At 58.1% G+C, this 115,343-nt stretch carries 106 protein-coding genes (1 of these 106 running past the window's edge); 31 read left to right on the plus strand and 75 right to left on the minus strand.

Annotated features, from left to right (window positions below):
* Positions 1 to 187 precede the first annotated feature (187 nt).
* Entirely contained in the window at positions 188 to 3,241 is a 3,054-nt protein-coding gene (locus Q0753_RS09990) for an autotransporter outer membrane beta-barrel domain-containing protein (protein ID WP_298720023.1), read from the plus strand.
* 64 nt (positions 3,242 to 3,305) lie between these two features.
* On the opposite strand, the gene Q0753_RS09995 is transcribed toward Q0753_RS09990, so the two are convergent.
* The 5 genes from Q0753_RS09995 to Q0753_RS10015 all read right to left on the minus strand — a co-directional run bounded on the left by Q0753_RS09995 (position 3,306) and on the right by Q0753_RS10015 (position 10,365).
* Complete coding sequence (locus Q0753_RS09995; protein ID WP_298720026.1) at positions 3,306 to 4,010, minus strand: hypothetical protein; 705 nt, start codon at positions 4,008 to 4,010, stop codon at positions 3,306 to 3,308.
* A gap of 113 nt (positions 4,011 to 4,123) precedes the next feature.
* Positions 4,124 to 4,861, minus strand: coding sequence for a helical backbone metal receptor (locus Q0753_RS10000; RefSeq protein WP_298720028.1), 738 nt, complete (start codon positions 4,859 to 4,861; stop codon positions 4,124 to 4,126).
* A 75-nt stretch (positions 4,862 to 4,936) separates the two neighbouring features.
* Positions 4,937 to 6,520, minus strand: coding sequence for a glutamate--cysteine ligase (gshA, locus tag Q0753_RS10005; RefSeq protein WP_298720030.1), 1,584 nt, complete (start codon positions 6,518 to 6,520; stop codon positions 4,937 to 4,939).
* 74 nt (positions 6,521 to 6,594) lie between these two features.
* On the minus strand, positions 6,595 to 9,402 hold the full coding sequence (locus tag Q0753_RS10010; RefSeq protein ID WP_298720032.1) for a pitrilysin family protein: 2,808 nt from the start codon (positions 9,400 to 9,402) through the stop codon (positions 6,595 to 6,597).
* 30 nt (positions 9,403 to 9,432) lie between these two features.
* Complete coding sequence (locus Q0753_RS10015) at positions 9,433 to 10,365, minus strand: NADP-dependent oxidoreductase (RefSeq protein WP_298720034.1); 933 nt, start codon at positions 10,363 to 10,365, stop codon at positions 9,433 to 9,435.
* A 163-nt stretch (positions 10,366 to 10,528) separates the two neighbouring features.
* Here Q0753_RS10015 and Q0753_RS10020 point away from each other — a divergent pair, with 163 nt between their 5' ends.
* Positions 10,529 to 10,696 (plus strand): hypothetical protein, encoded by a 168-nt coding sequence (locus Q0753_RS10020; protein ID WP_298720036.1) that lies wholly within the window; start codon positions 10,529 to 10,531, stop codon positions 10,694 to 10,696.
* Positions 10,697 to 10,785: 89 nt separating this feature from the next.
* Here the strand turns inward: Q0753_RS10020 and Q0753_RS10025 are convergent, their stop codons facing one another.
* From Q0753_RS10025 to Q0753_RS10090, 14 genes are all read right to left on the minus strand, one after another.
* Positions 10,786 to 11,523 (minus strand): ferredoxin--NADP reductase, encoded by a 738-nt coding sequence (locus Q0753_RS10025; protein WP_298720038.1) that lies wholly within the window; start codon positions 11,521 to 11,523, stop codon positions 10,786 to 10,788.
* A gap of 98 nt (positions 11,524 to 11,621) precedes the next feature.
* Positions 11,622 to 12,071, minus strand: coding sequence for a 50S ribosomal protein L9 (rplI, locus tag Q0753_RS10030; RefSeq protein ID WP_298720040.1), 450 nt, complete (start codon positions 12,069 to 12,071; stop codon positions 11,622 to 11,624).
* 39 nt (positions 12,072 to 12,110) lie between these two features.
* Positions 12,111 to 12,338 (minus strand): 30S ribosomal protein S18, encoded by a 228-nt coding sequence (gene rpsR, locus Q0753_RS10035; protein WP_298720042.1) that lies wholly within the window; start codon positions 12,336 to 12,338, stop codon positions 12,111 to 12,113.
* A gap of 27 nt (positions 12,339 to 12,365) precedes the next feature.
* Complete coding sequence (gene rpsF, locus Q0753_RS10040) at positions 12,366 to 12,734, minus strand: 30S ribosomal protein S6 (protein ID WP_298720044.1); 369 nt, start codon at positions 12,732 to 12,734, stop codon at positions 12,366 to 12,368.
* Between the two features lie 235 nt (positions 12,735 to 12,969).
* Complete coding sequence (locus Q0753_RS10045) at positions 12,970 to 13,833, minus strand: DMT family transporter (RefSeq protein WP_298720045.1); 864 nt, start codon at positions 13,831 to 13,833, stop codon at positions 12,970 to 12,972.
* Positions 13,834 to 13,949: 116 nt separating this feature from the next.
* Positions 13,950 to 14,687 carry a 23S rRNA (guanosine(2251)-2'-O)-methyltransferase RlmB gene (gene rlmB, locus Q0753_RS10050; protein WP_298720047.1) on the minus strand — a complete coding sequence of 246 codons (738 nt, stop codon included), beginning with the start codon at positions 14,685 to 14,687 and terminating at the stop codon, positions 13,950 to 13,952.
* A gap of 106 nt (positions 14,688 to 14,793) precedes the next feature.
* Positions 14,794 to 17,142 carry a ribonuclease R gene (rnr, locus tag Q0753_RS10055; RefSeq protein ID WP_298720049.1) on the minus strand — a complete coding sequence of 783 codons (2,349 nt, stop codon included), beginning with the start codon at positions 17,140 to 17,142 and terminating at the stop codon, positions 14,794 to 14,796.
* 130 nt (positions 17,143 to 17,272) lie between these two features.
* Positions 17,273 to 17,782 carry an S-ribosylhomocysteine lyase gene (luxS, locus tag Q0753_RS10060; protein ID WP_298720051.1) on the minus strand — a complete coding sequence of 170 codons (510 nt, stop codon included), beginning with the start codon at positions 17,780 to 17,782 and terminating at the stop codon, positions 17,273 to 17,275.
* A gap of 144 nt (positions 17,783 to 17,926) precedes the next feature.
* A complete protein-coding gene (gene glnB / locus Q0753_RS10065; protein ID WP_204796716.1) occupies positions 17,927 to 18,265 on the minus strand; it encodes a nitrogen regulatory protein P-II in 339 nt (112 codons plus the stop codon).
* 10 nt (positions 18,266 to 18,275) lie between these two features.
* Entirely contained in the window at positions 18,276 to 19,895 is a 1,620-nt protein-coding gene (locus Q0753_RS10070) for an NAD+ synthase (protein ID WP_298720055.1), read from the minus strand.
* A gap of 72 nt (positions 19,896 to 19,967) precedes the next feature.
* Complete coding sequence (locus tag Q0753_RS10075) at positions 19,968 to 21,974, minus strand: prepilin-type N-terminal cleavage/methylation domain-containing protein (protein WP_298720057.1); 2,007 nt, start codon at positions 21,972 to 21,974, stop codon at positions 19,968 to 19,970.
* A gap of 11 nt (positions 21,975 to 21,985) precedes the next feature.
* Positions 21,986 to 23,122 carry a pilus assembly PilX N-terminal domain-containing protein gene (locus tag Q0753_RS10080; protein ID WP_298720063.1) on the minus strand — a complete coding sequence of 379 codons (1,137 nt, stop codon included), beginning with the start codon at positions 23,120 to 23,122 and terminating at the stop codon, positions 21,986 to 21,988.
* 3 nt (positions 23,123 to 23,125) lie between these two features.
* Complete coding sequence (locus Q0753_RS10085; protein ID WP_298720065.1) at positions 23,126 to 23,803, minus strand: PilW family protein; 678 nt, start codon at positions 23,801 to 23,803, stop codon at positions 23,126 to 23,128.
* Complete coding sequence (locus tag Q0753_RS10090) at positions 23,797 to 24,300, minus strand: GspH/FimT family pseudopilin (protein ID WP_298720067.1); 504 nt, start codon at positions 24,298 to 24,300, stop codon at positions 23,797 to 23,799. Before Q0753_RS10090 ends, Q0753_RS10085 begins: the two co-directional genes overlap by 7 nt.
* Positions 24,301 to 24,392: 92 nt before the next feature.
* Here Q0753_RS10090 and Q0753_RS10095 point away from each other — a divergent pair, with 92 nt between their 5' ends.
* On the plus strand, positions 24,393 to 24,791 hold the full coding sequence (locus tag Q0753_RS10095; RefSeq protein ID WP_298720068.1) for a type IV pilin protein: 399 nt from the start codon (positions 24,393 to 24,395) through the stop codon (positions 24,789 to 24,791).
* A gap of 501 nt (positions 24,792 to 25,292) precedes the next feature.
* Here the strand turns inward: Q0753_RS10095 and ispH are convergent.
* The 6 genes from ispH to murJ all read right to left on the minus strand — a co-directional run bounded on the left by ispH (position 25,293) and on the right by murJ (position 32,587).
* Positions 25,293 to 26,237, minus strand: coding sequence for a 4-hydroxy-3-methylbut-2-enyl diphosphate reductase (gene ispH / locus Q0753_RS10100; RefSeq protein ID WP_298720070.1), 945 nt, complete (start codon positions 26,235 to 26,237; stop codon positions 25,293 to 25,295).
* A gap of 10 nt (positions 26,238 to 26,247) precedes the next feature.
* Complete coding sequence (gene fkpB, locus Q0753_RS10105; RefSeq protein ID WP_298720072.1) at positions 26,248 to 26,700, minus strand: FKBP-type peptidyl-prolyl cis-trans isomerase; 453 nt, start codon at positions 26,698 to 26,700, stop codon at positions 26,248 to 26,250.
* Entirely contained in the window at positions 26,697 to 27,185 is a 489-nt protein-coding gene (gene lspA, locus Q0753_RS10110) for a signal peptidase II (protein ID WP_298720074.1), read from the minus strand. Before lspA ends, fkpB begins: the two co-directional genes overlap by 4 nt.
* The gene (gene ileS, locus Q0753_RS10115) at positions 27,185 to 30,010 is read right to left on the minus strand and encodes an isoleucine--tRNA ligase (protein ID WP_298720076.1); all 2,826 of its coding nucleotides are present in this window, start codon (positions 30,008 to 30,010) and stop codon (positions 27,185 to 27,187) included. The genes lspA and ileS overlap by 1 nt, the downstream gene beginning before the upstream one ends.
* Before the next feature lie 5 nt (positions 30,011 to 30,015).
* Positions 30,016 to 30,963 (minus strand): bifunctional riboflavin kinase/FAD synthetase, encoded by a 948-nt coding sequence (gene ribF, locus Q0753_RS10120; protein ID WP_298720078.1) that lies wholly within the window; start codon positions 30,961 to 30,963, stop codon positions 30,016 to 30,018.
* Positions 30,964 to 31,030: 67 nt separating this feature from the next.
* The gene (murJ, locus tag Q0753_RS10125; protein ID WP_298720080.1) at positions 31,031 to 32,587 is read right to left on the minus strand and encodes a murein biosynthesis integral membrane protein MurJ; all 1,557 of its coding nucleotides are present in this window, start codon (positions 32,585 to 32,587) and stop codon (positions 31,031 to 31,033) included.
* 197 nt (positions 32,588 to 32,784) lie between these two features.
* Here murJ and rpsT point away from each other — a divergent pair, with 197 nt between their 5' ends.
* Positions 32,785 to 33,045, plus strand: coding sequence for a 30S ribosomal protein S20 (gene rpsT, locus Q0753_RS10130; RefSeq protein ID WP_104485672.1), 261 nt, complete (start codon positions 32,785 to 32,787; stop codon positions 33,043 to 33,045).
* A 185-nt stretch (positions 33,046 to 33,230) separates the two neighbouring features.
* On the opposite strand, the gene Q0753_RS10135 is transcribed toward rpsT, so the two are convergent.
* The 7 genes from Q0753_RS10135 to rppH form a co-directional block, all read right to left on the minus strand.
* Positions 33,231 to 33,530: a metalloregulator ArsR/SmtB family transcription factor gene (locus Q0753_RS10135; protein ID WP_298720320.1), complete on the minus strand. Its 300-nt coding sequence runs from the start codon at positions 33,528 to 33,530 to the stop codon at positions 33,231 to 33,233.
* A gap of 44 nt (positions 33,531 to 33,574) precedes the next feature.
* Positions 33,575 to 34,519, minus strand: coding sequence for a transcriptional activator NhaR (gene nhaR, locus Q0753_RS10140; RefSeq protein ID WP_298720092.1), 945 nt, complete (start codon positions 34,517 to 34,519; stop codon positions 33,575 to 33,577).
* A gap of 109 nt (positions 34,520 to 34,628) precedes the next feature.
* Complete coding sequence (gene nhaA, locus Q0753_RS10145; RefSeq protein WP_298720095.1) at positions 34,629 to 35,810, minus strand: Na+/H+ antiporter NhaA; 1,182 nt, start codon at positions 35,808 to 35,810, stop codon at positions 34,629 to 34,631.
* 187 nt (positions 35,811 to 35,997) lie between these two features.
* The gene (gene thyA / locus Q0753_RS10150; protein ID WP_298720098.1) at positions 35,998 to 36,792 is read right to left on the minus strand and encodes a thymidylate synthase; all 795 of its coding nucleotides are present in this window, start codon (positions 36,790 to 36,792) and stop codon (positions 35,998 to 36,000) included.
* The gene (gene lgt / locus Q0753_RS10155; RefSeq protein ID WP_298720101.1) at positions 36,789 to 37,607 is read right to left on the minus strand and encodes a prolipoprotein diacylglyceryl transferase; all 819 of its coding nucleotides are present in this window, start codon (positions 37,605 to 37,607) and stop codon (positions 36,789 to 36,791) included. Before lgt ends, thyA begins: the two co-directional genes overlap by 4 nt.
* Before the next feature lie 75 nt (positions 37,608 to 37,682).
* Positions 37,683 to 39,941, minus strand: coding sequence for a phosphoenolpyruvate--protein phosphotransferase (ptsP, locus tag Q0753_RS10160; protein ID WP_298720104.1), 2,259 nt, complete (start codon positions 39,939 to 39,941; stop codon positions 37,683 to 37,685).
* 25 nt (positions 39,942 to 39,966) lie between these two features.
* The gene (rppH, locus tag Q0753_RS10165; RefSeq protein WP_298720107.1) at positions 39,967 to 40,479 is read right to left on the minus strand and encodes an RNA pyrophosphohydrolase; all 513 of its coding nucleotides are present in this window, start codon (positions 40,477 to 40,479) and stop codon (positions 39,967 to 39,969) included.
* 675 nt (positions 40,480 to 41,154) lie between these two features.
* Between rppH and mutH the strand changes: the two genes are divergently transcribed.
* Positions 41,155 to 41,832 carry a DNA mismatch repair endonuclease MutH gene (mutH, locus tag Q0753_RS10170; RefSeq protein WP_298720110.1) on the plus strand — a complete coding sequence of 226 codons (678 nt, stop codon included), beginning with the start codon at positions 41,155 to 41,157 and terminating at the stop codon, positions 41,830 to 41,832.
* On the opposite strand, the gene Q0753_RS10175 is transcribed toward mutH, so the two are convergent.
* The 7 genes from Q0753_RS10175 to ffh all read right to left on the minus strand — a co-directional run bounded on the left by Q0753_RS10175 (position 41,822) and on the right by ffh (position 46,677).
* On the minus strand, positions 41,822 to 42,661 hold the full coding sequence (locus Q0753_RS10175; protein WP_298720113.1) for an MFS transporter: 840 nt from the start codon (positions 42,659 to 42,661) through the stop codon (positions 41,822 to 41,824). The two genes, mutH and Q0753_RS10175, sit on opposite strands and share 11 nt — an antisense overlap.
* A 17-nt stretch (positions 42,662 to 42,678) precedes the next feature.
* The gene (locus Q0753_RS10180) at positions 42,679 to 42,987 is read right to left on the minus strand and encodes a hypothetical protein (protein ID WP_298720115.1); all 309 of its coding nucleotides are present in this window, start codon (positions 42,985 to 42,987) and stop codon (positions 42,679 to 42,681) included.
* A 116-nt stretch (positions 42,988 to 43,103) separates the two neighbouring features.
* Entirely contained in the window at positions 43,104 to 43,466 is a 363-nt protein-coding gene (gene rplS, locus Q0753_RS10185; RefSeq protein ID WP_071472463.1) for a 50S ribosomal protein L19, read from the minus strand.
* 32 nt (positions 43,467 to 43,498) lie between these two features.
* A complete protein-coding gene (gene trmD, locus Q0753_RS10190; protein ID WP_298720131.1) occupies positions 43,499 to 44,248 on the minus strand; it encodes a tRNA (guanosine(37)-N1)-methyltransferase TrmD in 750 nt (249 codons plus the stop codon).
* Between the two features lie 27 nt (positions 44,249 to 44,275).
* Positions 44,276 to 44,797: a ribosome maturation factor RimM gene (gene rimM, locus Q0753_RS10195; protein WP_298720133.1), complete on the minus strand. Its 522-nt coding sequence runs from the start codon at positions 44,795 to 44,797 to the stop codon at positions 44,276 to 44,278.
* Positions 44,798 to 44,820: 23 nt separating this feature from the next.
* On the minus strand, positions 44,821 to 45,072 hold the full coding sequence (rpsP, locus tag Q0753_RS10200) for a 30S ribosomal protein S16 (protein ID WP_104485683.1): 252 nt from the start codon (positions 45,070 to 45,072) through the stop codon (positions 44,821 to 44,823).
* 219 nt (positions 45,073 to 45,291) lie between these two features.
* Positions 45,292 to 46,677 (minus strand): signal recognition particle protein, encoded by a 1,386-nt coding sequence (ffh, locus tag Q0753_RS10205; RefSeq protein WP_298720136.1) that lies wholly within the window; start codon positions 46,675 to 46,677, stop codon positions 45,292 to 45,294.
* Positions 46,678 to 46,821: 144 nt separating this feature from the next.
* On the opposite strand from ffh, the gene Q0753_RS10210 reads away from it, so the two are divergent.
* Positions 46,822 to 47,610 carry an inner membrane protein YpjD gene (locus Q0753_RS10210; RefSeq protein WP_298720139.1) on the plus strand — a complete coding sequence of 263 codons (789 nt, stop codon included), beginning with the start codon at positions 46,822 to 46,824 and terminating at the stop codon, positions 47,608 to 47,610.
* Positions 47,611 to 47,675: 65 nt separating this feature from the next.
* Positions 47,676 to 48,944: a CNNM domain-containing protein gene (locus Q0753_RS10215; RefSeq protein WP_298720142.1), complete on the plus strand. Its 1,269-nt coding sequence runs from the start codon at positions 47,676 to 47,678 to the stop codon at positions 48,942 to 48,944.
* A 56-nt stretch (positions 48,945 to 49,000) separates the two neighbouring features.
* On the opposite strand, the gene Q0753_RS10220 is transcribed toward Q0753_RS10215, so the two are convergent.
* The 5 genes from Q0753_RS10220 to rlmD form a co-directional block, all read right to left on the minus strand.
* Positions 49,001 to 49,456, minus strand: a complete 456-nt coding sequence (locus tag Q0753_RS10220; protein ID WP_298720149.1) for an Rrf2 family transcriptional regulator — start codon at positions 49,454 to 49,456, stop codon at positions 49,001 to 49,003.
* A 144-nt stretch (positions 49,457 to 49,600) separates the two neighbouring features.
* Positions 49,601 to 50,272 carry a flagellar protein MotX gene (locus Q0753_RS10225; protein WP_298720152.1) on the minus strand — a complete coding sequence of 224 codons (672 nt, stop codon included), beginning with the start codon at positions 50,270 to 50,272 and terminating at the stop codon, positions 49,601 to 49,603.
* A 504-nt stretch (positions 50,273 to 50,776) separates the two neighbouring features.
* Complete coding sequence (gene mazG, locus Q0753_RS10230) at positions 50,777 to 51,577, minus strand: nucleoside triphosphate pyrophosphohydrolase (RefSeq protein WP_298720155.1); 801 nt, start codon at positions 51,575 to 51,577, stop codon at positions 50,777 to 50,779.
* A gap of 11 nt (positions 51,578 to 51,588) precedes the next feature.
* Positions 51,589 to 53,802 (minus strand): GTP diphosphokinase, encoded by a 2,214-nt coding sequence (relA, locus tag Q0753_RS10235; RefSeq protein WP_298720157.1) that lies wholly within the window; start codon positions 53,800 to 53,802, stop codon positions 51,589 to 51,591.
* 9 nt (positions 53,803 to 53,811) lie between these two features.
* Positions 53,812 to 55,128 (minus strand): 23S rRNA (uracil(1939)-C(5))-methyltransferase RlmD, encoded by a 1,317-nt coding sequence (gene rlmD / locus Q0753_RS10240; protein WP_298720158.1) that lies wholly within the window; start codon positions 55,126 to 55,128, stop codon positions 53,812 to 53,814.
* Between the two features lie 81 nt (positions 55,129 to 55,209).
* Here rlmD and barA point away from each other — a divergent pair, with 81 nt between their 5' ends.
* Positions 55,210 to 57,906, plus strand: coding sequence for a two-component sensor histidine kinase BarA (gene barA, locus Q0753_RS10245; protein ID WP_298720161.1), 2,697 nt, complete (start codon positions 55,210 to 55,212; stop codon positions 57,904 to 57,906).
* Between the two features lie 286 nt (positions 57,907 to 58,192).
* Here the strand turns inward: barA and pdxJ are convergent, their stop codons facing one another.
* The 10 genes from pdxJ to rpoE form a co-directional block, all read right to left on the minus strand.
* Positions 58,193 to 58,930, minus strand: a complete 738-nt coding sequence (gene pdxJ, locus Q0753_RS10250; protein WP_298720164.1) for a pyridoxine 5'-phosphate synthase — start codon at positions 58,928 to 58,930, stop codon at positions 58,193 to 58,195.
* The gene (gene recO, locus Q0753_RS10255; RefSeq protein WP_298720167.1) at positions 58,923 to 59,630 is read right to left on the minus strand and encodes a DNA repair protein RecO; all 708 of its coding nucleotides are present in this window, start codon (positions 59,628 to 59,630) and stop codon (positions 58,923 to 58,925) included. The genes pdxJ and recO overlap by 8 nt, the downstream gene beginning before the upstream one ends.
* Before the next feature lie 2 nt (positions 59,631 to 59,632).
* Positions 59,633 to 60,538 carry a GTPase Era gene (gene era / locus Q0753_RS10260; RefSeq protein WP_298720170.1) on the minus strand — a complete coding sequence of 302 codons (906 nt, stop codon included), beginning with the start codon at positions 60,536 to 60,538 and terminating at the stop codon, positions 59,633 to 59,635.
* Positions 60,535 to 61,203, minus strand: coding sequence for a ribonuclease III (rnc, locus tag Q0753_RS10265; protein WP_298720172.1), 669 nt, complete (start codon positions 61,201 to 61,203; stop codon positions 60,535 to 60,537). The genes era and rnc overlap by 4 nt, the downstream gene beginning before the upstream one ends.
* The gene (gene lepB / locus Q0753_RS10270) at positions 61,203 to 62,117 is read right to left on the minus strand and encodes a signal peptidase I (RefSeq protein ID WP_298720175.1); all 915 of its coding nucleotides are present in this window, start codon (positions 62,115 to 62,117) and stop codon (positions 61,203 to 61,205) included. The genes rnc and lepB overlap by 1 nt, the downstream gene beginning before the upstream one ends.
* Before the next feature lie 2 nt (positions 62,118 to 62,119).
* Positions 62,120 to 63,916, minus strand: coding sequence for a translation elongation factor 4 (lepA, locus tag Q0753_RS10275; RefSeq protein ID WP_298720178.1), 1,797 nt, complete (start codon positions 63,914 to 63,916; stop codon positions 62,120 to 62,122).
* 79 nt (positions 63,917 to 63,995) lie between these two features.
* Positions 63,996 to 64,445 carry a SoxR reducing system RseC family protein gene (locus Q0753_RS10280; RefSeq protein ID WP_298720181.1) on the minus strand — a complete coding sequence of 150 codons (450 nt, stop codon included), beginning with the start codon at positions 64,443 to 64,445 and terminating at the stop codon, positions 63,996 to 63,998.
* Positions 64,442 to 65,359 carry a MucB/RseB C-terminal domain-containing protein gene (locus Q0753_RS10285; protein ID WP_367179500.1) on the minus strand — a complete coding sequence of 306 codons (918 nt, stop codon included), beginning with the start codon at positions 65,357 to 65,359 and terminating at the stop codon, positions 64,442 to 64,444. Before Q0753_RS10285 ends, Q0753_RS10280 begins: the two co-directional genes overlap by 4 nt.
* 75 nt (positions 65,360 to 65,434) lie before the next feature.
* Positions 65,435 to 65,995 (minus strand): RseA family anti-sigma factor, encoded by a 561-nt coding sequence (locus Q0753_RS10290; RefSeq protein WP_298720326.1) that lies wholly within the window; start codon positions 65,993 to 65,995, stop codon positions 65,435 to 65,437.
* Between the two features lie 28 nt (positions 65,996 to 66,023).
* Positions 66,024 to 66,602, minus strand: a complete 579-nt coding sequence (gene rpoE, locus Q0753_RS10295) for an RNA polymerase sigma factor RpoE (protein ID WP_298720185.1) — start codon at positions 66,600 to 66,602, stop codon at positions 66,024 to 66,026.
* 183 nt (positions 66,603 to 66,785) lie between these two features.
* Between rpoE and nadB the strand changes: the two genes are divergently transcribed.
* Positions 66,786 to 68,417 carry an L-aspartate oxidase gene (gene nadB / locus Q0753_RS10300; protein ID WP_298720188.1) on the plus strand — a complete coding sequence of 544 codons (1,632 nt, stop codon included), beginning with the start codon at positions 66,786 to 66,788 and terminating at the stop codon, positions 68,415 to 68,417.
* Positions 68,418 to 68,748: 331 nt separating this feature from the next.
* On the opposite strand, the gene Q0753_RS10305 is transcribed toward nadB, so the two are convergent.
* Together Q0753_RS10305 and Q0753_RS10310 are read right to left on the minus strand one after the other, a co-directional pair.
* Positions 68,749 to 69,090, minus strand: a complete 342-nt coding sequence (locus Q0753_RS10305; RefSeq protein WP_298720191.1) for a hypothetical protein — start codon at positions 69,088 to 69,090, stop codon at positions 68,749 to 68,751.
* Between the two features lie 10 nt (positions 69,091 to 69,100).
* Positions 69,101 to 69,364: a succinate dehydrogenase assembly factor 2 gene (locus Q0753_RS10310; RefSeq protein WP_298720194.1), complete on the minus strand. Its 264-nt coding sequence runs from the start codon at positions 69,362 to 69,364 to the stop codon at positions 69,101 to 69,103.
* Positions 69,365 to 69,513: 149 nt separating this feature from the next.
* Here Q0753_RS10310 and Q0753_RS10315 point away from each other — a divergent pair, with 149 nt between their 5' ends.
* Positions 69,514 to 70,401, plus strand: a complete 888-nt coding sequence (locus Q0753_RS10315; protein ID WP_298720329.1) for a folate-binding Fe/S cluster repair protein — start codon at positions 69,514 to 69,516, stop codon at positions 70,399 to 70,401.
* Here the strand turns inward: Q0753_RS10315 and Q0753_RS10320 are convergent.
* Entirely contained in the window at positions 70,383 to 71,273 is an 891-nt protein-coding gene (locus Q0753_RS10320) for a LysR family transcriptional regulator (RefSeq protein ID WP_298720197.1), read from the minus strand. The genes Q0753_RS10315 and Q0753_RS10320 overlap by 19 nt on opposite strands.
* Positions 71,274 to 71,364: 91 nt before the next feature.
* Between Q0753_RS10320 and Q0753_RS10325 the strand changes: the two genes are divergently transcribed.
* Entirely contained in the window at positions 71,365 to 71,799 is a 435-nt protein-coding gene (locus tag Q0753_RS10325) for a PACE efflux transporter (protein ID WP_298720200.1), read from the plus strand.
* 53 nt (positions 71,800 to 71,852) lie between these two features.
* Here the strand turns inward: Q0753_RS10325 and Q0753_RS10330 are convergent, their stop codons facing one another.
* Complete coding sequence (locus Q0753_RS10330; protein WP_298720203.1) at positions 71,853 to 73,130, minus strand: dicarboxylate/amino acid:cation symporter; 1,278 nt, start codon at positions 73,128 to 73,130, stop codon at positions 71,853 to 71,855.
* A 602-nt stretch (positions 73,131 to 73,732) separates the two neighbouring features.
* Between Q0753_RS10330 and Q0753_RS10335 the strand changes: the two genes are divergently transcribed.
* From Q0753_RS10335 to Q0753_RS10350, 4 genes are all read left to right on the plus strand, one after another.
* Positions 73,733 to 74,920, plus strand: a complete 1,188-nt coding sequence (locus Q0753_RS10335) for a M24 family metallopeptidase (RefSeq protein WP_298720205.1) — start codon at positions 73,733 to 73,735, stop codon at positions 74,918 to 74,920.
* 5 nt (positions 74,921 to 74,925) lie between these two features.
* Entirely contained in the window at positions 74,926 to 75,405 is a 480-nt protein-coding gene (locus Q0753_RS10340) for an Lrp/AsnC family transcriptional regulator (protein ID WP_298720208.1), read from the plus strand.
* Between the two features lie 204 nt (positions 75,406 to 75,609).
* Positions 75,610 to 77,121 carry an NAD-dependent succinate-semialdehyde dehydrogenase gene (locus Q0753_RS10345; protein ID WP_298720213.1) on the plus strand — a complete coding sequence of 504 codons (1,512 nt, stop codon included), beginning with the start codon at positions 75,610 to 75,612 and terminating at the stop codon, positions 77,119 to 77,121.
* A 26-nt stretch (positions 77,122 to 77,147) separates the two neighbouring features.
* The gene (locus Q0753_RS10350) at positions 77,148 to 78,548 is read left to right on the plus strand and encodes an aspartate aminotransferase family protein (protein WP_298720216.1); all 1,401 of its coding nucleotides are present in this window, start codon (positions 77,148 to 77,150) and stop codon (positions 78,546 to 78,548) included.
* A gap of 289 nt (positions 78,549 to 78,837) precedes the next feature.
* On the opposite strand, the gene Q0753_RS10355 is transcribed toward Q0753_RS10350, so the two are convergent.
* The 4 genes from Q0753_RS10355 to prfB all read right to left on the minus strand — a co-directional run bounded on the left by Q0753_RS10355 (position 78,838) and on the right by prfB (position 85,496).
* Positions 78,838 to 80,862 (minus strand): hypothetical protein, encoded by a 2,025-nt coding sequence (locus tag Q0753_RS10355; RefSeq protein WP_298720218.1) that lies wholly within the window; start codon positions 80,860 to 80,862, stop codon positions 78,838 to 78,840.
* Between the two features lie 79 nt (positions 80,863 to 80,941).
* On the minus strand, positions 80,942 to 82,183 hold the full coding sequence (locus Q0753_RS10360) for a hypothetical protein (protein ID WP_298720220.1): 1,242 nt from the start codon (positions 82,181 to 82,183) through the stop codon (positions 80,942 to 80,944).
* A gap of 547 nt (positions 82,184 to 82,730) precedes the next feature.
* Complete coding sequence (lysS, locus tag Q0753_RS10365) at positions 82,731 to 84,215, minus strand: lysine--tRNA ligase (protein WP_298720222.1); 1,485 nt, start codon at positions 84,213 to 84,215, stop codon at positions 82,731 to 82,733.
* Positions 84,216 to 84,397: 182 nt separating this feature from the next.
* A protein-coding gene (gene prfB, locus Q0753_RS10370; protein WP_298720225.1) for a peptide chain release factor 2 occupies positions 84,398 to 85,496 on the minus strand; the annotation gives its coding sequence in 2 pieces (ribosomal slippage) (positions 84,398 to 85,420 and positions 85,422 to 85,496; 1,098 coding nt in all).
* A gap of 201 nt (positions 85,497 to 85,697) precedes the next feature.
* On the opposite strand from prfB, the gene Q0753_RS10375 reads away from it, so the two are divergent.
* The gene (locus Q0753_RS10375) at positions 85,698 to 87,578 is read left to right on the plus strand and encodes a methyl-accepting chemotaxis protein (RefSeq protein ID WP_298720227.1); all 1,881 of its coding nucleotides are present in this window, start codon (positions 85,698 to 85,700) and stop codon (positions 87,576 to 87,578) included.
* Positions 87,579 to 87,655: 77 nt separating this feature from the next.
* On the opposite strand, the gene Q0753_RS10380 is transcribed toward Q0753_RS10375, so the two are convergent.
* A complete protein-coding gene (locus Q0753_RS10380) occupies positions 87,656 to 87,844 on the minus strand; it encodes a DUF2892 domain-containing protein (RefSeq protein ID WP_298720230.1) in 189 nt (62 codons plus the stop codon).
* A gap of 112 nt (positions 87,845 to 87,956) precedes the next feature.
* On the opposite strand from Q0753_RS10380, the gene Q0753_RS10385 reads away from it, so the two are divergent.
* A complete protein-coding gene (locus Q0753_RS10385) occupies positions 87,957 to 88,571 on the plus strand; it encodes a Crp/Fnr family transcriptional regulator (protein WP_298720233.1) in 615 nt (204 codons plus the stop codon).
* Positions 88,572 to 88,642: 71 nt separating this feature from the next.
* Here the strand turns inward: Q0753_RS10385 and recJ are convergent, their stop codons facing one another.
* Entirely contained in the window at positions 88,643 to 90,403 is a 1,761-nt protein-coding gene (recJ, locus tag Q0753_RS10390; protein WP_298720236.1) for a single-stranded-DNA-specific exonuclease RecJ, read from the minus strand.
* A 385-nt stretch (positions 90,404 to 90,788) separates the two neighbouring features.
* Positions 90,789 to 91,676 carry a site-specific tyrosine recombinase XerD gene (gene xerD / locus Q0753_RS10395; protein ID WP_298720239.1) on the minus strand — a complete coding sequence of 296 codons (888 nt, stop codon included), beginning with the start codon at positions 91,674 to 91,676 and terminating at the stop codon, positions 90,789 to 90,791.
* Between the two features lie 74 nt (positions 91,677 to 91,750).
* Here xerD and fldB point away from each other — a divergent pair, with 74 nt between their 5' ends.
* Complete coding sequence (gene fldB, locus Q0753_RS10400) at positions 91,751 to 92,266, plus strand: flavodoxin FldB (protein WP_298720242.1); 516 nt, start codon at positions 91,751 to 91,753, stop codon at positions 92,264 to 92,266.
* 571 nt (positions 92,267 to 92,837) lie between these two features.
* On the opposite strand, the gene brnQ is transcribed toward fldB, so the two are convergent.
* The gene (brnQ, locus tag Q0753_RS10405) at positions 92,838 to 94,142 is read right to left on the minus strand and encodes a branched-chain amino acid transport system II carrier protein (protein WP_298720244.1); all 1,305 of its coding nucleotides are present in this window, start codon (positions 94,140 to 94,142) and stop codon (positions 92,838 to 92,840) included.
* Positions 94,143 to 94,306: 164 nt separating this feature from the next.
* Positions 94,307 to 95,014 (minus strand): methyltransferase, encoded by a 708-nt coding sequence (locus Q0753_RS10410; protein WP_298720246.1) that lies wholly within the window; start codon positions 95,012 to 95,014, stop codon positions 94,307 to 94,309.
* 72 nt (positions 95,015 to 95,086) lie between these two features.
* Between Q0753_RS10410 and srmB the strand changes: the two genes are divergently transcribed.
* Positions 95,087 to 96,451: an ATP-dependent RNA helicase SrmB gene (gene srmB / locus Q0753_RS10415; protein ID WP_298720249.1), complete on the plus strand. Its 1,365-nt coding sequence runs from the start codon at positions 95,087 to 95,089 to the stop codon at positions 96,449 to 96,451.
* Positions 96,452 to 96,547: 96 nt separating this feature from the next.
* A complete protein-coding gene (locus tag Q0753_RS10420) occupies positions 96,548 to 96,706 on the plus strand; it encodes a hypothetical protein (RefSeq protein WP_298720251.1) in 159 nt (52 codons plus the stop codon).
* Positions 96,707 to 97,491: 785 nt separating this feature from the next.
* Here the strand turns inward: Q0753_RS10420 and yaaA are convergent.
* The 3 genes from yaaA to Q0753_RS10435 all read right to left on the minus strand — a co-directional run bounded on the left by yaaA (position 97,492) and on the right by Q0753_RS10435 (position 100,503).
* Positions 97,492 to 98,265 (minus strand): peroxide stress protein YaaA, encoded by a 774-nt coding sequence (gene yaaA, locus Q0753_RS10425; RefSeq protein ID WP_298720254.1) that lies wholly within the window; start codon positions 98,263 to 98,265, stop codon positions 97,492 to 97,494.
* Positions 98,266 to 98,339: 74 nt separating this feature from the next.
* Positions 98,340 to 99,452, minus strand: a complete 1,113-nt coding sequence (locus tag Q0753_RS10430) for a PilT/PilU family type 4a pilus ATPase (protein WP_298720257.1) — start codon at positions 99,450 to 99,452, stop codon at positions 98,340 to 98,342.
* 13 nt (positions 99,453 to 99,465) lie between these two features.
* The gene (locus Q0753_RS10435; protein ID WP_298720260.1) at positions 99,466 to 100,503 is read right to left on the minus strand and encodes a type IV pilus twitching motility protein PilT; all 1,038 of its coding nucleotides are present in this window, start codon (positions 100,501 to 100,503) and stop codon (positions 99,466 to 99,468) included.
* A gap of 34 nt (positions 100,504 to 100,537) precedes the next feature.
* Between Q0753_RS10435 and Q0753_RS10440 the strand changes: the two genes are divergently transcribed.
* The 11 genes from Q0753_RS10440 to Q0753_RS10490 all read left to right on the plus strand — a co-directional run bounded on the left by Q0753_RS10440 (position 100,538) and on the right by Q0753_RS10490 (position 108,923).
* Positions 100,538 to 101,230 (plus strand): YggS family pyridoxal phosphate-dependent enzyme, encoded by a 693-nt coding sequence (locus Q0753_RS10440; protein WP_298720263.1) that lies wholly within the window; start codon positions 100,538 to 100,540, stop codon positions 101,228 to 101,230.
* A 10-nt stretch (positions 101,231 to 101,240) separates the two neighbouring features.
* Complete coding sequence (gene proC / locus Q0753_RS10445) at positions 101,241 to 102,062, plus strand: pyrroline-5-carboxylate reductase (RefSeq protein ID WP_298720267.1); 822 nt, start codon at positions 101,241 to 101,243, stop codon at positions 102,060 to 102,062.
* 9 nt (positions 102,063 to 102,071) lie between these two features.
* The gene (locus tag Q0753_RS10450) at positions 102,072 to 102,623 is read left to right on the plus strand and encodes a YggT family protein (protein WP_298720269.1); all 552 of its coding nucleotides are present in this window, start codon (positions 102,072 to 102,074) and stop codon (positions 102,621 to 102,623) included.
* 14 nt (positions 102,624 to 102,637) lie between these two features.
* Positions 102,638 to 102,922: a DUF167 family protein YggU gene (yggU, locus tag Q0753_RS10455; RefSeq protein WP_298720331.1), complete on the plus strand. Its 285-nt coding sequence runs from the start codon at positions 102,638 to 102,640 to the stop codon at positions 102,920 to 102,922.
* Between the two features lie 35 nt (positions 102,923 to 102,957).
* Complete coding sequence (locus tag Q0753_RS10460; RefSeq protein ID WP_298720272.1) at positions 102,958 to 103,371, plus strand: DUF4426 domain-containing protein; 414 nt, start codon at positions 102,958 to 102,960, stop codon at positions 103,369 to 103,371.
* Positions 103,372 to 103,507: 136 nt separating this feature from the next.
* Positions 103,508 to 104,107, plus strand: a complete 600-nt coding sequence (locus Q0753_RS10465; protein WP_298720275.1) for an XTP/dITP diphosphatase — start codon at positions 103,508 to 103,510, stop codon at positions 104,105 to 104,107.
* On the plus strand, positions 104,107 to 105,252 hold the full coding sequence (hemW, locus tag Q0753_RS10470) for a radical SAM family heme chaperone HemW (protein ID WP_298720278.1): 1,146 nt from the start codon (positions 104,107 to 104,109) through the stop codon (positions 105,250 to 105,252). Before Q0753_RS10465 ends, hemW begins: the two co-directional genes overlap by 1 nt.
* Positions 105,253 to 105,303: 51 nt before the next feature.
* Entirely contained in the window at positions 105,304 to 106,038 is a 735-nt protein-coding gene (zapD, locus tag Q0753_RS10475) for a cell division protein ZapD (RefSeq protein WP_298720281.1), read from the plus strand.
* On the plus strand, positions 106,035 to 106,226 hold the full coding sequence (yacG, locus tag Q0753_RS10480; RefSeq protein ID WP_298720284.1) for a DNA gyrase inhibitor YacG: 192 nt from the start codon (positions 106,035 to 106,037) through the stop codon (positions 106,224 to 106,226). Before zapD ends, yacG begins: the two co-directional genes overlap by 4 nt.
* The gene (gene mutT / locus Q0753_RS10485; protein WP_298720288.1) at positions 106,216 to 106,632 is read left to right on the plus strand and encodes an 8-oxo-dGTP diphosphatase MutT; all 417 of its coding nucleotides are present in this window, start codon (positions 106,216 to 106,218) and stop codon (positions 106,630 to 106,632) included. Before yacG ends, mutT begins: the two co-directional genes overlap by 11 nt.
* 332 nt (positions 106,633 to 106,964) lie before the next feature.
* A complete protein-coding gene (locus tag Q0753_RS10490; protein ID WP_298720291.1) occupies positions 106,965 to 108,923 on the plus strand; it encodes a methyl-accepting chemotaxis protein in 1,959 nt (652 codons plus the stop codon).
* Positions 108,924 to 109,164: 241 nt separating this feature from the next.
* Here the strand turns inward: Q0753_RS10490 and parC are convergent, their stop codons facing one another.
* The 5 genes from parC to Q0753_RS10515 form a co-directional block, all read right to left on the minus strand.
* A complete protein-coding gene (gene parC / locus Q0753_RS10495) occupies positions 109,165 to 111,411 on the minus strand; it encodes a DNA topoisomerase IV subunit A (RefSeq protein ID WP_298720294.1) in 2,247 nt (748 codons plus the stop codon).
* A 13-nt stretch (positions 111,412 to 111,424) separates the two neighbouring features.
* Entirely contained in the window at positions 111,425 to 113,320 is a 1,896-nt protein-coding gene (parE, locus tag Q0753_RS10500; RefSeq protein ID WP_298720297.1) for a DNA topoisomerase IV subunit B, read from the minus strand.
* 402 nt (positions 113,321 to 113,722) lie between these two features.
* On the minus strand, positions 113,723 to 114,295 hold the full coding sequence (locus tag Q0753_RS10505; RefSeq protein WP_298720334.1) for a YqiA/YcfP family alpha/beta fold hydrolase: 573 nt from the start codon (positions 114,293 to 114,295) through the stop codon (positions 113,723 to 113,725).
* Positions 114,295 to 115,155: a 3',5'-cyclic-AMP phosphodiesterase gene (gene cpdA, locus Q0753_RS10510; protein WP_298720300.1), complete on the minus strand. Its 861-nt coding sequence runs from the start codon at positions 115,153 to 115,155 to the stop codon at positions 114,295 to 114,297. Before cpdA ends, Q0753_RS10505 begins: the two co-directional genes overlap by 1 nt.
* Positions 115,152 to 115,343, minus strand: partial view of a DUF1249 domain-containing protein gene (locus tag Q0753_RS10515; protein ID WP_298720337.1) — the end only. It continues 294 nt past the right edge of the window; 192 of the gene's 486 nt are visible here — the last part of the coding sequence; its start codon lies off the right edge, out of view — the gene reads right to left on this strand; it ends in the stop codon at positions 115,152 to 115,154. Before Q0753_RS10515 ends, cpdA begins: the two co-directional genes overlap by 4 nt.

Consider the following 115,343-nt stretch of genomic DNA (forward strand, 5'->3'; position numbering starts at 1 on the left):
TTCGTCAGCCGTTCAGTTAAGGGCGGAAAGCCCTGTAGGGACAGGCTGTCTCGGCTCTGATTTGATCAACAACGCCGCACTCAGGCCGAAGGAAGAGAGCATATTTATTGCTCGCATGACTCATCGATGAGTAAGCACAGAGCACCGGTAAGCACCGAATAACATAAAAAACCAGGGATAGAATTTAATGACGTTTAAAAAATCACAACTGGCCATGGCTGTTGCTATGGCTGTTTCCATGTCCACTCCAGCACTGGCCGTCACCGATACTAACGCAGGGATCATCACACTGGAGGGAACAGGCGCCATTACCATTGGTAACCAGCCTCAATCAGATGTAAGTCATACAGAAACCGTCACGGTTGGTAATGAAACTTACATAGAAACCAGCTCACTTTTTAGAAACAGCCTTGCTAGTGACCTTAATGGCGATACATTAAACAACCCCTTCTCAGATGGTGCCCTCTACTACAGTAAAGACAGTTCTTTACTAGAATTGAAAGAGGCTGATCTAAGCAGAATAGATCTGGATCTACGAGATGCGAACAGTGACGACAATATTGGCCCTACCGAAGAATTTCTGACCGTTGGTAATAAAAGTACCTTTGTTTTTGATGACGTCAATGCAACCAATACCATCATCGAAACCAACGGTGCTCATATCGAGCATGATGACACTCCCGCATCAACACCCAATGCCTCCACTGCCGACGCAAGTGCGGCCACCATCAAAATCAGCAATAGCACCCTGACCGGTGTCGAGTTCGACGACCCCGAAGAAAGCTACGACCCCATTTGGGCTGGCAGTAAGGAAATGTTGACCAACAACGGCGGCGAAATCGTATCCATGGGTCTTGGCAATGCCATCGATATCAGCAACAACAGCACTATCAATGGTCTGATTATCAATGAGGACTGGAGCGATTCTGAAGATCCAATGAAAGGCGGCTTTATCGTTGCAACCAAAGGCGCAGGCATCAGCCTGACCGACAGTACCCTGAACGGTGGTATTCATAATGTGTCACGCCAGGATGCGGCCAAAATTGTCGGCGGCCGGGCCGCCATCGAACTGAACAACAGCACCCTGAATGGCTACATCGTCAACGAACATTCGGGTGAAAATCAGCCAGTAGGGTCACAACCCATCATTCTTGGCAAAGATGTGGCCATTGCCTTCAACAACAGTCAGATCAACGGTGGCATCAAGAATGAAGGTATCATCGTTGCCGAAGGAACCGCCTGGTATGACGAAGCCACAGGTAACAGTACCGATGAGCAGTTTGACACACTACTCGACAGCAAACTGAACGGCGACACTCCATTCGATGCCCAAGGCAACGCCGCCATTCAGCTGAAAGACGGTACCGTATTTAATGGCAATATCGACAACAGCGGCCGAATTGCCGGTCTCTATGGCATTGCGTTATACAATTCTACACCTGAAAGCAAAGCCAATAACTATACCGGCAACATTAACAACACCGGAAAAATTGTAGGAAAATCTACCGGCATCAGCTTGGGCAATACTCACTTTAATGGTGAAATCAACAACAGCGGCACAATTAATGGTGGAACTAATTTTGATCACCATTATGGTATTGATATTACCGACAGCGTAACTGGAAAAATAGTCATCAACCAAATAGCTGGTGAGCTAATTGGTAAAACCGCCCTAAAAATGAACAACATTACAACCACCAACCTTACTGGCGGTGCTATTAAAGGCAATGTAGTAAACAACGGTGGCTCCTTTAACTACAAAGGCGGTAGCATTGCCGGTAACGTGGCCAACCACGGCGGTACCTTCTATGTGGAAGGCAACCGGTCCATCGCCGGCGATTATATGCAGACTGCCGGTTCGACTCTTGCCATGGGCCTGCACAAGCAAACCAGCCTGACTGCTGACAACATTGACCTTAAAGCAGGCAGCCGTGTGCTGATCGACCTGACCAAAGGCGATCTGTATGTACAGAATGGCACCAAGGTCGAGATACTGAAGGCCAATGGCACTCTTACCAATGCTGATGTTGATTATGTCGTAAATTCCAAGCTGGTTACCGCCAAGGCAGAGCGCAATGCTGCTGGCAACTTAGAACTGACTTTTGAACGCGGCTCTTACAACGAAACTATCAAGGAGGATCTGAAAAAAAATGTTGGAGGCATCAGCTCAACCAAAGCCAAAAACCTTAATGGCTTGACAAATGTTTTCGACAAGCTTGATCGACTGCCAAATACACCAGTAGTTGAAAAGTTAAAACTAATGATTCAAAAGAGCTTCTCGAATAATTCAGATTCTGTTGGAGCACTCAACGAATACTTACCCGACACCTCCGGTGCCAGCGTAGCCGGTGCCATGAACGCCAGCAGCCAGTCCGGCACTCAGATTTCGGTACGCGCTCGAGGCCTGGCCTCCGGTGATGCCTTTGCCAACAGCGGCCTCTGGATTCAGGGTCTGGTATCCAACGGCAAGCAGGATAATCGCTACGGTGATGGTTACGATGCCGACAGCAGTGGTTTCGTGCTGGGTGCCGACACCGAGCTGAACAGCGGTCTGGTACTGGGTGCCGCCTACAGCTTCATCAACTCACAAAGCGATACCGCCAACAGCAGCACCGACTCCGACTACCACATGGCTACCGCCTACGCGGCTCAGGCGCTGGGTCAGGTACTGCTGGATGGTCAGGCTTACTACGCCTGGGGTGATAACGACAGCCATCGTACTCTTACCAACGGCGGTGCCAGCGCTAATTATGACAGCAGCCTGGTTGGTGCTCGCGTCGGTGCCGGCTATCAGTTCGAACTGGGCCAGGCCACCCGCTTCGTGCCGAGCCTGTCACTGGAAGCGTCCCGCCTGTCTGTGGACGGTTATACCGAAAATGGTTCTCCAGCTGCTCTCACCATCGGCAGCCAGGATTTTGATCGCCTGGAACTGGGCCTGAGCACCGAGCTGAGCAAGGATTATCAGCTGACCCATGCCATGGTCACCCCCAGCCTGACCCTGGGTGCCTTCCGCGACTTTAAAGCCGAGGCCCAGGGCAGCACGGTTGCCTTCGCAGCAGCTCCGGCCGAAACCTTTACCATCACCGGTCGCGATCCCGAGAAAAACCGCTACGTGGCCGGTGTTGGCCTCGACATCATGAGCGGTGAAAACCTGACCGTCAGCGCCGAATACAACTACAACTGGAACGGTGACGGCTTCGATGCCAACGCCGGTGCCCTGAAGTTCCGCTGGGACTTCTAGGCAACAGTACAACCGGTAATAACCGGAGCAAACAAAAGGCGAACCCTCGGGTTCGCCTTTTTATTTAGATGCCGCAGCGGCGCTGCACCTCGGCAAAGGCCGACCAGTCTATGCGCCAGGGGCCGTGATGATCGGCGGACTTTACTTCCTCGATCTGCACACAGTCTATGTGCTCGATAACTTCCTTCAATTGCAATCGGGTCAGCTCGGGTGGTATCACCGCGTCGTTAACGCCGGTGTAATACAGCTGAGGCAAGCCGGACAGGGTTGGCAAGATGGCGGCGTTATGGCCGTAGGCTTCATTCGCCAGCCGATGAAAACGGGTAAAACTGTTCGTATCCAGATTGCCGGCCACCGTCACCATCCCCTTCACATTCGGCAGCCGTGCTGCGAGCTGTACGGCAATATTGGCACCGCCGGAAAAGCCGATGAGGATGATATCGGTATCCGCCGCAATACGCTGCCGCAGTGCGGCTTCCATATCGTCTATTTCGGCAAAACGGCGCTCGGTCCAGATGCTGAAGTGACAACCTCGCGCTATATCCACCTGATACTGACAGGGGCGGCCAAGATACAAGACGGAAGCATGCGTATCTGCCGCCGCCAGCTTTAGCGCCACCGGATCATGTGGCGTCGGGTCGAATGAAGGGCGCCCACTGCTGCGCCAGGCATGACCATCCCCTTCCAGATACAGGTGCACCGGCTGGCCCGGCGATAACCGCCCCCATACCGCCACTGGCAACCGGGTATCCACACTCATAGCGGTCAAGCTGCCTTGCCTGGCAAGCTGTTCGGCGTGTAAACGCCGTTCACTTCCCGATTGAGCAGTGCAAGCCGTCAGCAGGGCAGCAACCAAACAGACTCCGACTTTGACGGTCGCTTTCATATCGACTCCAGATAGCGCAGCGAGCGGATGTCGTACCAGCACAAGGGCTCGCCGTCGATCAAGACCGCGTCCAGCTTCAGCTCTTCTCTGGTCTGTTCCAGCTTGCCGGCGAAGGGATAAGGCTCGCTGGAGCAAAGCAGTACGGGGTTATGTTGCCGCAGCCAGGCTTCGTCCACCACCGGATAGCGATCGCCCGGGGTGAGGAGCTGATGACCCAGATGCGCAAACAGGGAGTGGATAAAGGTATCCTTCCCCACCGTCATATAGGGCTTGCGCCAGATAAGGTAGATCCAGGGACGCTTCTCATCGAGCACCGAGAGATCACTGGCCTGGTCGTCGGGCAGCAGCGGCAAGGCCTCTGGCGTACAGGCCGAGGTCCGGCCCAGCACAGCCCGGTAGCGATAACTCAATTGCTGCAGGGCTTCGCAGTCCAATACCTGCGCCAGCTGCTCCAGGGCCTGAGGCATACCCGGCACCGATTTCACCTCGGTGGCGAAATAGGGAAACGGGCAGGTCTCTGCCATTTTCCGGGTGTTTTCTTCCTTGTCGAAAATCACCATATCCGGCGCCAGCGCCGCCACTTTGCTCCATTGTACATCCTTGGTGCCCCCGACCACGGGTAACGAAGCCACTCTGTCGGCCGGGTGCACGCAATATCGGGTACGCCCCACCACATTAACACCGCACTCGATCAGGGTTTCGGTCCATGACGGCACCAGACACACTATTCTCATCACACTTCCTTGTTTTTAAAATAATAAAGGGGAGGCGTAACATTCACGCCTCCCCTTCACTTTTCTCTGGACGGCTTACTGGCCGAAGTAGTTCTGCAGAAATTCGTCGAAGCCGATGGTGTCGGATCTTTCTATCTTGCGCTGACGCATCTCGGAGCGGGCACCTTCTTCATCGAAGTAGCTGTCTTCCCAGTAGCGCGGGCGGCTTTGCTGCAACTGTTGCTGGTAACGCTTCGACAGCGCCAGGCCGAAGGGCAGTATGTCCTGACCGCTCTGCTGCAGTTCGTCGAGCACCCGGGCCGACAGGGTCAGGCTCGGATCCTGAATTGCCGCCAGCTGCTGGGCGTGGGCCTTGCCGTAGCAGCCACGGCCACAACAGGCATCCAGCAGCGCCGCTACCTCTTTCAGCTCGCCGAAGTAACGTTCGCCCAGCGCCTTGAGGGTGAGGGTCTCGCCGCCAAAGATTTCCAGCTCCAGGCCGGGCTTGCGCCCTTCCAGCACCACCTTGTTGAAATTGCGCCGGTTGAGCGCGATCTCGTCTTCCGCCAACGGGGCCGACGGCGTCAGCAGACACCAGAGCAGAAAAGTATCCAGGAAACGGATCTGGCCCGCATCGATGCCCACCGCCGAAAACGGATTAACATCGACCGAGCGCACTTCGATATATTCGATACCCCGTGTGGCCAGGGCTTCCGACGGCTTTTCGCCGCTTTCGGCGGTACGCTTGGGCCGGATAGGCGCATAGAGTTCGTTTTCTATCTGCAAGACATTGTCGTTGAGCTGACGGTATTCCCCGTCCACCTTGACGCCGATTTTGGCAAATTCCGGCGCATGGGTGCCAATGGCCCGGCGCAGCGAAGACACATATTCGTCCAGGCTGTTGAGTGAAATCCCCAAGTCGGCCTGTGCATTGTTGGTATAGCCCAGGTCCGACAAGCGCAGCGAGGTGGCATAAGGCAGATAAAGCGTGCCCTTGCCAAGCCGTTCGAACGGCAATTGGTGCTCGCGCCCGGCGAGAAAAGAGCCACACAGCGCCGGCGAGGCACCGAACAGATAGGGGATCAGCCAGCCGAAGCGATAAACGTTGCGGATTAACCCCAGATACTTGTCGGACACAAAGTCCTGCAGGCAACCGCCGTTGCCTTCAAGCTGGTGCCACTCACTCCAGAAGCTGTCGGGCATGGAGAAGTTGAAGTGCACCCCCGAGATCACCTGCATGCGGCTGCCGTAACGATGATGCAGCCCCTGTCGATAGAGGGTTTTCATGCGGCCCACGTTGGAGCTGCCGTACCGAGCCAGCGGAATATGATCGTCGCCCTTGAGCAAACAGGGCATGCTCAGCGGCCACAACTGCTCTTCGCCCAAATGGCGCATGGTATAGCCGTGAATATCACTCAGCTGCGCCAGCAATATCTCTACCGAATCCGATACCGGTGTGATGAACTCCATCAAGGATTCGGAGAAGTCGGTGGTGATGTTGGCATGGGTCAGTGCCGAGCCCAGCACACCGGGGTGGCCGGTCTGGGCCAGGTGACCGTCCGGCGTGATGCGCAGGCTTTCGCGCTCTATGCCACGACGAATGCCCTTGATGGCTGGCAGGCGCGCCGGCGTCTGCCAGGCCTGGAGTCGTTCGGCCAGTGTTAACGTTGTTTTGGTCATTATTGGTTACTCTTTGGCACGGGATCATCATTCCCCCGAAGGGGAATGATGATCCCGCGAGAGGTCTGGCCTCGTTACTCAATGGTAAAGTCGTGTAACGGAAGATGGAGCTGCGCCAACGATTTTTCAAGCTTTTCCTTGTCGCCGACCACTACTACCACCATATCGTTGGGATCCAGCCACTGCTCGGCGAGCCCGGTCAGCGCCTCGCTGTCGATGCCCGCCACGATCTGCTGCTGTTTGTTGAGGTAGTCCGGCGACAACTGCATCATCGCCAGCTGCAGCAAAAAACCCGCCTTGTTGCCCAGGGTCTCGTAAGACAGCGCATCCTGCTGGGAATAGCTGCTGCGCAGATAACTCAGCTCCTCCTGACTCGGCCCCTGCTCCCGGAAACGACTGAACTCCGCCAGAATGTTCTCGATGGCCGGCACCGTGGCATCGCCACGCACATCGGTAGCCACCACGAACACGCCTGCATCGCGATTACCGGTAAAGTAGGAATGGGCACCATAGGTAAAGCCCTTGTCTTCACGCAGGTTCTGGTTGATGCGACTGTTGAAGTTGCCACCCAGGTTGAAGTTCATCAGGTTGGCATGGAAAAAAGGCCCGGTGGCATCCAGCGGCAGGGCGCGTCGGCCGATACGCAGCACCGACTGCACGGCACCCGGTACATCCACCACGTAAATGCCCGCCGCCGCCGGCTGCGGTACCACCTGTACTTCGGGCACGGGTGCCGCCTCTCCCTGCCAGCGAGTCAGAAAACCGAATGCCGTTTTGGCCTGTTCGGGAGCCAGATCGCCGGCCACCAGCACATGGCCATTGGCCGGGTTGTAATAACGCCGATAGTAATCACGCACCTGCTGCAGCGTGATGGCACCGATTTGCTCGGCACGGCCCTCGTCCGGCAAGCCCATCCGGGTATTGCCGTACATCAGCTGGCGAAATGCCTGCTGGGCCAGCCAGGCGGGTCTGTGCCGATTCTGGGCCATGGACTCCAACAGCCGGGATTTAACCTGTTCGAAATCCTGCTCACGCAACCCCGGGTGAAACAGCAGCTCTTCCACCAATGCCAGGGTTTGCGGCAGGGTCTCTGTCATGCTGGTGATTTCAATCAGATTGGTATAGAAACCGCTGCGCACGCTGATGCTGGCACCGAGTCGCTCCAGCGCTTCGCTGAAGGCGCCGGCTTTCAACCGTTCCGAGCCCTGATTCATCATCGCCGCCGTCAGGGTAGCCAGCCCGATGTCGGCCGGGCTTTCGGCTCGCTGGCCGCCGGGCAACGCCAGGATCACCGATACCGCCGGTATCTCGTCGTTTACCGTGCCCAGCAGCTGAATGTTGTCGCCCAGGGTATCCTGCCACAGCGGTGGCACCTTGATGTGTACCGGCTCTGCCGCCGCCGGCATTTGGCTGCGATCGAAGGTGTCTGTTACCTTGCGATCCGGTAAGGACGCAAGTAGCTCATCGGAGGCCGGCAAGGTCCGCTCGGCTACTTCAAAGTTAGGTGCGGCAGCCTGCCAGTCGTTTTTGTCGGTCGGCACCACGCTCAACGCCGCCACCGGCTTGTTCTGCAGATATCGACGATATACCGCCGTTACCTGCTCGGGCGTGGTCTCGGCCAGTTGACGCCAGGCGTTGATCGCATAGAGCGGGTCGTCTTTCAACACCTGGCCCAGTGCCAGTTGCCGGGATTTGCCCTTGGTGCTGTCGAGCCCGAGGATCAGCTCGGCACGCAATTCGGTCACCGCCTTGTCGACGTCGTCGGACTTGATGCCCCGCTCAGCAAGTTCGGCCACGATGCGATCGATCTCCTGCTTGAGTGGTGCCAGGGATCCGTCTTTCGACGGGTTGCTATAGGCCCAGACGCTCAGGGTGCAGGCCAGCTCGGCGCAGTAATGGCTGGCCCCGGCACTGACGGCCTTGCCGGTTTCCACCAACTGCTGATACAGCAGCGAGCTTTTGCCCCCACCCAGCACATTGGACAGCACATCCAGCGCCGCCTCGTCTTTATGGCCCAGATAAACGGTAGGATAAGACAGATACAGCATCGGCATGCGAATACGGCTATCGACCAGGGTCTGATAACGACTCTGTTCCAGTTTGGCCGGCTGCGGCTCGGCCGGGGTCACGGTTGGGCCGGCGGGAATGGGGCCGAAGTACTTGTCCACCCACTCCAGCGTCTGCTCGGTCTCAAAATCACCGGAGATCACCAGGGTGGCATTGTTGGGGCCATACCAGCGTTTGAAAAACGCCTTGAGATGCTCCACGTTGACCCGGTCCAGATCTTCCACATAACCGATGGGTTGCCAGCTGTATGGATGCTCCCGCGGATAAAGCAGTTCACCCATACGCTCGCCTACCAGCCCATAGGGCTGGTTATCGATGCGCTGACCGCGTTCGTTCTTGACGGTGTCGCGCTGAATTTCAAACTTGCGCTGACTCACCGCTTCCAGCAGAAACCCCATGCGATCCGCCTCCAGCCACAGCATTTTTTCCAGATGGTTGGCGGGGACCGTCTCGAAGTAATTGGTTCTGTCCTGATTGGTGGTGCCGTTCATGGTGCCACCGGCCTCGTTGACCAGACGAAAATGCTCCTGATCACCCACGTGCTTGGAGCCCTGAAACATCATGTGCTCGAAGAAGTGGGCAAAACCGGTCTGGCCCGGCTCTTCCCGGGCCGAGCCAACGTGGTAGGTCATCTCCACATGCACCAGCGGATCGGACTTGTCGGCATTCAGCAGCACCGTCAGGCCATTATCCAGCCGATACATTCGGTAGGGGATCACCAGCCCGTCTTCTGCCTGCTCCACCTCCTGCACCAACACGGGGGCAGCCGGTGCCAGCAAGGGGCACAACAACAATAACAGGGACCAATACTTCATGGGGTTTCCTTATATCAAGTCGCTAACCGGTTATCCCTGCAGCAGTATCTTGCCGCGGGTATGACCGGTTTCAATCTGGCGATGGGCCGCCACACCGTCGGCCAGCGGGAATACCTGGCTGACTTCCACCTTGAGCCGGCCTTCGGCCACCGCCTGCACCAACTGCTCCAGCTGCTCGATGTCGTTAGTCTTGAGCATGCCGCTGGCCGTCAGCCCCTGCCGCCTGGCAGCCGCCATCACCTCGTCGGCGGTAATGGTCGGTACCGTTACCACCCGACCACCGGATTTAACATGAGACAGAAGTGAGCATCCGGAAGTTCCGCCCACCAGGTCGAACAATAAATCCACCGGCGCCAGGGCGTTGAGGGCGGCTTCATCGCGATAGTCGATCACCTCATCGGCCCCCAGACTGCGCAGAAAGTCATGATTGGCGGGCGAGCCCAGTGCCACGACCGTGGCCCCCATATCCTTGGCCAGCTGCACCGCCAGATGCCCCACTCCACCGGCGGCGGCGGCAATCAACACCCGCTCACCGGCCTTGAGGCCACCGTGTTCGGTCAGCCCCTGCCAGGCGGTCAGCCCGGCCAGCGCCAGACCGGCGGCCATTTCATCGCTGACGGCTTCGGGCACCGGTAGCATCTCGTTACAGTCCACCACCAGCTCCTCGCCATAGCCTCCACCGGAGACCAGTCCGAACACCCGATCACCGGACATGAAGCGGCACACCTCGGAACCGACTTCCTGCACTTCCCCCATCACCTCGAAGCCCGGCGACCAGGGCAGCCGGTCCTTGACGGCCTTCGCTCCCCAGCCCAGTCCGGCGCGGGTTTTGGCATCGACGGGATTCACGCCGGCAAAGTGCATTTTGAGCCGTATCTGGCTGGCCGTCAGCGGAGGATGTTCGGTCTCGACCAGCGTCAGCTGCTCCGGGCCGCCAAATGCTTCAATTACCAATTGCTTCATCTCTTGCTCCTTATCCATCATCGATAAACCGACATCAGACCCGCAACATAGCACGGCCTCACCTGACCCTGAATGATCATTGGCCCAATGCCGCTCCCGTTGATACAGTGACAGAGGGATAAAAGCCATCCCCACCGGATCTCGTTCACATAAGGCCTTTGTCATGACCCGACTGTTTTTGCTACCGCTGATCCCGGCCCTGTTCTGGTATCTGTTTTTACTCTATAACCGTATTCCCATCAAACAGGGTGCCCGGGTGTTTTACTGGATTATAGGCCTGGGCTGGGGACTGGCGGCTTTTCTGAGTCTGATGATAGTCTTAACCCGTTAACCCCGGGGGATTAGGGACTCGGGATTAGGGAATTAGCGGCTCCAGTCCCTATTCCCCAGTCCCCAGTCCCCAGTCCCGAATCCCTTTGTTTACCAATAATTTTCCATCAGGATCTGACCGGGCTTGCGCCGCAGATGTTTCGCCAGCCCCTTGTGCTTGAGCTCGGTCACGGTGTCGCGCACCATTTGCGGATTACCACAGAGTAACACCCGGCTGTGCTCCGGGGTGAGCGTCAGGCCGACTCTTTGTTCCAGGCTGCCATCGGCAATGGCGTGGGTGATACGGCCCGGCTCGGCACCGGCCACCGTCTCTCGGGAGACAAAGGGGACATAGTGAAAACGGGGCTGGCCTTGCGTCAGCGCGATGATCTGCTCTCGGTAGCTCAGCTCTTCGCCCAGGCGCACCCCGTGCACCAGCACGATATTATCAAACTGCTGCCAGCAATGACCTTCTGCCAAGATGGATACAAACGGACCTACCCCGGTGCCGGTGGCCATCAGCCACAAATCACGGCCCGGCGGTACTTCATCCAGAGTCAGAAAGCCGGCCGCCGTGCGCTGCACCAACAGTTCGTCCCCCACCTCGAGTCCGGCCAGATAAGGCGTGAGCTGACCTTCGGGAATGGTCACCAGATAAAACTCGCAGTCCTGCCCCGGCGGATTGACGTAGGAATAGGCCCTGGCCACTTTTTTATCTTCGCCGTGCCAGGCCAGCTTGGTGAACTGCCCGGCCTTGAATGGCTCGACGTCGGCATCCACCACCAGAGAAAACAGCGTATCCGACCATTGCTTGCGGGCCTTGACCCGGCCTGTGATCCAGTCTGCCATGCAGTGCTCTCCCTCGTTAGACCCATCCCCACTGTAGCCTTATTGCAGGCAATAAAAAACCCGCGACAAGCGCGGGTTTTTTTAACGAGCGGCCTGATTTAGGCAGCAACGACCTGAATTTTAACGATCGCTTTAACGTCGGCGTGCAGCTGCACACCCACTTCGTACTCACCAGTGTTACGCAGAACACCGTCGTACAGGCGAACTTCGCTCTTGGCAACGGCAACACCGGCAGCGGTGATGGCGTCGGCCACGTCGCGGGCACCGATGGAGCCGAACAGCTTGCCTTCGTCACCGGACTTGGATTCGATAACCACGTTTTCCAGACCAGAAAGTTGGTCGGCACGGGCTTGCGCAGCAGCCAGTTGCTCGGCCAGTTTGGCTTCCAGTTCGGCGCGGCGAGCTTCAAAAGTCGCTACGTTGTCTTTGGAGGCCAGAACGGCTTTGCCCTTGGGCAGCAGGAAGTTACGAGCATAACCGGACTTAACGGTTACCTGGTCGCCCAGGTCGCCCAGTTTGGCGATTTTATCAAGCAGAATAACTTGCATTACCTTTCCTCTATAAATATTGGCGAGTTAGGCCGCTGCTTACTTGTGCAGATCGGTGTAAGGCAGCAGGGCCAGGTAACGAGCGCGTTTGATCGCACGAGCCAGCTGACGCTGAAACTTAGCGCAGGTGCCGGTGATGCGGCTCGGTACAATTTTACCGGACTCGGTAACGTAGTTTTTCAGGGTTGCGATGTCTTTGTAATCGATCTCGGTAACACCATCAGCGGTGAAACGGCAGAACTTACGACGACGGAAAAAACGTGCCATGATTCTATTCCTCAGCTAAAACGTGGATTACTCTGCAGCTTCTGCACGAGCGTCGTCACGACGGGGTTGACGCTCTTCTCTGACCTTGGCCATTTCAGAAGGCTCAGTGACCGCATGCTTGGTGCGCATAATCATGTTACGCAGCACGGCATCGTTGAAGCGGAAGTTAGTTTCCAGCTCATCGATAACAGTCTGGTCGGCTTCTACGTTCATCAGAACATAGTGAGCTTTGTGCAGCTTGTTGATCGGGTAAGCCAGCTGGCGACGGCCCCAGTCTTCCATGCGGTGAACTTGACCGCCTGAAGTGGTGATGGCGCTGGTGTAACGCTCGATCATACCGGGAACCTGTTCACTCTGGTCAGGGTGAACCATAAATACGATTTCGTAATGACGCATGGATTGCTCCTTACGGGTTAATAGCCTCTGCGTGGGCTCAGTCACACCATCGGAGGCAAGGAACTTGTAGCTAAAAACGACTGATTTTAAGGTGGCGCAGTATAAGGGATAACCAATCGGGCGGCAAGAAATTAAATGCTGGGGAATGGGGAATGGGGAATGGGGAATGGGGAATGGGGAATGGGGAGATTTTACCAATCCCTAATCCCTAATCCCTAATCCCCAATTCCGGCGTTTACCGCAACCTGCGTTGCAGGCCGATGGCGATGATCACCACGGCGGCGCCGAGGTAGACATTGAGCGCCGGAAACTCCGCAAACAGCACCATGCCCATCAGGGTCACGAAGATAAGGCCGGAATATTCGCTGGCGGCAATCTTGCTGGCATCGGCCATGGCGTAGGCCAGGATACAGATGCCCTGATAGATGATGCCGATAAGACTGGCGCCAATCAGCAGCAACCACACCTCACCCGCCACCGGCTGCCAGCCGGGCAAGGCCAGGGCAAAGCTCACCGGTATGGCCAGCGCCTGGGTCAGAAACAGCGTCGCCAGTACAGAGCGCCCCTGGGGCAGCCGACGTACCAGCACGTTGCTGGCCGCCATGGAAAAGGCGGTCAACAGCGCTACCCAGCCGGCCCAGTGCCATTCGGCCGGGTTCAGCACTATCAGTATGCCGCCAAAACCGAGCAGACTGATAACATAGGCCGGCAGCCGTACCTGCTCCTTGCTCAGCAGTGCGGCCAGCGGCAGTGTCATCAGCGGCGAGGCATAAAACACCGCGTTGGCGGTAGCCAGCGGCAGGTAGATCAAACTGATAAACACACAGGCCGATCCCATCAGCAGCAGGTGACCGCGCAACAGGTGGATTTTCCATTGGCCCCAGCCCTTCTTCTCGCGCGGCAGCCGCCACCAGAACGGCAGCAGCAACGCCGAGGTCATCAAAAAGCGCAGCGCCACATACTGATACGGCGTCGCCTCGGTCTGGCCCAGCAATTTGACCAGCACATCGCCGAACGAGATCATCAGATTGCCCAGCACCAGCAGCAATATCGCCAGCATCTGCCGATCGGCCGCCAGACGGCCCATTATGCGCTGCATGTAAATTCCACCGCCCGATTAACCGATTTACTGTGAGGAGTGAGGAGTGAGGTGTCACCCCTTACCCCTTACCCCTTACCCCTTACCCCTCACCCCTTACCCCTCACCCCTCACAATCATTGCCCGCGCTGACGCACCATTTCGAACAGGCAGACACCGGTGGCGACCGACACATTCAGGCTGGATACGGACCCGCCCATGGGAATGCTGACCAGCTCGTCACAGTGTTCCCGGGTCAGGCGACGCATGCCCTTGCCTTCGGCCCCCATCACCAGCGCCAGGGCGCCGCTGAGCTTGGCCTGATACAGGCTGTGATCGGCCTCACCGGCGGTACCGACCACCCAGACACCTTTGTCCTGCAGCTGACGCAGGGTGCGCGACAGATTGGTTACCTGAAACAACGGCACCACTTCGGCGGCACCACAGGCCACCTTGCGCACCACAGGGCCCAGGCTGGCTGACTTGTCTTTGGGTACGATGACGCCATGCACACCGGCGGCATCGGCGGTACGCAGGCAGGCCCCCAGGTTGTGCGGGTCGGTCACGCCGTCCAGCACCAGCAACAAGGGATTGCTCTGGGTGGCGAGCAGCTGGTCCAGATCCGTCTCGTTCAACACCGGCTGAGCCTTGACCTTGGCCACCACACCCTGGTGCTGACCACCCTTGGCCTTGTTATCCAGCGCCGAGCGGCTCGCCGGCTGGGCCTTGACACCGACCGCCAGTAAGCGGGCCTGCAGTGCGTTCAGCCGCTCGTCTTCACGGCCCTTGAGCAGCCACACTTCCAATACCTGCTCCGGATGAGTTTCCAGCAGGGCATCGAGGGCGTGAATACCAAAAATCAGTTCATTACTCATTTAAATTCTCGGGATTGGGGATTAGGGAATGGGGAATCGGGACCAGGGATTAGGGATTGGGGAATAGGGCGGGATGAGTTCACCAGTCCCTATTCCCAGGTTTTAATTAACGGCGCTTTCTGCCGCCTTTGGGCTTGTTACCGCTCTTGCCTTCAACCGGCTTGGCCTCGGGCTTGGCACCGCTCTTCGGCTTGGCGCCGCTTTTCGGCTTGGCACGCTGGCGCGACTTCAGGTTCTTGGCACCCTTGCCGCTTTTGGCCCCGGCCGGCAGTGGCTCTTCCACGGTTTCGAAGTCGATTTTGCGATCGTCCAGGTTCACCGCCATCACCTTGACCTTGATCTTGTCACCCAGACGATAGCGGCGACGGAAGTTCTCGCCGATCAGGGTCTGACGCGCCGGATCAAACTGGTAGTAATCGTTCTGCAGGCTGGAAATATGCACCAGACCGTCGATATGGATCTCGTCCAGCCGCACGAAGAAACCGAAGCCGGTCACGTTGGCGATGGTGCCGCCAAATTCGCTGCCCACATGGTCGAGCATGTATTCGCACTTGAGCCAGTCGGCCACATCGCGGGTGGCGTCATCGGCCCGGCGCTCTGTGGTGGAGCAATGATCGCCCATGGGAGCGACTTCATCATACTGATAAGGCACGCCGCCGGTCTTGCTGCCGCCGTTACCCTGTATCTTGCTCAGCTGGGCCTTGATGGCACGGTGCAACACCAGATCCGGATAACGGCGAATGGGCGAGGTAAAGTGGGCATAAGACTTCAGCGCCAGGCCAAAGTGACCCATGTTGTCGGCCTGATAAATCGCCTGCTTCATGGAGCGCAGCAGCATGGTCTGGATCAGCTCCGCATCGGGTCTGTCCTTGATCTGCTCGGCCAGCAAGGCGTAATCCGCCGGCTCCGGCTCCAGGCCGCCTTTCAGCTCCAGACCCAGCTCGCCGAGGAAACTGCGAAAACCGGTCAGTTTCTCTTCACCGGGCTTGTCGTGCACCCGGAACAGGGCATGGGCATCCTGCTTTTCGATAAAGCGGGCGGCCGCCACGTTGGCCATGATCATGCATTCTTCGATGATCTTGTGGGCGTCGTTGCGCACCACCGGCACGATTTGCTCGATCTTGCGCTGAGGGTTGAACACGAAGCGGGTTTCTTCGCTCTCGAACTCTACCGCGCCGCGCTGATGGCGTGCCGCCTTCATCGCATGATACATCTCGTTCAGCGCTTCCAGATGCGGCACCAGCGGAGCATAACGCTCGCGCAGGGTTTCGTCTCCCTTCAGCATGGCCGCCACCTTGTTGTAGGTCAGACGGGCATGGGAGTTCATCACCGCTTCATAGAACGTGAAGTCGGACAACTTGCCGGAGGCAGACACTGTCATCTCGGCCACCATGCACAGTCGATCAACCTGCGGGTTGAGCGAGCACAGGCCGTTGGACAGCACCTCGGGCAGCATGGGAATCACCTGCTCGGGGAAGTAAACCGAGTTGCCGCGCAGATAGCCTTCGTTGTCCAGTGCCGTGCCGGGACGCACATAGTAGGACACATCGGCAATGGCCACCCACAGCCGCCAGCCGCCGGAAGCCTGGGGCTGACAGTAGACCGCATCATCAAAGTCGCGGGCATCTTCGCCATCGATGGTCACCAATGGCAGATCACGCAGATCCTTACGGCCCAACTTGGCTTCTTCCGGCACCTGTTCGGTCAGCTTGGCAATTTCCTGCTTCACTTCTTGTGGCCACACATGGGGAATACCGTGGGTGCGCAGGGCAATGTCGATTTCCATGCCCGGATCCATGGTTTCACCCAGCACTTCAATCACTTTACCCACACCAGTCATGCGCTTGGTGGGGCGCTGGCTGATGGCAATCACTACCACCTGGCCCATGCGTGCGCCCATGGTCTCGCCCTGCGGGATCAGAATATCCTGAGCGATACGGCTGTCGTCCGGTACCACATAGCTGACGCCGTTTTCCACAAAATAGCGGCCAACCACTTCCAGATCGCGGGACTCCAGCAGGCGCACCACCCGCGCCTCGCGTCGGCCCTTGGAGTCAAAACGCAGCGGCTGCACCAAAGCGTGGTCACCGTGCATCAGGGCGTCCATCTCACGCTGGGAAAGGAACAGATCGTCGCCGCCATCTTCCGGGCGCAGAAAACCGAAGCCTTCACGGTGACCGATGACACGGCCCTTGATCAGATTCAGCTTGTCGGGCAGGGCGTAACTCTTGTTACGGGTGAATACCAGCTGGCCATCGCGCTCCATGGCGCGCAACCGGCGGCGCAGGGCTTCGGCCTGCTCTTCACCATCCAGCGCCAGCTCGGCAAAGATATCGTCCCGGGAAACCGGGCCTTGTTTGGTTTTAATAAGCTCGAGAATAAACTCCCGGCTGGGAATGGGGTTTTCGTATTTTTCGGCTTCCCGCTTGAGGAAGGGGTCTTGTTGTTCTGACATAAAGTGGTCCATTTGAGCACTGTAATAAGGGAAGTATATCTACAGGATAAGAATAACAAGTGACAAAGCGCCCGGTTAAGCCAGTGCTGCTTAAACGGGCGCTTTTGTCACGAGGGGAAGCCGCTTGTCATTACAGTGATTTCAGCATCTCTTCCGGCAATGCCAGTGTCTGGTTGCTATTCACACCGATGCCACGCTCGATAATATTGCGCGCGATGGCCTTGGCCTCGTCCAGCGAATGCATCACATAGGTGCCACACTGGTATTCGTTCAGCTCAGGGATCTGCGACTGGTTTTCCACCTTCAGTACATCTTCCATCGCCGCCTGCCAGGCCGCCGCTACGCGTTGCTCGTCGGGTTCACCTACCAGGCTCATGTAAAAACCGGTACGGCAGCCCATGGGCGACAGATCGATGATTTCGACGCCGTCACCATTGAGATGATTGCGCATAAAGCCGGCGAACAGGTGCTCCAGAGTATGGATGCCCTTCTCGGACAGGATTTCCTGGTTCGGCAGGCAGAAGCGCAGATCGAACACGGTAATGGTGTCGTTATGGGGCGTGGCCATGGTTTTGGCTACCCGCACCGCCGGTGCTTCCATTCGGGTATGGTCGACGGTAAAACTGTCCAGCAGTGGCATATGTTATTCCTTGATTCGATGTTAATAAGCAATTGTGACAAAAAAGCCGGTCTGTTGAAACCAGGGATTGGTGATTGGGGAATAGGGATTGGGGAAGAGCACACCACTCCCTATTCCCTGTTCCCTAGTCCCCAGTCCCGGTCCTTAAACCGCTTCTTCGTTCTGTTCACCGGTACGAATGCGGATCACCTGGCCCACATCGAACACGAAGATTTTGCCATCACCGATCTTGCCGGTGCGCGCCGTGTTTTCGATGGCTTCGATACAGGATTCAACCAGATCGTCCTGCACCACCAGCTCCAGCTTCACCTTGGGCAAAAAGTCCACCATATACTCGGCACCGCGATACAGCTCGGTGTGACCTTTCTGACGGCCAAATCCTTTTACTTCCGATACCGTCATGCCGGTAATGCCGCGCTCGGCCAGGGCTTCACGCACGTCATCCAGCTTGAAAGGTTTGATGATGGCTTCAATTTTCTTCATCGGTGGCTCCTTACCAATTTATTTTGCCAAAACCCGAGGTAATGGGGTAACGCCGGTCTTTGCCGAAGTTACGCGGGGTGATCCGCGGCCCCACCGCACTCTGACGGCGTTTGTATTCGTTGATATCCACAAGCTTAATCACCCGGCGCACATCGGCTTCGTCGTAACCGGCCGCCAGCAGATCATTCAGCGATTGGTCCTGCTCCACATAGGCTTCGAGCATGGCATCCAGCACATCATACGGCGGCAGGCTGTCCTGGTCGAGCTGATCCGGCGCCAATTCGGCCGAGGGCGGCCGGTCGATGACCCGTTGCGGTATTACATAGCCCAGGGTATTGCGATAACGGGACAGCTCGAACACCAGGGTCTTGGGCACGTCCTTGATGGGAGCAAAGCCGCCGACCATGTCGCCGTACAGGGTGCAATAGCCCACCGCCACCTCGCTCTTGTTGCCGGTGGTCAGCACCAGGCGGCGGCGCTTGTTGGACAGCGCCATCAGCAACACGCCCCGGGAGCGCGCCTGCAGGTTTTCTTCGGTGGTGTCTTTTTCGGTACCCTCGAACATGGGCGTCAGCTGGCCCATGAAGGCATCGAACATCGGCTCTATGGACACAATATCGAACTCGATATCCAGCAGCTCGGCCTCCTCTTTTGCGTCTTCCACGCTGATGGAGGCGGTATAGCGAAACGGCATCATCACCGCCTGTACCCGATCCTTGCCCAATGCATCGACGGCGATGGCCAGGGTCAGCGCCGAGTCGATGCCGCCGGACAGCCCCAGCACGGCGCCGCTGAAGCCGTTCTTGTCGATGTAATCCCGGGTCGCCAACACCAGTGCCTGATACACCTCGGCCAGCGGCTCGAGCGGCGGCTGAACGTCGGCAGGCACGGGCGCGCCCTGCTCGAACCGCACCAGTGCCAGCTCGGTGTCGAACGCCTTCAGGCTCTGGGTGAGCGTGCCTTCGGCATTGAACACCTTGGAACGGCCGTCGAACACCAGCTCGTCCTGTCCGCCCACCTGATTGAGATACACCAGCGGCAGGCCGTTGTCGCGGCTGCGCTGGGCCAGCAAATCCTTGCGGATCCAGGCCTTGCCCCTGTGATAGGGAGAGGCGTTGAGGCTGAGCAGCAGCTCGGCGCCCGCCGCCTTGGCCGCCGCCGCCGGGCCCGCTTCCCATACGTCTTCGCAGATCAGCAGGCCCAGTTGGTGACCCTTGAACTCGACCACACAACTCTTGTCACCGGCGCCGAAATAGCGCTTCTCGTCGAACACGCCGTAGTTGGGTAGCAGCTGCTTGAAATAGCGCCCCTGCAGCGTGCCCTCATAAAAGAAGGAGGCGGCGTTATAAAGCCGGCCGTCTTGCCGCCAGGGGTGGCCGACCACCAGGGCGGTATTGGCGCTGGCCGCGGCCAGTTGCTCGAGGGCCGCATCGACGCGCAGGTAGAGATCGTCACGAAACAGCAGGTCTTCCGGCGGATAGCCGGTGATGGCCAGCTCGGGGAACAGCACCAGCTCGGCGCCCTGTTGCTCCGCGTCACGAGCGGCGGCCAGCATGGCGTGAGTATTGGCTTCGATGGCGCCGACAGTCAGATTCAACTGCGCCAGCGCCAGGGTCAGATGTGAGGACATGGATTGCCTGTAAGCTCATGGAGTTGCAAGCATGATAAAAAAAAGGCGCCGGGGTTACCAGCGCCGGTTGTTTCAGTCATCCTCGGAGGTGCAGCTCATCTGGTCATAATTCGCGATGCCGTTGTGAACCTGCAGGATGCAGGGGATATTACCGTTGCTGATATTATCCTTGGTCAGGTTAATGGTCTGAGGTTTAGCGCTACTGGCACCGTTATTGAAAACGAAGTTACTGTTATTGGGTGTTTCATCGAAGGTCACAATGGTCGTTGACTGAGTGCTGGGCACGGTACATTGATAAGTGGCGGTAGCGACATCTGCTTCTTTATTGATAGTACAGCTGCCATTGCTGGCGGTGACCGTGGTTTTATTGAAGTCACTTTTAGTACAGCCTTTGCTTGCCGTGGACTTATTACTCTCTACCGTTAGACATTCGATGACTCCGCCAAAGCTCACCGTTGTTGGAGAGCCACTTTGCACAACAAATGACAGGCTGGCGCTATAGGTGTTACTGCCATCGAAAGTGGAAATCTGAGGCTGCCCTGTCAGACCGGTATTATAGCGCTTCATGGTTGCCGTTACGGGTTTGGGAACAAGTAAGGAGGTCTTGATCCCCTTGACGGCGCCACGTCGATAGGTACCAAAATAGTTATTATCCGGATCGACAATGGTCTCGATCTCCTGACTCAACACATCGATATAATCACTTGCACCTTCACTCACCGACCAATCAGCCAGCATGGTGACATTCACCTCATTGAAAGACACCCGGGTCAGCCAGTCAGCGTCGTTTGTCGGGTCAATCTTGTCCAGCAGCTCCTGCGGTAATAAATCCACGTAAATAGCGCGAGCCACAAATTGATTGGAATAAGTTGAAGATACATAGATGGAATTATAAGCAACGAATACCGCCTTTTCGTCCACAGTGCCATTTGCATTCAACCATGCTTCGAAACTATACGTCGGCTTATAGCTTGCCGTTTGCATTCCTGCCTTTAGTTTCTCCACATAATCCTTGATCACGTACTTAACATACTTCTGATACAAAGCAACATTACTGGCGTCGGCTAAGTAACCGGGAGGGAACACATTCAAGGCCACCAGATTCCAGTCCGGCATCACCTGATAATATCCATCGATCCGTAACATGCGGCAGGATTCATAATACTTCCCTGTATGTGTATGGTTTTTATTAAATTGGTTATAGTTGTCGGAAAAGTCCGAACTGAAAGGCATATCATAATGATCGTTACAGCAAACCTCACAGTCATCATTATCGTTCTCACTTACTCCCCTGCCTTTGTCTACTGTAGTACCACCATTTTTCCAGTAAATACTCTGTGACAAGACAACGGGAACCGCCGGCTTACTGGTTGGCTCGGTACTACTCTTGTTTTCGCAGGAACAATAGACGGTTTGACTGTCTCCTTTAATCAGACTTTTATTGCTCGGGTTGTAAACAATCGTTTCGAAGCTGACGACAACATCCCCGGAATCCTTACCTTTTTTAATGTCGGGCGCCGGTTTGCTGGTTTCCTGCTTGATGCCGGTATTGGGATCAAGTTCGATGGATACTATATCCGGAATCGCGCCCGGCGTATGAGCCACCGTGGGCCCGCCCAATCCCAATCCGTTATTGGGAGCACCGGTGCCGAAGGGGCCGCCACTGGTGGACAGGTTGGGGGACACCACAGACGCCAGGGTAAAGCTTTGCGGCACTCCGGTATCGTTCCAGTCGACGGTCACCGCTACTTCTTTTTTACCCGAGATAGTGGGATTCTTAACCCAGGCTGTGCCATCCCAGCCAACATCATCCACCGTCCAGCCCAGATCGTAGGTCACTCCATCCAGAATCGTCGATTCGGTGCCACCGGTGATATCCTGGTATCCCTGCTGGTCCTTGAAGTATCTGATCTCGTCCAGCTTGGACTCGGCCAGCCGCAGAGCCACTTCCCGGCTACGGCCGTCCCGGCTGTACTCCAGGTAGCTCTTGTTCAGCTGCAGCAGCGAACCCGCCGTGACCGCCACCACGATAAAGGCAAGCAACACCTCGATCAGGCCAAACCCTTGTTGCCGTTTCATCCTTCCTCCTGTTACCAGTCTTTCCAGCTGCCGGGAATTGTGCTCAGGCTGACGAAGGGACTATTTCCGCCTCCATTTCCATTACAATTATTTAAGGTGCACATGACATCCTCATCATAAATGGAGTCATAGTTCCCTGTCGGCAGATCAACTTTATTATGATTAGCCAACATGGAACCATAAAATTTGGCACCACCATTTATTTTTATTGTGTGATCTGGACCACTCGCAGGATCAGAATCATAAGCAAACAAGAGCCCGTACACTTCACTGTTTCCATTAATACTTAGACCACCATCTTTTACAATAATAATAACAGGTGACGCCTTGCTGCCGATGACACCATTAATATCACAGGTTGTTTTTGACATCCCTTCTATAACAAAAAAACCACCGCCATCTTTTATTCTTTGATCATTACAGTCTGTGACCAAAGTGGCCCTGGCCTCTATATTCTTCCAGCCTTCAGGGGTATCCGGCTCGCCGAAAATATAATCCACGATATCACTGGGAAAACTGGAATCATTGGCGACAACATCAGGTCCTGCCTTGACTTTGTTGCTGTAGGAGTTGTCATCAGTACAGCCATCCAGATAGGCTTGCTGGCTGCAAGTCTTCGCGTTGCCATCCAAAGTAATTGCATCATTCGACCAGACCGATACCGGCACCCCGGGGCCACCGCCATTGGGGTTGCCCACTATGGTGATAGTGCCATTGGCCGGCAGTGTACCGGCAACCACCAGCGGCGCCGCCGGCCCGGAGTTGCTGGGGTTGAGGATGCTGCGCTCGGCCACCTGTACGCTGATACGGGTCTCGCCACCATTGGGCAGGGTGGCAACAGAGACGATTTCTTTGGTTCCAGGCACTGGAACATTCTGAGCTATCGACACTTGGTAAGATGCGGTAGCCGCCGAGGTGCTGATCGAACCCGAGGGGATGGTAGTCGCGGCTCCGCTGATCTTGAGCATGGCCATGGCCTCGGCCACACCTTTTTCGGCGGCGGCATAGGCCACCCGATACTCGATTTCGTTGAGGGCGATGCGCTTTTCCGACACCAGTGCCTTGCCGATAAATACCGACACCGATATCAGAATCGATACCAGCATCAGCGTCACGGTAAGTGTGGTAAATCCGTTTACCTTGTGCATGGCCTAATACCCGTCGTTGCGTAATTTTATCTGCCGCTGCAGGCTCATGGACAACGCCGGCCTGGTGGCATGCGAAGCGGAAATAGCCAGATCGATGGCGCGCATGCCGGTAGCACTGGCGCCGGAGGCCAGCGTAAAGCTCAGACTGTCGACCGAAATTTCCTGATCCGCAATCAGGTTGTACCATTTACTGGTGCTGTTACTGGACTTGGTGCATGCATTCGATATCGTATCAGTAATATCAGCGCCTTCAGGATCGCAACCATTTTTTCCCCAACACTTAAGCTCCCGACTTGCTTGATCAAAGCGATAAATCCTGGTCACGGGCTCATCGTCCCAGTACCTGATACGGATACAATCAGGAGCAGAGGCACCGCTGGACGTATATAAATCATCGGTAGTAGAAAACAAAACAGCCTGCGCAGCGGAGGCTGCCGATGCATTCCCATCCATCCCCTGGGCAGCGCTGGGGTGATAACCCGCCCGCTGAATGTCCCGCACCATGATGTCGGTGATGCTTTGCACATCCTGATTGAGACGAGACAGCATCAGGGTGGTGTTGCCGGACACCATGACGCTGGTGAACAGGGAAATGGCCCCCGCCACCACCACCAGCCCGGCCACCAGCGACACCAGCATTTCCACCACCGAAAAGCCGCTCTGTTGATTCCGCTTCAGCATGCAGGCACCCCCATCAGATCATCGTCCGAGCAGGTTCTGGTGATACCGTTATTCCAGGTTTTGACTTCCATCGCCTGGCTGCCATTGGAAAGCGTCACATTGCCCGAGGTCAGAGTATTTCTTCTGGGCTTGAAGGTCAGCTGAGGAGGAGAGTAAGAGGCTGTCAGGGTAACCTTCGGGTAATCCTGGCTGTTGGACGTTTCAATGGTTTCGTTAATGCCTGCCGTACAATCGGTCGAATCGACCAGATCATTGATCTGAAAGCTCCAGTTGGCAGTCCCCGAGCCGCTGAAACAGACGGTAATGTCTTTATTGCGCTTGATCGCCTCGCTGCGCGCCAACTGCAAGTCCGCATAAATGGCCATGCCGGCACTGCGCACCGTGTACTGCTGGCGCAGGGTCTGAAAGCTGGGCACGGCAATGGATAACAGCACCGCCATCACCACCAGGCCGATCAACAGCTCAATCAGGGTCAGCCCTGCCTGACGCTTTTTCATTGGCTTCCTCCCTGAAGACAAAATCCCGCGACAAGCGCATTTGCAGTGACTAAGCTTCGTTCATATCTGGCGTTTAGACAAGGATGTTCTGGATGCAAAAGAGTACCGGTTTTACCCTGATTGAACTGATGATCGCGGTCGCCATCGTGGCTATTCTGGCCACGGTCGCCTACCCCTCCTTCAGCGGCTACCTGTTAAAAAGCAAGCGGATAGAAGCGATTCAGAGTCTGTACGGCATGCAATTGAAGCAGGAAGACTGGCGTATTTCTCATGCCACCTATGCCACTACCAGCCAGGCGAGCGGCACCTTTCTCCCCACCCATACCGATTACACCTTTGAAGTCAGTGGCGCCAGCGCCAGCAATTATGAGCTGATTGCCACCGCCAAGACCGGTTCCAGCCAGTTGAACGACAAGGAAGGCGCCACCAGCTGCAGTCCGCTGAAGCTGGGCAGAGATAACAGCAAGGAGCCGGCGGCCTGCTGGCAGTAATAGCAAGGCCAGTAAACAAATGATCTATTTCATTTCTGTGTAAACGTCGGACAAAGGGCCCGCTCCCCCGACTCGCCGTGAATCCCTCCCTGGAGGCTCAGCCGTGCCATCCGTGGCGCGGATGGTCGGCTGAGCAGATCCCTTTGTCCTCCTTGATGCTCCGCGTGGACTGTTGACGTCGTCTTCGGGCCACTCGGTGCTCAAGAAGAGGCAACAGAGAACGGCTTCCACGACCGTGAAATGCCATGGACGGCATTTCCGAGCCTCCAGGGATGGGTTCATGGCGTGTCGTGGAAGACGGCTGTGTTGCCTCTGATCTGAGGCCTCAATATGATCAGATAATTAATGTGATGATATAAGCAACAGGCGACGGCGGAGCGGGCCCTTTGTTCGACCCGGGAATCACCGCCTCATAAAACAACACTTTGAGGGATACAAGAAGGCCTCCGATATCGGAGGCCTTGTCAGTCAATCAAGTACCATGTCAGATCAGGTGCCGTGTCAGGATACCTGTTTGACCTTGAGCTCGGCCGGTACTTCAAAGACGATGTTTTCTTCCCGCCCCGGGTGCTCGGTGACAGTATGGCCGCCTAAAGACTGCAGGTGGCTGATCACTTCCTGCACCAGTACTTCCGGTGCCGAGGCCCCGGCGGTCACGCCGATGCGCTGTGCCCCTTCCAGCCAGTCCGCCTCGATCATTTCCACGCAGTCGATCAGATAGGCTCGGGTGCCGATCTTCTCGGCCAGCTCGCGCAGCCGGTTGGAGTTGGAGGAGTTCTTGGAGCCCACCACCAGCATCACGTCCACCTTGGCCGCCAGCTCGCGTACCGCATCCTGCCGGTTTTGCGTGGCGTAACAGATGTCGTCCTTGCGCGGCCCCTCTATGGTGGGGAAACGCGCGCGCAGGGCGTCAATCACGTCCGAGGTTTCATCCACGCTCAGGGTAGTCTGGGTCACGAAGGTCAGGTTGTCGGGGTTGTTCACCTGCAGGCTGGCCACGTCTTCCGGGTTTTCCACCAGATACATGCCGCCCTCGGCGCTTTCGTACTGACCCATGGTGCCTTCCACTTCCGGGTGACCCGCATGACCGATAAGAATGGTCTCTATGCCCTTCTTGCTGGCACGGTGTACTTCCATGTGTACCTTGGTCACCAGCGGACAGGTGGCGTCAAACACCTTGAGGCCCCGGCGCTTGGCTTCTTCCCGTACCGCCTTCGACACGCCGTGGGCGGAGAAGATAACGATATTGTCGTCCGGCACCTGATCCAGCTCTTCCACAAACACGGCGCCCGCGTTCTTGAGCCTGTTGACCACATAGCGGTTGTGCACCACTTCGTGACGCACGTAGATGGGCGCCTCGAATTTTTCCAGCGCGCTCTGCACTATGCTGATGGCCCGGTCGACCCCGGCGCAAAAGCCGCGCGGGTTGGCGAGTAGAATATCCATGTCAGGCTCCTTATTTATCAACAGCCTGTTGCTCGACGGCCAGGATCTCCACCTCGAAGGTGACCTGACAACCGGCCAGCGGATGGTTGAAGTCGACGGTGACCGAGTCGCCGGCCACGCCGCGCACTATGCCGGGGATCTCGGCGCCATTAGGCTGGGTAAAGGACAAAATAGCCCCTTCTTCCAGACTCATGTCGGCGGCGAAGCGGCTGCGCTCCATATGATGAATATTGTCCGGATTGACCGGCCCGAAGGCATCATCCGGCCCCAGCTCAAAGCTGTGGCTGGAGCCTTCGGTCAGGCCCAGCAAACAGGCCTCGAAACTCGGCGTCAGGCTGCCGTCTCCCATCTTCAGCTTGGCGGGTTTGCCGTGCAGCTGGGTGCTGTCGGCCACCGAGCCGTCTTGCAGCTTGATGGTGAAGTGAAACAGGACTTCGCTCTGCGGGCCTATCTGTTTGCTCATTGGGGGCTGTCCTTCTTGAAGCTGTCGATAATGATCATGGCGGCACCGACGAAGATGAAGCTGTCGGCCAGGTTGAACGCCGGCCAGTGCCAGTTGCCGACGTAAAAGTCGAGAAAGTCCACCACGTGGCCCAACATCAACCGGTCGATCACGTTGCCGATGGCCCCGCCGATGATCAATGCATAGGCCACCGGTAACCAGCGCGCGGCTCTGGGCAGCTTGTGCATCCAGACACTCAGCAGCACGGTCACCGCAAAGGCCAGACCGGCAAAGAACCAGCGCTGCCAGCCGCCCTGGTCGGCCAGAAAGCTGAACGCCGCGCCCGGGTTATAAACGTGCACCAGGTTGAAGAAGGGGGTGATCTCCACCCCCGGGTAGCCATAGGCCAGGTTGGATACGGTGAGCCATTTGCTCAGCTGATCCACCGCTATGGCCACTATCGCCAACCACCACCAGCGCAGGCCGGTTTCCCGCAGCATCGCCATCAGGCAAACCGGCGAACTTCGCCGTCTCCGGCCACGTTGGATACGCAGCGACCACAGATACCCTCGTGGCCCTCATGGCTGTTGACGTCATCCACATGGTGCCAGCAACGAGCACACTTTTCGGCGTCACTCTTGGCAACCTTCACCTTGAGTCCGGCCAGCTCGGTGTCGGCGGCGTCACCGGCCTCACTCAGCGGCTGCACCGTCACGCTGGAGGTCAGCATCACGAAGCGCAACTCGTCACCCAGTTGCTTCAGCTTGGCTGCCAAAGAGTCTTCCACATAAAGGGTGATGTCGGCTTCCAGTGCGGCGCCAATCACCTTGTCTTTACGGGCGGCTTCCAGCGCCTTGTTCACCGCCTGGCGCATCTTGAGCAGCTCGGCCCAGTAGCCATCGTTCAGTTGCTCGTCACCGGCCAGACCGAACAGCCCGTCGTAGAACTCTTCGGTGAACACGAATTGTGACCGCTCGCCGGGCAGCAGGTTCCAGATTTCGTCGGCGGTAAAGCTCATGATCGGCGCCATCCAGCGCACCAGTGCTTCGACGATATGATAAAGCGCGGTCTGACAGGAGCGACGGGCCAGGCTGTCGGCCTTGGCGGTGTACTGACGGTCCTTGATTACATCCAGATAGAAGGAGCCCATTTCCACCGAGCAGAACTGCATCAGCTTCTGGGTCACCAGATGGAAGTTGTATTCATCAAAGGCGGTGGTGATTTCCTGCTGAATGGCCTGAGCACGGCCCACGGCCCAACGGTCGATCAACACCATGTCATCGGCGGCGACCATGTCGGTGGCCGGATTGAAACCGTTCAGGTTGGCCAGCAGGAAGCGAGCGGTATTGCGAATACGGCGGTAGGCATCGGCGCTACGCTTGAGGATCTCGTCGGACACCGTCATCTCGCCGGAATAATCGGTGCTGGTGACCCACAGACGCAGAATGTCGGCACCCAGCTTGTTCATCACCTGCTGCGGGCTGACCACGTTGCCGATGGACTTGGACATCTTGCGGCCATTGCCGTCCACGGTAAAGCCGTGTGTCAGCACCTGCCGGTAAGGGGCATGGCCCTTCATGGCGGTGGAGATCATCAGGGATGACATGAACCAGCCGCGATGCTGATCCGAGCCTTCCAGATACATGTCGGCCGGGTGGCCCTTGAATTCGGAACGCACATCCACTACCGAGGAATGGGTCGAGCCGGAGTCAAACCACACATCCAGGGTATCCAGCACTTTTTCGTACTGGTCGGCGTCGTCGCCCAGCAACTCGGCCGGGTCCAGATCCCACCAGGCCTGAATGCCGGCTTCTTCCACCCGCTTGGCCACGGCTTCCATCAGCTCGGTGGCACGGGGGTGCAGCGCCTGGGTTTCCTTGTGCACGAACAGGGCGATGGGCACGCCCCAGGTGCGCTGGCGGGAGATACACCAGTCCGGGCGGTTCTCTACCATGGCCTCGATGCGGTTCTGCCCCCACTCGGGCACCCACTGCACCTTCTTGATTTCCGCCAGCGCCTGAGCGCGCAGACCGGCCTGATCCATGCTGATAAACCACTGGGGGGTGGCACGGAAGATAATCGGCGTCTTGTGGCGCCAGCAATGCGGGTAGGAGTGCATAATGGCCTGATGGTGCAACAGGGCGCCACGCGCTTTCAGCGCTTCTACCACGGCGTCGTTGGCCTTGAATACATGCTGACCGGCAAACAGCTCGGTATCGGGCAGGTAAACACCGTTGCCCCCCACCGGGTTGGCCACTTCCAGACCGTATTGTTGACCGACCACGAAATCTTCCTGGCCGTGGCCGGGGGCGGTATGCACGGCGCCGGTACCGGATTCGGTGGTGACGTGCTCGCCCAGTATGGCCGGCACATCGAAGTCGTAGAAGGGATGCTGGAAGCGCTTCAGCTCAAGCGCCGCGCCCTGGCAATAGCCCAGGTTGTGATAATGGCTGATGCCGGCCCTGTCCATTACGTCCTTGACCAGATCGGCGGCCAGGATCAGACGTTCCGGATTGTCCCCTTCCACCTGTACCAGGGCGTAGCTCAGCTCCGCATGCAGCGCCACCGCACGGTTGGCGGGCAGCGTCCAGGGAGTGGTGGTCCAGATGGCGACAGACAGCGGGCCCTGACCGGTATGGCCGTCGGCACAGTCGAAACTCGCCGCCACGGCCGCTTCGTCTACCGCCTTGAAGCGCACGTCGATGGCCGGCGAGCGCTTGTCTTCATATTCCACTTCGGCTTCTGCCAGCGCAGAGCCACAATCGGTACACCAGTGCACTGGCTTGGAGCCCTTGTGCAGATGGCCGTTGTCGATGATCTTGCCGAGGGCACGGATGATGTTGGCTTCGGTATCGAAGTTCATGGTGAGGTAGGGATTTTCCCAGTCACCCAGCACGCCGAGACGGATGAAGTCGGTTTTCTGCGCTTCAATCTGCTCTTTGGCGTAGGTTCGGCAGGCTTCGCGGAATTCGGCGGCAGACACCTTGACACCGGGCTTGCCGATCTTGCCTTCCACTTTCAGTTCGATGGGCAGACCGTGGCAGTCCCAGCCCGGAATGTAGGGCGAGTCGTAACCCAGCAGTCCCTTGGACTTGACGATCACGTCTTTCAGGATCTTGTTGACCGAGTGACCGATGTGAATGCTGCCGTTGGCGTAGGGAGGGCCGTCGTGCAGAATAAACGGCTGCTTGCCGGCCTTGGCCTGACGCACGGCGCCGTACAAATCCTGCTCAATCCAGCGTTTCAGCATCTCCGGCTCGCGTTGAGCCAGGTTACCGCGCATGGGAAACTCCGTTTCGGGCAAATTCAGGGTGTTTTTATAATCGGTCATGAATCCTACATTCCGTTCGGTTCTGATGTCGCCAGCCCGAACCATTGTCGGGCCTGGGCGGCATCGCGTTGAATTTGCTCCTTCAGCAGCGCAAAGGAAGCGAATTTTTGCTCGTTCCGCAATTTATGGCGGAGCTCTACTTCCACCTGTTTGCCGTACAGATCGCCGGAAAAATCAAACAGGTGGACTTCCAACAGGGCACGGGTGCCGCAGACCGTGGGCTTGTCACCGATATTGGCGACCCCGGGGTAACGCCGGCCGTTCAATAACAGCTCCACCACATACACGCCGGACACCGGTATCACCTGCCGCTTAAGCGCCACATTGGCGGTGGGAAAACCGATAGTCCTCCCCAGCTTGGCGCCGTGGGCCACTCGACCACAAAGGGCGAAGGGGCGCCCCAGCATATTGGCCGCATCATCCAGCCGGTCTGCCGCCAGCGCCTCGCGGATCAGGGTACTGCTGACCCGCCGGCTGTTCATGCGCCAGCTCTGGGTGCTGACCACCTCGAAGTCGAAGGCCTTGCCGGCTCGGGTCAGCAGTTCGAAGTCTCCGCCCCGGTTCTGGCCGAAACGAAAATCATCTCCCACCACCAGAAAGCGCACCCCCAGCTTGTCTACCAGCAGGCCACGAATAAATTCATCCGGAGACTGGGCGGCAAAGTCGGCATTGAAGCGCACGCACAACAGACGATCGATACCGAGACGCGTCAATTGCTGATATTTCTCTCGCAGCCGGGTTAGTCGCGGAGGCGCCTCGGCACCGGTAAACAGCTCCTGCGGCTGTGGCTCGAATACCATGACACAGGCCGGGACCTTGAGCCGACGAGCCTGCTCGACCAGACGGCTTAATACGGCCTGGTGCCCCAGGTGCACCCCATCAAAATTACCAATGGTAAGCACACAGCCGCGATGCCATGGTTTGATGTTGTGAATCCCGCGAATAAGCTCCATAGACTCCGATACCGGCCTCTGTAAATCGGCGGATTATACCCCAGCCGGCCCTCGGGATCAGCCTTTGCTATGCGGTTTTAAGATGCTTTATGCGCACGCCACTCACCAGCAGCAAGGCACCGTAACACAAGGCACCGGCCCCGATATAGCTCAGCAGGTGCAAACTGCTGCTCAGCAGACTCCACTCGGCCCACACGGCCAGTGGCGGTGACAGCCACCACAACAGTGCCGCCATGCCGCTACTGGCCAGCGTCACCTTGAGCGCGAAACCCAGGGTCTGCCGACTGGGATGATAGATATCGCGCCGGCTCAGGCCCCAGGCCAGCAGGCCGGCATTGAGCATACCCGACATCGCCGTGGCCAGCGCCAGCCCCACATAGCCGAGCGGAAAAATCAGCAGCGCATTGAACACCATATTCGCCACCATGGCGATAATGCCGAAACGCACCGGCGTCCTGGTATCCTGTCGGGCGTAGTAGCCCGGTGCCAGCACCTTGATCAGCATAAAGGCCTGCAGTCCCACTGCATAGGCCACCAGGCTTCTGCCCGCCGCCGTCACTTCGATCACACCGAACTCGCCGCGCATGAACAATACCCGCAGCATGGGCTCGCTCAGTACAATCAACCCCAGCATGGCGGGAAAGCCCATCAGCAAGACCATGCGCACGCCCCAGTCCATGGTGGCGGCAAAACCGTCTTTGGACTGATCCACATGGCGGCTCGACAACGCCGGCAAAATCACGGTCGCAATGGCGATGCCGAACAGGCCGAGCGGAAATTCCAGCAGTCGATCGGAGTAATACAGATAACTGATGGAGCCGGTGGCCAGAAACGACGCCAGCATGGTATCGAACAACAGGTTAACCTGACTGACCGAGACCCCGAACAGGGCCGGAATCATCAGGGTGCGAATTTTCACCACCCCGGGGTGGTGCCAGGCCCAGCGCGGCCTTACCAGCAGATGGAGCTTCGCCAGAAAGGGAAACTGAAACAGAAACTGGATCAAACCGCCGGCAAACACCCCGATGGCCAGCCCCATTTCCGGTTGTGCCAGTCGCGGCGACAGCCAGAGCGCGGCGGCAATCAAGGCTACATTGAGAAACACCGGCGTAAAGGACGACACCGCAAACTTGCCGTAGGTATTGAGTATGGCGCCGGCCATGGCGGTGAAGCTGATAAACCACAGGTAGGGAAAGGTGATTTTCAGCAATAACGAGGCCAACTCGAATTTGTAGGCCTCGGGACCCTCGTTAACCCACTCCATGAACCAGCCCATACCGAACAGCGCCGTGACCACCCCGGAACCAATCATCCCGATCAGCGTCACCAGGGTCACAATTCCTCCCAGGGTGCCGGATACCGCGGCCAGCAGATCCTGAGTGTCCTTGAAGCTCCGGGTTTGCTTGTATTCGGTCATCACCGGCACAAAGGCCTGATTGAAGGCGCCTTCGGCAAACAGCCGGCGCAGAAAATTGGGAATACGGTTGGCAAAAAAGAACACGTCGGCCGCGGCTCCTGCCCCCAATAAGTTGGCGATTACCACGTCGCGTACCAGCCCCAGCACCCGGGATACCAGGGTCATGGCGGACACAATCAGGCCCGATCGCAAAAGCGCCTTGCTCAAAATGAAAACCTCGCGGTAAGAAAATTGCTGAATGCAGGGGAATGCTGCTAGAATCCGGCCGACAGTTTAACCCCCCGCCCTGTATCTGACCACAGGGCGGTGTTTATTTGCACAAATCAATTGACAATCTGCGGTGAAAAAGGCATATTCCTCGGCCTTTTATTAACACTCGCTAAGACAGTTTCAGGAGTTTTACCTTGGCTAATATCAAGTCTGCTAAGAAACGCGCGATTCAAGCAGAGAAACGCCGTAAGCACAACGCCAGCCGCCGTTCCATGGTTCGCACCTACGTGAAAAAAGTAGTTGCAGCCATCGCCAGCGGTGACAAGGCGAACGCACAGAAAGCTTTCGACGTCGCTCAGCCTCTGCTGGATCGTATGGCCACCAAAGGTCTGATCCACAAGAACAAAGCTGCTCGTCACAAGAGCCGCCTGAACGCCAAGATCAAGGCTCTGTAATTCAGAGACTTATCCGCAGCGTCAAAAAAACCGGCTTAATGCCGGTTTTTTATTGCCTGTCTGTTTGAAAAAGTGAGGGGTGAGGGGTTAAGAGTAAGGGGTGAAGGGTTAAAGATAGAGCAACCCCGCTTGCAGACAGCACTTTGGATTTTGAACCAACCCCTCACGCCTGACACCTCACGCTTTCACTCCTCCCGGCAGTAAAGCTTGTGCAGCAGGGCGATCACTTCCCGTACTTCCTCGCTTTTCAGCGAATAATATACCGTCTGTGCTTCTTTGCGGGTGCGTACCAGGTCGTCGTTACGCAACAGGGCCAGGTGTTGCGACAACGCCGACTGGCTCAGCCCCAGATGCTGGTTCATTTCTCCGACAGACAGCTCCTTGTCGAGCAAATAGCACAGGATAAACAGCCTTCGCTCGTTGGCCAGCGCCTTCAACAGCTTGACCGCCTGACTCGCACTAGCTTCCATTGCTTCCATATTCAATGCCATCATGATGTCCACGTTCCAGGGTCTGTTAACCCTAATGTTTAACTAAATTCATCGTCAAAGGTGACGGGCGGTGTGACCGCAGAAAAATCGTCCAGACCGGAAAACAGCGAGCTGAAATCACTTTCACATAATCGCTTTACCGCCGGATGCTGGATCATCCGCTCGGCAAAAATGACGTAGTACTCTTCTTTCAGCTCTTCGACCCGGCCAATCTCGACCACCGGCTGATATTGCAGAATGGCGTCGCGATAAATCGCCGGGGCCACGAAGATTCCCTGATTGAAAAAACCAAACGCCTTCATCAGTGCCGCGTCGTCGAATTCACCCAGGATCTGTGGCTTGAGCCCCTGCACCTCCAGCCAGTGCCGCAGCTGCCGGCCCATGGCGGTGCGCCGCCCCGGGATCAGCAGCCGTCGTTCTTCCAGACACTCGGGAAAAGGCCGGGTCGGTAGCGGTTCACGGCAATAAAAGCCGATCTCGCACTCCCCCAGTTTTTTCGACAGCAGCCCCGCATGCTGGGCCGAGTCTACCGGACAGTCCGACAGAATCATGTCCAGCTTGTGCTCACTGAGCTGCTCAAGCAGCATTTCGTGGGTCGACTCGTAGCAGCGCAGATGAATGGAGCCATCGTTGGGGATCACCGACAGCAGCACCCGGCTCGCCAGTCGCTTCGACAAGGCATCGGCAATGCCGACGTCGAAAACAAGGTGATCTTCCTTGCGGTAATGCACGATATCCAGCATCTCGTACGACAGGCTGAACATGCGGTCTGCATACTTGAACACCAGCTGCCCCAGCTCGCTGGCCTCCAGCTGGCGTCCCTTGCGCTTGAACAACTTGCCACCGAGCCGCTGTTCCAATTGACGGATCTGACCGGTGACCGTCTGAGGTGTCAGAAACAGCGCCTCGGCCGCCTTGGTGACCGAACCTTTCTTCTGCGTCATCCAGAAATAATACAGGTGGTTGTAGTTAAGGTGTGACAAAGGCCATCTCCAATGCGTATTGGCTCCATCATAATGAAAGCGGCCGGGTTTGAATACCCGACCGCTCTGTTGAGGACCACAATTGCCATAGAGATGATCACATCGCCGACTACAGCTGCAGCACCGGCCTTGATTGCTGGCGGGGCAGAATATAATTCAGCATGCCATAACCCGCCAGCGCCGCGACTGTCGAGCCCATCAGGATGCCGAGCCGGGACAGGTTAGCCAGTTCGGCATTCCCGGTAAAGGCCAGCGATGCGATGAAAATCGACATGGTGAAACCGATGCCACAGAGCACGGACACCGCAAATATCTGCTTCAGGCACACGCCGGCGGGCAGCTGCGCAATACCCAGCCGTACCGCCCCCCAGCTGAACAGGAAGATCCCCATGGGTTTACCAAGCAGCAAGCCGGTCATGATGCCCAGCGGCAATGCCGACGACAGATCGGCAAACGAGAGTCCTTCCAGCGAAACGCCCGCGTTCACGAAGGCAAACAACGGCAGAATAAAAAAGGCACACCAGGGATGCAGGAAATTTTCGAGTTCACGGGCCGGTGAAAACCGGCGGCCATACAGCGGGATCAGAAAGCCCAGTATTACCCCGGCCAGGGTCGCGTGTACGCCCGACATGAGTACGGCCACCCACACTATCCATCCCAGAATAAGATAAGGCACCAGACTGTGAACCTGGGCCCGGTTCAGCCAGTACAGGCCGGCAATACCGATAACGGCCACCGACATGGCAGGCAGCGACATGCCGTGGTTGTAGAACAGGGCGATGATGATGATAGCCCCCAGATCGTCGATGATCGCCAGCGCCAGCAGAAACACCTTGAGGCTGAGCGGCACCCGATTGCCAAGCAGGGCCATGACCCCCAGAGCGAAGGCAATATCGGTAGCGGTAGGAATGGCCCAGCCATTCAGGCTGGAGGCTTCGCCGGCGTTGAACAGTAAAAACCACAGGGCGGGAAACAGCATGCCACCCACAGCAGCCAGGGCCGGAAACATGGCTTTTTCCCGGCAGGAAAGCGCGCCGGACACCAGCTCGCGTTTCACTTCCAGGCCGATCACCAGAAAGAACACCGCCATCATGCCGTCATTGACCCAATGGAACAGCGTCTTGTCCAGATCCAGGCTGCTGATCCGCAGCTGGATACGAGTACTAAGCAGTTCCTGATAAAGATCCACCAGACCGGTGTTGGCCATCACCATGGCGACGATCGCCGCCACTATCAGTAAAATACCGCCGGCAGATTCCATTGCCAGAAAGCGTTTCAGTACATCCGTCATACGATTGAGGCTCCCTCTCATCAACTAGATGCTCGAGTGTAATCAGGCCCTCCGCCGGCGAGTAATCGATTGTTTCTGCTTAATACCTCGGTAAAACCGAGCATTAACAGGCTAATTGGCTTATATCGTCACCCCGAAAATAAAACTTAACACCAACGCAAAATAAAAATTACATTTTAAATGCTTTTTAAATCGCGACCGGCGCCTTGATATGCGGATGCGCCTGGTAGTTTTCCAGCACAAAATCCTCGAAGGCATAATCAAACAGAGAGTCGGGTGTACGCACCAGCCGCAGCGTCGGCAGAGCGAGTGGTTCTCTACCCAATTGTAGCCGAGCCTGCTCCAGATGGTTGCGATAAAGGTGTACATCGCCACCGGTCCAGACAAAGTCGCCCACCTCGAGTCCCGCCTGCTGGGCCAGCATATGAGTCAGCAACGCATAGCTGGCAATATTGAAGGGCAGGCCCAGAAACACATCACAGCTGCGCTGATAGAGCTGGCAAGACAACTTGCCGTCGACCACGTAGAACTGGAACAGGGCATGACAGGGGGCCAGCGCCATTTGATCCAGCTCGCCCACATTCCAGGCCGAGACGATGATACGACGGCTGTCCGGATTGGTCTTGATGGTGTCCAGCGCCTGGCTTATCTGATCGATGGTGCGACCGTCCGCCCCTTGCCAGCTGCGCCACTGATGGCCGTATACCGGGCCCAGATCACCGTTCTCATCGGCCCATTCGTCCCAGATCCGTACCCCGTGCTGCTTCAGATAGCCGATGTTGGTGTCACCGTTCAGAAACCACAACAGCTCATGAATAATCGACTTCAAATGACACTTTTTGGTGGTGATCAGCGGAAAGCCCTCACTCAGATCGAAGCGCATCTGATGGCCGAATACCGACAGGGTGCCGGTGCCGGTTCTGTCTTCTTTGACGGCACCCTTGTCCAGGATATGTTGCATCAGCTCCAGATAGGCTTTCATGCTGTTTTTTCTCCATTACCAAACCATTGGGGGCGACGACAGGCCGCCCATAACATCAGTGCACCGGCCAGCATCATCGGCATCGACAACAGCTGCCCCATGCTGAACAAATCGAGGTAGAGCCCAAGCTGGGCATCCGGCTCCCGTACAAATTCCACCATGAAACGAAACAGGCCGTAGCACAGCAGGAAGAGGCCGGAAATCACGCCGCGAGGCGGACGCGCTCGCCAGGCCAGATTCAGGATAATCAACAAGGCCACCCCTTCGAGGGCAAACTGGTACAGCTGGGAAGGGTGACGTGGCAGCATGCCCGCCGCCGGAAAAATAATGCCCCAGGGCACCTCCGTCACCCGGCCCCAGAGCTCGCCGTTAATGAAGTTGCCGATGCGACCGGCCCCCAGCCCGAAGGGGATCAGCGGTGCGATAAAATCGGATACCGCAAAGAAGGTTTTGTGCTGCTTGCGGGCAAACAGCCAGAGTGCGGTGATCACCCCGACCAGGCCGCCGTGAAACGACATGCCACCGGTCCAGATCTTGACGAGATAAAGCGGGTCGGCGAGAAAGGTGTCGAACTGGTAGAAAAATACGTAACCGAGGCGGCCACCGAGGATCACCCCGAGAAAGCCATAGAACAGCACGTCGGAAACCTGATCCCGGGTCCAGTCCGAGCCCGGTTGTGCCGCGCGGCGATTGGCCATCAGCCAGGCAAACAGAAAGCCCAGCAGATACATCAAACCATACCAATGCACCGCGAGGGGACCGATTTGTATGGCAATGGGATCGAAACCGGGAAACACCCAGTGGCTCTGAGACATGCACTTACCCCGTCAGCAATAAAAGCGGGTATTGTGCAATTCGACAGGAATAAATACCAGAGTTTAACTCCGAGCTTAACGTCCGGCGCGCAGCAGTCCGCCCAGTCCACGCTCTTCCAGATAACGGCCGAACAGCCCCTTGAACAGGCCGGTATTCTGGTGACTCAGGGCTTCCTGCAACAATTTCTGCAACTCATCGGCGCGCGACTGACGCACGATATATTTAATGCGCATCAGGTTGCTGTTGTTCATGCTGAAACGCCGATAGCCCATGGCCAGCAACACCAGCACCCCGATGGGGTCACCGGCCAGCTCGCCACAAATGGACACGGGTTTGGCATGGCGGCGAGCCGCATCGATGATCTGCTGCAAGGCACGCAATACCGCCGGATGCAGAGCATCGTAAATATCGGCCACCCGGCCGTTGTTTCTGTCTACCGCCAGCAGATACTGGGTCAGATCGTTGGTACCTACCGACCAGAAGTCCACCAGCGGGGCCATGTCCTGTAACTGGTAGAGCAGTGCCGGCACCTCTATCATCACCCCCAGGCTGGGGTAACGGATGATGCCCTGCTGGTCGGCGGTTTCGGCCGACACCTCACGCCAGGCGCGATCCAGCATTCTGCGCGCGACCCGTATCTCATCGAGACTGGTCACCATCGGCAACATGATGGACAGGTTGTCCAGCCCCTGACTGGCCCGCAGCATGGCCTTCAGCTGTACCAGAAAGATTTCGGGGTGGTCCAGGGTCAGGCGAATACCCCGCCAGCCGAGAAAGGGGTTTTCTTCCACGATGGGGAAATAAGGCAGCTGCTTGTCACCGCCCACATCCAGGGTACGCATGCACACCGGCTTGCCGACATAACTGCTCATGACCCGGCGATAGCTGATGACCTGCTCCTGCTCGGAGGGAAAGCGATCACGCATCATGAAGGGAATTTCGGTACGGAACAGCCCTACCCCATCGGCGGTGTCGTTCATGGCAATATCGGTATCCGCACTCAGACCCGCATTCAGCAGCAAGGACACGGTAACCCCGTCCAGGGTAACGGAGCTTTCATTGCGCACCGTATCGAAGAGCTCGTCCATCTGCTCTTCTTCGGCCATCAGGCGGCGGTACTCGCGCAGGACCGAAGGCACCGGCTCCACCAGCAGGTCACCGTTGTAGCCATCGACGATCAGGGTGCGATCTTCCAGCAGCTCGAAGGAATGATCGATGCCCATCACCGCCGGAATGCCCATGGCACGAGCCAGAATGGCGGCGTGAGAGTTGATGGAGCCCTTGGCGGAGACGATGCCCTTGAGCTTGCTGCGGGGGATTTCCGCAATCAGGGTAGCGCTGATTTCATCCGCCACCAGAATGATGGGCTCATCCAGGGTCAGCAGCCCATCATCTTCGTGGATTAGCCGGGTCAGCAATCGCTGGCCCAGATCACGAATGTCCGCCGCCCGCTCGCGCAGATAGGGATCCGACATCACCGAAAACTGGGCTATCTGTTTTTCACAGACCCGCTTGACCGCACTGCCGGCAATCCAGCCCCGCTCGATTTGCTCCCGGATCAGCCCGATGAACACCGGATCCTTGAGGATATACTGATACACCTCGAACACCGCCACCGACTCGCTGGCCTGCGACTCCTTGAAGCGCAGCGCCATGCCGTTCAGCTCGTCTTCTACCTGCACCAGCACCCGGTCGAGCCGCTCGTGCTGCACGGCGGCATTATCCGCCTTGCGCTCCTTCACCTGGCTCAGCTCGACGCGAGGGCGCCACACCCAGGCTCGACCAATCGCCACACCGGGAGAGCCCGCCAGGCCACGCAGCATGCCGTGCCAATTGGGCGAACGCAGGTTACCCTTGGCCTCGGCATGAGCGATGACGGTAGCCAGCTGAGAAGCCAGTGTCACCAGAAACGATTCTTCTCCCTCTTCAAACAGTCGCACCTGTTTCTGCTGCACCACCAGCACCCCCAGGGTTTTACGCTGATGAATGATGGGAGCACCGAGAAAGGATTTGAAAGCGTCTTCGCGCGCTTCGGGCAGATACTTGAATTTGGGATGCAGCTGGGCATCGGCCAGGTTGATCAGTTCTTCCTTTTCCCCGATCAGGCCGACGATGCCCTCGCCCAGCGGAATGCGTGCGTGACCGACGGCCTTGGCAGCCAGACCATCGGTCGCCGCCAGCAGGTAATTCTGCTCATGCTCCTGGCGCAGATAAATGGAGCAGCAGTCCACCCGCATGGCATGACGGGTCTGGCGAACCAGTTCACTCATGGCGCCATTGAGGTCAGAGCTGGCCGTTACCTGCTGAACGATTTCCCGCAATTCCTTTAACACTGCCGCCTACTCCTGTGTCGATGGGTTACCGATGTCGCTTGCGACCGTCTCGGCGGCCTTGCTCTGCCATCACAATAGGCGCAAATTCCCTCAGCACCCGTCGATATACTTCCCGTTTGAAAGAAACCACCTGGCGTACCGGGTACCAATAGCTGACCCAGCGCCAGTCATCAAACTCCGGATGCCCATGACAACCAAACTCGATGTGTGATTCATGATCCGATTCCAACCGCAGCAGAAACCATTTCTGCTTTTGACCGATGCAGACGGGATTACTGTCCCATCTCACCAGACGCTTGGGTAGCTTGTACTTCAGCCAGTGGCGGGTAACCGCCAGCAAGGTGACATTTTCGGGCCTGAGCCCGATCTCTTCGTACAGCTCCCGGTACATGGACTGCTCCGGCGTTTCGCCATCGTCCACCCCGCCCTGGGGGAACTGCCAGGAATGTTGCCCGTAGCGTCTGGCCCATAACACCTGGCCTTTGCGATTGCAGATCACTATGCCTACATTGGGACGAAAACCGTCGCCATCTATCACGCAATCACCAGACTAAAAAAATAACATAAAGACGATTGTTCCATATTCCCCTATTCCCGGCAAATGATGCTGTCGGCGCCAGCGTGATAATCGATGTTGAATAACTTGTGTTCTTGTCAATAGTTATGAACAGAAAAAGGATCGTCGCGGGATCGCTTTCCCCCAATTTATGTGGATAAGCTTGTGATAAAGGCTGTATAGCTTGAGATCAGCTCTTTCTTCCAGCTTGAACAACAGGGTGATCAAAACATAAGACCGGATTAAAAACACTAAAAAATCAGACAATTAACTTCAAAAAAAAGGATCGAGCTGGATCTTTTCACAGTCCGACTCAAATTGACTATCGTGTTAGTAAGTCTCGGTGCTCAAAGATCGAACAACGGCAACTTATCCACAAACACCAGGTAAACAAAGCGTTAACGGTAAGAAAAAAAAGCCGTTTTTTGTCGTTTTGAGCGCCGTAAAATCGTCGGACGGCAGCGGTAGGCAGTTATCCAGAATTTCTGTGGATAAGGCTGTGCAACAGCATGTTTATACTCGGGTAAAACCGGTATATCATGCGGCCGCTGAAAAGAGCAATAACATGCCACCGATAAGCCATTTTGAATCATGTGGTTATAACAATTACTGGCTCACTGGTCAGATTTTTTCCTACCTGTGGAGGGCGGTTATATTTTGAACAATCCTGATTGCCGTCCTGAATCGATTCCGGCGCTGCTGCTGCGCGCCGAGCAACTGGCCGGTCTGTCACTGAGAGAGCTGGCCCAATCATTTGATATTCCGGTGCCTTCCAATCTGCGGCGAGACAAGGGCTGGGTGGGCCAGCTGCTTGAACTGGCGCTGGGCGCCAGCGCCGGATCCAAGCCGGAGCAGGACTTTCCCGAGCTGGGGGTCGAGTTGAAAACGATTCCCATAGACGGTCGTGGCAAGCCACTGGAGACTACCTTTGTCAGCGTGGCACCGCTGACGAACATCGGCGGCCTGCGCTGGGAAGACTCCAACGTGCGCAACAAGTTATCCCGGGTACTATGGATACCGGTGCTGGGTGAACGCAGTCTGGCCCCCGGCGACAGGATCATCGGTCAGCCGTTGCTGTGGAGCCCGAGCGAGCAGGAAGAGCGGTTATTACGCCAGGACTGGGAAGAGATCATGGAGCTGATAAGCCTGGGGGAAGTGCAGAACATCAGCGCCCGTCACGGCCAGGTACTGCAGCTCAGGCCCAAGGCCGCCAACGGCCGGGCATTGACCGAGGCGGTGGGTCAACAGGGCCAGCCCATCATGACCTTGCCACGCGGCTTTTATCTTAAAACCGGCTTCACCGCGGCCCTGCTGGCCCGGCATTTCATGCTGTAAGCGGCTCCGGCTCCCTTAACCGCCAGATCAACAGTGCCACCAGCAGGATCCAGGGGATCGCAAACAGGTTAAGCCAGGCCCAGCCCAGCATCACCAACCCCTGACCGGCAAACAGACTGCCCATCGCCGCCGCCGAGAACACCATAAATTCGTTGATCCCCTGCACCTTGGCTTTTTCCACCGGCTGATAACTGAAGGTCAGCAGGTGGGTAGCGCCGATAAAGGTAAAGTTCCAGCCGATGCCCAACCACAGCAAGCCCCACCAGTAATTCCAGAACCCCTGCCCCGACAGGTTGATCATCACACTCAGCAGCAAGGCCGAGCAGCCCCAGAGGATCACCCGTCTGGTAGAAAAGCGGCGGATCAGGGCGCCGGTGAAAAAAGCCGGCACAAACATGCCCAGCACGTGCCACTGGATCACCTGAGCGGTAGCGAAAAAATCATGCTGATGATGATTCATCGCCAACGGCGTGGCGGTCATGATCAGCACCATGATGCCGTAGCCAATCATGCCCGACGCCACCGCCGCCAGCAGTAACGGCTGGCGGAACAGTTCCCGATAACTTCTTACCCGCTCATGCCGGTTCACCGGTACCGCCCTGGGCAATGGCAACAGCAGGATCAGCAGCAAGGCCACCACATAGAGCCCGAACAGACCATAGAAGGCACCGGCATAGGGATTACCCTGGTACCATTGCTGGGACCAGATAGCCAGGTTGGGCCCGATTACCGCCGCCAGCACGCCACCGGCCATCACCATACTAATGGCTCTGGGATGAAATTCGACGCCGCAGGACTCCAGCGCCGCAAACCGATACTGCTGACCCACGCCGATGGCGATACCGATCAGAAAGGTCCCCGGGTGAACATCCCCAGGCTCGACTGCAGCAGCCCCTGCATCGCTACCCAGGTACCAGAGAGTCCCACCAGATTACCGATTACAAAGCCGACCTTCCTGCCCAGCTTCTGCATCAGATGTGCGGCAGGCAGTGTCGAGATAATAAGGCCGAGAAACTGGCAGGCTATCGGCAGGGTGATCAATGACGGATGCGCCGCCAGTTGCTGGCCGATCAGCGCCGAGATCGACACCAGCAGAATATTGCCCGACATCAACAGCGCCTGAGCCACGGCCAGACCCCAAACGGAAATAGGCATGAGGCCCCCGAATCAAATAGAAAACACCATGCTAGCCCCTTTCCGGTAGCCTGTCTAAAGCGGTAAAAACAAAAAGGCCCGCAAATGCGGGCCTTTTGACACAACCGGTCGGCTTATTACTTGCTGCCGCGGGGAGTAAGGCGCTCTTTGATACGAGCAGACTTACCAGCACGGTCACGCAGATAGTAAAGCTTGGCACGACGCACGGCGCCACGACGCTTCACTTCCACGCTGCCGATCAGCGGGCTGTGAGTCTGGAAGGCACGCTCAACGCCTTCACCGTTGGAGATTTTACGCACGGTGAATGCAGAGTGCAGGCCGCGGTTACGCTTGGCGATAACAACGCCTTCGTAAGCCTGCAGACGCTCTTTGCCGCCTTCGGCAACGCGTACCATTACACGCACGGTGTCACCCGGACCGAAGTCGGGGATATCGGTGCGCAATTGTTCGTCTTCAAGCTGCTTAATGATGTTGCTCATGATATTTCCTTACCTAGGGTAAACTGAAAACTCTACTGTTCCGGCTCGCGATAATCGCGAACAAATTGGGCAAGAAGCTGCTCTTGCTCGTCAGTCAGAGCTAGGTTGTTCAAGAGTTCCGGCCTTCTTAACCAGGTCCGGCCCAATGACTGCTGCATTCTCCAGCTGGCTACCTCGGCGTGGTTGCCACTCAACAACACTTTGGGAACGGCCATTCCCGCCAGTTGTTCAGGGCGTGTGTAGTGAGGATGATCCAGAAGTCCTTCGCTGAAGGAGTCCTGCTCCGCACTCGCCATGTCACCGAGAACGCCGGGCACCAAACGGGCCACCGCATCCACCAGCACCATGGCCGGCAATTCGCCGCCACTAAGCACGTAATCTCCGACCGACCACTCTTCGTCGACATCGGCCTGAATCACGCGCTCATCCACTCCTTCATACCGCCCGGCCACCAGAATCAACTTCTCGTGTTTTGCCAGTTCGGTCACGCCTTGCTGATCCAGCTTGCGGCCCTGAGGAGACAGGTAAATGACCCGTGCTCCCTCGCCGGCTGCCTGTCGCGCCGCCGCTATGGCATCGCGCAGTGGCTGAACCATCATCAGCATCCCGGGTCCGCCCCCGTAGGGTCTGTCATCGACAGTGCGGTGTTTGTCCCGGGTGAAATCCCGCGGATTCCAGCATTCAAATGTCAGCAGGCCATCTTTAACGGCCCGCCCGGTTACACCAAAGTCGGATACTGCCCGGAACATCTCCGGGAAGAGGCTAACGACCCCTATCCACATGATTCTCTCCGCGCGGTTCGACTCGGGTTAAAAATCCGGATCCCAATCAATTTCGATGATGCTGTCCTGAATATTCACGGACTTTATTACCTGGTCTTCCACAAACGGAATCAACCGCTCGCGTTGACCAAAAGCATCCTTGGCATTGGCTTTTACTACCAGCACGTCGTTGGAGCCGGTTTCCATCAGCTGAGTCACCAGACCAAAATCATAGCCTTTGGTGTTCTTCACCCGACAACCGATCAAATCGCGCCAATAGAATTCGTCATCCGGCAGGGCAGAAAACAATTCTGCACTTACCGCGATGTCGGCACCGGTCAGCATTTGTGCCTGCTCGCGCTCATCAATATCGATAAGCTTGCAAATCAGACCCTTGCCATGACGTTTCCATCCAGTTACCTGAATTTCACGCCAGTTGCTGCCGTTCTTTATCAGCCAGGGCCGATATTCGAAAATGCCTTCTGGTTGGTCGGTAAAGGAGTTGACCTTCAACCAACCTTTAATGCCGTACACGGCGCCCAGTTGGCCTACTACTACAGGTTCGCTCACTTTAATTCCCTACCTGTCAAGACTTAGGCCGCTGCTTTGGCTGCGTCTTTGATCAATTTGGCTACGCGCTCGGATACAGTTGCACCCTGGCCAACCCAGTGATTAACACGCTCCAGGTCCAGACGCAGTTTTTCTGCCTGACCGGCGGCGATCGGGTTGAAGAAACCCACTTTCTCGATGAAACGACCATCACGAGCATAGCGGCTGTCTGCAACTACTACCTGGTAAAACGGACGCTTCTTAGCGCCACCACGTTGTAAACGAATGGTTACCATATCGTCCTCTATATACTGAAACAAACAAGGCCCGCAGACAATGCGAACCCTGGCTTAAAATAAGCTGCGCAATTGTACTCTGATGCGGTGAGAATGCAACCAAATTGGCATTCGACAGCAAGGGGCATTCGCGCAGCAATCAGGCGGTTACCCTCACCGCAAGAGATTCAGGACCACCCATTATCAGGCAGCCACCGCCGCCTACCCGTGGTCTTTGCTTCAGAAGGGACCGTGCCGACCGCCACCGCCCATGCCACCCGGCCCCATCATGCCCTTCATCTGGCTCATCATCTTGCGCATGCCGCCCTTGCCGGACATTTTTTTCATCATTTTCTGCATCTGGGTAAACTGCTTGAGCAGCTTGTTGACTTCCTGCACCTCGGTACCGGAACCCAGCGCAATACGCCGCTTGCGTGAGCCCTTGATCAGATCCGGATGACGACGCTCTTTCGCGGTCATGGAGCCGATAATGGCTTCCATGCGAACCGTCAGCTTGTCGTTGACCTGATCCTTGACGTTGTCCGGCAGCTGGTTCATACCGGGCAGCTTGTCCATCAGGCTCATCATGCCGCCCATGTTGCGCATCTGCGCCAGCTGATCGCGAAAGTCTTCCAGATCGAAGCCCTTGCCCTTCTTCAGCTTCTGGGTCATTTCGGCGGCTTTGTCTTTGTCGACCGAACGTTCCATCTGATCGATCAGCGACAGCATGTCCCCCATGCCCAGAATACGCGAGGCGATACGGTCCGGATGGAAGGGCTCGAGGGCGTCCACTTTTTCGCCCATACCGATAAACTTGATCGGCTTGCCGGTAATATGACGTACAGAAAGCGCGGCACCACCCCGGGCATCACCGTCGGCCTTGGTGAGGATCACCCCGGTCAGCGGCAGCGCTTCGCTGAACGCCTTGGCGGTGTTGGCCGCATCCTGACCGGTCATGGCATCCACCACGAACAGGGTTTCGACGGGGTTGATGGCCTCGTGCAGTTGCTGAATTTCGGTCATCATGTCTTCATCGACATGCAGACGGCCGGCGGTATCCACCAGCACCACATCGAAGAATTGCTTGCGGCCGTACTCCAGCGCATTACGACCTATGTCTACCGGCTTCTGCTCTATGTTACTGGGAAAGCACTCGACCTCCAGATCCGCCGCCAGGGTTTCGAGCTGCTTGATCGCCGCCGGACGATAAACGTCGGCACTGACCACCAGCACTTTTTTCTTGTGTCGTTCCTTGAGGAACTTGGCCAGCTTGCCAACCGAGGTGGTTTTACCCGCCCCCTGCAGGCCCGCCATCAGGATCACCGCCGGCGGGGTCACCGACAGGTTGAGTTCCTCGTTGGCCTCGCCCATCACCGACACCAGTTCGGCGTTGACGATTTTGATGAAGGCCTGGCCCGGACTCAGGGATTTGGACACTTCCTGGCCAACCGCCCGCTCCTTGACCCGGTTGACGAATTCACGCACCACCGGCAGGGCCACGTCGGCCTCCAGCAGTGCCATGCGTACTTCACGCAATGTTTCCTTGATGTTTTCTTCGGTCAGCCGACCGCGGCCACTGATGTTTTTCAGCGTACGCGACAGTCTTTCGGTGAGATTTTCAAACATGATGTGGTCCGCAGTTGGCGAAAATTACCACCAGTATACCCAAGTTATCGGCCGAACTTAAGCGAGGCCGGGTAGCGATGTGCTTTGTCTTAGGGGTATACTGGCCGTTCTTATCTATTCACCGGTTAATGGCTTAAATTCATTATGGAATTGCTTGCTGTTTTGGCGATGGCATTTTATCTGTTGGCGGCCTTCGCCTGTGTGCATAATCTGCTCAACCCCCAGAACAAAGGGCGCAGCTACGGCCTGCTTGCTGCGCTGTGTGCTCTGCTGCTGCATGGCCTCTGGTTGTTCAACACCGTGGTGCAGGTGCCGGGGCAAAACCTGAGTATGCTGAATGTGGCCTCGGTGGTCAGCCTGATTATTTCAGCCTTGATGACGCTGCTGGTCACGCGCTTCAGGGTGTGGCTGTTGATGCCGCTGGTATATGGCTTTGCCGGTCTGCTGCTGGCGACAGATCTGCTGTTGCCCGGTTATTACAGCATGCACCTGGAAACCCGCCCCGAGGTATTGCTGCATATCGGCCTGGGACTGATGTCTTATTCGTTGCTGGTGATCGCCAGCCTGCTGGCGATTCTGCTGGGTTTTCTCAATCACCGGTTGAAAACACACAAATTATCCAATCTGCCGGCCATGCCGCCACTGATGACCATAGAACGCTATCTGTTCCGGCTGATTGTGGTCGGTGTGGTATTGCTGACGCTGTCTATTTCGACCGGCCTGTTCTTTCTGCAGGAAATGTTCAGCCCCGGCAAGGCCCATAAAGCCATTCTTACCATTCTGGCCTGGTGTGTCTATGTGGGCCTGCTCTGGGGTCATCATCGCCTGGGCTGGCGTGGCCGCAAGGTGATCTGGACCAGCGTGGCCGGCAGCATACTGCTGACCCTTGCCTATTTCGGCAGTCGCTTCGTGCGCGAGGTATTGCTGGGCTAACCGACTTGACAGCACCCGGTCAAACCCTTAGTAATTGATCAGTTTCATGACACAGGACGGTCTGCTTGGACGACATATCCACGGGTACCCTTACGGGCATCCTGATAGCTTTACTCTTTATTTCCGCTTTTTTTTCGAGTTCCGAAACCGGCATGATGTCGCTGAACCGCTATCGGCTGCGTCATCTGGCTCAAGGTGGCCACACCTCTGCCACCCGGGTTGAAAAGCTGCTGTCTCGTCCCGACAGGCTGATCGGCCTGATCCTGATCGGCAACAACCTGGTCAATATTCTCGCCTCGGCCATCGCCACCCTGATCGCCATCCGCCTGTACGGTGACTATGGCGTGGCCATCGCCACCGTGGCCCTGACCGTGGTGGTACTGATTTTTGCCGAGGTCACGCCCAAGACCCTGGCGGCGCTGTATCCGGAACGGGTGGCCTTTCCGGCTTCCTTTATTCTTCGGCCCCTGATGGTGTTGCTGTATCCGGCGGTATGGACCATCAACGCCATTTCCAACGGCCTGCTGGCGCTGCTTCGCATCAATCCCCATGGCGGTGAAGACACCGCCATCAGCTCGGAAGAACTGCGCACCATCGTCAACGAAGCCGGCGCCCTGATCCCGCGCCGACATCAGGACATGCTGGTGTCCATTCTGGATCTGGAAAAAGTGACCGTCGATGACATCATGGTGCCGCGCAACGAGATTTATGGCATCGATGTGACCCAGGACTGGAAAACCATCAGCCGCCGCCTGATGCAGAGCCCGCATACCAAGGTACTGCTGTACCGGGACAATATCGACGATGCGCTGGGCTTTATTCACGCCCGGGATGCCCTGCGGCTGCTGGCCAAGGACGAATTAAGCAAGTCCAGCCTGATGCGGGCGCTGCGCGAGCTGTACTATATTCCCGAGGCGACGCCACTGAACGTGCAGCTGGTCAAGTTTCAGCGCAACAAGGAGCGTATCGGGTTAATCGTCGATGAATACGGCGATATTCAGGGGCTGGTCACGCTGGATGATATTCTGGAAGAAATAGTGGGTGACTTCACCACCACCATCAGCCCGACCCTGAGCGACGAAATCAAGCCGCAGGATGATGGCTCCTATCTGATTGAAGGCTCGGCCAGTATTCGGGACCTCAACAAGGAGCTGGGCTGGGAACTGCCGAACGACGGCCCACGCTCCCTCAACGGCCTGATCCTCGAGTATCTGGAAGACATTCCCGAGGCCAATATCGGCCTGCGCCTGGCGGGTTATCCGATTGAAATTCTGGAAGTGGAAAACAACATGGTAAAACTGGTGCGGGTGCTGCCGCACTATTACCAGGGGTAGTGATCAGGGTTGGATAGCAGAGTTGAGTACCAGGGCCCGGTCTCTGAATCCGGCTTTCAGGATGACGAGTTGCCGGCCTGCAGTTCCAGCTGGCTGAAAATGACCATCAGCTCTTCCCGGTTACCGGTCAGATCCGCCAGCGTATACCCTTCCATGACCTGCAGAAAAGCATCCATCGCCAGCCTGAGCGCATCACGCAACCGACAGGCCGGCACCAGATAACAGGCCGGGCTGCCGCAGTCGATCCCCTTCAGATTGTTTTCCAGCGCACGAATGACCTTTCCGACGTTGATATCTTCCGGCGCCCTGGCCAGTCGAATCCCCCCGTGCTTGCCACGCACCGCATGAAGATAGCCTTCCCGCGCCAGCTGATTCACCACCTTGACCAGGTGATTGCGCGAGATGTCGTATAGCCTGGATACCTGAGCCACACTGGTCAACTCCCCTTCCGGCAGGGTGGCCAGATACATCAGGGTTCTCAAGCCGAAATCGGTATAGGTAGTCAGCTTCATGCTGCGGGTATCCTGAACGCGAAAGAATATATATACATGATACACATTAGCGGCGAAAGGTGACATTAAATGTCAATCCGTCCCGCCGGTATCTGCCGTGAGCAGCAAGAGCCGGTTCGGAACACGGATGCAAAACACCGGAATTCAGAACAACAGGCGCTGATCCAGCTCCCTGACCTTGCTGGTCGGCATTCTGGCTGCCAGCGCGGTACTCAGCCGCTGCGCTTCCTGATGCAGTTGCTTGTCGGCAAGCACCATCTGCTTCAGCCACAGATAGGCCTGAGGATAGTCGAGCGGACTACCGGTGCCGTCCAGCAGCCAGCGCGCCCAGATGAATTGTGCCTTTTCCAGCCCCAGGCTGGCGGCCTCCTGCATCAGCGGTGCCGCCCGCTCCCGGTTTTGCTGCACCAGGGTTCCGTCGTAGTAGTAACGCCCCAGCTGTTCCAGCGCCGCCGGCAGTCCCTGCTCCGCCGCCTTCCAGATCATGCCCAGCCCTCGGCGCGATTGCTGGGGCACGCATACTCCCCAGGCCAGCATGTCGCCCCATAAAAACTGATAAGCCGGCAGACGCAGCACCTCGGCTCTGGCCTCGATATCCTGCACCAGCTGACACTGATCCCGATCGCGCACCTGTTGCAGATGACGATTGGCATTGATCCACTCGATCAGCTCGTATTCTTCATACAAAGGCACCGCCTGCAGCTCGCTGATATCCGACGGCGTCGGCGCGGCCGGCGGCTCCGGAGTCGCGGTTTCCTCTTCTGCCACTACCTGCAGGCTACAGCACAACAGTAACAACCCGAACAGACGCTTCATAGGTGATCCTCCCGTGCTGTTTATCGGCACGGCAATATAAAAATTGAGCTGACAGACCCTTATACCAATTTGAATAAACATCTGATCATTTTAACCCCGAGATCAGAGGCAACACAGCCGTCTCCCACGACACGCCATGGGCTAAGGCCATCTGCGCTTGGCGATGGCTGCAAACATTCACTGGATGTTTGGTCCATCACCAAACTTGATGCAGTCAGCAAGCTGCCCCCTGAGGGATCGGGAAATGCCGTCCATGGCATTTCACGGTCGTGGTAGTCGATCTCTGTTGCCTCTTCTCGAGCACCGAGTTGCCTGTAGACGATGCCAACAGGAAACTCCCTGGCATCAGGGAGGATAAAGGGATCTGCTCCGCCGACCATCACATGACAGGGATGTCATGTGTTGAGCGTCACATGGAAGTGCTTGAAGCGTGTCGGCGAAGCTGGCCCTTTGTCCGACCTTTGCAGAGCAAGCAAATAGATCAGTTATTTAATCTGTTTGGTATTATTCGCCGGCCTTTATCTGTCGCCAGTAAGCGTCCAGCTCGTCCAGACTGCAATCCCGGCTGTCTTTGCCATCGGCCTGCAATGCCTGCTCTACGCCGCGATAACGCCGTTCGAACTTGTCGTTGGCCCGGCGCAGTACCGCCTCCGGGTCCTGCCTGAGATGGCGCACCAGGTTGACACAGGCGAACAACAGATCGCCCAGTTCATCGGCCACCCGATCCGGGTCCTGCTCGGGCTGGTCAAGCTCGGCCATCACTTCGTCCAGCTCTTCATGGATCTTGTCCACCACCGGCGGCAACTCGCGCCAGTCGAAGCCCACTGCCGAGCAGCGTTTCTGAATCTTGTTGGCCCGGCTCAACGCCGGCAGGTTGCGGGGAATATCATCGAGTGCGCTGGTCGCGGTCGCGTCCTTGCTGCGCCGCTCGACGGCCTTGGTTTGCTCCCAGTTGGCCTTGACCTGCTCTTCGCCGTCGAGTTCGGCGTTGCCGAACACATGCGGGTGACGGCGCACCAGCTTGTGGCTGATGGACTGCACCACATCGCCGAAGTTGAACAGCGACTGCTCTTCCCCCAGCCGGGAATAAAACACCACCTGAAACAACAGATCACCCAGCTCGCCCGGCAGCTCGTTCAGGGCGCCCCGCTCTATGGTGTCGGCCACCTCATAGGCTTCTTCCAGGGTGTGCGGCACTATGCTGGCAAAGTCCTGTTTCAGATCCCAGGGGCAGCCGTTTTCCGGATCCCGCAGGGCCGCCATGATGGCCAGCAAGTCGCCGAGTGAGTAGTTATAGTGCTCCATCCGTGCTCCCGTTACAGCCGCTTGGCTTCCAGTATGTCCGGCAACTGACCTATCTTGGCCAGGGTCCGGCTCAGGGTATCGATATTGTATATTTCCAGCTGCATGTCGATGGTCGCCGTCTGCTGCTTGTGATTGGAGCGGCTGTTGACGCCCATCACATTGATTCTTTCGTTGGCCAGAATGGTGGTGATATCACGCAACAGGCCGGAGCGGTCGTTGGCCACCACCCGCAGGGTCAGCCGATAACCGCCGGCGTTGTTTTCGCCCCACACCGCATCGACCACCCGTTCCGGATGCTGCACCACCAGTTCCTTCAACTGCTCGCAGTCGGAGCGATGAATCGAGATACCCCGCCCCTGGGTGATGAAGCCGACGATCTCGTCGCCCGGTATCGGCTGGCAGCAACGGGCGGTGCTGGTCAGCAGGTTGCCCACGCCCTGCACCACTATGTGCCCCTGTCCCTTGGCGTTGGGGGCCTTTTTCGCCGCCTTCAGCTCCAGCTGACGCAGCACCGCTTCGTCCTGCTCCTCGCTGGTCGGCTTCTTGTACAGTCCCTGCAGGTAGTTAAGCAGCTGATTGATGCGCAGATCGCCGCCACCGATACCGGCAAGCAGGTCGTCGAGATGGCTGACGTTGAAGCGTTCCAGCACCGCCTTGTCGATCTGGGAAAAGCTCAGTCCCAGTCGGTCCAGCTCTTTATCCAGCACATCACGACCGGCGAGAATGTTCTTGTCCCTGTCCTGCTTCTTGAACCAGGTCGCCACCTTGGAGCGCGCCCGGCTGGTCCGCAGAAACCCCTGATGGGGGTTCATCCAGTCCCGGTTGGGGTTGGGCTGTTTCTGGGTGATGATCTCCACCTGATCGCCGGTTTGCAGCTGATAGGTGAACGGCACTATGCGACCGTCGATCTTGGCGCCGATGCAGCGATGGCCGATCTGGCTGTGCACGTAGTAGGCAAAGTCGAGCGGGGTGGCGCCCAACGGCAAGTCGACCACTTCGCCCTTGGGGGTAAACACATAGACTCTGTCTTCAAACACCTGGCTGCGCAACTCGTCGACCAGGGAGCCACTTTCGGCCATGTCTTCCTGCCAGGCCAGCAGCTTTCTGAGCCAGGCAATCTTGTCTTCAAAGCCGCTCTGTTTGGTGGTGCCGGCGCCTTCCTTGTATTTCCAGTGGGCCGCCACGCCCAGCTCCGCATCCTGATGCATCTGATCGGTACGGATCTGTATTTCGACCGTCTTGCCCTCGGGGCCAATCACCACGGTGTGAATGGACTGATAACCGTTGGGCTTGGGGTTGGCGACGTAGTCGTCGAACTCGCGCGGAATATGCCGCCATTGAGTGTGCACCACACCCAGGGCGCCGTAACAGTCCTGCAGGTGCCGGGTGACCACCCGTACCGCGCGCACATCGAACAACTCGTCGAAGTCCAGATTCTTCTTCTGCATCTTGCGCCAGATGCTGTAGATATGTTTGGGGCGGCCATACACCTCGGCCTCGACCCCGGCTTCCTGCAGCGCCGTCCTGAGCCCGGACACGAAATCGTCGATATAGAGCTCCCGCGCCCGCCGCTTTTCGTCCAGCAGCTGCGCGATGCGCTTGTAGGTATCCGGGTGCAGATAGCGGAACGACAGATCCTCCAGCTCCCATTTGAGCTGGCCGATGCCCAGTCGATTGGCGAGCGGGGCATAGATGTTGGCGATCTCCTTGGCCACCAGCACCCGGGTTTCTTCGTCGGCGTTCTTGACCTCGCGCAGGCAGGTGATGCGCTCGGCCAGCTTGATCACCACGGCCCGCACGTCTTCCACCATCGCCAGCAGCATGCGGCGCACCCGATCGACCTGCACTTCCGAGCTCTTGTCGCCGTGCACATGCTGCAGCGAGCGAATGGCTTCCATATCCGCCACCCCTCGCAGCAGGCGCGCTATGGTGTCACCAAAATCCTCCCGTACCCGCTCCGCATCCAGGTGACCGAACTCGAGAAACGGATACAGCAGCGCCGCCGTCAGGGTATCCAGATCCATGCTCAGGGTAAGCAGGATCCCGACCATCTCCACCCCTTCAGCCTGCAGCCGGTGTTGCGCCTCGGGCGGCACCTTCAACCCCAGGCAATACTCGTACACCGCTTTCAGTTGCTCCTGCTCATGAGCATCGAGCGGCAGGCCCGATGCCCACTCGGTCAGGCTGAAGCTTGTTTGAAGGTGAGTATCGCGCACGGCAACCATAAGTATCCCTTAATTTAATTCGAACAAGGCCATCGCTTCGCAATGCACCGTATGGGGGAACATATCAATCAGGCAGAGGCGGCTGAGCCGGTAACCCGCCGCCAGCAGTGCCTCGCTGTCTCTGGCAAGGGTCGCCGGATTACAGGACACATACAGCAACCGCTCGGGCGATAACTGCTGCAGGTAAGGCATGACCTGCTCGGCGCCAGCCCGGCCCGGGTCCAGCAATACCCGCTCAAAGCCCTGTCGCGCCCAGGATTCCCGAGTAAAGTCGGCGGCCAGATCGGCACGATAAAACTGCGCCAGCGGCAGAGCGTTATCTTCCGCATTGCCCCGGGCCTGCTCGACCATCTCCATCACCCCTTCCACTCCAGCCACCGGATGCCCGGCCGCCGCCAGCGGGAGCGAGAAGTTGCCGACCCCGCAGAACAGATCCAGAACCGGCTGGCCCGGCTCGGCGGCCAGCCACTGCTGCGCCAGGCGCACCATTCGCTCGTTAAGCCCGGCGTTAATCTGGATAAAGTCACCGGGGGTAAAGGCCAGCCTGATATTATCTATCTGATAGTAAAGTGAAAAAGGAACATGTAAAGGTCGTCGGGCGCTATCGTCCTGCAAAAACAGGGCAAGATGTCGCGTCTGGGCAAAGGTGAGTAATAGTTCCAGATCCCGAGGCGACAGGGATCCCGTGTGCCGCAGCAGAAGAGCCACCCCTTCGGCCGCATCATAGAGCTCGATATGCCCGAGCTGTTTCACCGCCTTCAGCCGGTTCAGCAACTGGCGCAAGGGGGCAATCAGCTCGGAAAGCGCGGGGCGCAACACCCCACAATGCTCGATTTCCACCAGATCGTGCGACTGGCCACGGCGAAAGCCGAGCGATACGCCCTTGCCCCGACGACGAATCGCCAGTCGTGCCACCCGCCGATATCCCTGATGCTCGTCATCGTTCAGCCAGTGTGGCTCGGGCAGTTCATCGATGCCGTGGCGGGCAAACAGCTGCGCCACGGTACGCGCCTTCAGAGCACGCTGATTCGCAACCGGCATATGCTGCAACGAGCAGCCGCCACAGTCTGCACTGTAGGGACAAAACGGCTTTTTCCGTTCGGGCGATGGCGTCAGCACCTTGAGCAGGTCGGCGGTCCGGTATTTGTTGTTTTGCACCAGCAAGCGCACCCGTACCCGCTCGCCCTTGAGCGCGCCGGGCACAAACAGCGGCTTGTCCTGATACCGGGCCAGCCCCACCCCATGAGCATTCAGCTCGACAATGGTCACCTCCAGCGGCGGCTGTGCCTGAGCTTTGGGCTTGTTTTCCTTGAAGAACTGAACCATAAAACGTGGAGCCCTCGAACCGGCTATGTCATCATAAGCGTCTGTTGATTTGATGCGCGCATTGTCCCACATTAGCCCACTATGACCAAATACGGCCTGCGAGCCCGGATACTGGCTTACACCATAATACCCACCCTGATTATCGGTATCCTGCTGGCCGGTTATTTTTCCGTGAGTCGCTATCAGCAGCTGGAAGAAGTGCTGATCCGCCAGGGCGTCAACGTGATAGAGCCGCTGGCCCTGGCCAGTGAACTGGCGCTGACCAGCCGTAACCGGGAAGCGCTCAACCGCCTGCTCAGTACCATTCATCGCAACAACAGCCCGCTGGTCAAATCCATCGCCCTGTTCGATGCCCAGGGCCGGCTGCTGGTCACGTCCAACTACCATCGCGACTTCAACATCATGCGGCTGCCGGAGGCGGTACCGATTCCTCGTACCACCCAGGTGGCCAGCAGCGACGAAGAGATTATTCTGCGCACCCCGGTACTCACCGACAATATTCAGGCCGACGCGTCCTGGGAAGACGTTTCCGCCGTGCCCATCGGCTACATCGCCATGCAACTGACCAACGACTCGGCCATGCTGGCGCATTATAAAGACAGCTTCTTTGCCGGCCTGATCGTGCTGCTCGGGGTCAGCCTCAGCACCCTGTTCGGCATTCGCCTGATCAGAGGCGTATCCCAGCCGATCACCGACATGGTCAGCGCCATCTACAAGATTCGTGAAGGCCGGCTCGATACCCGGGTCAACGGTGAATTCACCGGCGAGATGGAGATGCTCAAGAACGGCATCAATGCCATGGCCAAGTCGTTGTCCGAATACCACGACGAGATGCAGCAGAACATCGATCAGGCCACCTCGGATCTGCGCGAGACCCTGGAGCAGATTGAAATCCAGAATATCGAGCTGGACATGGCCAAGAAGCGGGCGCAGGAAGCGGCCCGGGTCAAAACCGAGTTTCTGGCCAACATGTCGCACGAGCTGCGCACGCCGCTCAACGGCGTTATCGGCTTTGCCCGCCAGCTGCAAAAAACCCGCCTGACCTCCAATCAGCTCGACTACCTCAAGACCATCGAAAAGTCGGCGCAGAACCTGCTTGGCATCATCAACGATATTCTCGACTTCTCCAAGCTCGAAGCCGGCAAGCTGAAGATGGAACAATTGCCGTTCTCGCTGCGCGATACCCTGCAGGAAGTGATGACACTGCTGGCCCCCAGCGCCCACGACAAGGGGTTGGAGCTGTCGATGCGGGTCGATGCCGCCGTGCACGACGCCGTGATCGGCGACCCCTTGCGACTGCAACAGGTGCTGACCAATCTGGTGGGCAACGCGGTCAAGTTTACCGAGCAGGGCAACGTGGATGTGCGGGTCGATGCCCGCCCCGCCAGTCAGCCGGATCGGGTCTCCCTGCGCATTCATGTGCAGGACACCGGCATCGGTATTTCCGACAGCCAGCGCCGCCAGCTGTTTCAGGCCTTCAACCAGGCCGACTCCAGCATTTCCCGCCGCTACGGCGGTACCGGGCTGGGGCTGGTGATCACCCAGAAGCTGGTGCACCAGATGTCCGGCGATATCGAGCTCTATTCCGAGCTGGGCTCGGGCTCGGTGTTCAGCTTCACCCTGGAGCTGAATCGGGCCTCGTTGCCGTTGGCCGAATCCCTGCCGCTGGCCGAGCTGTGTGACAAGACGGTGCTGTATCTGGAGGAAGACAACTTCAGCCGCCGTGCCACCACCGCCCTGCTGCGGGAATGGGGCATACAGGTGTTGCACGAACCCTATCCGGGCGTGGTCATCGATTGCGCCCTGCTCGGCTTTGGCCCCAACACCCTGCCCAGCCAGATGGAACAGGCGATTCAGCGGCAGCTGGCTTATGACAACAAGGTGGTGGTACTGCTCAGCTCCACCGATCCGACTCTGGCCGATGCCCTGCAGGCCGCGGGGGCCGAATCCTGCCTGAGCAAACCGGTACACTACCAGAAACTGGCTCAGGCACTGATGGGGCAGGAAGTGGCCGAGCCCGAGGCCATGCTGCAGATCACCCTGGCGCCGCCTTCCCAGAAACAGCCGCTGCGGGTGCTGGCGGTGGACGACAACCCGGCTAACCTGAAGCTGATCAGTGCCATGCTGAGCGAACAGGTCAGTCAGGTGGAAACCTGCTCCAACGGCCAGGAAGCGCTCAACCTGGCCACCATCAATCGCTACGACATTATCTTCATGGATATTCAGATGCCGCTGATGGACGGCATTCAGGCCACCCGCGAAATTCGCTCCCAGGACGGTCCCAACGCCAGCACCCCCATCGTCGCGGTGACCGCCCACGCCATTGCCGGTGAGCGCGATCGGCTGATGCATCAGGGCATGGACGATTACCTGGCCAAGCCGATAGACGAGAGCATACTGGCCCGCATCATAGAACGCTTCGCTCACCGTCCCACACCGCCGGGGCAGATAGACTGGTCGCTGGCGGTGAAGCAGGCCGCAGGCAAGGAGCCGCTGGCCAAAGAGATGCTTGCGCTGCTGTTACAGAGCTTCGACGAATTTGCCCCCTTGCTGGGGGCCGCCCTGTCCGGTGAACTGGACGAGCAACGCCTCTACCCGGCATTGCACAAGCTGCATGGCGGCACCGCCTATTGCGGCGTGCCACAGTTGCAGGCGCTGGTGGCCCAGCTGGAAAAAGCGCTGCTGGCCAAACAGGGGGTCGACGAGCTGGAGCCCGAGCTGCTGGAGCTGGAAGAACGAATGGGACAGGTACGGGAAGAGGCGAAGGGATATTTGTAACAATAAGCGGTAAGCTATCAGCTATAAGCCATAAGAAAAACAACCAGGACAAGACCTGAGTTTGTTCGTCATACCGGACTTGTTCCGGTATCTTGCTGCAGGTAGCACCCAATCCAGATCCTGACGTTCGTCAGGATGACGGCTAAATCATCATCAATCGTAGGGTCGAATTTATTCGACCAAAAATGGTGGCACGACCTACAAGAGGTCGAATAAATTCGACCCTACAAAAAACCCCGAGCGCGTCATGGCTCGGGGCTTTGTCTAAAAGCTTATAGCTTACGGCTCAAACGCCCTGGCGGGCTTCGCGCATCAACCGCTTCATGTCGCGAATGGCCTTTTCCAGGCCGTCGAAAGCGGCACGGGCGATGATGGCATGGCCGATGTTCAGCTCCAGCATCTCGGGAATGGCGGCAATCGGCTTGACGTTATGGTAATGCAGACCATGGCCGCCGTTGACCTTGAGGCCCTTATCGTGGGCATAGGAGGCGGACGCCGAGATACGTTTCAGCTCGGCCAATCGTTCGGCTTCATTGGGCGCATCGGCGTAATGACCGGTATGGATCTCGATATAGGGGGCACCGGTGGCGACCACCGCATCGATCTGCGCCCGATCGGCGTCGATAAACAGCGACACCTTGATACCGGCTTCGGTCAGGCGGGCCACGGCGGCTCCCACCTTGTCGAGCTGGCCGGCCACATCCAGGCCGCCTTCGGTGGTCACTTCTTCCCGCTTTTCCGGCACCAGACACACAAAGGCCGGCTTGATGCGACAGGCAATATCCACCATTTCATCGGTGACCGCCATTTCCAGATTCATTCGGGTTTGGATGGTCTGGCTCAGAATCTCCACGTCCCGATCGATGATATGACGCCGGTCTTCACGCAGATGCACGGTAATACCGTCGGCGCCCGCCTGCTCGGCCAGGGCCGCCGCCTGCACCGGATCCGGATAGCTGGTGCCCCGGGCATTACGCAAGGTGGCAATGTGATCGATATTAACGCCTAAATACAATTCACTCACTGCGACTTCCTCTCTTTCCTTTGATAAACAGGGCGCGACTACGCAAGGCCCGGCCGCCGAGATAAGGCCCCAGCGCCTGTCGGCTGAAACGCTTGGCAGAGACCAGCACCTCGGGACGGGTTAAATCGAGCTCGGCCAGGGCATGAAGATGACGGCCCGAATAGGCCCCCGCCTCATCCCTTTCCAGGGCAATGAAACCGGACTCCGGCTGATATCGATACCAGCCCTCGGGCCGAATGGCCTCGCCGCTCAGGGCGTCCAGGGTAAAATCGACGCCATAACCCAGTATGTTTAACATATAAAACTCGAAATGACGCAGGCAGGGTTCAATACCTTCGCCATTGGCCAGTTTTTTCAGGGTATTGTGATAGGCGTCAAACACTTCGTCGAAGGGGGTATGCGCTTCCAGCAGGTAGTAAATCAGCTCGTTGAGGTAGAGGCCGCTGTACAGGGCCGTTCCCGTCAACCGGATGGCCGGGGCCGTGGCTTCCGCATGGTGCAGGTTCTTCAGCTCGCCCTTGCCGGCAAAGGTGAGCCTTAACGGCACAAAGGGCTGTAACAGCCCTTTGAGAGGTGAACGCGGCTGGCGGCTGCCCTTGGCCACCAGACTCTGGCGGCCAAGTTCCCGGGTGAATACCTCCACCAGCTGACTGGTTTCCCGGTAGGGCCGGCTATGAATGACGAAGGCGGCGTGCGCCATGATCAGTCGTCACCATACCCCAGACTGCGCAAGGCCCGCTCGTCATCGGCCCAGCCGGATTTGACCTTGACCCACAACTCCAGAAACACCTTCTGCTCCAGCAAGCGCTCCAGATCCAGTCGCGCTTCGGTACCGATCACCTTGAGCTTCTCGCCCTTGTTGCCGATGACCATGCGCTTCTGGCCGCTGCGCTCGACCAGGATCAGGCCGTTGATGTGCACTATGCCCTGCTCGTTAACCTTGTAGTCTTCAATTTCTACCGTCACCGAGTAGGGCAGCTCGTCACCCATGAAGCGCATCAGCTTCTCGCGGATAATCTCCGCCGCCATGAAGCGTGAAGAGCGGTCGGTGATGTAATCTTCCGGAAAGTAATGCAATGACGGCTTCAATCGGGCACGGGCCAGCTTGGCGATGGTGTCGACATTGGTGCCCTTTTCCGCAGAAATCGGCACTATATCGGCGAAGTTCAACTTGGTAGCCAGCCACTGCATGTGGGGCAGCAATTCTTCCTTGCTCTCGACGTTGTCGATCTTGTTGATCGCCAGTACCACCGGGCAGTCCATGCGGCGCAGCTTGTTCACCACCATGTCGTCGTCGGCGGTCCATTTGGTGCCTTCCACCATGAACACCACCATCTCCACGTCGCCCAGCGAGCTGCTTGCTGCCCGGTTCATCAGCCGGTTGATGACGCGCTTTTCCTCGATGTGCAGGCCCGGGGTGTCCACATAAATGGTCTGATAGGCCCCTTCTGTATCGATACCCATGATGCGGTGGCGCGTGGTCTGCGGCTTGCGCGAGGTAATGCTGACCTTCTGCCCCAGCAGATGGTTGATCAGGGTCGATTTGCCCACATTGGGTCGGCCGACAATGGCGATAAAGCCACAATAGGTTTGTTCTTGATCTGTCATAGCAGCACTTCCAGGGCATGTTCGGCGGCAGATTGCTCGGCCTTGCGACGGCTGGTACCAATACCCACCACCGGCTCGGGTACACCATCAATCTGACAATGTACGGTAAATTTCTGATTGTGGGCTTCGCCAATCACGTCCACTACGGTGTAGGTCGGCAACGACTTGCGCTTGCCCTGCAACAACTCCTGCAACCGGGTCTTGGGATCTTTCTGATCGATACCCGGCTGAATGTCGTTGAGTCGCTCTTCATACCAGGACAGCAGCATGGTGCGCATCTGCTCGATGTCCGTATCCAGATACACGGCGCCAATCAGGGCTTCCACCGCATCGGCCAGAATGGATTCTCGCCGAAAGCCGCCGCTTTTCAGCTCGCCCGGACCCAGGATCAAATAATCGCCCAGCTCGAATTCACGCGCCAGCTCGGCCAGGGTTTTTTCTCGCACCAGGGTGGCACGCATGCGTGACATGTCGCCTTCGTTCACCTTGGGGAAACGATGAAACAGGGCATCGGCAATCACCATGCTCAGCAGGGAATCACCCAGAAATTCCAGTCGCTCGTTATGGCGAGCGCCGGCGCTTCTGTGAGTGAGCGCCCGTACCAACATGGCTTCATCGTTGAAGGTATGGCCCAGTTTTTTTTGCAGAATATTCAGTTTTTTCATTAACGAATTGCGCCTATACGGCTGAAACGCACATCGCTCGGCACCCAGGAGGGCAACCAGCTGTCGGCGTTACGTTCAAACTCAAAGCTAATCCAGATAGCCACCGCCTTGCCCACCAGGTTCTCTTCGGGCACAAAGCCCCAGAACCGGCTGTCGGTACTGTTGTCCCGGTTGTCGCCCATGGTGAAATATTGACCTTCGGGTACGACCCATTCATTCCGTGCCGTGCCCGGCTGGCGGTAATACATGGATACCCGGTCGGGTAACAACGGGTTGCGCAGTATGTCGTGGGACTCGCCGGTCAGACGCTCGGCGAAATGCTCGAGCGGAATGCCCATCTGGGTAAACTCTCCACTTTTTTCATATTCAAGGTCCACCGGCGTAAAGTCGGGGCAGTTGTCACCGTCACAGGCCGGCTGGATAAACAGCTGCTTGTCCTGATAAACGATGCGATCGCCGGGCAGGCCGATCACCCGCTTGATGTAATCGATACGGGTATCTTCCGGGTACTTGAACACCACCACATCGCCCCGCTCGGGCTTGCCGGTCGGGATCAGGGTGGTATTGCTGACCGGCTCTTTCAGGCCGTAGGCAAACTTCTCCACCAGGATGAAATCCCCCACCAGCAGCGTCGGCATCATGGAGCCGGACGGGATCTGGAACGGCTCATAGATAAAAGAGCGCAATATCAGTACGGTCGCAATCACCGGAAAAATGGAGCGGGCCTGTTCTATCCAGCCGGGCACCTTTGCCGCCCGACTCAGTACCGCCGCATCCACTTTATTGCCATGAGCCAGCTGGGCCTCGGCAATTTTACGGGCGCGTTTCGGCGCCCATATCCACTTGTCACACGCCCAGACAATACCGGTGACCAGGGTCACCAGCACCAGTATCAGGGCAAAGTTACTCGCCATGGTTACTTGTCCTTACCAACATGGAGGATCGCCAGGAAGGCATCCTGGGGAATATCGACCCGCCCCAGGGACTTCATGCGCTTCTTGCCTTCTTTCTGTTTGGCCAGCAGCTTTTTCTTGCGGCTGACATCGCCGCCGTAACACTTGGCGGTGACGTCCTTGCGCAAAGCCTTGACCGTGCTGCGAGAGATAATCTGGTTGCCGATAGACGCCTGAATGGCGATATCGAACATCTGCCGCGGGATCAGCTCGCGCATTTTCTCCACCAGTTGACGGCCTCGGTACAAGGCGTTGTCCTTGTGGGTGATAATGGCCAGCGCATCGACCCGATCACCGTTGATCAGAATATCCAGTCGCACCATGTCGGCGGCGTCAAACCGCTTGAAGCCGTAATCCAGCGAGGCATAACCCCGGCTGCAGGACTTGAGACGGTCGAAGAAGTCGAGCACCACTTCCGCCATTGGAATGTCGTAGCTCAGCGCCACCTGGTTGCCGTGATAGACCATGTTGGTCTGCACGCCCCGTTTCTCGATACAGAGGGTGATGACGTTGCCCAGGTACTCCTGCGGCACCAGAATATTACATTCGGCGATGGGCTCGCGCAGCTCTTCGATGTTGTTGACGGCCGGCAGGTTGGACGGGCTGTCGATGTGAATGGTTTCACCGTTGGTCAGCACGATCTCGTAGACCACGGTCGGCGCCGTGGTGATCAGATCCAGATCGTATTCCCGCTCCAGACGCTCCTGAATGATTTCCATGTGCAGCATGCCGAGGAAGCCACAACGAAAGCCAAAGCCCAGCGCGTTGGAAGTTTCCGGCTCATAGAACAGAGAAGCGTCGTTCAGTGACAGCTTGTCCAGCGCATCACGGAAGGCTTCGTAGTCATCGCTGGAAATCGGGAACAGTCCGGCGTATACCTGCGGCTTGACCTTCTTGAAGCCGGGCAGCGCTTTTTCGGCACCGTGCTTGGCATGAGTCAGGGTATCCCCCACCGGCGCACCGTGAATTTCCTTGATGCCACAGACCACCCAGCCCACTTCACCGCAGTTCAGGCCGGCGGTGTCTTTCTGCTTGGGTGTAAAGATACCGATGCGATCCACGCCCCACACCTGGCCGGTGCTCATCACCTTGATCTTGTCGTTTTTCTTCAGGTTGCCGTGCTTGATCCGCACCAGCGACACCACCCCCAGGTAGGGGTCGAACCAGGAGTCGATGATCAGCGCCTGCAGCGGTCCTTCCGGGTTGCCTACCGGGGGCGGAATCTGGCGTACTATGGTTTCCAGTACTTCATCCACACCCAGGCCGGTCTTGGCCGAGCAGCGCACCGCATCGAGGGCATCGATGCCGACGATGTTTTCAATTTCTTCGGCCACCCGCTCCGGCTCGGCCTGGGGCAGGTCGATCTTGTTCAGTACCGGTACCACTTCCAGATCCATGTCCAGAGCGGTGTAACAGTTGGCCAGAGTCTGTGCCTCAACGCCCTGACCCGCATCCACTACCAGCAACGCGCCCTCACAGGCGGCAAGAGAGCGGGAAACTTCATACGAGAAGTCGACGTGCCCCGGGGTATCGATAAAGTTCAGCTGGTACTGTTCGCCGTCGTTGGCCTGGTAGTTCAGGGTCACACTCTGGGCTTTGATGGTAATGCCGCGCTCCCGCTCCAGATCCATGGAGTCGAGAACCTGCTGCTGCATTTCTCGATCGGTCAAGCCGCCGCACACCTGGATCAAACGATCGGACAGGGTGGACTTGCCGTGGTCTATATGAGCGATGACGGAAAAGTTACGAATATGCTTCATGATGCGATAAGGAGTCCGTTGTCTGAAAGCGAGAGTCAAAGGCGGGATTCTACTGGATTAGCACTACCGTGGCCAATCCTTAGTCGATATTGGCAACCGGGATCACCGGCCCGATAATGGCCGGCTCTGCCAGTATCTTGCCGGAGCCTTTGGCCCAGCGGGACGCCAGTACAAAACCGACGATACCGCCGACAGCGGCCCCCGCCAGGGTACCGCCGTCACCCAGCCCCAGTCCGGCGCTGGCCACCAGGGCTCCGCCCAGCAACAACAGCAGCGGCAGCAGATATACCAGCAGGGCGCTGGTGATCAGGCTTTGTTCGGGAATGCCGATACGCACCTGCTGATCCACCACCAGCGGCAACTCGGTCGCAATCACGAAGCGGTGATCGCGCCCGGGCAGGGCCTTGGAGACCAGGCCGGTACCGCAGTTGCTGTTTTGCTTGCACTGGCCGCAGGCCGATTTGCTGAAACAGACCACTTCAACGCCGTCTGCATGTACCGCCAGCACGGTGGCAATCTCTTCAATCATGGTGTGATCCTGGGCTCAATGGACTCGGCGATGCGACGGGCGGTATCGGCGGGAATCGCCCCCACCACGGTAATTTCGACCCGCGCCGGACTGATGAGGCTGACCAGATGGGTGGCGCCCTGGCGTACCAGCTGCTGCTGGGGCTCGGTATTGGCGCCGGCCTGGGCCACATACACGGATACGTCTACCAGACCGTTCGACAGCATCAGGTAATTCACCAGCCGCTCGGTGACCGGCAGCTTGTGTTTATCCTCCGAGCGTAACTCGAAGCCGGCGGGCAGCCAGCCGGTTTGCCAGGGCTGGGATTGTTGCGGGGTCGGGTACACATCCGCCACCGACATCGCCGGCGGCAAGGCGGCGGTTTTCAGCTCCCGGATCAGAGGGCTGGGCTGATCGCTGATCCGCAGCGCCACCCCCATGCTTTGTTCCACCACACCGGCGTCCCGATCCAGGGTATCCAGCTTGAGCAACAAACCGGTTTCCTGATCCAGCCACAGCACATAGCCGTAATAGCCTTCGGCCTTCGGCACCAGCCGAATCACCTGCGCCACCCGCCCCAGCACTCGACTGCGCCCGGCGACAACCGCATCATAGTGGCTTGTCACCGGTGCCAGTGGCATCAGCTGCAAACGATGAAACAGCCCCGGCAGGGTGGCGTCCTTGAGGGTATAACCATCGTGGCTGGCGTCGAAGAAACTGGTTTCATCGTCGCGCTGCACGAATTCACGCGGCCGGCCATTGAGGTGAGTAAGATGGGTAAATACCTGACCTTCGATATGACCCCGGGTCAGACGTTTGGGTTCGAGCTGCCCCTGACTGGAATCAACCAGCGTCAACTCGAAGTTCAACTGCTGATAGGCCTGTTGCATACGCTGCAAAAGAGCCTCTGCCGATACATTCTCGGCGGCGGCCACACCAGACCATGCCCATGCCCATGCAATTACCAGGATAACGGCACCAAGGCCCTTTATTCTCAAAGCCGATTACCTTCAGTTCTGACGCAGACGTTGCTGCAATTCGTGATCCATCAACAGCTCATGAATATGACGCTGTTGTTCTAGCAGGGCCTGTTCCTGCGACCCCTGGCGTGGCGTTATCTGATAATTCAGGCTGACCGGAGCCGCACCACCGTTCATGGGCACCGTATTCAGCACCGGCGACGGCAGCTCGTTCTGACCGTATTGCTGAACCCCGAAGATCAACGCCGCCGATACCGACGCCGCCACCGCAAACTGGCCAACATAACGCAGCATGGGAGTAACACGACCAAACAGCGGCCGCACCACACCGGCCTGCTCTGCCTGTGCGGTATCGGTAGAAGACGCCGCCGGAGCCGCGATCATCGCCGGTTCGTCGGCCAGCGCCGCCGCTATTCTGTCGCTCATGTCCAGCTGCAGATGACTCGGCAGCTCGCGACGCAAGGCATCGCCGTACAGATGATAACGGCCAAAGGTATCCGCCAGCTCGAGATCATCTCCCAGCTGTTCCAGCAAAACCCTGTCCTGAATTTCTCCGTCTACCAGTGCCGAAATCTGTTCCTTGTTTGCCATAACGTTAGCCATAACAGTTATTCTCCGTTCAACCCTGAAGTAACGGCTGGACCCGCTTGTCGATCGCCTCGCGTGCCCGGAAAATCCGGGAACGAACGGTCCCTACCGGACAGTCCATCACCTTGGCAATATCTTCATAGCTCATCCCTTCCAGCTCGCGTAAGGTAATCGCCGTTTTAAGATCTTCCGGAAGGACCTCAATGGTCTCGAATACCGCCCGCCTGATCTCTTCCGACAACATGAGATGTTCCGGTGACGCCTGATCTTTCAACCCTTCGCCGCCGTCGTAAAACTCTGCATCCTCGATACCGACATCGCTGCCCGGAGGTCGCCGCCGCTGGGCGACCAGGTAGTTCTTGGCGGTGTTCACCGCAATCCGGTACAGCCAGGTAAAAAACGCACTCTCGCCACGAAACCCGGGCAAGGCACGATACGCCTTGATAAACGCCTCTTGCGTCACATCCGGTACGTCTCCTGGATTAGACACAAATCGAGACACCAGGTTCGCCACTTTGTACTGATATTTTTTTACCAGCAGGTTGTATGCGTTTTTATCGCCACGCTGCACCCGTTCAACCAGTTGCTGGTCCGTTAAATTATCGCTCATGCGAGCCGCGTAACCTCCGAATAATCCGATGCGTTGCCACACCGGCCCGTAATAAGCGCACCTTGATAGACTGCGGATGCGGACAAAAGTTCTGAACTCATTTGAGAAAGGTGATTCCAGCTGCACCTGTCGGCGGCTTGGGATAACATAGAAAGATTATCCATACTGGGCCAATGATACTTTATGAAGGATCCCGTTGAATACCTCTGCGACGTACTCATCATTGGCAGCGGTGCCGCCGGACTGTCGCTGGCGCTGAAACTGGCCGATCATGCCAGGGTTCATGTGCTCAGCAAGGGGCCGCTTGCCGAAGGCTCGACCCTCTATGCCCAGGGCGGCATTGCCGCTGTGTTCGATGAAACGGATAGCATTGAATCCCATGTTGCCGACACCCTGATTGCCGGCGCCGGACTCTGTGACGAAGCGGTGGTGGAGTTTACCGCCAGCAACGCCCCCGGCGCCATTCAATGGCTGATTGGCCAGGGCGTGCCCTTCGATACCGAAGAGTCGGCCCAGGGAGAGGCTTCCTATCACCTCACCCGGGAAGGTGGCCACAGCCACAGACGCATTTTTCATGCCGCCGATGCCACCGGCAGAGCGGTACAGCTTACCCTGAACGAACAGGTGCAGCGACATCCCAACATTCATATTCTGGAACGGGTCAACGCGCTGGATTTAATCACCAGTGCCAAGCTGGGCCTGCCCGGCAACCGGGTGCTCGGTGCCTACGTCTGGAACCGCAACAAAGAGCGGGTAGAAACGGTACGGGCCCGCTTTATCGCCATGGCCACCGGCGGTGCCTCCAAGGTGTATCAGTACACCTCCAATCCGGACGTCAGCTCCGGTGACGGTATCGCCATGGCCTGGCGCGCCGGCTGTCGGGTCGCCAACATGGAATTCAACCAGTTCCATCCCACCAGCCTGTTTCATCCGGCAGACAACAACTTTCTGCTGAGCGAAGCGCTGCGCGGTGAAGGGGCCCTGCTCAAGCGTCCCGACGGCAGCCGTTTCATGCCCGATTATGACCAGCGAGGCGAGCTGGCCCCACGCGACATAGTGGCGCGGGCCATCGACCATGAAATGAAGCGTCTCGGTGCCGAATGCATGTATCTGGACATCAGCCACCAGCCGGCCGACTTCATTCTCAAGCACTTCCCCACCATTTATGAGCGCTGCCTCAAGGTGGGCATCGACATTACCCAACAACCGATGCCGGTGGTGCCAGCCGCCCACTATACCTGCGGTGGCGTCATGGTGGATCGCAAGGGTCATACCGATATCGAGGGCCTCTATGCCATCGGCGAGGTGTCCTACACCGGCCTGCATGGCGCCAATCGCATGGCCTCCAACTCGCTGCTGGAATGTATCGTCTTTGCCCGCGCCGCCGGTGAAGACATGCTGGCCAAGCTGGCAACCACGCCGGAGCCGCCGATATTGCCGCTGTGGGACGAAAGCAAGGTGGCCGACTCGGACGAAGAGGTGGTGATCCACCACAACTGGCACGAGCTGCGGCTGTTTATGTGGGATTACGTCGGTATCGTCCGCTCCGACAAGCGACTGGAGCGAGCCAAGCGCCGCATCGATCTGTTGCAACAGGAAATTCAGGAGTATTACGCCAATTTCCGGGTCAGCAACAACCTGCTGGAGCTGCGTAACCTGGTACAGGTGGCGGAGCTGATCGTGCGTTCGGCGATGGAGCGCAAGGAATCCCGCGGCCTGCACTACACCCTGGATTATCCGGAGCAACTGGCAGACCCCAAGCCAACCATCATGGTACCGGCCAACTATATAGCGGAAAAGAGCCGTAAGTCGTAAGCCGGTATCCAAGTCACAAATCGGCTTGTCGCATGAAGAGGAAACAAGGTTGCCTCCGCCGACACGCTTCAAGTACGTCCATGTAACGCTCAGCACATGACATCCCTGTCATGTGACGGTCGGCTGAGGCAATCCCTGTCGCCTCTTCCATGACCCGGAGCTGTCTGTTGGAAGTGCCATCAGGCGACTCCGCAGCCCGGAGGAGGACAAAGGGATCTGCTCCGCCGACCTTCTGTTTCAGGGATGAAACAGAGAGCCTACACGGAGGTATTCATGGCGTGTCGGCGGAGCGGGCCCTTTGTCCGCAACGGTAAGTGCTAACGATGACGTATTAACTGGCCAGCAGCACTTTCTGCGACAGCCGCCGGAACACCTGCTCCGGCACCGCATCCTGAAACAGCCACAGCGGCGGCCAGGGATCGTCTTTCAGCACCAGCAACAAAAAGCCGGGCCCGGCCCGGCTATGTGGCGACAAGACGCCGCTGCGCCCGTTCAGGCTGAGCACGCCGCTGTTGTATTCCCCCTCCAGCCGGTAATCGCCACCGCGAATCCACAGCAATATCGACACCAGCAGCCAACCGGGGGCAAACCAGGGCAGCCGATCGGCACTCAGCAACAGGCTGGCGGGTAACCACAAGGCGGTGGCCGCCGCCAGCAGATAACAGCGATGCAAACGGGACGGCTCAGCGCTGATTGCGAACCTGGTTACGCTCAAGAATATATTCCACCATGGCCTGCAGTTGTGCATCGTCGGTGCGCTGATGACCCATAAACCAGGCGAACAGGTCCGGATCATCGCATTCCAGCAAACGACGGAATGCCGCCTTGTGCGCTTCGCTCAGCCCGTCGTATTCGTGTTCGACAAAGGGCGCAAGAATCACGTCCAGCTCCAGCATGCCACGGCGGCAGGCCCAGACAAGACGCGGTTTATCAGAAAGTTTGACCATGGTGGCTTCCAGAAAATAAAACAAAGCTCATGGTATAAGGTCGAATGAGTACTGACAAATGTGTTGGCCATCTTTACCATGAAGGTCACACTTAATTTACCGATAGCCAATCAAGGGAGCGTCCCGTGTTGACTCTTGCTTCTTCTCCCATGCTTTACCCCCTGACCGACAGGGCCGTGATCGGCCTGACCGGCGCAGACAGAACCAAATACCTGCAGGGTCAGGTTACCTGTGATGTAAACCAGCTTAATCCCGGTGATGCCACCGCCGGCGGCCATTGCGACAGCAAGGGCAAACTGTGGGCCTCGTTCTGGCTGGCCAACCTGGGCGAGCAACTGCTGCTGGTGCTCAACCGGTCACTGGTGGCACGTCAGTTGCCGGAACTGAAAAAATTCGCCGTGTTCGCCGATACCGAGGTCGAAGACGTCAGCTCGCAATGGCAGGTGTTCGGCCTGGCCGGCGAAGGCCTGTCTCACTGGCTCAACCATCAGCTTGGCGACGGCAATCTGTTGCAGGGCGGAATCGTGATTCCCGTGGCGGCCGAACATGCCTTGCTGCTGTTGCCGCAAGGCGCCGAGCTGCCCGAACTGTCCGAACTGCCCCGCGGCAGCGAGCAGGAATGGCAGGGGCTGATGATTCATGCCGGCCTGCCGGACATGAGCGCCGAGCATCAGGGAGAATATATTCCGCAGATGCTCAACCTGCAGGCCATCGGTGGCATCAGCTTCACCAAGGGCTGCTACATGGGTCAGGAAACCGTGGCCCGTGCCAAATATCGGGGCGCCAACAAGAAGGCGATGTTCGTGCTGACCGGCACCGCCTCGGACGGCATCGCCGTCAATCAGGATCTGGAGCTGCAACTGGGCGACAACTGGCGTCGGGCCGGTACCGTGCTGAGCGTCTGGCAACAAGGTGAAGAGTGTCTGTTGACCGCCGTGCTTAACAAAGATCTGGAGTCCGACGCGGTATTCCGCATCAAGGGCCAGGACGACAGCCGGCTGAGCCTGCAGCCCCTGCCCTACAAACTGGTCGATTGAGCCGCGGCAATTGCCGCCTCTTTCAACCAGGCAGCGGCCTTGCCCAGAGGCCGCTGCTTGTGCCAGATCAGTTCCAGAGCCACCGGCCAGTCCTGATCGTCAAACTCCAGCGCCGGCGAAACCAGATAACCATTAGCCAGAGCGCCGGCCACCACGTGGCCGGGCACAAAGGCCCAGCCCAGATTACGCTGTACCAGCTCGACGATGACCCAGTGGCTTTCTACCCACCAGACATCGGCGGCCAGCCTTAGCCGGACTTTTTCTTCACTGTCGTTGCGGGTTGCCACCATCAGTTGCCGGTAACGCTTGAGCTCTTCCCACCCTACCCGCTGGCGGGCCAGTTGATGCTCCGGCGCACAGACAATTTTCAGCGGCACCCAGCCAAGCGCATGAAAGTTCAGGGCCGAAGGCAGAATTTCCTGACGCCACATAATGCCCAGATCGACCCGCTCTTCCAGCACCATGCGGCTGACATCCTCCATCAGCGGAAACAGCAGCTCCAGCTCGACGCTGGGAAAACGGCGGGCAAATTCATCCATCAGGCCACCCAGTAGATCCAGCGGGTAAAGTTCATCAACCGCCAGCACCAGCCGGCTTTCCACTCCTTCACCCAGGCTTTTGGCGACCCCGCGAAAATGCTCGCAGCGCTCGAGTATCACCCGCGCTTCCGCCAGTAGCCGCTCCCCGGCCGGCGTCAGGCGGGGATAGCGGCCACTGCGCAAAAACAGGCTGTTGCCCAGATCGATTTCCAGATTGGACACCGCGGTACTGATCACCGACTGGGCCTTGCCCAGTCGCCGGGCGGCGGCAGAGAAAGAGCCGGTATCCACGGTCGCCACAAAAGCCTGCAACTGCTCCAATGAAAAACTCATCTATCTATTAATCCGATACATTCCAACTTTGATATAGGATATTAGCAGATAGAATCAGTCTCTAAGACGATAACATCAGCAAGGAGTTTTCATGCGTACCACCAAAGATCGTATTCGCCATACCCTGGGATTCGAGATAATAGGTCTGATTATCTTTGCCCCGCTGGCCAGCTGGATCTTCGGCTTCGAACTCCACCTGATGGGCACCATGGCGGTGGTTGGCTCCATTATCGCCACCCTGTGGAATTATGTTTACAACCTGCTGTTTGATCACGCCATGCTGAAACTGCGCGGTGATGTGCGCAAGACAGTCCCGATTCGGGTGTCTCACGCCCTGCTGTTTGAAGGGGGTTTGCTGCTGCTGTTTATGCCGATGATCGCCTGGTATCTGGGTATTAGCCTGTGGGAGGCCTTCATGATGGACATTGCCATGGCCACTTTTTATCTGGTGTATGCCTTCCTCTATAACCTGGCCTACGACAAGGTTTTTCCCATCCCGCATCCAACCCGCCGGGTACCCGGCTAGGATAGCCTGAACAAAAAAACCGCCTTTCGGCGGTTTTTTTTCAATTCACTTTGTTATGACTTCTGGGTGGTTGGCGCCAGTTCGGCACCGTCTTCCAGCGCTTGTGGGTTGCCTTCCATCTTCGCCACTATGGTGTTGACGGCGGTATCGCCCACCACGTTGGACGCGGTACAGAACATGTCGTTGATGCGGTCCACCGCCATGATAATGGCCATGGCTTCAATCGGCAGGCCCATCTGGTGCAGCAGTACACCAGCCATGACCACGGCACCGCCGGGTACACCGCCCACGCCCACCGACATCAGCAACACGGTCACCCCCACGGTCAGCAGGTCACCGGCCGGAATCGGCGTGCCGGAAATGTTGGCGGCAAACATGGCAGCCAGGGTGATGTAGATGGCCGAGCCGGACATGTTGATGGTCGCACCCAGCGGCACACCAAAACCGGCGATGGCACGGGACACGCCCAGCTTCTCGGTCAGGGTACGCATGGTCACCGGAATGGTGGCGTTGGAGCTGGCGGTAGACAGCGAAAACAACAGCTGTTCACGAGTGGCCTTGCGGAACTCGCTCGGCTTGACGCCGGTAGTCAGCCATACGGCCAGCGGATACACCACCAGAATCCAGAACGCCAGCACCAGTACCACCATGCCCACGTAGCCGGCAACCGACATCAGGGTGTTGGCTTCCAGGGTGGCACCCAGGCTTATCATCAGTGCAAACACGCCGTAAGGAGCCAGGGTCATCACCAGACCCACCAGCTTCATCATCACCTGGTTGGCCACGCGGAAGGTGCGCATCGCGGGGGCGGCGGCGCTGCCCATGGCCTGAATGGCCAGGCCGGTAATAATGGCCATGAAGATAATCTGCAGCATGTCACCGGAGGCAAAGGCCTGCACCGGGTTGCTGGGCACTATGCCGATCAGCATGGCGCCGATATCGGGTGTTTCGGTGGTGGCCAGCTCAACGGTAGTCGAGGCACCGTGCGGCAGAGTGGCGCCCATGCCCGGCTGAAAAATAACCCCGACCAGAATGGCGGCGGCAATCGACAGCATGGTGTTGATGACGTAAAGCCCGAAGGTTTTGCTGCCGAGGCGACCGAAGCTGGCAATATCACGCAGCTCGCAGATACCGGTCACGATGGAGATATAGACCAGCGGCACCACCATCAGCTTGATCAGTGACACAAACATACCGCCCAACCCTTCGGCCAGGCCCACCACGTTGTCGTTTAAAAACGAGACTCCAGTAAAAAGATACTGGATCATGCTGCCGATAATCAGACCGGCAAAAAGGCCGGCGAAAATGCGGGTAGAGAGAGAACCTTTCATTGTGTATTCCTCAGCAAAACCTGAACGATTGATCTGCTATTGATTGTTTTTATAGATAAGTAAACTGGCTCAGTTGGCAAGTCGCAGAATTTTACATTTAAAAAACAGATCGGCAACCCCGCAAGCGGCACAACTGGTTACATCGTGAACAGAATCACAATTTTTTATCATTTATAAAATAAATTTAATATTCGAATGAGGCTGGCTTAACCTCGTTCTGCCCCATCGGCAGCCTGAACTGCGCCTCCTCTACCGATGCGATCGCCGGGAGCGGTATTCAAGCATTCAACCGCCTTGATGCAGGCGCCGGGTTCGTTGCTATGCTGAAAAAAAGGATGAGTACCACTTGAGCACCATGGGCCGCGGGCCCCTTGAGGTCATTCGCATGAAGAAAGATCGCCAGACAATCACCTTGCTTCCTGTCATCTGCGTGCGAGCCGGCATTCGCCGGTGCTACCGGTCGTTGCCGTCAACGTCGAGCATGCCTTCGGTTGATCGCTGAGCGGGGTTGTGACGCCCCCGGCACAACCGTCCACAGATTCAATCACAACCGCCTGTCGAGGCAGGCCAAGGTCCGATCATCGGCTATCGCGAGGCGCTACATGCACAATCCACTGCCCAGCTTTTCCATCGAGGAATATCAGCAACGCCTGACCAAGGTCAGAGACGCCATGACAAGGCAGGATATCCAGACGCTGATCCTGCACGATCCCTCCAATATCGCCTGGCTGACGGGTTACGACGGCTGGTCTTTTTATACCCCTCAGGTGGTGGTGGTCGGCCCGGCCGGTGAACCCATCTGGTATGGCCGACAGATGGATTCCAACGGTGCCAGACGTACCGTCTATCTGCAGGAAGAGAATATTACCTGGTATCCGGACTATTACGTGATGAATCCACCGATGCATGCCATGGAGTACCTGGCCAACCAGTTGCTCAGGCCTCGCGACTGGGCCTACGGCAACATCGGCGTCGAAATGGATAACTACTATTTCAGCCCCACCGCCTACCTGGCCTTGCGCGACAACCTGCCCGACGCCGACCTGGTGGACGCCACCGCCCTGGTCAACTGGTGCCGGGCGATAAAATCGGAAACCGAGCTGCGTTACATGCGCATCGCCGCCCGCATCGTCGAGAACATGCACAGAGCTGCGCTGGAGATGATAGAGCCCGGCCTGCCCAAGAACCGGCTGGTGGCCGAAATCTATCGGGTGGCAATGGAAGGTCATGACGGTCATTACGGCGATTATCCGGCCGTGGTGCCCATGCTGCCCTCGGGCAAGGATGCCTCGGCGCCCCACCTGACCTGGGACGAGCGCCCCTTCAATAACAACGAAGGCACCTTTTTCGAACTCGCCGGCTGTCATCGGCGCTATCACTGTATTCTGTCGCGCACCATCTATCTGGGTCAGCCGACCAACGACTTTCTGCGCGCCGAAGCCGCCCTTAATGCCGGGCTGGAAGCCGGCCTGGCCGCCGCCAAACCCGGTAACCGCTGCGCCGATATTGCCAATGCCCTCAACGCCACCCTGGCGGAATACGGTTTCGACCGGGAAGGCGCCCGCTGTGGTTACCCCATCGGCCTCAGTTATCCGCCGGACTGGGGCGAGCGCACCATGAGCCTGCGCAACACCGACCAGACCATACTGGAGACGGGCATGGCCTTTCACTTCATGCCCGGCCTGTGGCTGGACGACTGGGGCATGGAAACCACAGAGAGCATCGTCATCACCCACACCGGGGTAGAAACCCTGAGCAACTACCCACGGCAACTGTTTGTGAAGAGGTAACAGACATGCGACTGGATCGTTACGACATCAAGATTCTGCAGATACTGCACCGGCAGGGCCGCATCACCAAGTCGGGCCTGGCCGATGCCATCAGCCTGTCGGTCAGCCCCTGCTGGGAGCGGGTAAAGCGGCTGGAAGAAGCCGGCATCATCGAAGGCTATGGCGTACGCATCAACAGCGAAGCCCTGTTTCGGTATACACCGGTGCTGGTGGAAGTGAGCCTCAAACAGCACAGCGCCGAGGCGTTTCAGCGCTTCGAACAGGCCATGATCGACTGCGAACCGGTGGTGGACTGCTACGCCACCGGCGGCGGCGTGGATTACATACTGCGGGTGATGTGCGAGGGCATCGATCAATACCAACGACTGATAGACGGCTGGCTGGAGTCCAATATCGGCATCGAGCGTTACTTCACCTACATCGTCACCAAAACCATCAAGCAACAGCCGCCCGGGCTGGTATTCGACGCAGACGCACTGGCCTGATATTACCGTTTGCGGCCCGCCAGAAGAAAACCGTTTTTTCGGCGGGCGGATCAGAAAAATCATCACCTTAGTGCCACCGCAACAAAAAGTATCTCGCCACCTTCCCTCCTAGAATGACCTCATGGCAACAATGCTGTGGCCAGACGCCACATTCAATAACCCATGTTCAATAGCCTATGTTCAATAGCCCGGGAGGTGCCGCCGATGAGCCTGTCCTTCAACACCACAACACACAGCAAGGTGACCGACGCCATCATGCCTTATCTAAAGGATGCCCGGCTGGTGCGCGAGCTGGCCTACATCAACGGCAAATGGGTGTATGGCAACGACGATATCGCCGTGTTCAATCCTGCCACCAATGATGTGATTGGTCACTGCACCCAGTTGCAGCCGCCGCAGCTTGATGACGCCATTGCCGCCGCCGCCAACGCCTTTCCCGCCTGGCGCGATTTACTGGCCGATGAGCGCGCCACCCGGCTGTTACGCTGGCACGACCTGATTCTTGAGCACAAGGACGATCTGGCCACCCTGATGGTGCTGGAACAGGGCAAGTCGCTGGCCGACGCCCTGGGCGAAATCGACTACGGCGCCTCCTTCGTGCGCTGGTTCGCGGAAGAAGGCCGCCGCGCCTACGGCGACACCATTCCCAGCCATATTGCCAACGCCCAATTGGCGACCCTGCGCGAGCCCATCGGCGTGGCGGCGCTGATCACGCCGTGGAACTTTCCCCATGCGATGATTACCCGCAAGGCCGCCGCCGCCCTGGCCATCGGCTGCACCGTGCTGATCAAACCGGCCAGCGAAACCCCCTTTTCGGCGCTGGCATTGGCCGAACTGGCCGAACGCGCCGGTTTTCCGGCCGGGGTGATCAACGTGGTGACCGGCCGGGGCGCCGACATCTGCGCCGCCCTGTGTCGTGCCGATCCGGTGCGGGCGCTGTCGTTCACCGGCTCGACCCGGGTCGGCAAGCTGCTGTTGGAACAGGCCGCCGGCACCGTGAAAAAGTGCTCGATGGAGCTGGGCGGCAACGCGCCCTTTATCGTGCTGCCGGATATGGATATTGCCGAAGCGGCCAGGGCGGCGGTGGCGGCCAAGTTTCAGACCGCCGGACAGGACTGCCTGGCCGCCAACCGCATTTTCGTGCCCCGCAGCGGCTACGAGGCCTTTCTTGAGGCCTTCGCCGGCGAAATGGCGCAGATCAAGGTCGGCAACGGCTTCGAGCAGGGGGTGACCATGGGGCCGCTGATTTCACACCGGGCGGTGGCCAAGGCGCAGGAAATTGTGGATGACGCCCAGACCAAAGGCGCACGCCTGATAGCGGGCAGCCAGCAGGCCGCACCGGGCCCCAACTTCTTCATGCCGACCCTGCTGGCCGACGTGACCCCGCAGATGAAGGTGTTTCGCGAAGAGAACTTCTGCCCGGTGACCGGGGTGCTGGCCTACGACCATTTTGATGAGCTTATTCCCCTGGCCAACGACACCGAATATGGCCTGGCCGCCTATGTGTATGGCCACGATATTCGCCATATCTGGCAACTGCTGCGCGGGCTGGAATTCGGCATGGTGTCGGTCAACTCGGTGAAGATGACCGGTCACGGCATTCCCTTCGGCGGCATCAAGCAGTCGGGCCTGGGCCGGGAAGGCAGCCGCCACGGCTTCGACGAATACAGCCAGATCAAATATTACTGCCTGGGCAACCTGCCCGGCGCACGCTAAACCAGACCGTTCAAGGAGTGACGACCATGACCCCAGATACCAAAAAGCTGCTCGAAATCGATCGCAACACCGTGTTTCATGCCTCGACCCACCTCAAGCAATACGCCCATGGTGAAATGGGCGGCCGCATCATCACCGGCGCCCAGGGCATTCGCATTCAGGACTCGGAAGGCATAGAGCTGCTGGACGCCTTTGCCGGCCTTTATTGCGTCAACATCGGCTACGGCCGCACCGAAATGGCCGAGGCCATCTACGAGCAGGCCAAGAAGCTGGCCTACTATCACACCTATGTGGGCCACACCAACGAGGCGCTGATCGAGCTGTCGGACCGCATCATCAGAATGGCACCCGCCGGCATGAGCAAGGTGTATTACGGCATGTCCGGCAGTGACGCCAACGAAACCCAGCTCAAGCTGGTGTGGTACTACAACAACGCCCTGGGTCGCCCCGAGAAGAAGAAGATCATCTCGCGGGATCGCGGCTATCACGGCTCCAGCATCGCCTCCGGCTCCATGACCGGGCTGCCGCTGTTTCATGCCCACTTCGATCTGCCGCTGGATCGCATCAAGCACACCCTGGCGCCGGTGTATTACCGCCGCCCCGACGACAAGATGAGCGAGGCGGAATTCTCCCGCTATTGCGCCGCCAAGCTGGAAGAAATGATCTTGGCCGAAGGGCCGGACACCGTGGCCGCGATGATCGGCGAGCCGGTGCTGGGCACCGGTGGCATAGTGCCGCCACCCCAAGGCTACTGGGCCGAGATCCGCAAGGTGCTCGACAAGTACGACATTCTGCTGATTGCCGACGAAGTAGTCTGTGGCTTCGGTCGCTTAGGGTCAGACTTCGGCTCCATTCACTACGACATGAAGCCGGACTTGATGACCGTCGCCAAGGGCCTGACCTCGGCCTATCAGCCATTATCGGGGGTGATCGTCGGCGATAAGGTATGGAGTGTGCTGGAGCAAGGCACCGATGAATGGGGCGCCATCGGCCACGGTTACACCTACTCCGGCCACCCGATGGGCGCCGCCGCCGCGCTGTGCAACCTGGACATCATCGCCCGCGAAAACCTGACCGCCAACGCCCGCGATACCGGCGCCTACCTGCAGCAGCGCATGCAGGAAACCTTTGCCGACCACCCGCTGGTGGGCGAAAGCCGGGGCGTGGGCTTGTTGCACGCGCTGGAATTTTCCAGCAACAAGGCCAAACGCACGCATTTCGAACCCAACCTCAAGGTGGGCCCGCAAATTGCCGCCGCCTGTCTGGAGCAGGGGCTGATCGCCCGCGCCATGCCCCACGGCGACATTCTGGGCTTTGCCCCACCCTTGGTGGTGACCCGCAACGATATCGACGACATAGTGGAACGCACCGCCCGCGCGGTAAACAAGGTCACCGACAAGCTGTTCAGCAGTGGAGATTTTAAATAACGTAAGAGGTGAAGCGTGAGGAGTGAGGGGTAAAACCATCGCTAATCTGAAGATAAGCACCGAACCTGCCGGTTCGGTGTTTTTTTACCGTCATCCTGACGCACGTCAGGATCTCTCGTTGGCTGCTTAACTTTTGCAGCGCAAGCAACCAAATAGGCCGGTTACTTCGTCCGTTTGGTATAAGAAAACAAAGCGCCGAGCCAAAAGCAAGATACTGACTTTCGTCAGGATGACGGCAAAAATCCCGCCGAGGCGGGACTGGCTGCTGCCATGATCAAAAGACAGCCTTTTAACTGCCGGAGGGCGCCGCCTGAAGATCCACCGGGGGCAGGCGAGTGGCTCCCCAGCTGCGCGTGGTATAGCCGGTTACGCGATCCAGCTCTTCCCGACTGATGCTCGCCAGATCACCCCGTTCCAGGGGGTCGTAGTGAAAGATATAGAGTCGCGAGGCGAGCTGCTCGAACGGCAGTGACGCTTCACCGAAGCGTTCCCCGTTGCCGGCAGTACTGACCACGACGCCGTCGCCCCAATTTTGCCCGCTGTCGTTGTTGGGGTTGTAGAAATACACCCGCATCTCATCCTGCGGATCCAGGTTAACCCTGAGCAGGGTGATGGCATGCCAGCCGATGAATCTCGCCGCACTGTCGGTGACCGCAATACCGGCAGGCTGGGGATGAACCACAGGTTGGTTACCGTTGTAATAGGGATGGTAGCTGGCATAGAAATGGCGTTGAAAATCCTCCAGCTCGGCCAGCTTGCCGGTTAACACATCCACATTGATACGAAAGCCACGCCCCGTCCACCAGCCGTGAAACTCGGGATTGATCCAGCGATGAGGATCGCCCTCCCGCTCGGCACAGCGGCGTCCCATCTCCGCATAAATACGGTCCAGGTGCGGTACCACCAGCAGCGAAACCGGGTCCAGATCCACCGGCAGCTCACGGGCCACCCCGCCAACACTGTCTCGCGATGAGATGGCCTGACCTTCAAAGTGCATGATCACTTCATCGTCACGCACGGCCCACACCACTATCTGCAGCAGGTAGTCCGGATCATTATATGACCACATGGACAAGGCCCGGGCAGACTGGCAGGTGGGATTGTTGCCCTGCCCTACCCCCAGCGGCAAGCCCAGCATGGACAGCACGCCCGCCAGCAAGCTGGCACGAGGCGATACCGCCGTACCGAATGCCAATTCCAGACGCTGCTGCGAATAGGACGAAAGGGGCAAGGCCAACTGACGCCAGAGCGCCGGCGCCAGGGGTGGCTGATACAGAATGCCCCGTTCCAGCGTCAGCGCCAGCCCAAGCAGCGCCTGAGCGGTTTGCGGATGAATGGCTTCGCGGATCAGGCTGTGTACCAGTTCACGGTAGCAGAGCATGCAGTCCCGCCCCGTGGTAGACAGGCCCAGCGCCTCGCCCAGCAGATGATCGTCCTGCTCAAGCAGAAAGCGCACCAGCACCGTATGGTAGGGCGACACCAGCCCGGTATCGTGCATGGCACGGGCAAAACCGGACGCTTCATACTGAAGCTGGCCCCTGTCCATGGTTTCCAGACGCTGCTGATACACCTCGATGCCTGGGTCTTCCCGGCAGCCCTGAGTGGTACCGTAAAGACTACTGATCAGGCGGTCGGCCCCGGCACCGCTTGCGCCCAGGTCGATCTCCGGGTTGTTTCGATAAATGGCAATCTGGGTAATCATCTGCTTGACCTGCTCCACCTGAATGGGTCGCTGTTGCAGAATACGCCAGATCTCGTCGACCAGCTGATCGAGCACTTTCTCGTAGCCGATGACGTCACTCAGGTGACGAAACAGCTCCCGGGTCATCAACGCCAGTTTGCCCTGCTGCTCCCGCTCCGCTTCCGTCGGCGGCGTAAACAGCAACGACAGGTTGATGGCCATCACCTGAGACAGATAATGATGTGCCTGCTCCGATGAAATCAACGAATGGGTAAACTGGCCCCGGGCAACGGCCAGCAGCCGCAGCTCGCTGAGCGCCTCCATCACCACCGTATCGGGCTCGGCACTGCCCAGCGCATGCGGGGTCAGCGACGGGATCAGAATGTGCGGGTAAGCCCAGTCGGTTCCCAGAAAAATACCGGCCTCTTCCAGCGACTGGGCCCGGGTTTCCATGGCGGCGCAACCACCGGACAGCAGCAACACTCGCCGTGCCGCATCCAGCACCCGGCGTAACTTGAGATGTTTGGCATAATCGCGGGTATCGGCCATGGCCTGCACCGCGTCATCCAGGCTCGCCAGGCGTTTGGTCAGGGTAGCATGGTCGCTACTTGGAACGTCTTGCGCGGAACTCACTCGGATACCTCACTGTTGATTGAGCGGCCTCTGTCCGAGGCCGACTCAATTGACTCATTAATAGATGTGTTAATCGATCCTAGACGTAGAAATCCAGGTCTTCCTGATGCTTGAGCAGATCACGCATCACGTAGGGATCGTCGCCAAAGAAGTACACCAGTCCCCAGTGCGTACCAAAGGCGGTTCGCTTGGTGACGGTCTCTTCCAGCGGCGCGGTCAGTTCATGGGATTCAAAATAGTCATGCTCTTCCGTTTCTTCCGGAATCGCCAAATGACTCACCACCCGACGTCGCGGATACACACCAAAGCAACCGGCATAGCCCTTGGCGTCGACCACCTCTTTGGGGAAAAAGGCGGCAATCTCTTCATCGGTGGTTTTGGGATCGAAAGCCAGCACCAGGCCCTGATAGGCGTTGAATCCATAAGCCCGCTCAAGCAGCTCGAACACCTTGAAACCGGGCGGCCGGTAGGCCACTTCGCCGAAATACATTTCACCGTCGCTGGTCACAAAATATTCCGGGTGCACAAAACCGAACTCGATATCGAAGGTCTTGATCAGCTTCTCGATCTGGGCGGTGATCTGGGGGCGATATTTCTCCAGCTCCGGCGTTGCCGGCACAAAGACCGAATAGCCCAGGGTGACATATTCCGAGATGTTCAGGAACATGATCTTGCCCTTGTGTATCCAGGCTTCGACGGCAAACTCCCAGCCGTCCAGATGAGACTCCATCAGCACCGGAAATTCTTCGTCGGGGATGGAATCCACCTCGTCGGGGGTACGGATCACCCGGTGACCCAGACAGCCGGCCTTGTCGAACGCCTTGAGGTGAATCGGATCGTTGGGGTCACCGTCCAGCTTCAGCAGGGTCTGATTGACTCGTTTGAGGAAGCGAATCACGTCGTCTTTATCGTGGGCCTCCTCGAAGATACCGACCCGAATTCCCCCCAGCTGCGCCCGGCGTTTCATCAACGCCTTGTCGCGCAGCAACATGGCCTGTCCGAACAGGCGGGGATTACCCAGCAGTACCGAGTTGATGGCCCCGGCCCACTCAACGGTTTCTTCATACAGGGGAATCGCCACATTTACGCCCATTTCCTGCAATTTATGGGCAATTTCCAGGGAGCGATCATTGAGGCGTTCAAAGTTCCAGGGAACGTAGGGAATGTCATGCTGCTGGCAGTATTCTTCGGCCCAGTCGGGCGCGACCACCACATAACGTCGATCAAAGCGGTCCACCGCCTCAATCGCATTCAGGCTCCAGCCCAGCAAGGCCACATAGCCCTTGTCGGGATTACGGGGAGTCGGTGTTGCATCTGTCATTAAAATATCCCTTTTCTGCCAAATGTTTATACAACGTACATCGTCTGTACGCCAATTCCAACCCTTCGGGGTTCTCTGGAATTCTCCGGGCAAGTCACCGGCAAGAACCTGCAGCACGGCGCGCACACCCCAAGAACGCCCCCTGCAGACCCGCCAGCTAACGCCGGCAGCGACATTTCATAACACCGATTGCCAAGCCAAAAACAAGATCCTGACGCACGTCTGGATGACGGCAAAAACATCCCGCTGAAACGGGACGGGCAGCTAAAGCGCCAGCCTACAGGAATACGGTGTCTGTTTCTGGTTTGGCCACAGGCCACTCCACTATTTAAAGCAGGATGAAGGGATCTGCTCCGCCGACCATCACATGACAGGGATGTCATGTGCTGAGCGTCACAGGGAGGTGCTCGAGCGGGTCGGCGGAGCGGGCCCTTTGTCCGACTTTTACTGAGCAACGCAACAGCACGCCAGATCCCAGAAACAACAAAGCCGACCCTGGGGTCGGCTTTGTTTATGGCACTGCTTTTCCCTTGCGGGAAAAACCAACTTAGCGCTGTGGGCGCAGGGTCGGGAACAGAATGACGTCACGAATGGTGTGCGAGTCGGTCAGCAGCATCACCAGACGGTCGATGCCGATGCCCTGGCCGGCGGTCGGCGGCAGGCCGTGTTCCAGCGAGGTCACGTAGTCTTCGTCGTAGAACATGGCTTCGTCGTCGCCGGCGTCTTTCTGGTTCACCTGGTCGCGGAAACGCTGGGCCTGATCTTCGGCGTCGTTGAGCTCCGAGAAACCGTTGGCAATTTCGCGGCCACCGATGAAGAACTCGAACCGGTCGGTAATGGTCGGATCGGTGTCGTTGCGGCGCGCCAGCGGCGACACTTCTTCCGGATACTCGGTGATGAAGGTAGGCTGGATCAGGCGGTGCTCGGCGGTCTCTTCAAAGATCTCGGTGATCACCCGGCCCAGGCCCCAGCTCTTCTCGATCTTGATCTTCAGATCCTTGGCGACTTCACAGGCACTTTCAAAGGTAGCCAGCTGGTCCAGGGTCACTTCCGGGTTGTACTTGAGGATGGCATTTTTCATGCTCAGACGTTCGAACGGCTTGCCGAAATCGAAGGTCTCTTCGCCGTACTGCACTTCCGGGCTGCCCAATACCTGAGTGGTCACGGTGCGCAGCATCTCTTCGGTGAAGTCCATCAGATCCCGGTAGTCCGCATAGGCCCAGTAGAATTCCATCATGGTGAATTCGGGGTTATGACGCGGCGACAGACCTTCGTTACGGAAGTTGCGGTTGATTTCGAATACCTTCTCGAAACCACCCACTACCAGCCGCTTCAGGTACAGCTCGGGCGCGATACGCAGGTACATGTCCATGTCGAGCGCATTGTGATGGGTAATGAAGGGACGGGCCGAAGCGCCACCCGGAATCACCTGCATCATCGGCGTTTCCACTTCCATGAAGCCGTGGCCGTTCATGAACTGGCGAATCGCGGCCATTACCTGCGAACGCACCTGGAAAGTACGGCGCGAGTCGTCGTTAGTAATCAAGTCCAGATACCGCTGGCGATAGCGGGTTTCCTGATCCGACAGGCCGTGAAACTTCTCGGGCAGCGGGCGCAGCGCCTTGGTCAGCAGCTGGAATTGATCCATATTGACGTAGAGATCGCCCTTGCCGGACTTGTGCAGCACCCCGGTGACACCGACGATGTCGCCGATATCCAGACCCGCGTACTGATCCTTGATGATCTGCTGGGCTTCCTTGGTGGCATAAGCCTGAATGCGACCGCTCATGTCCTGCAGCGCCAGAAAGGGGCCACGCTTGGCCATGATGCGACCGGCAACAGACACGGTTTTACCCAAGGCGACCAGGGCGTCCTTGTCATGCTCGCCGAATTCGGCTTGCAGATCGGCGGCCAGGTGCTCGCGCTGAAAATCGTTGGGGTGGCCGTTGGCCGGGCAATCTTTACGGATCTGGTCGAGCTTGGCACGGCGCTCGGCGATCAATTTGTTCTCGTCTTGTAGCTGCTCTGTCATGATTAAGCCTTGTTTGAATCTTTTCGATAAAATAACTTGAGTCCGAGTCACGCCACGGCGATCAGCACTGCACGCAGACACGCCGTAAACCCTTCCATGGGGGCTCCACCGCGCCTTCCCTGGCGCGGAGGGTCTGCTTGGCAGCATCTGACCGTCGTGTCGACGGTGTCACCAGCTACTTATTACAGCCCGGACTTGAGGCTGGCCTCGATAAACTTGTCCAAACCACCATCGAGTACCGCCTGGGTATTACTGGTTTCTACCCCGGTTCGTAAATCTTTAATGCGCGAGTCGTCCAGCACGTAAGAGCGGATCTGACTGCCCCAGCCGATGTCTGACTTGCTGTCTTCCATCGCCTGTTTTTCTGCATTCTGCTTTTGCAGCTCAAACTCGTACAGCTTGGCTTTCAGCTGTTTCATCGCCTGATCGCGGTTTTTATGCTGGGATCTGTCGTTCTGACACTGCACCACTATGCCTGTGGGTTCGTGGGTCAAACGCACCGCCGAATCGGTACGGTTAACGTGCTGACCACCGGCACCCGAGGCGCGGTAGGTATCTACCCGCAAATCGGACGGATTGATATCGATCTGGATATTGTCGTCAATTTCCGGATACACGAAAGCAGAGCAGAACGAGGTGTGGCGGCGGCCACCGGAATCGAACGGCGACTTACGTACCAGGCGATGTACGCCGGATTCGGTGCGCAACCAGCCAAACGCGTATTCACCGCTGAATTTAATGGTCGCCGATTTAACACCGGCTACGTCGCCGTCGGATAATTCGATAATCTCGGTTTTAAAGCCGTTCGCTTCACCCCAGCGCAGATACATGCGCAGTACCATGCTGCACCAATCCTGCGCTTCGGTACCGCCGGAGCCGGACTGCAGATCCAGATAACAGTCGGAGGCATCATTCTCGCCAGAAAACATGCGACGGAACTCCAGCTCGGCCAGCTTTTTATCCAGCACGGCCACATCGGCCTTGGCTTCTTCGAAGGTATCTTCGTCGTCTTCTTCCACCGCCAGCTCAACCAGCTCGCCAATATCGACAATGCCCTGGTCCAGCTCGTCCAGAGTGCCAACAACGCCTTCCAGGGTGGATCTTTCTTTACCCAGAGCCTGGGCACGCTCGGGCTGGTTCCACACATCCGGCTGTTCCAGCTCGGCGTTTACCTCTTCCAGACGCTCTTTCTTGGCATCATAGTCAAAGGTACCCCCTAAGAAGCTGTGCCCGTTCAGACAGCTCCTTGAGTTTATTATTCACAGGGTTTACTTCAAACATGGGTCGACAGACTCTCTGTTGTACTGAGTGAATGGGTGAGGCTGGCCTGAGCCAGCATCAAGGTCTTGATTCTACCGAAAGCCAAGGCCAAACGCAGCAAGGAGCTGGCACATTTCGGCAAAGCGGCCCTACTAAATTCCAGTTAAACTTTTAATGGCAGCGGTCGATATTGAGATACTCCACCAATGCAACATATAAAAAATGAATAATTTAAAATTAAAGCACAAGATTCTATTGAGTTTCATCGCCGCCATCACGATCACCGTTGCCGCACTCAGCGCCATCAGCTTTTACAACATGAAAACCCAGCTGTATCAGGGCAGCACCGAGCTGGTTTCCGGTCAAAGTCTGAAAGAAGCCGACAAGATTGCCGACTGGGTTGGCAGCCGTCAGAACATACTGGCGGCCGCGGCCCAACAGCTCGACCAGGCGTTATTGCCGGCACTGCAGCAGGCTCAGGATGCCGGTAATTTTCAGCTCAGTTATTTCGGTTCTCGCGATGGCGTGATGTTTGATGCCGACCCCGGTATCGATCGTACCGGTTACGATCCCCGCAGCCGCCCCTGGTATCGGCAGGCAACGCAAGAAAACAAGGCCATCGTCACCCCGCCCTATGAAGATGCCAGCGGACTTGGCACCGTGATCACCCTGGCCGCGCCGGTACAGGTTAATGGGCAACTGACCGGTGTGATTGGGGCCGATGTGGGCATTACCCGTCTGGTCGACGATATCAACGCCATTCGGCTGCCGGCCGAGGGCTACGCCATGATGTTGAGCAAAGACGGCACCCTGATCGCCTATCGGGATACCGCGATGAATCTGCAGCCCGCCACCCGTCTGGACGCCAATCTGACGGCCCGCAACCTGCAACAATGGCGCCAGAACCAGCAATTGTATCCGGTGCAATTGAACGGTGAAGCCAAGCTGGTGTATGCCCGGGACGTGCCCGACACCAACTGGCAGCTGCTGCTGGTACTCGACCAGAAAGCACTGGAAGCGCCGCTTGGCCCCATGTTGTTACAACAGCTGGGCATGGCGGCGCTGGCAATTGCCGTGGCCGGGGTCTTGATCAACCTGCTGATCAATCTGCTGCTGGCCCCCTTGCTGCGCGTGTCGTTGGCACTGGAGCAGATTGCCGGTGGCCGGGGCGATCTGACCCGCCGCATCACCATTCAAAGTCGCGACGAAGTGGGCCAGCTTGCCGGCAACTTCAACCGCTTCGTTGCCAGTCAGGCCGAGCTGATCAGCCAGATCCGCAGCCAGGCCGAATATCTGGGCAGCAACGCCGAACAGGCCTCGGTACGCGCCAACCAGACCGTGACCGAACTGGGTCGTCAACAGCAGGAAGTCAGCATGGTGGCCACCGCCGTCACCGAAATGGCCTCGGCCACCCATGAAATTGCCAACAACGCCGAGCAGACCGCCACCGCCGCCCAACAGTCCAGCAGCAGCACCGAGCTCGGCAAGCAGCAGGTCAACAAGACCCGGGATTCCATTCAGCTACTGTCGCGGGAGATGATTCAGGCGGCAGCGGTCATTCAGCGTCTGGATCTGCACGCCAAAGAGATTTCCAGCGTCTTGTCCACCATTCAGGGAGTGGCCGAGCAGACCAACCTGCTGGCATTGAATGCCGCCATCGAGGCGGCCCGGGCCGGTGAGCAGGGCCGCGGTTTTGCGGTGGTGGCCGACGAGGTACGGATATTGTCTCAGCGTACCCATGCTTCTACCGAAGAAATTCAGGTCACCATCAACACCCTGCAACAGGCCACCGCCGAGGCGGTGAAGCTGATGGACACCAGCCGCAACCTGGCCGAGCTGAGTGTGGAAGATGCCGAAGCCGCCGCCGGTGCCCTGACCGAGATCACCACCGCCGTAGGCCTGATTTCGGACATGGCCAGCCAGATCGCCACCGCCGCCGAAGAGCAGAGCCAGGTAACCGGTGAGATCACCCAGAACACCACCGCCATCAAGGACGTGGCCGACGAGCTGGCCAACGATGCCGAGCAGTCGCTGGCGCAATCGAAAGACCTGCACAAGCAGGCCGGTGAACTCAACGGCCTGGTGAGTGCTTTTATTCTGTAAATACCGACCAGTAAAAAACGCGGAACGGGGCCGGGATCGAGATAAACTCTTGCTCCCGGCCCCTCCCTCTGACCCTGTTATTTACGTTTGCAGGTTCTGATGCCGAAAATGGAATACGCCGGGCATACTCCCACCAATGCCGTCAACAACGGCACCACACCAATCCAGCCCCAGGGCGTCTGAGGCCCGACAAATACCAACGCAATCAAGGCCACGCCCACAACAACACGCAGTATTCGGTCGATAGAACCTATGTTCATGGTCATATGGTTTTCCTCTGTAATGGCTCGGGTTTCTTGTTCACTCTATGCCTTGGCTTTTGTTTACTCAGTGATAAAGTCACATAACCCCATGTTTCTTTGAGTGACAGGCCCGATCATGAACCATGCAATTTTTGATTCTCTCTCACCGGCACAGCTAACGCTGGCACAAAGCCAGTGCCAGCTGCTGGAACTGGCACCAGGGCAGCGAGTATTTGGTGCCGGCGATCATTGTCAGGGTTTGCCGGTGGTACTGGCGGGATCGATCAAGGTGCAAATGATCGGCGCCTCCGGTAACGGCATTGTGTTGTACCGCATGGGGCAGAATGACATGTGCACCCTGTCTATCGGTTGTCTGATGACGGGGCTGGGCTACCGGGCGGAAGCGATTGTAGAAGAAGCGTCCCGGGCGCTGCTGGTGCCACGGCCGCTGTTCGAACGCATGATGGCCGAGTCTATCGACTTCCGCTACCAGGTGCTGGCTTCTTACGGCAAACGGCTGGACGACTTGATGCTATTGGTAGAGGAAGTCGCTTTTCAGCGTATGGATCAACGGCTTGAAGAATGGTTACAACATCACGGTGCTAATGGCTGCATTCTGATCACTCATCAACAACTGGCGGTAGAGCTGGGCACCGCCAGAGAGGTGGTGAGCCGATTGCTGAAAGAGCTGGAGCGTCAGGGCCGATTAAAGCTGGGCCGAGGTAGAATCGAACTGCTGACAACACCTTGAAACGGTCGCCACCGAGCAGTAGGCCCGACGTCTCTGTTGTTTCTTTTCCCGCCACTCCCAGATGTGTGCGATTACAGCGGTGCCAGTTGCTCCACCATCAGTTGCAATTGGCGCTTGCCCCGCCACTCGTTTACATCCAGCTTGTAGGCCAGCTGCACCTGCCGAATGGCGGCGTTGGGCCAGACGCTCAAGTCCACGTTGAAGGCGATGGCGTCGATCACGGTGCGGCCCTCGTCCGGGCTCAGCACCAGCTTGAGGTGCTTTTCGCCCACCAGCCGCTGCTGCACGATACGAAACTCACCGTCGAACAGCGGCTCGGGAAAGGCCTGACCCCAGGGGCCGGCGAAGCGCAACTGCTCGGCCAGCTCCAGGCTCAGTTCATTCACCGCCAGCTCGCCGTCACTCAGAATCTCGCCGGCCAGCAACTCGGGGCTGACCCATTCGTCCACCACCTGTTCGAACGCCGCCTTGAATGGCGCCAACGCCGCCTTGGTCAGCGACAGCCCCGCCGCCATGGCATGACCACCGAACTTGGTGATCAGCCCCGGATGCCGGCTGTTGATGGTTTCCAGCAAATCCCGCAGATGCACGCCGGGAATGGAGCGGCCCGAGCCCTTCAGCTCGTCGTCGCCCGCCTCGGCAAAGGCAATCACCGGCCGAAAGTAGCGTTCCTTGATGCGCGACGCCACCAGCCCCACCACGCCCTGATGCCAGTCATCCTGATGCAGCACCAGACCCGACGGCAGCTCGCCGTCGCTGATGCGTACCTGGGTCAGGCTGGCCAGCGCTTCGTGCTGCATGCTGGCCTCGATGGCCTTACGCTCGCGATTGAGCTCGTCCATCATAGACGCCAGCTTGCGCGCCTCGTCCAGATTGTTGCTGAGCAGACAGGCCACCCCCATCGACATGTCGTCGAGCCGGCCCACCGCATTGAGCCGGGGGCCGAGGGCAAAGCCGAGATCCGTGGCCACCAGCCGCTGCTGGTTGCGCCCCGAGATGTCGATCAGCGCCTGAATGCCGGGCCGCAGCCGACCCGCCCGCATTCGCTGCAGGCCCTGATGCACCAGCACCCGGTTGTTTTCGTCCAGCGCCACCACATCCGCCACCGTACCCAGCGCCACCAGATCCAGATATTCACCCATGTTGGGCGCCGTGATGCCCAGTTTTCCGAACCAGCCGTGTTCGGTCAGCGCCGCCCGCAGCGCCAGCAGCAGATAAAAGGCCACCCCCACGCCCGCCAGGTTCTTGGAAGGGAAGTCACAGCCATGCTGGTTGGGGTTGACGATGGCATCGGCGTCGGGAATTTCTTCGCCCGGCAGATGGTGATCGGTCACGATCACCTGCATGCCCGCCGCCCTGGCCGCCGCCACCCCGGCGATGCTGGAAATACCGTTGTCGACGGTGATCAGCAGCTCGGCACCCAGTTCGACCGCCTCCTCCACCACCAGCGGGCTGAGGCCATAACCGTAATCGAACCGGTTGGGCACCAGATAGTTAACCCGTTGGGCACCCATGGCGCGCAGGCCATGCACCATCAGCGCCGAGCTGGTGGCACCGTCACAGTCGAAGTCACCCACGATGAGAATGTTGCGTTGCTCGGCCAGCGCCTGCTCCAGCAACACCACCGCCTCGGCCATGCCCTTGAAGCCGGGCTTGAGCAGGGCACCGGCCTGCAGATTGAGCTGCTCGGGCCGTACCACGCCTCGACTGGCATAGAGCCGCTGCAGTATGGGCGACAGCTCGCCGGGCAGTTGATGAGGAACGGCTTCACGGCGACGGATGGGCAGTCGGGAACGGGCGGGTTCGCTGGTGGGATTTTTGGTGACAGGCATGGGGATGACTTGTTTTTTAAACAGGTCGCAAACACTAACCGCGCCGGGGTGGATTTGCAATCGCCGGCGGGTTTGGCTCAGAAGCCAGTCTATCGGACAAAGGGCCCGCTCCGCCGACTCGCTTTCACATCCCTGTCCGCTCAGGACATGCCATCCCTGGCATGTCATGGTCGGCGGAGCAGATCCCTTTGTCCTCTTTCGGCTCCGGCGTCGCCTGTGTGTGACGCCTACGGTCTACTCCGATGCAAATGAAGAGGCAACAGAGACGACCTCCCGCGACCGTGAAATGCCAAGGATGGCATTTCCGAGCCCCCAGGGACGGGTTTATGGCGTGTCGAGGGAGGCGGCTCTGTTGCCTCTTTCTCCACGACAGCAACAGGTGGTTTTACCCCCGGGGGTGATGCTCTTCGTGCAGGGCGTTGAGTCGGTGGGTGGCAACATGGGTGTAGATCTGGGTGGTGGACAGGTCCGAGTGGCCCAGCAGCAATTGTACCACCCGCAGGTCGGCGCCGTGGTTGAGCAAGTGGGTGGCAAAGGCGTGGCGCAGGGTGTGGGGCGACAGCTCGATGCCGATGCCGGCGCGCTGGGCATAAAGCTTGATGCGATGCCAGAAGGTCTGGCGGGTCATCTGCCGGCTGCGACGGGAAGGAAACACCACATCCGACGACTGTTCGCCCAGCAGCACGGCTCTGCCCTCTTTCAGATAACGGGTCAGCCAGTACAGCGCCTCTTCCCCCATCGGCACCAGTCGTTCCTTGTTGCCCTTGCCGGTGACCCGCACCAAGCCCTGGCGCAAACTGACGCTTTCCATCGACAGGCTGACCAGCTCGGTCACCCGCAGCCCGGTGGCATACAACAGTTCCAGCATCGCCTTGTCACGCAGCTCCAATGGGTCTTCCACCTGCGGCGCCTGCAACAGGCTGGACACCTGCTGTTCGCTCAGATCCTTGGGCAGCCGCTTCGGCAGCTTGGGACCGGCAATCAGGATGCTGGGATCGTCTTCCCGCAGTTGCTCCCGATGCAGATACTGAAAAAAACGACGCAGCACGCTTAACATGCGGGCGGTGCTGCTGGCCTTGAAGCCCAGATCCAGCCGATGGCCCAGATACTGCTGCAGCGTCAGGCCATCTACCGCCAGCAGGCTGCTGCCTTCGTCGTCCAGCCAGGCGGCAAAGTGCGACAAATCGCTGCGGTAAGAGGCCAGGGTGTTATCCGCTAGGCCTTTTTCCAGCCAGAGCGCATCCACAAATTGTTCCACCAGGGGGTAACTCATCAGTACTCCGGCTCTGCCCTGTTCGCGGGCTTCTGTTATGATAGGGCCATTGTCTGAAGCGATAACGGAACCCCATGAATATCGGTTTATTTTACGGCTCTACCACCTGCTATACCGAGATGGCGGCCGAAAAAATCGGAGCCCAGCTCGGCGCCGATCTGGTCGACCTGCATAATATCAAGGATGTGCCGCTCAAGCGCGCCGAAGACTACCCCATCCTGATTTTGGGTATTTCCACCTGGGATTTCGGCGAACTGCAGGAAGACTGGGAATCCCACTGGGATGACATCGACGACCTGAACCTGGAAGGTCACGTCGTGGCCCTGTTCGGCATGGGCGATCAGCTCGGTTATGGCGAATGGTTTCAGGATGCACTGGGCATGCTGCACGACAAGGTGGCCGCCCGTGGCGCCACCCTGGTGGGCTACTGGCCCAACAAGGGCTACGAGTTTGAAGCCTCGAAGGCGCTTACCGAAGGCGGCGATTACTTCGTGGGCCTGTCACTGGATGAAGCCAACCAGTACGACGACACCGACGACCGCATTCAGACCTGGGTGGCGCAGATACTGGAAGAAATTTCCGCGCTGTAATCATAATATCAATCCCAGTAATGAGCTGGTCATATTGAGGCCCCAGACCAGAGGCAACACAGCCGTCTCCCTCGACACGCTCAGATAAATGACACTCACAGTTGCAGCCTACTGCGAACATCCACTGGATGTTCGGTCAGGCTGCAACCGTTCGTCACGGCGAGGCAAGCTCGCCCCCTAGGGGCTCGGAAATGCCGTCTGACCGCCAGGGATGGCGGGAATGCCGGAACGGCAGGAGCATTTTTCGGCCATGGCATTTCACGGTCGTGGGAGCCGTTCTCTGTTGCCTCTTTTTGAACACCGAGTTGCCCGAAGGCAGTGCTAACAGGTGACGTCGGAGCATCAAGGAGGGCAAGGGGATCTGCTCCACCGACCATCACATGACAGGGACGTCATGTGCTGAGCGTCACAAGGAGGTGCTTGAGCGGGTCGGTGGGGCGGGCCCTTTGTCCGAGATTGGTATGACAGTCAAAAAAATCGAATGTTTAATGCGATGGGTATAACAGCAGGCACAAAAAAACCGAGGTAGCCTGTGGCCACCCCGGTTTTTTTATTGCTGCTGTCTGTCAGCTCAGGCTACCGCTTGTTCACGCGACTTGCCCGCCGCCAGTCCAATCACGGCCGCGGCAAAGGTCGGCAATACCCAGGCCATGCCGATATCGAACATCGGCAAAAAGGTGAAGGCGCTCATGTTCAGACCCGCCGCCTGCATGCCGTCGATCAGGCCGAAGGCAAAGGCCACCGTCATGATCAGCCGGAAGGCAAACACCGGCGAGCGCATCAGCGGGCGCAAATAGGTTGCCAGCACCAGCGCCACCGCCACCGGATAACAGGCCACCAGTACCGGAATGGATACCGAGATCAGGGTATTCAGGCCCACGTTGGCCACCAGCATGCAGGCCACGGCATTGATGGCAACCCAACGGCGATAGCTGCCCTTGCCGGTGAGGCGATGGAAGTAATCGGCACAGGACGACACCAGCCCCACGGCGGTGGTGATACAGGCCAGCGACACGATGGCCGCCAGAATCCACAGACCCGGCGCACCAAACAGCGACAGCACATAGGCGCTGATGATTTCGCCGCCGTTGCTGGCCGACTCCACCACACCCAGGCTGGTACCGCCCAGAATAAACAGCGACACATAGACGAAACCCAGACCGGCGGCGGCAATCAGCGCCGCTATCATCAGATAACGGGACTGGGCGCGCTTGTCGGTTACGCCCTTCTGACGCAATACATCAAGAATAAGCATACCGAACATCAGGGCGGCGAAGGTATCCATGGTGTTATAGCCTTCGATGAAACCTTTCACGAACGGCTGCGCCATATAGGCCTCGGCCACCTGGGGCTGAGTACCCTGAGGGCTGACAAATACCGCCACCGCCAGTGCTACCAGCAGCAGCAACAGGATGGGCGTCAGCACCTTGCCCACCGCATCCAGCAACCGGCCCTGATTGAGCGACAGCAGCAGCACCAGACCGAAGAAACCGATGGTATACAGCGTCAGCGTGGTCTGGCCCGGATCATTGAGAAAGGGTTTCAGTGCCATCTCGTAGGCCACCAGGCCGGTACGGGGGGCGGCAAACGCCGGACCTATGATGATGAAAATGGCGGTGGCCATCACGCTCACCACGGCTGCGGGCAGATAACGACCCATGGTCGGCAGACCACCACCGGCGAGGGCGGCGGCAATCAGGGTCACCAGCGGCAGGCCGACCGCGGTGAGCAGAAAACCGAACATGGCGCTGTTCAGGTTTTCACCGGCCAAAAAGCCGGCCAGGGGCGGAAAGATGATATTTCCGGCCCCCAGAAAAAAGGCGAAGGTCATAAAACCCAGGCCCATCACGTCAAAGGTGGATAAGGATCTGTTCACTGCAAACCTCATTGCGGCTTCCCGCATAATGAAAGTTTCGTTTGGAAACTAACAACATTAACAATACGGCCTGCCACCAGAAAGTTGCGGTAAAATACTGAAATCCGGCGGCCGCCGAGCATCGCAGTAGCATAATGATGTGAAAAACAGATTCAAGGCGAAATTTACATCTTCAAGTAGAAGGGCGCCACCAGTCTTATATATGTATCGCCATGTACATTATTTATAGTATTAATGACAATATCGCTCGCCTTTTCACAGTGTTTAACTCTGGAAAACAACATTAAAAAACGAGCCGGATTCTTACCCTCTTTAGTGATAACGTCTGCTCTTTCACACAAAACAAAGCCATTTGAGTCAGCCTGCTCCATCGCCTCAGTCAGCGCCTGCACCGGTAACACCAGCGCCAGATTGCCATCGTCAGCCAGCAGCCGTCGGCCATGACTAAACAGCTCTGCCAGCGTCAGGCTGACCGTATGCCGTGCACCGGCCCGGGCGGCGCTGCTGAAGTGCTGACCATGCACGAAGTAAGGCGGATTGGACACGATCAAATCGAACAGCGGGGCCGAGTAGTGCTGCAGGGCACCCCGCGCTATGCTGACCTTTTCCGGCCAGGGGGATGCCAGCGCATTTTCCTCGGCCTGGCTGGCGGCGGCTTCGTCCAGCTCCAGGCCGACGATGTTTATCGCGGCCTCACTGCGCTGGGCCAGCATCAAGGCCACCAGGCCCGAGCCGGTGCCCACGTCCAGAATACGGCGGGCGGCACCCAATGGCGCCCAGGCGCCGAGCAGAATACCGTCGGTGCCGACCTTCATGGCACAACGGTCGTGATTGATGTGAAACTGCTTGAAAGTAAAACCGCGGCTGCTCATGCTGATCCTGTCAGGTTTTTTTGTGCGAGTTCCCCTATAATACCCGCCTTTTACAGGCTGACGAGACCGATCATGAGCAGTATGACCTTCGAGCAACTGGAACTGGATCCCATCCTGGTCCGCGCACTGACTGGCATGGGCTATGCCAAACCAACCACCATTCAGAGCCAGGTCATCCCCGAAGCCATGAGCGGACGGGATATTATGGCTTCCGCCCCCACCGGCACCGGCAAAACGGCGGCGTTTTTGCTGCCCATTTGTCAGCACCTGCTGGACTTTCCTCGTCGCCAGCCGGGCCCGGCCCGCATCCTGATCCTGACGCCGACCCGCGAACTGGCCATACAGATTGCGGGCGATGCCAGAAAAATGCTGAAAGACACGCCCCTGCGCGTGGAAGTGATCACCGGCGGCGTGCATGAAAGCCAGCACCTGCCCGCGCTGACCAAAACCACCGACATAGTGGTGGCCACTCCGGGGCGCCTGCTGCAATACATGGACGAAGAGTCGTTCGACAGCCGTGATATCGAAATGCTGGTGCTGGATGAAGCGGATCGCATGCTGGACATGGGCTTTATCAAGGATGTGGATCGCATTGCCGCCGAAGCCCGCTGGCGCCGACAGACCATGCTGTTTTCCGCCACCCTGGAAGGCCGTGGCCTGATGAAGTTTGCCGCCGATCTGCTGAAAGATCCGGTAGAGGTCAGCGCCGCGCCGCCCCGCAGCGAACGCAAGAAAATCAACCAGTGGGTGCACCTGGCGGATAACCCGGAGCACAAGTTTGCCCTGCTGGTTCATCTGTTGCGCCAGCCAGACGTGACTCGCAGCATCATTTTCGTCAAAACCCGGGATCGTCTGATGGAGCTGGCCAGCCGCCTGCAACAGGAAGGGCTGCACAATGCCTGGCTGCGCGGTGAAATGGAGCAGGAAAAACGCGTCGAGGCACTCGGTCGTTTCCGTATCGGCAGAGTCAATATTCTGGTGGCCACCGATGTGGCATCCCGTGGTATCGACTTGCCCGAAGTCAGTCATGTGATCAACTACGACATGCCGCGCACCGCCGATGTGTATGTGCACCGCATCGGTCGTACCGGCCGCGCCGGTCAGAAGGGTACCGCCATCAGCCTGGTCGAAGCCCACGACATGCCGCTGCTGGTGCGAGTAGAAAAATACACCGAAGAAGTGCTCAAGCGTCGGGTTATCGACGAACTGCGCCCCAAACACAAAGAAGCCAAGGTCGCCTCACGCAAGAAGAAAGACGGTGACAGCAAAGGCAAGAAAGCTCTGCTACCCAAGAAGAAAGAGAAAGTACGTCTGCGGGACACCAAGGCCAAGGGCAAGCCCAAGTGGGCGGGCGCCAAGCCGGATACCACCAAGAAGCCGGCAAGCGCCAAAAAGGCCGCCGGCAAGAAGGTGGAAGGCAATCAGGACGCCGAATAAAAGCCTCTATTCCCGACAGGCGGCACCTGACGCGGCGGCCGAATCATGCTCGACTATGCTTTAGAAAAACAGGCATGGAAGAATGGAGGCATGGTCATGTTGAAGCATTATTCAGGCACGGAACGACGACAGCAATGCCGGCGGCAGATCCTGGACAGACGGGATCTGATCCGCTGGGAACCGGATCACCACGAGCGTCGCCAGCTGCGCGGTCGCCGCACCGTCGATAACGCTCGGACCCTGTGGGATCAGTAAAAGGCTGTAAGTAAAAGCCGCGAATAAAAAACCGGCCCATCGGGACCGGTCAAAAAATGAAGAAGAGAGAGAATTCAAATTCAGTAAGCACATCTATTCAGAGAGCGGCCGGACCGAAAGGTTCCGGCTTTTTTTGTTTTTGTTGTTATTCCCGCCTGAGCTACTCGCATTAAACACCAATTACATTAAGTACCTGATCATATTGAGGCCTCTGACCAGAGGCAACACAGCCGTCCCCCTCGACACGCCACTGGGCTAGCCATCTTTGCCGGGTAACGGCTGCGAATATTCACTGGATATTCGGTCCATTACCCAACAAAGATATACGGCAGCAAGCTGCCCCATGGGGGCTCGGAAATGCCGTCCCTGGCATTTCACGGTCGTGGGAGCCGTTCTCTGTTGCCTCTTCTCGAGCACCGAGTTGTCTGTAGACTGCGCTAACAGGCAACTCCCTGGCATCAGGGAGGACAAAAGGATCTGCTCCACCGACCATCACATGCCATGGATGGCATGTGTGAGCCTTACATGGATGTACTTGTAGCGGGTCGGTGGAGCTGGCCCTTTGTCCGACCTTTACACTGCAAATGGAACAGATCATTTGTTTAGTGGGATTGGTATGAAGCGTGGCACATAAAAAAACCGGCCCATCAGGACCGGTCAAAAAATGAAGAAGAGAGAGAATTCAAATTCAGTAAGCACTTCTATTCAGAGGGCACCCGAACCGAAAGGTTCAAGGTTTTTGCTATTTATTTGCCGAGGGCTCTTTTTTATTGCCGAAGGCGCTTTTATTGCTCTTCCCGCTTGAATACCAGCTCGGTGGCCGTCGATTCCGCTTCCACAAAGTAATAACCGGCGGTATCGAAGGCGGTCAGCTGGCTCACCTCGGTCAGTCGGTTTTCGATGATGTAGCGCGCCATCATGCCCCTCGCCTTCTTGGCGTAAAAGCTGATGATCTTGTACTGCCCCTTCTTGCAGTCCTTGAACACCGGCGTGATGATTTGTCCGTCCAGCTGTCTCGGTTTCACCGCCTTGAAGTATTCGTTGGAGGCCAGGTTGATCAGCACGTTGTCGCCCTGCTCCGTCAGTGCCTGGTTGAGCTGGTCGGTGATGATGTTGCCCCAGAACTGATACAGATCCTTGCCGCGCTCGTTGTCCAGTTTGGTGCCCATCTCCAGCCGGTAAGGCTGCATCAGATCCAGCGGGCGCAATAAACCATACAACCCCGACAGCATGCGCAGGTGAGATTGGGCGAAGGCAAAATCGTCCGGGGTCAGGCTCTCGGCATCCAGTCCGGTATACACATCACCCTTGAACGCCAGCAACGCCTGCTTGGCATTACTCGGGGTAAAGTCCGGCTGCCAGTCGGCAAAGCGGGCGGCGTTGAGCCCGGACAATTTATCGCTGATGCTCATCAGCTTGCCGATCTCGGCCGGGGTCAGCCGGCGGGCACGCTCGATAAGCTCGGCCGAGTGTTCCAGCAGTTCGGGCCGGGTAAAATCGGCGATCACCGGTGGCGTGTCAAAATCGAGGGTCTTGGCGGGGGAAACCACTATTAGCATGAAGGGCCTCTGAATAGCTGTCACAAACAGCCCCGTTCCGGCGTGGGCCGGAATGGGGCTGTGCAGAATACGGGTTAGTCGGTGTCTATGGTCACGTTGTCGAGCAGGCCGGCGTCCATGCCACCGCCGCCCTGCAACTTGATCATCAGGCGCAAGTCGTTGGGCGAGTCGGCGTAGGCCAGTGCTTCGGTGTAGCCTATATGGTTCTGGCTGTAGAGATCAAACAGCGCCTGATCGAAGGTCTGCATGCCCAGCTCGCGAGACTTGCTCATCACCTCTTTCAACTTATGCATATCGCCCTTGCGGATCAGATCCGAGATCAGCGGCGTATTGAGCAGGATCTCGAAGGCGCCACGACGTTGCCGACCATCCTGGGTCGGGATCAGCTGCTGTCCCACTATCGCCTTGAGGTTGAACGACAGATCGAACTGCAACTGGCGATGCTTGCTTTCCGGCACCAGGTGCATGATGCGATCCAGCGCCTGGTTGGCGTTGTTGGCGTGCAGCGTCGCCATGCACAGATGCCCGGTTTCGGCAAAAGCCAGCGCATAGCCCATGGTTTCTTCCGAGCGAATCTCGCCGATAAGAATCACGTTCGGCGCCTGACGCAGCGAGCTTTTCAGCGCCGCATCGAACGATTCGGTATCGGTACCCACTTCCCGCTGGGTGACGATGGATCTGTCGTGCTGATGAATAAATTCCACCGGATCCTCGATGGTGAGGATATGGCCGTCCGAATGGCGGTTACGGTGGCCAATCATCGCCGCCAGCGAAGTGGACTTGCCCGAGCCGGTGCCGCCGACAAACAGCACCAGACCGCGCTTGGCCATGGCGACTTCCCGCAGCACTTCGGGCAGATACAGCTCCTCGAAGGTCGGGATCCGGCTTTCGATGCGCCGAATTACCATGCCGGCCTGATCCTGCTGCCAGAAGGCACTGACCCGAAAGCGGCCCAGCTGCTCGTCGCTGATGGCAAAGTTGGCTTCCTTATGGCGATGAAAGCGCTCGCGCCAGTCATCGTTCATGCAGGACTCTACCAGCGCCAGCGCCTGTTCCGACGTCAACGCCGTTTCGGTCACCCGCACCAGTCGGCCCTGGCTTTTGACCGTCGGCGGTACGCCGACGGAGATATACATGTCCGAGGCCTGGTGATCCAGCATGGCCTGCAGTAACGGCGTTAACTCCATCGTTATCTCCGGTTTATTGAATACTTTGCGGATCTGTCGCCTTGGCGCGGGCTTCCACCGGGGCGACCATGCCGCTGCTGACCAGCAGCTTCAGACACTGATCCATGGTTTGCATGCCGTGGGCCATGCCGGTCTGGATCACCGAGTACATCTGCGCCACCTTGTCTTCCCGAATCAGGTTGCGGATCGCCGTGGTACCCAGCATGATTTCGTGGGCGGCGATACGGCCGCCACTCTCCTTTTTCAGCAGGGTCTGGGAGATCACCGCCCGCAGCGATTCGGACAACATGGATCGTACCATGTCTTTCTCGGCACCCGGAAAGACATCGACGATACGGTCTATGGTCTTGGCCGCCGACGAGGTATGCAGGGTGCCAAACACCAGATGACCGGTTTCCGCCGCGGTCAGCGCCAGCCGAATGGTTTCCAGATCACGAAGCTCGCCCACCAGAATGATGTCCGGATCTTCCCGCAGGGCCGAACGCAGCGCATTGCTGAACGAATGGGTGTCTCTGTGCACTTCGCGCTGGTTGACCAGGCATTTCTTGTTGCTGTGCACGAATTCGATGGGATCTTCGATGGTGAGAATATGCTTGTTATAGTTCTCGTTGATATGGTCAACCATGGCCGCCAGGGTGGTTGACTTACCCGAGCCGGTCGGCCCGGTCACCAGCACCAGACCCCGCGGATATTCGGCGATACGACGAAAGATATCCGGCCCCCCCAGTTGTTCCAGACTCCAGACTTCACTGGGGATCACCCGAAACACCGCCGCCGCGCCCCGGGCCTGGTTATAAGCATTGACCCGAAAACGGGCCAGCCCCGGCAGCTCGAACGAAAAGTCGGCTTCGAGGTTCTCTTCCAGCTCCTTGCGCTGACGATCGTTCATGATGTCATACACCAGCCGTTGCACTTCCCGATGATCCATCTCCGGCAGGTTTATCTTGCGCACTTCGCCATCCACCCGAATCTGCGGCGAAACGCCGGCGGACAGGTGCAGATCCGATGCATTATGCTTTACACTAAACGCCAATAATTCCGTAATATCCATATCCTATCCCCGTCGCTTCTGGTTTATTACTCATATGAATACTATCGTACAGCACCTGCACACAGTCCACGACAGAATCGCCACCGCTGCCAGGGCGTGCGATCGCCATCCCGATGATGTTCGGCTACTGGCGGTCAGCAAGACCAAGCCCGCTGCCGATGTGCGCTCCGCCTACGCCGCCGGGCAACGCCGGTTCGGTGAGAACTACGTGCAGGAAGCCGTCGATAAAATCGCCGCCCTCAAGACCGACTGCCCCGATATTCGCTGGCACCTCATCGGCCCGCTGCAGTCCAATAAAAGCCGGCTGGTGGCCGAGGCCTTCGACTGGGTACAAAGCGTGGACCGGCTCAGAATAGCACAGCGACTCAGCGCACAGCGGCCGGGCAACATGCGCCCGCTCAATATCTGCCTGCAGGTCAATGTCAGCGCAGAAGACAACAAATCCGGTTTACCACTCGATCAGGTCGAAGCACTGGCACTGGAAGTCAGTCAGTTGCCCGGATTATGCCTGCGCGGCCTGATGACAATACCGGAGGCAACCGACAATTCCGACAAGCTGCGGACGCAATTACTAGAGTTGAAGCAACTCTTTGATAGAATGGCGGAAAAATATCCTCAAATGGACACACTGTCGATGGGGATGAGTAATGATCTCGAACTCGCAGTAGCTTGTGGCAGCACCCTGGTACGGGTGGGCACGGCTATATTTGGCTCTCGCAACCCTTGAGTGATCGTTGATGGAACACAGAAAACTCGCCTTTATTGGCGCGGGCAACATGTCACGCAGCCTGATTTCCGGGCTTATCCAGTCCGGCTACCCGGCCGACGCCATCATGGCCGCCAACCCGTCGCGTCCCAAGCTGGACGCGCTGGCGACCGATTTCGGCATTCACACCAGCCAGGATAACGCCGAAGCCGCCAACTGGGCCGAGGCCCTGGTACTGGCGGTCAAGCCGCAGATGATGGCAACCATGCTGGAAGCATTACTGCAGTCAAGCGGCGGCCTCGACGGCAAGTTGCTGATCTCCATCGCCGCCGGCATCAGCGTCACTCGCCTGGAGCAGATGGCGGGCCAGAACCGCATCGTGCGTACCATGCCCAATACCCCGTCGCTACTGGGGCTGGGCATGACCGGTCTCTATGCCAGAGACCACATTGAACAGGCAGACCGGGATTACTGCGACCAGATGATGCAGGCGGTGGGCAAGACCCTGTGGGTAACGCGAGAAGACGGCATCAATCAGATTATCGCCGCCGCCGGCAGTGCCCCCGCCTATTTCTTCCTGTTCATGGAGGCCATGGCCGCCCAGGCGCAAGAGTCCGGTTTCAGTGAAGAAGAAGCCCGTTTGCTGGTGCAGCAAACCGCGCTGGGTGCCGCCAATATGGTGGTCGCCAACCCCGATACCAGCCTGGGCGAGCTTCGTGCCCGGGTGACATCAAAGGGCGGCACCACCGCCGAAGCCATTCGCCGCTTTCAGGAGCAGGGACTGGAGCAACTGGTGGCCGACGCCATGGCCGCCGCCGTGGCGCGGGCTCGGGAACTGGAAACGCAGCTCTAAGGAATAATAATGAACACTGCTTACTACCTGATTAATACCGTTTTCGATCTTTACCTGATGGTGGTGCTGCTGCGTATCTGGCTGCAACTGGCCAGGGCGGACTTTTACAACCCCTTCAGCCAGTTTGTGGTCAAGGCCACCAATCCGGTGCTGAAGCCGCTGCGCCGCTTTATTCCCGGCTTTTTCGGCATCGACTTTGCCGCCGTGGTACTGGCGGTACTGGTGGCCACCGTCAAGCTGATGCTGTTCAAGGCGATGAACGTACTCTACGCCGACTGGAGCACGGTACTGCTGGTTGGGCTGATTACCGTGCTGAAAAAAGCCGGGGCCATGCTGTTCTGGATCCTGATCATTCGCGCCTTGCTCAGCTGGGTTAGCCAGGGCCGCAGCCAGATTGAATATGTGATGTTTCAGCTGACCGAACCGCTGCTGGCACCGTTGCGCCGTATCGTTCCGCCCATGGGCGGCCTGGATTTGTCCATGCTGGTGGCCTTTATCGCCCTGCAGGCCCTCAATTGGCTGATGGGAGATCTGTTCGGCCAGCTGTGGTGGCAACTGTAAATTCGCCGGTCCGGCTGGAGCAGGACCGGCTTTATCTCAGTATTTATCTGCAGCCCAAGGCCAGTCGGGATCAGTTTCTCGGCCTGCACGGCGAGGAGCTCAAGCTGGCCATTACCGCTCCACCGGTGGACGGCAAGGCCAATGCCCACCTGTTGAAGTGGCTGGCCAAGCAGTGCCGGGTTGCCAAGTCTCAGGTGATCTTGCTCAGCGGTGAAAGCAGTCGTCACAAAAGGCTGGTGATCGAATCCCCTCGGGAAATCCCCACCGCATTGGCGGAACTCCTCGCCAACTCGGCCTAAACTAACCATAACGCTCTCAACAACAAGGAACGGTTATGTTCAAATTTATTCTCTCGGCGCTGGTATTGCTGTTTGCATCCCTCGGCCAGGCCACGGAAACCAGGGTAGGTGACTGGACAGTGCATTACAGCGCCCTGCCCTCCACCTTTCTCACGCCCGAGGTCGCGCGCAGCTACCAGATAGAGCGCAGTCGCTACAACGGTATCCTGAATATTGCCGTGCTCGATAAAGACGGCAAATCCCAGCAGGTGAATCTCAGCGGCGAGGGCAAGACCCTGATCGGCACCATACGCCAGCTGGAATTCCAGACGGTACGGGAAGGCGACGCCATCTACTACATTGCCGAGTACCCTTATCGTAACGAAGACAACGTACTGTTCACCATCGACATTCAAGGCCCCAGCCAGGGTGGCGAGTTTTCCTTCCGCCATACCTTCTATACCGACTGAGTTCTTACTTGTGAGGGGTGAGGGGTGAAGGGTGAGGGGGAGCTCCCCCTCACGCCTTACCCCTCACGTTTCACTCCTCACATCTGGCTGCCACGGTGTTATCATGCGCGCTCAGACGCCTGACAGGAGCTCAAAGGTGAGCAAGCAGATAGTACTGGCCTCCGGCAATGCCAAAAAAGTTGCCGAACTGCAAAGTCTGCTCGGTGAGCTGGGCATGACAGTGATCCCCCAGACCGAGCTGGCCGTGAATGACGCCGATGAAACCGGCACCACCTTCGTCGAAAACGCCATCATCAAGGCGCGTCATGCGGCGGCCGTGACCGGACTGCCGGCCATCGCCGACGACTCGGGGCTGGCAGTCAGTGCACTCGACGGCCGCCCCGGCGTGTATTCCGCCCGCTTTGCCGGCGAAGGAGCCAGCGACCGGCAGAACCTGGAGCTGCTGCTGTCCGAACTGAACGGCGTACCGGCCGAGCAACGCCAGGCCACCTTCTGGTGTGTGCTGGTCTATATGCGCCACGCCGAAGATCCTACCCCGCTGATTTGCAGCGGCTCCTGGCAGGGCAGCATTACCGAACTGCCGCAAGGCGAACAGGGCTTCGGTTATGATCCCGTCTTCTTCGTGCCCGAGGCCGGTAAAACTGCCGCCGAACTCGGTGCCGCCGAGAAAAACCGCCTCAGTCACCGCGGCCAGGCCCTGCGCCAGCTGCTGACCCTGCTGCAAGAGCAAGTCTGATGCTGCAATTACCGCCGCTCAGCCTCTATATTCATGTTCCCTGGTGTGTGCAGAAGTGTCCCTACTGCGACTTCAATTCCCACGCCATGAAAGAAACGATTCCCGAGCAGGCCTATATCACGGCACTGCTGGATGATCTGCGCCAGGATCTGCACCTGGTACAGGGGCGGCAGCTTCACAGCATCTTTATCGGCGGCGGCACCCCCAGCCTGCTGACACCCGACGCCATCGGCCGGCTACTGAGTGGCGTACAACAGCTGATTCCCTTTGACGACCAGATGGAAGTCACCCTGGAAGCCAACCCGGGCACGGTGGAGGCTGGCCGCTTCGCCGGTTTCAAGACCGCCGGCGTCAATCGTATTTCCATCGGCATTCAGAGTTTTCAGTCCGAACAACTGCGCCGCCTGGGCCGTATTCACGATCCGGAGCAGGCCCGCTTTGCCGCCCGCGAAGCCGCGAGCGTCGGTCTGAATACCTTCAATGTGGATCTGATGCACGGCCTGCCCGAGCAGAGCCTGAGCGATGCCCTGTCGGATCTGGAACAGGCCATCGCCCTGGCACCGCCGCATCTGTCCTGGTATCAGCTCACCATAGAGCCCAATACGCCCTTCGCCTCACGTCCGCCGGCCTTGCCGGAAGACGAGGTGCTGGCCGATATCTACGAGCAGGGCCACGAGCTGCTGCTGGCGAACGGCTACCACCAGTACGAGGTATCCGCCTACGCCAAACCGGGCCATGAAGCGAAACACAACCTCAACTACTGGCGTTTCGGCGACTACCTGGGCATCGGTTGTGGCGCCCACGGCAAAATCACCCTGCCGCTCGAAGGCAAGCTGGTGCGCACCGTCAAGGTCAAGCACCCCAAGGGCTATCTGGAGCCGGGTCGCCCCTATCTGGATCAATACTGGCCCATAGCGACGCAGGAACTGTCGCTGGAATACTTCATGAACCGGTTGCGACTGTTCGAACCCATCCCCCGGCAGGAGCTGACCAGCCTCACCGGGCTGTCTGCCACACAGCTGCAAGCCCCGCTGGCGGAGGCACTGCGCCTGGGCCTGCTGGAAGACGATGGAACCCACTGGCAAGTGACGCCCCTGGGCCGACGCTTTCTTAACCGACTGCTCGATTTGTTTATGACCGACTGATACGGGTAAACTTGCCGTTATTACAGCCTTCACTCTGCGGGCCGGAGCCTTATGTCATCACTGGTTTACGAATACCCTCTCAATGAAAAGTGTCGCAACTATTTGCGCCTCAACGAGCTGCTGCAGCAAATTCACCAGTGCCGCAGCCTGACCGCCAGCGGCCAGACCATAGCGCTGTTCAAGGCGCTGCTGGATATCATGGAGCTACTGGAGCGCTGCGATGTGCGCACCGATCTGGCCAAGGATCTGGATATCCAGAAAAACAAGCTGGCCGCCTGGGCCCAGGTTCCCGGTATCGATGCCGCCGCCCTGTCCCAGCTGGAACAGCAACTGGCCAGCCTGAATCAACAGCTGCCCCGCGCCGCCCGTCTGGGCCAGCTGCTGCGCGAAGACAAGCTGCTGTCGAGCGTGCGCAGCCGTTTCGCCATTCCCGGTGGTCTCTGCGCCTTCGACGTGCCCCAGCTGCATTACTGGTTGCATCAGCCCACCGCCAACCAGCAACAGGACATCGACGGCTGGCTGGCACAACTGCAGTTGCTGCAACAAGGACTGGAATTGCTGCTGACCCTGTGGCGGGAAGTCGGTCAGTTCAAAAATCAGCAAGCCAGCAATGGCTTCTTTCAGGACAATGCCGAGCAGACCGAGATGATCCGCCTGCGTCTGCCGACCGAGCTGGCCGCCTACCCGGTGGTCAGCGGCAACAAATACCGCTATACCATTCGCTTCATGCCGGTCGGTAACACCGAAATCGGCAACATCGACTTTGAATTGGCCAATATCAAATGAACAAGATCACCACAGTACCCTGCCCTACCTGTAAAAAAACGGTGGAATGGGGCGAGCAGAGCCCGTTTCGTCCCTTCTGCAGCAAACGTTGTCAGCTGATCGATCTGGGTGAATGGGCCGACGAAGAGAAGCGCATTCCCGGCGACCCGGCCTGGCTGCCGGATCAGGATGATGAAAATGAGGTCTGATACCGTCAAAAAGTCGGTGCTGGTGGCGGTGGGCGTGATTGAAAATACCGAGGGCGAGATATTCATCTGCCGCCGTGGCGCCAGCCAGCATCAGGCCAACAAGTGGGAGTTTCCCGGTGGCAAGGTCGAAGCCGGCGAAACCGTGGCCCAGGCCCTGGCCCGCGAGCTGGCAGAAGAAATCGGCATTCGAGTAACCGACTGTCATTCCTTCATGCTCATCGAACACGACTACGGCGACAAGCAGGTGACGCTCGATATCCGCAAAGTCACCGCCTTCACCGGCGAGCCGCACGGCCTCGAAGGCCAGCCCAGCCGCTGGGTACCGGTCACCGAGCTGCACAGCTACGACTTTCCCGCCGCCAACAGCCCGATTGTCAACAAGCTGCAGACCGAAGCCGGACACTGAAGCCACTCCATATCAACAAGAGGTGTTCGGCGACCGTTTTTATTCCGCCGGATATCACAGCAAATAATAACGAGTCAACACAGCGCCAGATGTCCTCTGGCGCAACGCGAATGCAGGCTCAACTCGTTGCTGAAATCACCGCCCCCATCTACATCCCAAACAAACTGCCCCGGTACACATCTTTCACAGACAGAACAACAGAAACATCACGCAAACAATGTTAAACAAAACAGATAAAAACTAAACAAAATATTAACAAGCATTCTTGACACTCTTCGCCTGGCCTGCCTAAGCTAGCTCATTCTCAACTCGTCTCGTGAACCATCTCCCCCATGCGTATTCAACATAAACTGATCCTGGCCTTGCTGCTGACCACGCTGCTGCCGATAGGACTGCTGTCCGCCTTCACCATCCACCAGGCCCGCCAGTTGGCAGGGGAGCGTTTCCTGGAGCAGGGCCAGAGTGAAATTCACAAGCTGGATCAGGCGTTCAGTGCCCATTTCGAGCAAATAGGCCAGGACGTAGCGTTTCTCGCCACCTCTCCCTTGCTGGCTCGGGCCGACAACAGTATCAGCTCTTATCATCAGGGCCCGGATCGGAAGATGACACCGGATCGTAACGGCGGCATCGAGACCGAGATATACCGGGAATTCGAACGCTTCGCCGACAGCCATCCGGGCCTGGCCTACGTCTACATGGGTACCCGGGACGGCGGCTATGTGCAATGGCCGCTGGGCGAGGTCACCGCCGGCTATGACCCCCGCCCGCGCCCATGGTATCAGAAAGCCCAGGAAGCCCCCGGCCAGGTAATGCGCACCGGCGCCTTCTACTGGCCGGTAGACGACAACACCATGATCGGGATAGTGCGCAGCTTCAAGAACCAGGATGGCCAGGATTATGGCGTCATGGCGATGGACGTGTCCCTGAAAGAGCTGACCAACATGACTCAACAGACCCAGCTCGGAGAGAAGGGCTACCTGATGCTGATCGAAGACGGTGGCACCGTGCTGGTGGATGCCGCCCGACCGGAACACAATTTCCGTCTCCTGTCCGAGCTGGAAGGCGAAGGTTACCGCCGTCTGTCCGACACCAACGCAGGCCAGCTTGAGCTGGAGCTCGGCGGTGAGGACTTCCGGGCTCTGGTATATCCTTCCCCCTCCCTCGGCTGGAAGTTCATTGCCCTGATGCCGGAACACGAGATCCTGGCTCCGGCCCAGCAGATGCTATGGACCACGCTGGGCAGTACCGCCCTGGTGGTGGTTCTGGTATTACTGCTGGCCTGGTGGCTGTCAGGACTGCTGGTCAACCCCATACTGGCGGTGAGCCGCGGGCTCAAGGACATCGCTCAGGGCGAAGGAGATCTGACCCGCCGCCTCACCATCGGCAGCCGGGACGAAACCGGCGAGCTGGCTCGCTGGTTCAATCAGTTCCTGGAGTCCATCCAGCAGCTGGTAATCCGCATCAAGGATACCGCCCATCAGGTCGATGCCGTGTCTACCCTCGGTCGTGAGAATGCGACGGCGGTAGACACCGCCAGCGGTCATCAGCTGAAGGAAGTAGAACGCATGGCCACCGCCCTGACCGAGATGTCGGCCTCCGCCAACGAGGTAGCCAACAACTGCAACAGGTCGGCCCAGGCGGCGGCCCAGGGCCAGCGTGCCGGCGACCAGGGCAAGGCCGTGATGCTGGACACAGAGGCAAGCGTGCGGGCCCTGAGCGAGCAGCTGGGTCAGTCGGCGCTGCATATCCGCCAGCTGGAGGCGGAAAGCGGTCGAATCAACTCCATTCTGGATGTTATCCGCGGCATCGCCGAACAGACCAACCTGCTGGCCCTCAACGCCGCCATCGAGGCAGCACGGGCCGGGGAGCATGGCCGGGGCTTCGCGGTGGTGGCAGACGAGGTGCGTACCCTGGCACAACGCACCCAGGTGTCCACCGCCGAGATCGACAGCCTGCTGGCCGGCCTCAACCAGCAAACTCGTCAGGCAGTGGAAAACATGGAGGCCAGCCAGCAGCAGTCGGAGCAGGTGGTGCTACGCTCGGGCCAGGCACGAGATGCATTCGAAGCTATCAAGGTATCGGTAGACGAAATCACCGACATGACCACCCAGATCTCCAGCGCCGCCGAGCAGCAGCATCAGGTGGCGGAGAGCATCAACGCCAATATTGGCGCCATCCATAGCGCTGCCAGCGAGGTCAATCAGGTCTCGACCCAGGTGGCCGATACCGCCGGGCGCCAGGCCGACCTGGCCGGTGAGCTGGGCAAGCTGGTCAATCAGTTCCGGATCTGAGCATAAGCCGTAAGCCGTAAGCCGTAAGCCGTAAGCCGTAAGCCGTAAGCCGTAAGCCGTAAGCCAACACAGCTTGCGGCTTTTTGTGACTGCAAACGAGCGGTTTTCGGCAAGATTCGGATGTAACGGGGAAACCCCACCACCGATAATGGAACCTCCAAAATAAATGTGAGGGGTAAAGGGTGAGACGTAAGGGGTATCAAATTTCCCCTCACGCCTTTCCCTTCACCCCTCACGTTTTTTATTCGATTTCCAGGCTGTCTACCCGTTGCAGGCCGCGGGGCAGCAGGGCGCCACGGCGACCGCGTTCGCCCTGATAATGGGCCAGATCGGCGGGTTTGAGGGTCAGCTTGCGCTTGCCCGCATGCAGGGTGACGTTAGCCCCAACCGGCACCACCACCAGCTGCTTGATGAAGTCTTCCCGCGCCTGCACCTTGGCACCGGGAATGCCGATGATCTTGTTGCCCTTGCCCTTGCCCAGCAACGGCAGATCCTTGAGCGGAAACAGCAACATGCGGCCTTCATTGGTCACCGCCAGACACTGGCTGCTGTCCAGCTGATCGACCGCCACGGGTTTCAGCACCACACCGCCGGTGGGCACCGTCAGCAGCGCCTTGCCGTTCTTGTTGCGGCTGACCATGTCACCGAAGCGGCAGACGAAACCGTAACCGGCGTCGGACGCCATCAGGAACAGCCGCTCGTCGTCGCCCATCAGCACAAAGTTGGCCTGCTCGCCCGGACTCAGGCTGCAGCGGCCGGTCAGTGGCTCGCCCTGACCTCGGGCCGAGGGCAGACTGTGGGCATCCTGACCGTAGGCGCGACCGATATTGGACAGAAATACCGCCATCTGGTTACTGCGCCCGGAGGCCGCATCCAGAAAGTGGTCGCCCGCCTTGTAGTTCAGGGTGGTGCCGTCCACATCCAGACCCTTGGCCGAGCGGATCCAGCCCTTGTCAGACAGCACCACGGTCACCGGTTCGCTCGGGATCAGCTCTTTCTCGCTCAGGGCTTTGGCTTCTTCCCGCTCGACCAGCGGCGACAGCCGGTCGTCACCGTATTTTTCGGCGTCGGCCAGTATCTCTTTCTTGATCAGGGTATTAAGCCGGCGCTCGGAGCCCAGCAACAGGGCCAGCTTGTCACGCTCGGCGGCCAGCTCGTCCTGCTCACCGCGGATCTTCACTTCTTCCAGCTTGGCCAGGTGGCGCAGTTTCAGCTCCAGAATGGCTTCGGCCTGGATCTCGGTCAGCTCGAAGCGGCTCATCAGCACCGGCTTGGGCTCGTCCTCACTGCGGATGATCTCGATCACCTCGTCGATATTGAGGAAGGCGATCAGCAGACCGGCCAGAATATGCAGCCGGGCCTCGACCTTGTCCAGCCGGTATTGCAGCCGGTTGCGCACCGTTTGCCGACGGAACTGCAGCCATTCGCCGAGGATCATATTCAACGTCTTCACCTGAGGCCGGCTGTCCAGCCCCAGCATGTTGAGGTTGACCCGGTAGCTCTTCTCCAGATCGGTGCTGGCAAACAGGTGCTGCATCAGCTGATCCACGTCTACCCGGTTGGATCGGGGAATGATCACCAGCCGGGTCGGGTTTTCGTGATCCGCTTCATCGCGCAGATCCGCCACCATCGGCAGCTTCTTCGCCTGCATCTGGCCGGCGATCTGCTCCAGGATCTTGCCGCCGCTGGCCTGATGCGGCAGCGCGGTGATCACGATATCGCCCTGCTCCATCTGGTAGACGGCCCGCATCTTGATACTGCCCCGGCCGGTTTCGTAAATTTTGCGAATATCGGCCCTGGGGGTAATGATTTCGGCCCGGGTCGGGTAGTCGGGGCCGTCCACGAAGGCCATCAGCTCTGCTACCGTCGCCTTGGGATTGTCCAGCATGTGCACACAGGCATTGGCGATTTCACGCACGTTGTGCGGCGGAACATCGGTGGCCATGCCCACGGCGATGCCGGTAATGCCGTTCAGCAGTATGTGCGGCAGCCGGGCCGGCAGCATGCGCGGCTCTTTCATGGTGCCGTCGAAGTTGGGAATCCACTCCACCGTGCCCTGGCCCAGCTCGGACAACAGCAGCTCGGAGAAACGGGACAATCGCGCCTCGGTATAACGCATGGCGGCGAACGACTTGGGATCGTCCGGCGCGCCCCAGTTACCCTGACCATCCACCAGCGGATAACGGTAAGAGAACGGCTGAGCCATCAGCACCATGGCCTCGTAACAGGCGGAGTCGCCGTGGGGATGATACTTACCCAGCACGTCGCCCACGGTACGGGCGGACTTCTTGTGCTTGGACAGGGCCGACAGGCCCAGTTCGCTCATGGCGTAGATGATGCGGCGCTGCACCGGCTTGAGGCCATCGCCGATATGGGGCAAGGCTCTGTCCATGATCACGTACATGGAATAGTTGAGATAGGCCTGCTCGGTAAAGGTGTGCAATGGCAGGCGCTCTACGCCTTCCATGGTAAAATCGTTGTTGTTCATTCTGTCTCTTTCCTCAGGCCAGGGGGTCGACCAGGTTGCCCTTGGTTTCCAGCCATTCGCGGCGATCGCTTGAACGCTTCTTGGCCAGCAGCATGTCCATCAGTTTCTCGGTGGCTTCCATGTCGTCCACCGTCAGCTGCACCAGCCGGCGGGTGTTGGGATCCAGGGTGGTTTCGCGCAATTGCTTGGGGTTCATCTCACCCAGGCCCTTGAAGCGGGTCACCTGCACCTTGCCTTTTTTCTTCTCGGCCTTGATCCGTTCCAGTACACCGTCGCGCTCGCCTTCGTCGAGGGCATAGAACACTTCCTTGCCCACATCGATGCGATACAGCGGCGGCATGGCCACATAGACATGCCCCTGCTCCACCAGATGATGGAAATGGCGCACAAACAGCGCGCACAGCAGGGTGGCGATATGCAGACCATCGGAGTCCGCATCGGCGAGAATACAAATCTTGCCGTAGCGCAGATCGGACAAGTCGGTCGAGTCCGGATCCAGGCCGATGGCCACCGAAATATCGTGCACTTCCTGCGAGGCCAGCACCTGGCCGGACTCGACTTCCCAGGTGTTCAGTATCTTGCCGCGCAGCGGCATGATGGCCTGAAACTCCCGATCCCGTGCCTGCTTGGCGCTGCCGCCGGCCGAGTCACCCTCAACCAGAAACAACTCGCCCCGCATGGGGTCGGAGCAGGCGCAGTCGGTCAGCTTGCCGGGCAGCGCCGGCCCCTGAGTCACCTTCTTGCGCACCACCTTCTTGGCCTGGCGCAGGCGGCGCTGGGCGCTGCTGATACACAGCTCGGCAATCTGCTCGGCCAGCTCGGTATGCTGGTTCAGCCACAGGCTGAAGGCATCTTTCACGATGCCGGAAACGAAAGCAGAACACTGACGTGACGACAGCCGCTCCTTGGTCTGACCGGCGAACTGGGGATCCTGCATCTTGACCGAGAGGATATAGGCGCAGCGTTCCCAGATATCGTCCGGCGTCAGCTTGACGCCACGCGGCAGCAGGTTGCGGAATTCGCAGAAGTCGCGCATGGCATCGAGCAGGCCCTGTCGCAGGCCGTTGACATGGGTACCGCCCTGGGCGGTGGGGATCAGGTTGACGTAGCTTTCGCCCAGCCCCTCGCCGCCGTCGGGCAGCCAGGTCAGCGCCCATTCCACCGCCGACTGCTCGGTGGCAAAGTTGCCGGTAAACGGCTGCTCGGGCAGGCAGGTGAAGTCCTTGACCGACTCCACCAGGTAGTCTTTCAGGCCGTCCTGATAACACCATTCCAGGGTTTCGTCGTTGACCTTGTCCTGAAAGCGAATAGTCAGGCCCGGGCAGAGTACCGCCTTGGCCTTGAGCAGGTGCTTGAGCCGGGAAACGGAGAATCGGGGAGAGTCGAAGTAGCCGGCATCGGGCCAGAACCGTACCCGGGTGCCGCTGTTGCGCTGGCCACAGGTGCCGGTGACGGTGAGTTCACTCACCTTGTTGCCGTTTTCGAAGGCCATCTCGAACACCTGGCCACCACGACGCACGGTCACGTCCACCCGAGTACTCAGGCCGTTGACCACCGAGATACCCACGCCGTGCAGACCGCCGGAAAACTGGTAGTTCTTGTTGGAAAACTTGCCGCCGGCGTGCAGCTTGCAGAAGATCAGCTCGACCCCGGAGATGCCTTCTTCCGGGTGAATGTCCACCGGCATGCCGCGGCCGTCATCAACAACTTCCAGCGACTGATCGGCATGCAGTATCACTTCGACCTTGCTGGCGTGGCCGGCCAGGGCCTCATCCACGCTGTTATCGATAACTTCCTGACCCAGGTGGTTGGGTCGGCTAGTGTCCGTATACATGCCGGGGCGACGACGCACCGGCTCCAGACCATTGAGGACTTCAATGGCGTCGGCAGTATATTGACTCGATGTCATATTGACCTTCGGTAATCAGAATTCGTTGCCCGCATCTTACTACCTGCAGGCGCAAGCGCAAAGCGGCCCAAAACCCAGTGGCTGATACTTGAGTCCACAATCGGACAAAGGGCCCGCTCTGCCGACTCGCCGTGAATCCCTCCCTGGAGGCTCAGCCGCGCCATCCATGGCGCGGATGGTCGGCTGAGCAGATCCCTTTGTCCTCCCTCAAGCAGCGGAGCCGCCTGATGACTCATCCAACAGACAGCTCCGGGTCATGGGAGAGGCTACAGGGATTGCCTCCCACGACCGTGAAATGCCAGGGATGGCATTTCCGAGCCCCCATGGATGGGTTCATGGCGTGTCGAGGGAGGCAACTCTGTTGCCTCTTTAATACGGTCAAGTGGCGACCAGGAAACAGCCTTATAACTGCAGAAAACGAATGAGCGGGGCGCAGTAGTGGCCGAAGCCGACGAAGGAGTGGTCGCCGCCCTTCTGAATGCAGACCCGGGCAAAACGGTAGTATTCCAGCGCTTCCCGGTAATCGAGCACCTCGTCGCCCTGCTGCTGCAACAGCCAGATGCGATCCATGCAACTGGGCGCCTCGACCCGCAGTTCGGCCAGCTCTTGCATGTGGGTGGGCGTCAGCAGGTAACGCTCCTCGGTATAGGGATTGATTTGCTCGCCCAGGTAATCCTGCAGCAGCACATGGGGATGCACCGCCGGATTGATCACCACGGCCCGTACCCCGAACTGCTCGGCAACACGGGTGGCCCAGAAACCGCCGAGTGAACTGCCGGCCACGCCGAAAGGCCCCTTAATCTCGTCACAGATAGCCGCTATCTGCGCCCAGGCCGCCGCCGGCGTCGCCGCCAGTTGCGGGCAGATAAAGTGAATATCGGGCCGTTTTTGCTGCAGATATTCCTGCATCAGTCGGGCCTTGATGGATTGGGGTGATGAATTGAAACCATGCAGGTACAACAGCGTTGGCATTATCAATATCCCTTGGCACTGAAGTCGGGTACGAAGGCATCGGGCGGCAGGCGCCACACCTGGGTGCTGAGACGCCCATCGGGATAAAGCGACAAGGCGCGCCAGCCCGGTGCCGTGCTGTCGAGGGCAAAATCGTCGGACAGCGGCTTGAACTGAATACAGGTAGACGGGCTGGCCAGGTAGCGCACCCCATCATGGTGCAGATCGAAGCCCTGATGCACATGACCGGACAGCACCACGCGAGCAGCACCATGACGGGCCAGCAGGCCTCTCATCTCATCCGCATTGCGCAGATTGTGCTGATCCAGCCAGGCACAGCCCACCGGCAGCGCCTGATGATGCACCGCCACCAGCAGGTGATGATCCGGATAACGCTCAATGGCCAGCTCAAGCAATGCCAGCTGGGAGTCCGACAGCCTGCCATGGGTTTCACCGGGAAGCTGGGTGTCGAGCAGCAGTATCTGCCATTGACCACATAGCAGGTGCTTGGCATTGCTGATACCGGCACGGTCCAGCTCGGCCTGCATCAGGGGGGCATCGTCGTGATTGCCCGGCAGCCAGAACACCGGCGGCGCCAGTTCACTCATCAAGTCGGTAAAGTGGCGATAGGAAGCCCCGCTGTGATCCTGTGACAGATCACCGGTCGCCAGGATCAGATCACGCCGACTGGCCGCGTCCTCATCCTGATCTTCGAGCATGGCGTTCACCACCGCCCGGCAGCTGTGCCAGGGGGCTATGCCCAGCAAGTCTGCGTCTTTATCGGCAAAGAGGTGGGTATCGGTGATTTGCAGCAACTCCACCACCCCGTCGGCGCGGTGGGTGCTGATCTCTGTGGTATCTAATGGGGTGCGGGCCTGGTTCAAAGCTGTTTAACCGTACTGAATCCGTGGTATAGGCAACATTTCAGCCACTCGGCCAGAAAGAGGTTAACCTGCTCTTTTTCATTGGGATGATGCATTTTTTCATTGGGGTAATGGTAACTCGACTGCAGGGTAAAAATCTGCTGACTGGCACACACTTCGGCCATGCGCACATCGTGATACAGCCGAAC

Origin of the sequence: uncultured Oceanisphaera sp., assembly GCF_947495715.1 — a bacterium.
Classification (GTDB): Bacteria; Pseudomonadota; Gammaproteobacteria; order Enterobacterales; family Aeromonadaceae; genus Oceanimonas; species Oceanimonas sediminis.

What these genes read in the sequence shown, in the direction of transcription:
- Q0753_RS09990 (WP_298720023.1), top strand. Translation starts at nt 188, where the DNA reads ATGACGTTTAAAAAATCACAACTGGCCATGGCTGTTGCTATGGCTGTT.
- Q0753_RS10000 (WP_298720028.1), bottom strand. Translation starts at nt 4,861, where the DNA reads ATGAGAATAGTGTGTCTGGTGCCGTCATGGACCGAAACCCTGATCGAG.
- gshA (WP_298720030.1), bottom strand. Translation starts at nt 6,520, where the DNA reads ATGACCAAAACAACGTTAACACTGGCCGAACGACTCCAGGCCTGGCAG.
- Q0753_RS10010 (WP_298720032.1), bottom strand. Translation starts at nt 9,402, where the DNA reads ATGAAGTATTGGTCCCTGTTATTGTTGTTGTGCCCCTTGCTGGCACCG.
- Q0753_RS10015 (WP_298720034.1), bottom strand. Translation starts at nt 10,365, where the DNA reads ATGAAGCAATTGGTAATTGAAGCATTTGGCGGCCCGGAGCAGCTGACG.
- Q0753_RS10020 (WP_298720036.1), top strand. Translation starts at nt 10,529, where the DNA reads ATGACCCGACTGTTTTTGCTACCGCTGATCCCGGCCCTGTTCTGGTAT.
- Q0753_RS10025 (WP_298720038.1), bottom strand. Translation starts at nt 11,523, where the DNA reads ATGGCAGACTGGATCACAGGCCGGGTCAAGGCCCGCAAGCAATGGTCG.
- rplI (WP_298720040.1), bottom strand. Translation starts at nt 12,071, where the DNA reads ATGCAAGTTATTCTGCTTGATAAAATCGCCAAACTGGGCGACCTGGGC.
- rpsR (WP_298720042.1), bottom strand. Translation starts at nt 12,338, where the DNA reads ATGGCACGTTTTTTCCGTCGTCGTAAGTTCTGCCGTTTCACCGCTGAT.
- rpsF (WP_298720044.1), bottom strand. Translation starts at nt 12,734, where the DNA reads ATGCGTCATTACGAAATCGTATTTATGGTTCACCCTGACCAGAGTGAA.
- Q0753_RS10045 (WP_298720045.1), bottom strand. Translation starts at nt 13,833, where the DNA reads ATGCAGCGCATAATGGGCCGTCTGGCGGCCGATCGGCAGATGCTGGCG.
- rlmB (WP_298720047.1), bottom strand. Translation starts at nt 14,687, where the DNA reads ATGAGTAATGAACTGATTTTTGGTATTCACGCCCTCGATGCCCTGCTG.
- rnr (WP_298720049.1), bottom strand. Translation starts at nt 17,142, where the DNA reads ATGTCAGAACAACAAGACCCCTTCCTCAAGCGGGAAGCCGAAAAATAC.
- luxS (WP_298720051.1), bottom strand. Translation starts at nt 17,782, where the DNA reads ATGCCACTGCTGGACAGTTTTACCGTCGACCATACCCGAATGGAAGCA.
- glnB (WP_204796716.1), bottom strand. Translation starts at nt 18,265, where the DNA reads ATGAAGAAAATTGAAGCCATCATCAAACCTTTCAAGCTGGATGACGTG.
- Q0753_RS10070 (WP_298720055.1), bottom strand. Translation starts at nt 19,895, where the DNA reads ATGTCCTCACATCTGACCCTGGCGCTGGCGCAGTTGAATCTGACTGTC.
- Q0753_RS10075 (WP_298720057.1), bottom strand. Translation starts at nt 21,974, where the DNA reads ATGAAACGGCAACAAGGGTTTGGCCTGATCGAGGTGTTGCTTGCCTTT.
- Q0753_RS10080 (WP_298720063.1), bottom strand. Translation starts at nt 23,122, where the DNA reads ATGCACAAGGTAAACGGATTTACCACACTTACCGTGACGCTGATGCTG.
- Q0753_RS10085 (WP_298720065.1), bottom strand. Translation starts at nt 23,803, where the DNA reads ATGCTGAAGCGGAATCAACAGAGCGGCTTTTCGGTGGTGGAAATGCTG.
- Q0753_RS10090 (WP_298720067.1), bottom strand. Translation starts at nt 24,300, where the DNA reads ATGAAAAAGCGTCAGGCAGGGCTGACCCTGATTGAGCTGTTGATCGGC.
- Q0753_RS10095 (WP_298720068.1), top strand. Translation starts at nt 24,393, where the DNA reads ATGCAAAAGAGTACCGGTTTTACCCTGATTGAACTGATGATCGCGGTC.
- ispH (WP_298720070.1), bottom strand. Translation starts at nt 26,237, where the DNA reads ATGGATATTCTACTCGCCAACCCGCGCGGCTTTTGCGCCGGGGTCGAC.
- fkpB (WP_298720072.1), bottom strand. Translation starts at nt 26,700, where the DNA reads ATGAGCAAACAGATAGGCCCGCAGAGCGAAGTCCTGTTTCACTTCACC.
- lspA (WP_298720074.1), bottom strand. Translation starts at nt 27,185, where the DNA reads ATGGCGATGCTGCGGGAAACCGGCCTGCGCTGGTGGTGGTTGGCGATA.
- ileS (WP_298720076.1), bottom strand. Translation starts at nt 30,010, where the DNA reads ATGACCGATTATAAAAACACCCTGAATTTGCCCGAAACGGAGTTTCCC.
- ribF (WP_298720078.1), bottom strand. Translation starts at nt 30,963, where the DNA reads ATGGAGCTTATTCGCGGGATTCACAACATCAAACCATGGCATCGCGGC.
- nhaA (WP_298720095.1), bottom strand. Translation starts at nt 35,810, where the DNA reads ATGACGGATGTACTGAAACGCTTTCTGGCAATGGAATCTGCCGGCGGT.
- thyA (WP_298720098.1), bottom strand. Translation starts at nt 36,792, where the DNA reads ATGAAAGCCTATCTGGAGCTGATGCAACATATCCTGGACAAGGGTGCC.
- lgt (WP_298720101.1), bottom strand. Translation starts at nt 37,607, where the DNA reads ATGTCTCAGAGCCACTGGGTGTTTCCCGGTTTCGATCCCATTGCCATA.
- Q0753_RS10180 (WP_298720115.1), bottom strand. Translation starts at nt 42,987, where the DNA reads ATGCCTATTTCCGTTTGGGGTCTGGCCGTGGCTCAGGCGCTGTTGATG.
- rplS (WP_071472463.1), bottom strand. Translation starts at nt 43,466, where the DNA reads ATGAGCAACATCATTAAGCAGCTTGAAGACGAACAATTGCGCACCGAT.
- trmD (WP_298720131.1), bottom strand. Translation starts at nt 44,248, where the DNA reads ATGTGGATAGGGGTCGTTAGCCTCTTCCCGGAGATGTTCCGGGCAGTA.
- rpsP (WP_104485683.1), bottom strand. Translation starts at nt 45,072, where the DNA reads ATGGTAACCATTCGTTTACAACGTGGTGGCGCTAAGAAGCGTCCGTTT.
- ffh (WP_298720136.1), bottom strand. Translation starts at nt 46,677, where the DNA reads ATGTTTGAAAATCTCACCGAAAGACTGTCGCGTACGCTGAAAAACATC.
- Q0753_RS10210 (WP_298720139.1), top strand. Translation starts at nt 46,822, where the DNA reads ATGGAATTGCTTGCTGTTTTGGCGATGGCATTTTATCTGTTGGCGGCC.
- Q0753_RS10220 (WP_298720149.1), bottom strand. Translation starts at nt 49,456, where the DNA reads ATGAAGCTGACTACCTATACCGATTTCGGCTTGAGAACCCTGATGTAT.
- Q0753_RS10225 (WP_298720152.1), bottom strand. Translation starts at nt 50,272, where the DNA reads ATGAAGCGTCTGTTCGGGTTGTTACTGTTGTGCTGTAGCCTGCAGGTA.
- mazG (WP_298720155.1), bottom strand. Translation starts at nt 51,577, where the DNA reads ATGGAGCACTATAACTACTCACTCGGCGACTTGCTGGCCATCATGGCG.
- relA (WP_298720157.1), bottom strand. Translation starts at nt 53,802, where the DNA reads ATGGTTGCCGTGCGCGATACTCACCTTCAAACAAGCTTCAGCCTGACC.
- rlmD (WP_298720158.1), bottom strand. Translation starts at nt 55,128, where the DNA reads ATGGTTCAGTTCTTCAAGGAAAACAAGCCCAAAGCTCAGGCACAGCCG.
- barA (WP_298720161.1), top strand. Translation starts at nt 55,210, where the DNA reads ATGACCAAATACGGCCTGCGAGCCCGGATACTGGCTTACACCATAATA.
- recO (WP_298720167.1), bottom strand. Translation starts at nt 59,630, where the DNA reads ATGGCGCACGCCGCCTTCGTCATTCATAGCCGGCCCTACCGGGAAACC.
- era (WP_298720170.1), bottom strand. Translation starts at nt 60,538, where the DNA reads ATGACAGATCAAGAACAAACCTATTGTGGCTTTATCGCCATTGTCGGC.
- rnc (WP_298720172.1), bottom strand. Translation starts at nt 61,203, where the DNA reads ATGAAAAAACTGAATATTCTGCAAAAAAAACTGGGCCATACCTTCAAC.
- lepB (WP_298720175.1), bottom strand. Translation starts at nt 62,117, where the DNA reads ATGGCGAGTAACTTTGCCCTGATACTGGTGCTGGTGACCCTGGTCACC.
- lepA (WP_298720178.1), bottom strand. Translation starts at nt 63,916, where the DNA reads ATGAAGCATATTCGTAACTTTTCCGTCATCGCTCATATAGACCACGGC.
- Q0753_RS10280 (WP_298720181.1), bottom strand. Translation starts at nt 64,445, where the DNA reads ATGATTGAAGAGATTGCCACCGTGCTGGCGGTACATGCAGACGGCGTT.
- Q0753_RS10290 (WP_298720326.1), bottom strand. Translation starts at nt 65,995, where the DNA reads ATGGCAAACAAGGAACAGATTTCGGCACTGGTAGACGGAGAAATTCAG.
- rpoE (WP_298720185.1), bottom strand. Translation starts at nt 66,602, where the DNA reads ATGAGCGATAATTTAACGGACCAGCAACTGGTTGAACGGGTGCAGCGT.
- nadB (WP_298720188.1), top strand. Translation starts at nt 66,786, where the DNA reads ATGAAGGATCCCGTTGAATACCTCTGCGACGTACTCATCATTGGCAGC.
- Q0753_RS10310 (WP_298720194.1), bottom strand. Translation starts at nt 69,364, where the DNA reads ATGGTCAAACTTTCTGATAAACCGCGTCTTGTCTGGGCCTGCCGCCGT.
- Q0753_RS10315 (WP_298720329.1), top strand. Translation starts at nt 69,514, where the DNA reads ATGCTTTACCCCCTGACCGACAGGGCCGTGATCGGCCTGACCGGCGCA.
- Q0753_RS10320 (WP_298720197.1), bottom strand. Translation starts at nt 71,273, where the DNA reads ATGAGTTTTTCATTGGAGCAGTTGCAGGCTTTTGTGGCGACCGTGGAT.
- Q0753_RS10325 (WP_298720200.1), top strand. Translation starts at nt 71,365, where the DNA reads ATGCGTACCACCAAAGATCGTATTCGCCATACCCTGGGATTCGAGATA.
- Q0753_RS10330 (WP_298720203.1), bottom strand. Translation starts at nt 73,130, where the DNA reads ATGAAAGGTTCTCTCTCTACCCGCATTTTCGCCGGCCTTTTTGCCGGT.
- Q0753_RS10335 (WP_298720205.1), top strand. Translation starts at nt 73,733, where the DNA reads ATGCACAATCCACTGCCCAGCTTTTCCATCGAGGAATATCAGCAACGC.
- Q0753_RS10340 (WP_298720208.1), top strand. Translation starts at nt 74,926, where the DNA reads ATGCGACTGGATCGTTACGACATCAAGATTCTGCAGATACTGCACCGG.
- Q0753_RS10345 (WP_298720213.1), top strand. Translation starts at nt 75,610, where the DNA reads ATGAGCCTGTCCTTCAACACCACAACACACAGCAAGGTGACCGACGCC.
- Q0753_RS10350 (WP_298720216.1), top strand. Translation starts at nt 77,148, where the DNA reads ATGACCCCAGATACCAAAAAGCTGCTCGAAATCGATCGCAACACCGTG.
- Q0753_RS10360 (WP_298720220.1), bottom strand. Translation starts at nt 82,183, where the DNA reads ATGACAGATGCAACACCGACTCCCCGTAATCCCGACAAGGGCTATGTG.
- lysS (WP_298720222.1), bottom strand. Translation starts at nt 84,215, where the DNA reads ATGACAGAGCAGCTACAAGACGAGAACAAATTGATCGCCGAGCGCCGT.
- Q0753_RS10375 (WP_298720227.1), top strand. Translation starts at nt 85,698, where the DNA reads ATGAATAATTTAAAATTAAAGCACAAGATTCTATTGAGTTTCATCGCC.
- Q0753_RS10380 (WP_298720230.1), bottom strand. Translation starts at nt 87,844, where the DNA reads ATGACCATGAACATAGGTTCTATCGACCGAATACTGCGTGTTGTTGTG.
- Q0753_RS10385 (WP_298720233.1), top strand. Translation starts at nt 87,957, where the DNA reads ATGAACCATGCAATTTTTGATTCTCTCTCACCGGCACAGCTAACGCTG.
- recJ (WP_298720236.1), bottom strand. Translation starts at nt 90,403, where the DNA reads ATGCCTGTCACCAAAAATCCCACCAGCGAACCCGCCCGTTCCCGACTG.
- xerD (WP_298720239.1), bottom strand. Translation starts at nt 91,676, where the DNA reads ATGAGTTACCCCCTGGTGGAACAATTTGTGGATGCGCTCTGGCTGGAA.
- fldB (WP_298720242.1), top strand. Translation starts at nt 91,751, where the DNA reads ATGAATATCGGTTTATTTTACGGCTCTACCACCTGCTATACCGAGATG.
- Q0753_RS10410 (WP_298720246.1), bottom strand. Translation starts at nt 95,014, where the DNA reads ATGAGCAGCCGCGGTTTTACTTTCAAGCAGTTTCACATCAATCACGAC.
- srmB (WP_298720249.1), top strand. Translation starts at nt 95,087, where the DNA reads ATGAGCAGTATGACCTTCGAGCAACTGGAACTGGATCCCATCCTGGTC.
- Q0753_RS10420 (WP_298720251.1), top strand. Translation starts at nt 96,548, where the DNA reads ATGTTGAAGCATTATTCAGGCACGGAACGACGACAGCAATGCCGGCGG.
- yaaA (WP_298720254.1), bottom strand. Translation starts at nt 98,265, where the DNA reads ATGCTAATAGTGGTTTCCCCCGCCAAGACCCTCGATTTTGACACGCCA.
- Q0753_RS10430 (WP_298720257.1), bottom strand. Translation starts at nt 99,452, where the DNA reads ATGGAGTTAACGCCGTTACTGCAGGCCATGCTGGATCACCAGGCCTCG.
- Q0753_RS10435 (WP_298720260.1), bottom strand. Translation starts at nt 100,503, where the DNA reads ATGGATATTACGGAATTATTGGCGTTTAGTGTAAAGCATAATGCATCG.
- Q0753_RS10440 (WP_298720263.1), top strand. Translation starts at nt 100,538, where the DNA reads ATGAATACTATCGTACAGCACCTGCACACAGTCCACGACAGAATCGCC.
- proC (WP_298720267.1), top strand. Translation starts at nt 101,241, where the DNA reads ATGGAACACAGAAAACTCGCCTTTATTGGCGCGGGCAACATGTCACGC.
- Q0753_RS10450 (WP_298720269.1), top strand. Translation starts at nt 102,072, where the DNA reads ATGAACACTGCTTACTACCTGATTAATACCGTTTTCGATCTTTACCTG.
- Q0753_RS10460 (WP_298720272.1), top strand. Translation starts at nt 102,958, where the DNA reads ATGTTCAAATTTATTCTCTCGGCGCTGGTATTGCTGTTTGCATCCCTC.
- hemW (WP_298720278.1), top strand. Translation starts at nt 104,107, where the DNA reads ATGCTGCAATTACCGCCGCTCAGCCTCTATATTCATGTTCCCTGGTGT.
- zapD (WP_298720281.1), top strand. Translation starts at nt 105,304, where the DNA reads ATGTCATCACTGGTTTACGAATACCCTCTCAATGAAAAGTGTCGCAAC.
- yacG (WP_298720284.1), top strand. Translation starts at nt 106,035, where the DNA reads ATGAACAAGATCACCACAGTACCCTGCCCTACCTGTAAAAAAACGGTG.
- mutT (WP_298720288.1), top strand. Translation starts at nt 106,216, where the DNA reads ATGAGGTCTGATACCGTCAAAAAGTCGGTGCTGGTGGCGGTGGGCGTG.
- Q0753_RS10490 (WP_298720291.1), top strand. Translation starts at nt 106,965, where the DNA reads ATGCGTATTCAACATAAACTGATCCTGGCCTTGCTGCTGACCACGCTG.
- parC (WP_298720294.1), bottom strand. Translation starts at nt 111,411, where the DNA reads ATGAACAACAACGATTTTACCATGGAAGGCGTAGAGCGCCTGCCATTG.
- parE (WP_298720297.1), bottom strand. Translation starts at nt 113,320, where the DNA reads ATGACATCGAGTCAATATACTGCCGACGCCATTGAAGTCCTCAATGGT.